This is a genomic window from Massilia sp. CF038, from assembly GCF_900129765.1.
In the GTDB taxonomy this organism is placed as follows: domain Bacteria; phylum Pseudomonadota; class Gammaproteobacteria; order Burkholderiales; family Burkholderiaceae_D; genus Telluria_A.
Genome location: NZ_FQWU01000001.1, coordinates 1,650,955 through 1,766,297 on the forward strand (window position 1 = coordinate 1,650,955; position 115,343 = coordinate 1,766,297).

Genomic DNA, 115,343 nt, shown 5'->3' on the forward strand with positions numbered 1-115,343 from the left:
TGATGGCCAGGGCGCGCGCGTCGTGGCTGTCGATGATCAGGCGCGTGACTTCGTCGTCTTCGTAGGGAATCAGGGCATGCTGCAGAAAGGTCGACAGGGGCAGGGCAGCGAGCGTCATTTGCGCGGCCACCCGTTCTTCGGCGCTGTGGGCCGCCAGGCCGGCCAGATGGTCGCCCGAGCGTGCCGGCGACGCCTTGGACATCAGGGCGCGCAGGTCGGCAAACGCATATGTGCGCGCGCCGACGATATGGGAATAGGCAGGTCCGGTCACGTGGCATCCAGGTGGCAAGGAAATGCCAGCATAGCATGCAGGCACATATATGCATGTTGCGCGCCGTCTTCATCGTTCTGCAACAAATTTTGGCGGGATTGCGCAGTTTTTTGCTCAGCAGGTGCATAATCGGCGGACACCGTGCGATGTTAAAAATTCGGAGACCAGGCGTGCAAATAGAAAATAAAATGAAGCGGTTCCAGTATGCAGCCGGCGCGCTGTGCGCAGCCTTGCTGCTGGCCTCATGTGGTGGCGGCGGGGGTGGCAATCCACCGCCGGCCGTACCAGTCACGCCAGGCTTGCCGGGTTCGTATGCCGATCCCATCACCTATTCCAGTGCCGCCAATGGCAGCCTGAGCGCGCCCGCCGAAGGCGCTGCCGTGGTGCCGATGCGCATCACGCTGGCCGGTAAAACGCTGGACTACACCGCCACCACCGGCCACCTGACGGCCACCGATCCAGTCTCGGGCCAGCCCGTGGTGTCCTTCTTTTACGTGGCTTACACGGCAGGCACGCTCGATCCGTCCAAACGCCCGGTCACCTTCTTTTATAACGGCGGCCCCGGTTCATCGAGCCTGTGGCTGCACCTGGGTTCCTTTGGACCGAAGCGCATCGTGACGGCCATTCCATCAAGCGTGATGCCGTCGCCGGTGCAGCTGGTCGAGAACCAGGAAACGCTGCTGGCCAATTCCGACCTGGTGTTCGTGGACGCGATTGGCACCGGTTTCAGTCAGGCCGTGGCGCCGCGCACCAATCTGCAATTCTGGGGCGTGGACAGCGATGCGGGCGCCTTCCGCGACTTTGTGCGCCGTTACGTGACCGTTAATAACCGCCAGACTTCGCCCAAATATCTGTTCGGCGAGTCGTATGGCGCGCCGCGCACGGGCGTGCTGGCCAATCTGCTGGAAGTGGCCGGGGTTAAACTGAGCGGGATCGTGCTGCAATCTGCCATCATGAACTACAGCTCGAACTGCGGCGTGCTCACGCCCGGTACCACCAGTTGCGAGGGTTACATTCCCAGCTACGCCGCCGTCAGCGCGTACTACAAGCTGACCACGCCGCCGGGTGACTTCAATACCTACCTGAAGGATGTGCGCGACTTCAGCGCGGCCAGTTACCGCCCGGCCGTGGCGACCTGGCTGCAGACGCATGCCACGCCACCGGTAAATGTGGTGTCGCAGCTGATTAGCTACAGCGGTCTGGACAGTACCTTATGGAACCAGAATTTCGCCCTGGGGCCGGATTTGTACCGCACCCGCGTGGCGTCGAACACCATGATCGGGCGCTACGACGCACGCGTCAGTGCCGTGAACGGCAGCGCGCTGACAGTGGACAACGACCCCTCGCTGACGGTGGTCAACGCCGCGTTCAACAACACCATCCAGGCTTACATTCTGAATGACTTGCGCTATTCAGCGCGTTCATCGTACGTGCCATTCAATGACATCATTGGCCGCTGGAATTTCAGCCACGATGGCAAGACACTGCCCGATACCATTCCCGATGTGGCCGCCGCCATGACTTTGAATCCGGCGCTGAAAGTGGTGGCCATGAGCGGCTACTACGATCTGGCCACCCCGTTCTACCAGACCGAGCTGGATCTGGCACGCCTGGGCAACAATCCCAACATCCAAATCAAGAACTACGCCAGTGGCCACATGTCCTACCTGGACGACGCCACGCGGCGCGCCCAGCGCGACGACATGCTCACTCTCTACAACAGCGAATCGGTGGCAAAATGACGATCACACCCCGTACCTTTTTCAGCGCTGTGGCATGCGCTCTGCTGTCGTTGAATGCCTGCGCGCAGACACCCGCCAATCACCAGGGGCCCTATCTGCCGCCCGAATTGCGCACGCCCGCGCCCAGCAAGCCCGCCTCGGGCCAGGCCTTGCATAACGAAGCGATGGCCAAACTCAAGCAGCGCTTCGACCAGGCAGATCTCGACGCCGACCGCAGCATCACGCGCGAGGAGGCGAAACGCGCCGGGCTGGGTTTTATCGATGCCAATTTCGACGACATCGACGTGAGCGGGCGCGGCAAGGTCAGCTTCGACGACGTCCGCAAATTCCTGGCCCAACGCGGCAAGTGAGTCCCGGCATGGCTTGAGGGGCCTCAAACGCGCTCGCGCGTGCGGGCCTATCCTGAGTGCTTGCGCCGCCTCCGAGCGGCTTACCGGCAGGGGACAGCATGACTAGCGGCCATCGGCAACTGCTCACTTTATCGGTCGATTCGGTGGTGCTCGAAGGCGTGCTGGCCTTGCCACCTGCGCCGCGCGGCATGGTGCTGTTTGCCCATGGCAGCGGCAGCAGCCGGCTCAGTCCGCGCAACAACGCCGTGGCCGCACACTTGCGCGAGGCCGGCATGGGCACCTTGCTGATGGACCTGCTGGGCGAGCACGAACAGCCCGACACCGCGGCCCGTTTCAATATCGCTTTGCTGGCGCGCCGCCTCGGCGTGGCCGCCGACTGGCTGGCCGACCACAGCGCCACCCACCATCTGCCATTGGGCTTGTTCGGTGCCAGCACCGGTGCCGCCGCCGCGCTGTCGCTGGCGGCCGAGCGCGCCGCATTGGTCAGGGCCGTGGTGTCGCGCGGCGGGCGCCCTGAACTGGCCGATGGCGCGGTGCTGCCTGCCGTGCGCGCACCCACCTTGCTCATCGTCGGTGCGCTCGATGCCGAAGTCGCTGCACTGAACCGGCGCGCCCTGGCGCTGCTGCAATGCGAAAAGCGGCTCGACATCGTGCCTGCCGCCACCCATTTGTTCGAAGAAGCAGGCGCCTTGCAAACGGTGGCGCAGCTTGCTGCTGGCTGGTTCAGTCAGCACCTGGCCGGTGACGTGCCTGCTTAGGCGGGGTTCTGGCGTACGTCGACCGTGGGCGCGCCGGTCATGGCTTGCAGCTGCGCCGGTGTCAGGTTGAATACCGCATGCGGATGGCCTGCCGCGGCCCAAACGCTGGCGTAGCGCAATAACTGGCCGTCAATCAGCACCACGCTTTCTTGCAGGTGCCCGATCGGGCACACCCCGCCAATGGCATAGCCGATTTTATCTTTCACAAAGCGGGCGTCTGCCTTGCCCACGGCACCCACCAGCGCCGCTACCTTGGCTTCATCGATGCGGTCGGCGCCGCTGGCGATCACCATCACCGCGGCGTCGTCCTGCAGGCGCCGAAATACGATGGACTTGGCAATCTCGGCCACATCGCATCCCAGCTCGGCGGCCGCTTCGGCCGAGCTTTTGCCGGTGGAAGGCAACATCACCACCGGCTTGTCGTGACCGAGTTCGCGCAGCAAACGGGCGACCCGGGCTGCGCTTTCCGGCATTGCACTTGTGCTATCCATGCGATTCCTGTTGTTCATTTTGATTTGGATATTATGCATTGAACATGCAGCCGTGTGGCATTTGCCCTTGTACCCTTGTTCGCGGTAAGCTTGTTTCATCGCGACACGAGAGGATGCCGATGACTGCCGACGTCAGCAGGAACGAAATTGCAAAGCAACAAGCACTGCGCATGCGGCGCGTGCTGCTCGCCTCGATCTCGTATTTATTTACCTTGACGCTGGTCGCCATTTTTTGCTGGCTCGGGTATTTCGGCGTGCCGGTTCTGATCAACTATTTCCTTGCCGTCCTCGCACTCAACCTTGTTTTCTGCCTGGCCATCCGCACCAATCTGAATTTGCGCTTTGCCGACCCCAGCATGACGCTGGTGCAGATTTGCGCATCCATCCTGCCGGGTTTGTACGTGATGTATCACGCCCAGCAGCCGCGCACCGTGTTTTTGCTGTTGTGCATTTCGGCTGCCATGTATGGACTGTTCCAGTTCCGCCCGCGCGACTTTGTCATCATGACGCTGGCCATCGTGGGCGGCTACGCCAGTCTGATTGCGCTGGTGTACCTGAACCGGCCAGGCGAAATCACGCTCCAGGTGGAAATCCTGCAACTGTTTGCCGTGTTCGCGACCTTTATCCAGTTTAGCGGGCTGGGTATCTATATTGCGGGCCTGCGCACCAAGGTCAAGGACAAGCACAAGGAGCTGGCCGCCCGCAACGGCGAACTGGAAACGGCCCTGGCCAGGATTGAGGAACTGGCCATGCGCGACGAGCTGACCGGTGTCTTCAACCGGCGCTACCTGATGGAGTCGATCAGGAATGAAAAACTGCGCTGCGAGCGCAGCGGCGGCGTGTTTTCAATCTGCATTCTTGACGTCGACTGGTTCAAGCAAGTCAATGACACCCACGGCCACCTGGCGGGCGACCAGATCCTGCAGGCGATTGCCCGCTGCGGCCAAGGCGCGCTGCGCCAGAGCGATCTGTTTGGCCGCTACGGCGGCGAAGAATTCGTCATGGTACTGACCAGCACCATGGTCGAAGGCGCGATGATTACTGCCGAACGGCTGCGCGCGCGCATCGAGGCGCTGACGTTTCCTGCCATCGATCCGCAGCTGCGCGTAACGGTCTCGATCGGGATCGCGGAGTCGCGCGCCTTTGAAGACACTGCATTGACCTTCAAGCGCGCCGATGAAGCGCTGTACCGCGCCAAGCAGGCCGGCCGCAACCGCAGCGTGATTGCCGCTCCGGCGCAGCCATCGGAAGCGCTGGCCTGATGCCGGCCGCTGCGGCTATTTGCAGGCGTAAAGCTGGTCGTTGCGGCCCTTGCCCTCGAGTCCTGCAAGCTGGCCGCGTTCATCGATATTCATTTTGATCAGGCGGCCGTCGGCCAGCGTGGCCGAATAGAACAGCTTGCTCAAGCCGTCGGTGAACAGGGCGCTCTGGCGCCGGCTGGTACCAATGTCGAACTGCTCGGCGTCGAGCGAGAGGACGCCGTTTTCGAGTGCAAACATGACTTCCGCGCTCTTCAGGGCGCCAGTGGGGATGCAGCTGAGCGGGCGCCGGGGCGTATCGATTACGCGGGCAATCAGCGCGTACACGTTCAAGCCGTGCAGGGCGGCTGGTGCGGTGGCTTGTTCGCAGGCCACGGCCTGGTCGCCATTGGCCACCATGGCCGTCAGCCCGCGCTGGGCCCCTTTGTCGGCCAACATCAAGGTGAATTCGCCCACGCCCGCATTGATGGCGGCTGTCGGCACCTCGTTGTCCATTGCGCTGGACAGCGAGATGTCGGCGCTGCGCAAATCGCCGCTCAATTTGCCGGCACTGACCTTGCCGCCCGCTGCAATCACGATTGGGCCGGGGAAGGGTGCCGGATCGGGTGGGCGCAGGCACTGGCCGCCATAGCTGCCCGCCACCAGTGGCGCAATCAGAGTCCAGTAGTTGACGCTCGGTGTGGCTGGCACGGAAGCTGCGGCAGGTGCATCGCTGCTCTTGCCCTGGCATGCGCTGAGCATGACCGCGGTCAGAAAAATAAACCGCGCAGGGCTGCTTGGCATGCTGATGCTCCTCGAGTAAATTGAAACCTTAGCATGGAATTATTCGCCAGTGCTAGAATTCAAGCACTTCGTCAGACTTGGACATGCCATGCAATTTGACACCCTGTCGGTCACGCTTGACCAGCACATTGCCACCATCACGCTGAATCGGCCGGACAAGGCCAATGCCATGAACCTGGCGATGTGGCACGACATTCGCAGCGCGTTTCGCTGGGTCGACGCCACCCCCGAGGCGCGGGTCGCCATCCTGCAGGGAGAAGGCAGCAACTTCACCGCCGGGATCGACCTGCAGATGATGATGGGACTGGGCGCGCAGATCCAGAACGATTGCGAAGGGCGCATGCGCGAATCGCTGCGCGCCGTCATTCTCGACCTGCAGGATACCCTGAGCAGTCTGGAACGCTGCCGCAAGCCGGTGCTGGCCGCCATTCACGGCGCCTGCATTGGCGGCGGCATCGATCTGATTGCCTGCGCCGACATGCGCTACTGCGCGGCTGACGCGACCTTTTCAATCAAGGAAATCGATATCGGCATGGTGGCAGACGTCGGTACCCTGCAGCGCTTGCCGCGCCTGATTGGCGAAGGCATGCTGCGCGAGCTGGCCTACACCGGGCGCCGCATCGATGCCGCCGAAGCGCGCGCCATTGGCCTGGTCAACCGCGTGTTCGATACCCGTGCGGCCCTGCAGGAAGGCGTGCGCGCGATTGCCGCGACCATCGCCGCCAAGTCGCCATTGTCGATCCGCGGCTCGAAAGAAATGATCAATTACGCGCGCGACCATACAGTAGCCGATGGCTTGAACTATGTCGCGACCTGGAACGCTGCCATGCTGATGTCCGATGATTTGCAAAAGGCGTTGATGGCGGGGATGAGCAAGCAGCCACCGGAGTTTACAAATTGACGACGATTCGGATCCGAACCCTGACGCGCGACGATGCGCCAGCGCTGTACACCTTCGAGATGGCCAACCGCAAATGGTTCGAGCAGCACATCGACGCGCGCGGCGATGCGTTCTACACCCAGGACGCGGTGCGCCGCCATGTGGGTGAGCTGGTCGATGCGCACACGCGCGGCCAGTGGCATGCCTGCGTGCTGGCAGACGAAAACGGTACCATTGTCGGCCGTGCCAACCTGAAGGAAATCGACATCGTCGCCGGAAGGGCCGAAGTGGGCTACCGCATTGCCGGCACCCATATCGGGCGCGGCCTGGCCACCATGGCGCTGCGCCATCTGATCGACCTGGCGCGCGACCAGTGGAAGCTGCACACCTTGACAGGGGTGGCCACGGAACAGAATGCCGCCTCGTTCAAAGTACTGGAAAAATGCGGCTTTCGGCTGCTGGTGCCGTTGCCCGGCGTGGCCGTGGTTCTGGGCACGCCGGTCAACGGCCGGGTCTACGAGCTGGCAATTGCCGGGTACGTGAAACCGACAAAGTGAATCGCGTTGAACGCGAAGTGGGTCAGGATGGCCGCTTCAGTGCGGCCGGTGGCCGCGAAGGCCGCGCCGTAACCGACACCGCACAGCGTTGCCAGCATGGCGTAAGCCGCGCCGCCGCCCAGATGGGCCACACCGAACAAGACGGCTGACAATAGCAGCGCCGCTACCTGCCAGCTGCGGCTGTCGGGCTTGCGCTGCGCCAGAAGGTGCTGCAGAAAGCCGCGAAAGAACGCCTCTTCTGCCACGCAGGTCAACAGCAGATTGGTCACCAAAAACACCAGGGTGTAGTCGGGCCACTTCAACGCAGGGCGCACGACCTGCGTCAGTATCGCCACCAGCATGACGCTGCTGACCGTTACTGCCGCGATGGGCCAGCTGCGGCGCAGCAGGGTGCGCCATTCGGCACCGCTGGCCGCTCGCGGGCACACGAATGCCAGCAAGAGCAGACCGACGGCGCCCTTGTCGAAATTGGCGTACTGCGTGAAGGGCAGCGCGTCTGGCGTGAAGCGCACTCCCGCGATCAGCTGTGGATTAGCAAAGCCGGGTACCTTGTGCACGGCCAGCGCCAGACCAAGCAGCGCCGTGCCGATGCCGGCCACAATCCGCAGCGCAGGCGTCCATTGCGCAGACCCGGTTGCCTGCGCCAGGGCGCCAAATACGGCCAGCGCGGCCAGGCCGGTCAGCGTCAGCACGCCACTGAAGAGGGCCCACACCACGGCGGCGCCAAACAAGGCAATCCAGGGTGGGACCGCAACCGTGGCAGACAGGCGCACAGGTGGCAGCCACAGGGCCAGGATCGCCAGGCCGAGCAAGCCGAACGTGAAAAGCTGCAGTGCCGGTAGCGGCGTCACTGGGCGGCGATCGAGGTCAGAAGCACCGTGCTGACGGTACCGTCGGCGCCGATCGTCACCTGATACAGGCGGTCGAATTCATCGTCGCCGATCGGCGTGCCGGGCGCGCCGCCAAGCAGCTTGACCAGCTCAGGTACGGTGTTTGAATGGCCGACCAGCAGGGTCGGGCCAGGCGTGGCCTTGATTTTGGCGATTACCGCTTCCGGTTTGGCCGGGTCGTAGGTCTGGACCGCGACACCGGCCTTGCTGGCCAGCGGGCCGGCAGTTTGCTGGGTGCGCAGCGTGGCGGTGCTGTACACCTGGCGAATGCCCACTTTGCCCAGCAGGGTTGCCAGCATCGCCGCGCGGGCCTGGCCTTGCGTGGTCAGCTCGGGATCCTTGCCCGCACCTTTTTCGCCGTGGCGGGTCACATAGACCGTGGTCGGTTCGGCCAGAGCCAGTGCCGGTGCCAATAAGGCGCCTGCCATCAGGATTGCGGCAATCAATCGTCTACGCATGGGAGAAATGCTTTCGTTATAAAAAGGCGGAAACGTCATCGTCCTCGCGAAGGCGCAGTCGCATGCGACTGCCCCATGCCACATTTGCTCCATCGCTGAACATGCGTGGCATAGGTCCCCGCCTCCGCGAGGACGATGTGGGTTTAGGTAATGTCGTCTAAAAAAAGACTGACATATATACCATGCCTGCCCAATGGGGAGCAGGGCTGTCGACCCCTCCGGCCCCTGCGATACGCGCAATTTTGGCGAAAATACAACGACTACCGTTCCCTCCGTGGTCTGAATGTTATTTTATATGCTGATAGAATTGCACTTCTGCTAAAAGGTTCTATCAATGGTTTTCCGTATTGGCCCCAATTCAGCCCCCCGGCCGCGCACCTCCGACCTCGCCCTGCGCGCGAAGGTGCCGGATGCAGCCGCGCGCGCGGCCGGTTTTGGGCGCTGGTGGTATGAGGCGGATTGCCAGGCAATGGTGTTCTCGCTGGAGGCGGCGCAGCTGATCGGCGAACCGCCCGGTGTCCACGTCAGTCTGGCCGATTGCTTCACCAGCGTGGTGCCGGAAGATCTGGTGCAGCTCACTGCCAGCCTGGGTACGGGCGCCGAGTGCGAGTTTCGCATCGTAACTGGCAGCGACGGGCTGCGCTTTCTGCGTCTGGTGGTGCTGTCGCCCGCCGGCGCAAGCCAGGACGAAGCCGTCGAGGGCATCCTGATCGATATCACCGCCGTCAAGTACGCGGCCATGCGCGAGCAATTCAGTTTTGAGTCGACCCAGCTGATGATCGGCGCCACCACGCTCGATGATGCAGTCAGCAAGATGATCGCGCTGGTGTGCACCAATCTGGGCTGGGATTGCGGCATGTACTGGTCGATCGCGCAGTCAGGCTCCGAAGCAGGGCGCCTGGTCCTTAGCCATTACTGGAGCGGCGAGGCGCGCGCGCCGGCCGAGGTGTTCGAGAAAACGGGTGGCCACCGCCTTAGCATCGCCCCGCGCGAAGGCGTCGTTGGCGCGGTCTGGAGTACTGGTAAAGCGCGCTGGATCGAGGATATCGCTACCGATCCCCAGTTCCTGTATCCGGCCTATGCCCAGCAGTCGGGCATCCATTCCGGCTATGCCTTCCCGGTCGCGTACGACAGTGATGACGGCCGGCGCCACCGGCCCGGCGTGCTGATTTTCTTCAGCTGTCTGGCGCGCCAGCGCACGGCGCAGCTGCCGCGCCTGTCCGAAGCCATTGGCGGCTTGATTGCGCAAACCGCGCAGCGCCTGTCGCAACAGGAAAATATCCGCGAACTGGCCCAGGTCGACGCCTTGTCCGGCCTGGCCAACCGGCGCCACTTCCATGATCTGCTGGACCTGGCCTGCCAGCGCGCCAGCGCACGCGAAGTACCGCTCGGGGTGCTGTTCATTGACCTGGACCGCTTTAAACCAATCAACGATGGCCTCGGTCACGCGGTGGGCGACGCTGTCTTGAGCATGTTTGCCCAGCGCCTGTCGGACCTGACCCCGCGCGCGGCCCACGCAGGCCGGGTCGGCGGCGATGAATTTGCCCTGTTCCTGTACCCTGGCGATTCGCTCACGCGCATGCGGGAAATGGCCGAGAAGGTGCTGGCGGCAGCGCGCACGCCGTTCATGGTGGACGGGCGCGAACTGGTGATCTCGGCCAGCGTCGGTGTGAGCATGTACCCGGCCGACGGCGCCACCTCCGCCGAACTGCTGCGCAATGCCGATACCGCCATGTACCGCGTCAAGCGCGGCGGGCGCAATGGGATTGGCTACTTTACCGACGACGGTTCGCACGGCGACGCCGGCTCGCAAGACGCGCTGCTGCTGCAGTTGACGGTGGAGGTCGAGCTGATTCACGCGCTGGCGGGCCAGCGCCTGTTCCTTGAATACCAGCCGGTGATCGATGCCGATACGGGCCGGGTGCGCGCGGTCGAGGCGCTGGTGCGCTGGCGCCGCCATGACGGCAGCGTGGTCGCGCCTGACGTATTTATTCCGATCGCCGAAAAGAGCCATTTGATTGTTGACGTGGGCCGCTGGGTGATTCGGCAGGCCTGTCGCGACCTGCCGCGCATGCACGGCGCTGGCTTGCATGGCCTGCAGCTCAACGTCAACATGGCGGCGCGCGAATTCATGAACGAAGCGCTGCCCGCGGAAATGGAAGAGATCACGCTGGAAGCAGGCGTCGAGCCGCGCTTCGTGTGCCTGGAGCTGACCGAAGGGATGATGATGAATCACCCCGAGCAGGTCATTCCGGTGATGCAGGCGCTGCGCGGGCACGGCTTCAAGATCAGCGTAGATGATTTCGGCATGGGCTACTCCTCGCTCTCGCGCCTGAAGGACTTGCCAATTTCTTCGCTCAAGATCGACCGTTCCTTCGTCAGCGGCCTGCCGGCGGACCACCAGGACCGCGCCATGGTGCAAACCATTGTCGACATCGGCCGCAACATGCATCTCGATGTGATTGCCGAAGGCGTGGAGAACGACGATCAGCTGCAATTGCTGCGCAAGCTGGGCTGCAACTTGATTCAAGGCTATTACACGGGCCGTCCGATGTCGTTGGAACAATTAATTCAGGAGCACGGAAGCGCTTAGCGCTGGCCTGCATCTTGCTTGGGTAGTGGGTCATGTGCAGTCATGCTTAACCCTTAATCGCCCACAATGTCTAAAACCGCCTCAGCGCCGCCACGCCAATTGCGCATCGTGGTGGTCAATCCCGTTCTCGCCGACGGCGATGAACACGATGCCGCACTCGCGGCCCAGGTCCGGCGCGGCAGTGCGCTGCGTATCGGCCTGCTCGAATCGGGCTACGATATCGTCGCCTCGCTCCCCGCCGACGTCTATCTGCCCGAGCGCGTCGCTCAGCTCCAGCCCGACATGATCATCATTGATGCCGAATCGGACGCGCGCGATGTGCTCGAGCATATCGTTATCGTCAGCCGCGACGCGCGCCGTCCCATCGTGCTGTTTACCGAAGACGAAGACACTGGCAGCATGGACGCGGCCATGGCCGCCGGGGTGTCGGCCTATATCGTTGCCGGCCTGCAGGCTGAACGCATCAAGCCGGTGCTGAACGTGGCGCTGGCGCGCTTCCGCCAGGAGCAGAAGCTGCTGGCCGAATTGTCCGAGACGCGCCACAAACTGGCTGAACGCAAGGTGATTGACCGCGCCAAGGGCATCTTGATGAGCAACCAGCGTCTGACGGAAGACCAGGCTTACCAGAAGCTGCGCAGTATGGCCATGAACAAGAACCTCAAGCTGGCGGAAATCGCCCAACGCATCATTGACGTGGAAGACCTGTTGGGATGAACAGCACTGCCAGACCCCTGCGTATCGGCTACATGCCGCTGACCGATGCTGCCGCCCTGGTGATGGCGGTGGAGCGCGGCTTCGACCGCCGTCACGGCATCGCCATCGAATTGTCCCGCGAAAGCTCGTGGGCCAGTGTGCGCGACAAGCTGCGCAGCGGCGCCCTCGATGCCGCCCACGCCCTGTACGGCATGGTCTGCGGCGTCGAACTGGGCATAGGCGCGCCGCCCCAGGCCATGGCCGTGCTGATGAACCTGAGCCAGAATGGGCAGGCCATCACCTTGTCGAAGGTACTGGCCGAGCGTGGCCAGGTCAGTGGCGCCCAGGGCTACAGCTTTGCCCACACCTTCCCGACCGGGAACCATGCGATGCTGCTGTATTACTGGCTGGCGGCGCTGGGCGTCGATCCGCTGCGCGACGTGCGCACGCTGACGGTGCCGCCGCCGCAGATGGTGGCTAACCTGCGTGCTGGCACCATCGACGGCTTCTGCGTCGGCGAACCCTGGGGCGAGCGCGCCGTGCAGGACGGCATTGGCGTGACTGCCGTGACAAGCCAGCAAATCTGGCCTGACCATCCGGGCAAGGTGCTGGGGGCCACGGCAGCCTGGGTCGACGCCAATCGTGATAGTGCACGGGCGCTGGTGGCCGCGCTGCTGGACGCATCGCGCTGGATTGACGCATCCGAGGCCAACAAGCGCGCCACCGCCGAGGCGATGGCACAGGCGGGCGTGCTGGCCACGCCGTATGCCAGCATCGCGCCGCGGCTGCTGGGCCACTATGAAGACGGTCTTGGCAAGCGCTGGGACGACCCGAATGCGCTGGCCTTTTTCCGCGCCGGCAGCGTCAACTTTCCGTATCTGTCCGACGCCATGTGGTTCATGACCCAGCACCGGCGCTGGGGATTGCTGAGCCAGGACCCGGACTACCGGGCCGTGGCCGAGCGCCTGTGCCGCATCGACGTGTACCAGGAGGCGGCACGCCTGGTCGGGGTAGAACTGCCCGCCACGGCACTGCGCAGCAGTACCTTGTGCGACGGCGTACTCTGGGACGGCAGCGACCCGGCAGGCTACGCCGCCAGCTTCCCCATCCGCAGCTGACCCATCGCGAAGGCGGGGCGGGCTACACCGCCAGCTTCCTCATCCGCAGCTGACACATCGCGAAGGCGGGGTGGGCTACACCGCCAGCTTCCTCATCCGCAGCTGACGCATCGCGAAGGCGGGGCGGGCTACACCGCCAGCTTCCTCATCCGCAGCTAACACATCGCCCTCGCGGAGGCGGGCCTATGCCACTTGACCGAATTCAGTATCGTGCTATGGGCCCCCGCCTTCGCGAGGGCGATGTGGTGGATTTTTATCCTATGTAGGTTTGCACGCCTCCACGCATCATTTTCGGGCGCTTGTGCACCGCAATGTAGCGCGTAAGGCCTCGAACCCCTCCGCACACCCCTTAATCCACATGGCACGCCAATTGCTAACCATGTCATTACAGGATCAATGGCGATCCCCTGAACACAAACGCTGACCCAACGACGGATCGGCAGGACAACGGCGTCCGTCCAACCAGCTTTTTGCAAGCTGGGTTGGTCGGACGCTTTTTTGTTTTTAACGGGATAAAACATGGCCACCAAGTCAAACAGCATCGAGCTCTTTACCTTCAACACGCCGCACATGCGTGCCTTCCATCTGACCTGGATGGCATTTTTCATCTGCTTCTTCGCCTGGTTCGCCTGCGCGCCGCTGATGCCCATCATCAAAGGCGAATTTGGCCTGACCCTGGCCCAGGTGGCCAACATCAACATCGCTGCCGTCGCCATCACGATTCTGGTGCGCCTGATTGTGGGCCCGATGTGCGACCGTTTTGGTCCGCGTAAAACCTACACCGGCTTGCTGCTTGCAGGTGCCATTCCGGTGCTGGGCGTGGCGGCGGCGCAGAGCTACGAAAGCTTCCTGTTCTTCCGCCTCGGAATCGGCGCCGTGGGCGCGTCCTTCGTCATCACCCAGTACCATACCTCGGTCATGTTCGGCTCCAAAGTAGTGGGCACCGCCAACGCGGCAGCCGCCGGCTGGGGCAATGCGGGCGGCGGCGCAGCACAGGCCTTGATGCCCCTGCTGGTGGCCGCAGTGCTGATGCTGGGGGTGAGCGAGACGGCCGGCTGGCGCGTGGCGCTCCTGGTGCCAGGTGTGCTGATGGTGGTGATGGCCTTCGTCTACTGGAAGTTCACCCAGGATTGCCCGCAAGGGAACTACGATGCGCTGCGCCGCGCCGGGATTGCCATTGAAGGTGGCAAGGCCGGGGGCTGGGCCAGCTTCAAGGCGGCCAGTGCCAACCACCGTGTGTGGCTGCTGTTTGTCACCTACGGCGCCTGCTTCGGCATTGAGATCTTCATCCACAATATCGCCGCTGTCTATTATGTGGACCATTTCAGCCTTTCGCTCAAGCAGGCTGGCCTGGCGGCAGGCAGCTTCGGTTTGCTGGCACTGTTTGCCCGTGCCCTGGGCGGCTGGCTGTCGGACAAAATGGCGTTGCGCGGTACCCTTAACAGCCGCGTCACGGTTCTGTTCCTGATGATGATCGGCGAAGGCCTTGGCCTGCTCTGGTTCGCCAAAGCCGACAGTGTGACCTTCGCCGTGATTGCGATGCTGGTATTCGGTCTGTTCACCCACATGGCGTGTGGCGCAACGTATGCACTGGTGCCGTTCATCGATAACAAGGCGCTGGGCGGGGTCGCAGGCATCATCGGCGCGGGCGGCAACGTGGGCGCCGTGGCGGCAGGCTTTCTCATGAAAGGTACCGGCAACATCCAGCAGACGCTGTCGATCCTGGCCGCACTGGTGCTGGTGTCGGCCGGCTGTGCCATCGCAGTGCGGCTGAGCGGCAGCGCCGACGCTGCCCCCGCCGCTGCCAGCAGCGCCATCGCTTAAGGAGACCCGCATGAAAATCATCGTCATAGGCCACGGCATGGTGGGCCACAAATTCCTTGAGTCGCTGAGCGGCGGCATGCTGCCCGGGATGGACGTGACGGTGCTGTGCGAAGAGCCGCGCGCGGCCTACGACCGCGTGCACCTGTCCGAATTTTTTGCCGGTAAATCGGCGCAGGACCTGTCGCTGGTACCAGCCGGCTTTTTCGACAGCGGCAACATGCTGCTCAAGCTGAATGCCCGCGCCACCGCCGTCGACCTGGCCGCCAAAACCGTTACGGTCGGCACGGGCGAAGTGCTGGCCTACGACAAACTGGTGTTTGCTACCGGTTCGTATCCTTTTGTGCCGCCGCTGCCAGGCAAGGACCGCAAGGACTGCTTCGTCTACCGCACCATTGAAGACCTGGAAGCGATGCTCGAATGCGGCAGCCGTGCCAAAAGCGGCGTGGTCATTGGTGGTGGCCTGCTTGGTCTGGAATGCGCCAAGGCCCTGCGCGACATGAAGCTGGCTACCCACGTGGTCGAATTTGCGCCCCGTCTGATGGCGGTGCAGGTGGACGACAGCGGCGCCCGCGTACTGCGCGCCAAGATCGAAGATCTGGGCGTCACGGTCCACACCCAGAAAAACACGCTCAAGATTGTCGATGGCGAAGAGGGCACGCACCGCATGCGCTTTGCCGACGGCAGTCACCTCGACACTGACATGATCGTGTTCTCGGCCGGGATTCGTCCGCGTGACGACCTGGCGCGCCAGTGTGGTCTGGCCGTCGGTCCGCGCGGCGGTATTTCGATTGATGACAGCTGCCTCACCTCCGACCCGCACGTGTACGCGATTGGCGAATGCGCCCTGTGGAACGGCCAGGTGTTTGGGCTGGTTGCGCCGGGCTACGACATGGCGCGCGTGGCGGCGCGCCATCTGCTGGGCGAGCAGGCGGCCCGCTTCAGCGGTGCCGACATGAGTACCAAACTCAAACTGATGGGCGTCGATGTTGCCAGTATTGGCGATCCACACGGCGTTGCCCCGGGCAGCCGTTCCTACCAGTTCACGGATGAGCGCAAGCAGGTCTACAAGAAAATCGTGGTGTCCGAATGCGGCAAATACCTGCTGGGCGGCGTGATGGTGGGTGACGCGGCCGAATACGGCACCTTGCTGCAGATGATGCTCAACAAAATCGCACTACCCGAGGCGCCCGAGTTTTTGATCCTGCCGCAAAGCGATGGCAAGGCCAGGCCGGGGCTGGGCGTGGACGCTTTGCCCGACAGTGCCCAGATCTGTTCCTGCAATGATGTGTCGAAAGGCGACTTGTGCGCCGCCGTGTGCGCGGGCGCAACCACCATCGGCGCATTGAAAAGCTGTACCAATGCCGGTACCAGTTGCGGCGGCTGCGTACAACTGGTCACGCAGGTGATGAAGGCCGAAATGAAGAAGCAGGGCATGGCGGTCAACAATCACCTGTGCGAGCACTTCCCGTACTCGCGCCAGGAGATTTTCCATCTGGTGAAGGTGGGCCACATCAAGACCTTTGCGGACCTGCTGGCCGAACATGGCAAGGGCCTGGGCTGCGACATCTGCAAGCCCGTGGCAGCCAGCGTACTGGCCTCGACCTGGAATGACTTCGTGCTCAAGCCGGAACACGCGAGCCTGCAGGATTCGAACGACTACTTCCTCGGTAATATTCAGAAAGACGGCACCTATTCAGTGGTGCCGCGCATGCCCGGCGGCGAAGTGACGGCCGATGGCTTGATTGCAGTCGGGATGGTGGCCAAAAAATATGGCCTCTACACCAAGATCACGGGCGGCCAGCGGGTCGATCTGTTTGGCGCCCGTGTCGAGCAATTGCCGGTCATTTGGGAAGAACTGATTGCGGCCGGCTTCGAGTCGGGCCACGCGTACGGCAAATCGCTGCGCACCGTCAAATCCTGCGTCGGCTCCACCTGGTGCCGCTACGGCGTGGCCGACAGCGTCGGGTTCGCAATCGAACTGGAGAACCGCTACAAGGGTTTGCGCACGCCGCACAAGATCAAGTTCGGGGTATCGGGCTGTACCCGCGAGTGCGCCGAGGCACAGGGCAAGGATGTGGGCCTGATCGCGACCGAAAAGGGCTGGAATCTTTACGTTTGTGGCAATGGCGGCATGAAGCCGCGCCACGCCGAATTGATCGCCTCCGACCTGGACGAAGCGAGCGTGGTGCGCTACATCGACCGCTTCCTGATGTTCTACACTCGCACTGCCGACCGCCTGCAGCGTACCAGCGTCTGGCGCGACAACCTCGAAGGTGGCCTGGACTACCTCAAGGCAGTGATCATTGACGACAAATTGGGCCTGGCCGCGGACCTGGAACGCGACATGCAGCACGTGGTCAACACCTACGCTTGCGAGTGGAAGGCCGCCGTCAACGACCCCGCCACACGCCAGCGCTTCCGCCACTTTGTCAACAGCGACGAGCCGGACCAGAACGTCGTGTTCATGCCCGAACGCGGCCAAATTCGTCCCGCCACGATCGAAGAGCGCAAGCGGGTCATCCCGATTGCCATTAAATCAGCCTGAAGGAGAACAGCATGCACCGCGATATTCAATTCGATAACTGGACCGCCGTTTGCGCGCTTGACGAGATTGTCCCCAACACGGGCGTGTGCGCCTTGCTGGGCGGCGAACAGGTGGCCGTATTCCATGTGGCTGGCGACGAACAGCGCGTTTTCGCGATCGGTAATTTTGATCCAAACAGCGGCGCCGCCGTCCTCTCGCGTGGCCTGGTGGGCAACCTGGGCGAGCGCATTGTCGTGGCATCGCCCATCTACAAACACCATTTTGATCTGGAGACGGGCGAATGCCTGGAAGCGCCAGAGCATTCAGTGGCCAGCTACCGCACCCGCATCGACGGCGGAAAGGTGTGGGTCGGGGCATGATGCCGGTACCGGTCAGGCAGTCGCTGGTTGTGATCGGCAACGGCATGGCTGGCATGCGCACGGTCGAAGAGCTGCTCAAGCTGGCGCCGGATCTGTACGAGATTACGGTGTTCGGCGCCGAACCGCATGGCAATTACAACCGCATCCTGCTCTCGCCGGTGCTGGCGGGCGACAAGTCGATGGATGACATCATGATCCACAGCCGCCAGTGGTACCAGGAGCAGGGGATTACTCTGCACGCGGGCGACCCGGTGGTGCACATTGACCGGCGCCGGCGCATGGTGCGCGCCAAGTCCGGGCGCGAGGTCTGGTACGACCGCTTGCTGATGGCGACCGGATCAAGCCCGTTCATCATTCCGGTACCTGGCCACAAACTCGATGGTGTGGTCGGTTTTCGGGACGTGAACGACGTCGACACCATGCTGGCGGCGGCCCGCAGCGGTGGCCGCGCAGTGGTGATCGGCGGCGGCTTGCTCGGACTGGAAGCGGCCAACGGGCTGCAGCGGCGCGGCATGGACGTGACGGTGGTGCACGTGACCGACAGCCTGATGAACATGCAGCTCGATAAACCTGCGTCGGCGCTGCTCAAGCAGGCTCTCGAATCAAAAGGTCTGCGCTTCATGCTGGACGCGCATACCAGCGAGATCGTGGGCGACAAACGGGTGCGCGCGGTGCGCTTTAAAGATGGCAGCGAACTGCCGGCCGACCTGGTGGTCATGGCAGCCGGCGTGCGCCCGAACATTGCGCTGGCCATGGAAGCGGGCCTGCACTGCGAGCGCGCCATTGTGGTGGACGACACCTTGCAAACCTACGATCCGCGTGTGTACGCCGTGGGGGAATGTGTGCAGCACCGCAGTGCCACCTTCGGGCTGGTGGCGCCGATCTGGGAGCAGGCGAAGGTGTGCGGCGCCCATCTGGCGCAAAAGGGCCACCGGCGCTACGTGCAAAGCGCCACGCCAACCAAGCTGAAAGTCACCGGCGTCGACCTGTATTCAGTGGGCGACTTCATTGGTGGCGAAGGCAGCGAAGACCTGGTGCTGCGCGACCCGCGCCGCGGTGTCTACAAGCGCCTGGTCCTGGCCGGCAACCGCATCGCCGGCGCGGTGCTGTATGGCGACGTGCAGGACGGGCCGTGGTACTTCGGCCTGATACAGAACCGCACCGATATTTCGGCAATGCGCAGCCGCCTGTTGTTTGGCGAGGCCTTGTGCGCCCAGGCTGCATGATACGGAGCTGACCTTGAATTTATCCCCCATTCCCCTGGCCGTTAAAAGCACCTGTCCGTATTGCGGCGTGGGCTGCGGCGTGACTGCGACACCGCTGCCCGATGGCGCCATTGCCATCGCGGGCGACACCAGCCATCCGGCCAATGCGGGGCGCCTTTGCGTCAAGGGCGCGGCTCTGGGCGAAACGATTGATCTGGAGGGGCGCCTGCTGCACCCGACGCTGCGTGAAGATGGCGCGCTGCGGCAGGCAACATGGAGCGAGGCGATTGACCGCGTCGCCGCAGGACTGCAGGGCATCATTGCAGAGCACGGGCCGGATGCGGTGGCATTTTACGTATCCGGCCAGTTGCTGACCGAGGACTACTACGTCGCCAACAAATTCATGAAGGGCTACGTCGGCAGTGCCAATATCGACACCAACTCGCGCCTGTGCATGTCGTCCGCGGTGGCGGGGCACAAGCGCGCGTTCGGTGCGGATCTGGTGCCCGGCAACTACGAGGACTTCGATCTGGCTGACATGATCGTGCTGGTGGGGGCGAACAGCGCGTGGTGCCATCCGATCCTGTTTCAGCGCATCGCCCGTCTGAAGGAAGCACGCCCGCAAGTGCAGGTGGTGGTCATTGACCCACGCCGAACCGCAACCTGCGAGGTAGCCGACCTGCATCTGCCAGTCAAGCCGGGGACCGATGTGTGGCTGTTCAATGGTCTGCTCAGCTACCTGGCGCGCGAAGGCAAGAGCGATGCCGCGTTTGTGGCGGATCATACCAGTGGCCTGGATGCGGCCCTGGCGGCAGCCGATCTGTCGGTGGCAGAGGTGGCGGCCGCATGCCGGCTCGACCCAGACGCGGTGCTGCGCTTTTACCGGCTGTTTGGCGCGACCGAGAAGGTGGTGACCGGTTTTTCGCAAGGCGTGAATCAATCCTCGGCCGGCACCGACAAAGTCAACAGCATCATCAACTGCCACCTGCTGACGGGGCGCATCGGCAAGCCGGGCATGGGGCCGTTTTCGCTGACGGGCCAGCCAAACGCAATGGGCGGGCGCGAAGTGGGCGGCCTGGCCAACATGCTCGCGGCGCACATGGACTTGCACGATGGCGCGCACCGCGCGCTGGTGCAGCAGTTCTGGCAGTCGCCCCGCATTGCCGAACATGGCGGACTGAAAGCCGTGGACCTGTTTCAAGCCATTGAAGCGGGCAAGGTCAAGGCGGTCTGGATCATGGCCACCAACCCCATGGTCAGCCTGCCCGACGCAAACCAGGTGCAGCGCGCGCTGGAAAAGTGCGAACTGGTGATCGTTTCCGACATCATCGGCAAGACCGATACCAACGCTTTTGCCGATGTGCTGCTGCCGGCACTGGGCTGGGGTGAAAAAGATGGCACGGTCACCAATTCGGAGCGGCGCATTTCACGCCAGCGTGCTTTTTTGCCGGCGCCAGGCGAGGCCCGGGCCGATTGGCAAATCATGTGCGACGTGGCCAGGCGCATGGGCTTCGCGGGTTTCGATTTTGCGAACGCTGGTGAAGTGTTTGACGAACACGCGCGCCTGTCTGCCTGGCGCAACGACAGCGATGGCGTTGCGCGCGTCTTTAATCTGGCGGGTCTTAGCGGCATGACACGGCGCCAGTACGATCAACTGGACCCGGTGCAGTGGCCTGTTCCCGCGCCGGGCGCGGGCAGCGCGCGCCTGTTCGGCGACGCCCGCTTTGCCCATCCGGACGGGCGTGCGCGCCTGGTGCCGACGCCGCCGCGCGCACCGGCGCACGCCACCGACGCCGAGTTTCCACTGGTGCTCAACACGGGCCGCGTGCGCGACCAGTGGCACACCATGAGCCGCACCGGACGCGCGCCGCGCCTGGCCGAACATACGGCAGAAGCCTTCATTGACATGCATCCGCAGGACGCGCTGCTATGCGGCGTGCGCGAAGGCGAACTGGCGCGCGTTGCCAGCGCCTGGGGCGCCATGGTGGCACGGGTGCAGCACGGCGGCGGTATCGCCCGCGGCGCGGTGTTCGTGCCGATTCACTGGAATGGCCAGACGGCGTCGGATGCGCGCGTCGGCACCCTGGTCAACCCGGCCGTCGATCCTGTTTCGGGTGAACCTGAATTCAAGCATACGCCGGTACGCGTTGAGCGCTTTGGCGTGGCATGGCACGGGTTTGTGCTGAGCCGCAGCGAACTGGCGCTGGATGAAGTGGCCCACTGGACCCGCGTGCAGGGGCGGGGTTTCGCGCGCTACGAACTGGCCGGACGCCAGCAGATCAAGGATCGCGGGGCCTGGGCGCGGGCGCTGCTGGGCGTGACTGACCCGGACGCGGACTGGATCGACTACGAAGACCGCAGCGCGGGCGTGTACCGGGCAGTGCACGTGGTGGGCGACCGGATCGCACAATGCATCTTCCTGTCGCCGCGCCAGGATCTGCCGGCGCGCGCCTGGCTGGCCAGCCTGTTCGCCCTCGAAACGCTAGGTCAAGCCGAGCGGGCCGGCATGCTGGCCGGGCAGGCGCTGGGACATCGTGCCGACACGGGGCCGACCGTTTGCTCCTGCTTTGGCGTGGGACGCCACACCATCTGCGACGCCATCCGCGCGCACGACCTGAAAACAGTACCGGAGATCACGGCCTGTCTGAAGGCGGGCGGCAATTGTGGATCTTGTGTGCCCGAACTGAAAGTGATTTTGCTGGAAACCCGGGTGCGGGCAGCGGCCTGATCCAATGGTATTATTTCCGCATTGAATCGCGTGAAACGCGCTGGGGATGGGTATGCTGGACAAAATCGGCTTCGGCTGTTGTACCGTCGGGGCCTCACTGGGCGTGGCGGGGATGCTGTGGCAAGGCTTGCACCTGGGAAAAATAGCGCTTGGCTTGATTTTTCTGGGCTTGCTGTTGCAGTGGATCGCCCACCGCAGCGGTGAAGCCAAACGCGAGGCAATGGGCGAAGCCATGGCAGATCTATCGGACGGCATCGATCTTGACTGAGACCGCTTAAAACAATGCTATTATTTCCGTACTGAATTTTACGGATGCCATCATGCGCGTCATTTTTGGTTTGATTACCTGCCTGGCCGGCGTGATTACCGCGATTTGCGCCCTGAACTACGCCAGCTGGACCATGTTTTTCGCCGCTGTGGTCTTGCTGCTGCTGGGCGCATGGCTGATCTGGGAAGGCCTGCGCCAGGCAGACGATTCCCGCAGCAATGCCATCGACGTCGCCGACGTTGTGATTGACGTGATCGGCGAAGTGCTGGACTGAGCCCGATTACACCTTCCTGACAAACTCCGTCTTCAAGCTCATCGACCCGAAGCCATCGATCTTGCAGTCGATGTCGTGGTCGCTGTCGACCAGGCGAATGTTTTTGACCTTGGTCCCCATTTTGACGGTCCCGCCGCCACCCTTCAGTTTCAGATCCTTGATCACCGTGACGGTGTCGCCATCCTGTAACAAATTGCCGGACGCATCCTTGTAGATCCGCGCCGTTTCGCCAGTGGCTGCTGCTGCCGAGGCTTGCCACTCATGTCCGCACTCGGGACACACATAATTGCTTCCATCCTCATAGGTAAATGCGGACGCGCATTGGGGGCAGGGTGGAAGTGCACTCATATAAATTCCTGATAAATAATTGGTTAAATTCTAAAGTTCCAAAAGGAAACTGATAGTTCTTTGCGTAAACAGATGGGCAAAAGTGCATTTCCTCAAAGCTTTATTATTTCCGTGCGGATACATAATTGGAACACGGTCAAGCCGTTCCATGATTATCCCAAGGAGTACTGCCATGAAGCCTGCACAACCTTCCCACATCGCCCAACGTCTGATGGACCACGTCGCCCGCATTCAGAGCGAGCGCGAGCGCGAGCAGGCCAAACCGGTGGAACGCTTGCCGTTCACGATACGGCGCGTGCAGACCCATGCGCAGTTGTCGAAAGCTGTCGCCATCCGTCACAAGGCCTATGCGCGCCATATTCCCGCGTTTGCCCAATCGCTGATCGTGCCGGAAGCGTGTGATTTTGACAGCGATGCCGTCATTTTACTCGCTGAATCCAAGCTCGACGGCTCGGCGCTGGGGAGCGTGCGGATTCAAACCAATCTGGAGCAGAGCCTGCACGTGGAATCGTCGCTGACCCTGCCGCGCTGGCTGCAAGGACAACGTCTTGCCGAAGTGACGCGCCTGGGCATCGAGGAAGGACGCGTGGGCCGTCTGGTGAAGGTGGCCTTGATCAAGGCATGTTTTGAATTTTGCGAACAAAACCAGATTGAATGGGCCGTGGTGACCGGACGCGCCCCGATTGATCGCCAGTACGAGCAACTGCTGTTTACCGATGTGTGTGCCGACCGCCAGCCGGTCCCCCTGCGCCATGTCGGCAATATCCCGCACCGGGTCATGGCATTCGAGATCGCGTCCGGCGAAGCGCGCTGGAGCGCGGCCGCCCATCCGCTGCTGAACTTCTTCCGCCACACGCGCCACCCCGACATCGATATTGGCGCGCGTACTGCCTTGTTCGGCCGCGCGCTGGCGCCGCGCAAGATGCAGCATCAGGCGATTGGGCCGACCTTCGGCCTGGTGGCAGCCTGACAACGTTGCCTGGGATTGGTGGCCGAAACCGGCCGCAATCAGCATACAATGAGGGATCATTCCATGCAGTGTGGACTCCCCGCTTATGCCAAAGCCGCCGGTTCCTTCGAGCGCGCCATTCCTGGCGCGCGCACATCTCGCGCTCGATGCGGTCTTGCGCTTTACCGCGTTTTACCTGATTCCCCTGTTTATCGCTGCCATGTCGCTGCTGGCACTGGCGTTCTGGAACGACCAGTATGTTGCCAGTGGTGAGCAAGCGCTCGCGCTGAAAGTGGTGCGCCAGGACGGCGCGCCCTTGCCACATGCCGCATTGATGACACGCCTGGACGCGGCCAAGCCAGTCCGGCAGTTCGAAGTGGGCTTGCAACAGGCGCCATTCTGGTTCCGTTTTTCCACGCTGGGCCCGGCGGGCGAGCCTGCCGTGATCGAGCTGCCCTCGCGCCACGCGGTCCAGATCGCTTGCTGGGATCCGCGGACCATGGCCGAGCTGGGGCAATCGACACGCAGCCGATCAAGCGGCGCGCTGGCGCCGGCCAAGTCCGGGTTTGCCCTGGAGCTGGCCAATACACCTGCCAGCGTACTGTGCCGCGCCACGTTCGCGGGTCCGGCCCGCTTGTCGGCCTTGCAGTGGCCACCGGACCAGATGGCACTGTCGGTGCAGCAATTTCACCGCAAATCGGGCTTGCTGGACGGCGGCATGATTGTGCTGACGCTGTTTGTGCTGACGACGGCGCTGATCAACCGCCAGCTGCTGTACGTCATGTTTGCTGGTTGGCTGATCCTGAACTTGCGCATTGGCGCCTTGTCCGCTGGCTGGGACATTCAATGGCTGGGCCAGGTCGTGCCGGAAGCCTTGCTGCTGCCCAGCCGCGCCATCACCATCACCCTGTACGCCTTGTCGAGCCTGACGCTCTATCTGACCCTGTTTGGACAGGAATTATCGCGTACGCGCTACCGCGTCCCGCTGCAGGTGGCGCAGTGGCTGTGCCTGCCGTTACTGCTGTGTTCGATCGTCCTGCCCTACAACGTCTTCCTGCCATTGATGTGGGGCGTGGTGGCCGTCGCGCTGGTGCTGATGACGCTGGGACTGGTGTCAGTCATGCTCAGTTCGGCCACGCGGGTGGCGTTCTGGTTTGCCGCCTCGTTTGCAGTGACCTTCCTGTCCGGCTTGTCGGAAGTCATTGCTGCGGCCATTGGCGTGCGCGAACTGATCGGGGTCGTCAACAGCGTGACGGCAGCGCTCGCATCGAGCTTGCTGGCGGCGCTGGCGGTGGCCGAACAGATGCGCCTGGAAACCCAGCGCCGCATTGCCGCCCAGGCGGAACTGGAACATGCCTACGAGGCCATGCCGGTTGGCCTGTTCACCCTGGACGTGTATGGCCATTTCCTGAGCACCAATCCGGCATTGTGCAAAATGCTGGGCGCGCAAGAGATCGTGCCGGGCCGCACGCGCTGGAAGCAATTTTTCGCCGAAGGTGTATGGAGCCGCTTGCACGAACTGGTGCACGCGCAGGAAGACGCCGAGCTGGCGATCGAAAACCGGGACGGCAACCGCCATTTCCTGGTCCGTGCCACGCTGGCGCGCGGCAAGATCGAAGGCGTGCTGCAAGACACTACCGAGCAGACCAAGGCCACCGAGCAGCTCCATTTCATGGCCAACAACGACCCGCTGACCAAGGTCTTCAACCGGCGCGGGATCGAACGGGCGTTCAATAATGCACTGGGGCCACTGGCTGCGGGACGGCCGCTGGCCCTGGCCTATCTGGACCTGGACCGTTTCAAGCTGATCAATGACTTGTTCGGCCACAATGCCGGCGATGAAGTGCTCAAGCAAGTGTGCGAGCGGATTGCCACCATGCTCGCCGGCGGGCAGCAGGTGGGCCGTGTCGGCGGCGATGAATTCGTCATCGTCATGCCCGATACGGCAATACCGCTGGCGTCGCTGATCTGCCGCGGCATTGTCGGGCGCGTGGCCAACACCCCTTACCGCGTGGGCGAGAAAGCCTTCAATGTGCGCTGTTCGATCGGATTGATCGAAGTGTCCGCCGGCATGCAGATGAAGGATGCGATTTCCACTGCCGACCGGGCCTGCCGCGAAGCAAAAGGCGGCCACAGCGATGGCCTGGTCATTTACGAGCGCGATGCCGCCGCCTTCCTGGAGCGCGAAGCCGAGCTCAGTCTGGTGGCGCGCTTGGCCGGCAGTGATGCGACAGCCGGCATGTTCCTGGAAATGCAGCCCATCATGTCCTTGCGGGCGCCGGAAGAGTCACTCAATTTTGAAGTGTTGCTGCGCATGCGCGAATTTGATGGCAGCATTTCGCCAGCCGGGCCCATCATTGCTGCGGCCGAGAAAAGCGGGCAGGTGGGCGTGATCGACCGCTGGGTGCTGGCCACCACGCTGGCCTGGATCGACAAGCACGCCTTGCGCCTGACCCATACCCAGTTTGTATGCATGAACCTGTCTGGCGCATCGCTCAACGATGAACGCTTTGTGCAAGATACGATCGACATTCTGGGGCGCCACGTGCATGTGGCCAGCCGCCTGTGCATGGAAATCACCGAAAGCGTGGCCCTGCACGATTTGCACAATACGCGCCGCTTCATCGATCAGGTGCGCAGTTTTGGCGTCAAGATCGCGCTCGACGATTTTGGCGCTGGTTATACCTCGTTCTCCTATCTCAAGGAATTGCCTGCCGACGTGCTCAAGATCGACGGTAACTTCATCGTTAACATCAATGCCCATCCGGCCAATGTGGCCATTGTGGAGGCCATCGTCAGCCTCGCAGTCAATCTGGGCATGAAGACAATTGCCGAATGGGCGGAGGACACGGCCACCGTGCGTACGCTGGCCGAGATTGGTGTCGATTATGTGCAAGGGTGGGCTGTGGCGCGGTCGATGGCCCCCGAGCGTTTGCTGGAGGGCGCTTCCGCCGCCGGCTTTATTGCCGACCAGGAGCTGGCCCAACTTGTGCGCACACTGGGTGCACGCGCTGGCATTGCCGAGATCAAGGGTTTGCCGCTGGGCAGGGTATCGGATTTAGGTTGAATCTTTTATGTGCGGCGCGGGTCGAACAGCCATGGAAATCACAGTGACAGCGATCTTCGACGCATTCGAGCTGGCCGAGCAAGCACGGGCTGCCTTGCTGGCAGCAGGGTTTGGCAGCGAGGAACTGCAAATGAACATCGCGAACGATGAAGCCGGCCCCGTTGCCGGCAATTTTACGGTCGGCAATTTGCCAACCCAGAGCCAGCAGCATACCTATGAGCGCAACTACGCTGGCGTGCGGCAGGCAGCGCAGTGCGTGCTCAGTGTGGCGTGTGGGGATCAAGCCCGTGCGGCGCAGGCACGCCAGATTCTTGTGCGCTCTGGTGGCCGCGACGGGGACCCCGCTGCACGCTATGGCCTCTGAGGCAGCCGCGGGCTACGCTTCTGCTTGCGGCGGCGTAGTCGCGTCGCGTTACACCCCGCTGGGATACGTCTCCGGTGGTTCGCTGCCGCCATCGCTTTGCGCATCCAGGGCTGGCAGGGCAGTACTGTTCTCGATATGAATCAGGCCATCAAACTGGCTGGAGACTGAGGCAAGAAAATAGTGGCTCTGGCGTTCGGTGTGCGGCAGATACAGCACGCCGATGGCGCGCTCGAGCAAGGGCTCGGCCAGCGCTTGCGCTGCGGCAGAATCGCTTGCGAACGGTACATAGGCATCGCGGCCCAGTGCCGTATGCAGCATATGCTCCACACTGCCGGGCAGGGCGGGGCGCACCTGTTTGCACTGCGCCGGCCCATCCCAGTGCGAGGCGGCCGTCACCGAGCCGGTATAAGTAGAAAAGCCCAACAGAAAGGTTTGTTCAGGGTAGGCGCGCCGCGTCAGCTGGCCCAGGTTGGTTTCGCCCAGCGCCTGCATTTGCGTTGCAGCGGCATCGCCCAGGTGGGAATTGTGCGCCCACACCACAATTTTTGGTGCGGCGCCCCGTGACGCCTGCAAATGATTTGCCAGCGCCGTCAAGGTTTCAGCCATATGACGGTCGCGCAAATTCCATGCGGCGACGCGTCCCTGAAACATGGTGCGGTAGTACTGCTCGGCGTTTTTGACCAGTCTGGCGTTTTGCTGGGCATAAAAAAACGCATCGCTGGCGCCGGCAATGTCGCTGCGCTGCATGTAGTCCGCTGCCCGCTGCTGCAACTGCTGGAGCTGGCCGATGGCGCCTTGCTCGCACGAATCGGACAAGCCGCTCACGGCCGCATAACCATAGGCCTGGCTGTCTGCGCTGTAGTGGTCGAAGCAGGCGTAGTGCTCGCGTGCCTGGGCAGCGCCTGCCGGATCGACGCGGTCCAGATAGCGCAGCACCGCTTCGATCGAGCCGAACAGGCTATACAAATCAAGCCCATACCAGCCGGCACGCGCCTGCCGCGGTTGCTGCGCGTTGCGCGCGCGCAGCCATGTGACAAAATCGCGCACTTCAGAGTTGCGCCACATCCAAGCTGGAAAGCGGCGAAAACCTGCCAGCGCGGCGCCCGCATCGGCATCCTCGCCCAGCCCGCGCACGTGACAATTGACACGCCAGGCATCCGGCCAGTCGGCCTCGGCGGCAACGGCGCAAAAGCCCTTTTCTTCGATCAGGCGGCGGGTAATTTGCGCGCGTACGGCGTAGAACTCGCGCGTGCCGTGACTGGCTTCGCCGAGGAGGACAAAGCGGGCGTCGCCGATGTCGGCCAGCACGCGCCCGATAGCGGCATCGGTGTCACCGAACGGGACGGCCGCTGCCGCGATGGCATCGGCAGAGGCGCTGTTGGCACTGCGATCCATGTCAAGCTCAATGCAGGACAGCCGATTCTGCCTGGGCCGCAGCGCTGCTGCTGCCATCCGCGCCGCCATGTTCGGCCAGCGCTTTCATGCGTGCCAGATCCTGCTCCAGCTGGCGGCCGGGATCGCTGCCCAGCAGGCTGGCCAGCGCCTGGCCCAAGGCGCCTGCGGGCGGGCGATAGCGCAGGCGCACGGTTACGCGGGTGCCGCTGCGCACCGGCTCCAGCAGCACCTCGCCGGACTGGGCAATTTCGGAGCCGGGTTCGCTTTCCCACGCCAGGCGGCGCGGTGGACTGTTTTCGGTCAGCACGCTGTTCCAGCTTATCTCGCTGCCAGCAGGGCCCTGGATTACCCAGTGCGAGCGACCGTGGCCCAGGTCACGCACCGACAGCACATTGGCCATGTAGCGCGGGAAGTTGTCGTAGTTTGCAAACAGGGTATATACCTGCTCGGGATCGGCATCGATGCGGATGCTCCGGTCGACAGTCATCAAGCGCTGATGTTTCGTTGCGCCCTGGCTGGCTGGCCTGGACGTGACGATGGCGCTGCGGCTCATCAGGACAAGACCTGCGAGCCCGAGCGCGAAGCTGATGGGGGAGCGTGGGCCGAGCAGACCGATCAGACTGAGCGCCCCGCCGCTGAACAGACCATGACTGCGGCCACTGCCGGCGCTGCCGCCGGTGTCGCCCGTGTGCGCTGGCACCGATCGCGCAGGGTACCGGCCCTCGCCGCCATCGCCTGCGTAATGGCGCTGTTGCGCAGCGCTGTTGCTGTTGCGCGCAGTGCCAAATGCACTGCCGATGGCGTCGGTCAGGGCGTTGGCATTGCTGTCTTCATGTGCATCGTTCCGAGGTCGTTGCGCTGCCGCGCCTGCGTGGTCCATTGCCGCGCCCAGATCGTGAACGGCCTTGTCAAGCGCGTTGCCAGTGTGGCGCCCGAAGTTGCGCAAGCGTGCCACGGAGCGGGCCCGGCGTGGGGCCCCGCGCTCCGGGTCAAGCAGATACATGACCGTCGCGCCAGCGGCGGCAGCGGCCAGCAGCCTGGCCAGATGAAGTTGGTGAACGCTGTCCTGATTCATGGTGTTCCTCCGTGCGTGATTAGGTATGTGCGTGCTCTTCAGGCGTGCTGTGTCTGCTCTTGCCATGCCTGTGCCAGCAGATGCCGGACTTCGGTGTCCTCGGTCTGGTCGAAATGCCGGTACCAGGCGCCGACGGCGCCAAACGCTGGCGGTACGATGGGGCAGACCAGTTGATCGACCTCGCGCCGGATCGCGGCGCAGGTATCGGGTGCCGCCACCGGCACCGCAACGGTCAGGTGCGCGGCGCCCTTGGCGCGCGCTACCGCGATGGCAGCGCGCATGCTGGCGCCAGTTGCCATGCCATCGTCGACCAGAATCACCGGGCGCCCCTGCAGTTGCGGCTGGGGGCGGCCCTGCCGGTACAGCTGCTCGCGCGCTGCAATACGACGCCATTCGCGCACGCAGGCGCTGGCCACCTGATCGGGTGCGACATGAAAGGCATGCACGACTTCGCTGTTGACGATCCGCACGCTGTCAGTGCCAACTGCCCCCATGGCGAATTCTTCGTGGCCTGGCAAGCCCAGTTTGCGCACCAGCAGCACGTCCAGCGGCAAGCCCAGCCCCTTTGCCAGTGCGTACCCCACCGGTACCCCGCCACGTGGCAGCGCCAGAATCAGGGCGGCCGCACGCGCTGGCTGCGCCTGCCCAAATGCCAGCGCAAGCTGCTGCCCTGCATGCAGGCGGTCCTTATAGCGCTTATTTACGTTCATTGAATCGGAACATGGCTTGCTGCGCTGCCTTGCCTGTGGGGCAGGGTGGGGAAGAGCACATCGTTTTCCGCGCGCGCGTGGGCCTCCGCCAGTTGGACCTGGGCCAGGAGCGTGAAGCTGCGGACAAATTGGCTCGCGCCGGGTTCGGCGAACAGCGCGCTTTCGCCGCCGCGCTGTTCGCTCTCGCGGCGGGTATGACGCCGGATGACACTCATGATGGGCTCCCGTGCGAATCGATCGGATGCCTCATTTATAGTGCGCGCGGATGCTCGATTCAAGCGGCACCGGGTCTTCTTGGGCCTTGGATTGAGGCGCAACACAAAAGCCAATCAGGCAGGGGAACCAATCGCGTGCCAGCGGTCTGACGCCAAGGAGTTCAAACGATGGACGACCGTGGCACTGGCCGTGGTGGCTCCGCGCCCCCGGCCAGCGCCTTCCGATTAACCCAGATTGCTGCGGTGGAAGCGTAAATGGTCCTCGATCAACGAGGCAATGAAATAGTAGCCATGATCGTAGCCCGGATGGCGGCGCAGTGTCAGTGGCTGAGCCGCCTTGGCACATGCCGCTTCAAACACCTCGGGGTACAACTGGGTCGCGAGAAACTTGTCGCTCAATCCCTGGTCGATTAGTATGCCTTTCGGAAACGGCGTGTGCTGGGTTTCCATTAAGGCGCTGGCATCGTACGCCGCCCACTGGCTGCGGTCCTGGCCCAGGTAGCCGGCGAAGGCTTTCTCGCCCCAGGGGCAGCGCATGGGCGCCGCGATCGGGGCAAAGGCCGATACCGAACGGAACAACGCAGGGTTGCGCAATGCCAGCATCAATGCGCCGTGGCCACCCATCGAGTGGCCGAAAATGCCAATGCGCGCGTCATCCGCACCCAGTTCGGCCACCACCAGTGCGCGCAGTTCCAGCAGGTAGCTGTACATGCGGTAGTGGCTGCGCCACGGCGCTTCGGTCGCGTCGACATAAAACCCGGCGCCAGCGCCAAAATCCCAATCGTCGGTTTCGCCAGCAATGTTGGCGCCGCGCGGGCTGGTATCGGGAGCAATCAGCATCAAGCCGAGTTCGGCAGCCACGCGCTGCGCGCCGGCTTTGATGGCGAAGGTTTCTTCGGTGCAGGTGAGTCCGGCCAGATAGAACAGGGCTGGCAGCGGCGCCTTGGGCGCGGGCGGAATAAATACCGAGAAGCGCATCGGCAGGCCAATCGCCGCAGCCTGGTGGCGGTAAAAACGCTGCACGCCGCCAAAGCTGGCGTGTTCGCTGATCAGTTCAAGCATGGCAGTTCCGTAACAGACAAAACGCCAGTATGCCTCATGGACCGGGGGGCGTGCCGAGGTTCTTGTTGACTACCCGCTCGATGTCGGCAAAGTTGTCACTGGTGGCCATGAGTTGATTGGCAATCACGGTGTAGCGGGCGCGCACTTCGAGCTCGCGCGGGCTTTGCTGGCCTGGCAGGCGGTAGCCGTCGGGTAACTGCGCTGCCGGGTCCATGGAAAGGACTTGCGTATTGCTGGCCCAGGCGCCGACGCGAACACCGGCATACAGCATTTTTGCCTGCAACAGCGAACAGCCACCGGCCAGGCAGGCGTAATAAAACATGGTATCTGCGTCGGCGCGGCGAATGCCTTCTTTGCCCATTGCGGCATCGTGGACCAGCGCGGCGCGCCGGTAGTCACCGGTGTAGGGACTGCCCACCGACGACCAGAGCGTGCGCGGAATGCTGGCACCGTTAATGATGGTGCCGGCCGGCGCATCCCAGCGTCGGCCGGCCGGATCGATGTACCAGAATGCGTCCAGCACGCGCATGTCACGATCGCTGCCTTTGTCGGACAGCCATTCGGTCTTCGGGTTCCCTGAAAATATGCCGTTACCCATGTTCGATCTCCTTTCGTGTAGGCATGCCGGCCGTCGGGCCTTACACCAGACCAAGCCAGCCCAGCACAGCGCCGCTGCCCAGCAGCCACAGGATGTGCACGCGCGTGCGCCACATGAGCAGGGCGCTGGCCACGGTGAGCAGCCACAGGGGCCAATCGCTTGCCGCCTGACCGCTGGCACTGCCCAGAATGTAACTGGTTGACAGCATCAGTGCCACCACCGCGGGCGCCATGCCCAGTTTGAACGCACGCACGGCGCGCAGTTCCCTGTTGCGATGCCCCCATTGCGCGGCACTGTAGGTCAGCACGGTGGACGGGATGAGAATGCCGCTCATGGTGATCGTCATGCCCAGCATGGCCATGCCGATTCCGCCCGCGTTCATGCCGATATGCCACCCGAGCAGCGCCACGAACAGCACATTGGGTCCAGGTGCCGCTTGCGCCAGCGCGATAGATTCGTTGAACTGGACCTGGCTGAGCCAATGCTTGTCTTCCACCAGGTAGCGCTGCATTTCCGGGGACGTGGAAATGGCGCCGCCAATCGATAACAGTGACAGTAGCAGATAGTGCCCAAATAACGCGCCCCAGTCGCCCCAATCCATGACCAGCTGCGGCGCGCTCATGGCTTGAGACGGCGGTAGCACAGCACAACGCCCAGGCCGCCAACGCCAAGCAGCACCCACACCAGTGGCAGGCGCAGCAGTGCGACCAGGACAAATGCCAGTGCGCCGAGGGCCGCGCACCAGGCCGGTGGCAGAGGATGGCGCTGCAGTGCCGTAGCCATTTTCAGGCCGGCTGCGGCAAACATGCCGGCAGATACTGCGGCCATCCCGCGAAACGCGCCTGCAACGCCGGGATGGTCGCCCAGTCGGCCATGCAGCAGAGCCAGCAGCAGAACGATGACCAGCGGCAGCAGCAACATGCCCGCCAGCGCGGCCATCGCGCCGGGCAACCCGAAATAGCGACCGCCGATCATCATCGACAGGTTCACCACATTGGGCCCGGGCATGACTTGGGCAACGGCCCAATCCTCAACGAACTCTTCTTGCGTGAGCCACTGGCGGCGCTCGACCAGTTCGCGCTGGACGATGGCCACCACGCCGCCAAAGCCTTGCAGGGCCAGCAGCGTGAAGGCAACAAACAATTCAGTCAGTGAGGCGGGGCGCGGGCGGGCAGGGTGGGGTGGTGCGGGCATGCGCCATTATCGCGCCGTGCAGCCTGCATGTAAATGCGCGCCTAGCCCCCACCAATGCCCCGCATGACGCGCCCGCTGCCGCCGCATGCCGGACATTCGGCCCCACCTGCCAGCTTGCCTTTGCCGCTGCATTGATCGCAAATGTCTTCGGCGGCACCTGGTGTGCCTGGGGCGGCTTCATCGCCGGGGTTGAGTGGTACGTCACTGGGGGATGGCATGGGAGGCTCGCAAAAAGTGGCAGGAAGTTCGGCAATTCTAGGCCGCTGGGACAGGCCCCGCAGTTCGATACTATTCAGAAACGGCATACAACTTTATTGTTGATTCGATGGGAGCCTGATATTGACTTTGAACTTTATTGACGGATACTCCCTAGGTAGTTTTTGGCTCACCTGCATACCAGAATTTTTTCCACGAGGTAGGGATAGCGATGAATCGACACGAGACGGACCATGGGGGCCTGGCCCTTGCCCAACCCGACTACCAGCGCATCGATGTGCGCCGGCGCGACATCGTGAACCATGGCATTTCGGTCCAGGAAAGCAGCAATACGGTGTCTGCCATTGAATACCTGAAAGCCCACGATATCGACCCCGATGTGATTGAACGTGTCTTGTTGGAACCACATCGCCGGCGCGTCCCGCACAGCCACTAGCCTGGCTTGCCTGGCGCTGTTGCCATTTGCGCAGCTGCACCGGGGAAATGATCAGAACAACAATAAAAACAGGCCTTGACAAGGGCCTTTTGGCGCTGAGTTATGCACAAAAAAGGCGGGTAGGAAATTTCCTAATATTTTTCGGCGCCGCGCGCATTGACTTTGCAAGTGCTTGATTTTAAATGATTAATTTTCTGCCTTTTGAACGGGCATTTTGTTGAAACCCGCATCGTTACTGGTCTCCTGCCTGTCAAGGGGCGCTTATCCACAAAGTTATCCACACTGATTGTGGATATCTGAAAAAGTGCTTTAGAAACGGCCACTTAGCAGCGCAAGCATGCTGTTCACGCAAGCTTTTCAATGTACAGACAAGGTTTTTTTCGTGCGCGGGAACGCATCCGGCTGCGAATGTTCTTGCACGGCAGCACTGGGTAAATGTACAGTATTATCCTTTCCTCCCCGATTGCCGCAAGATGCACGCCGATTCCCCCGCCATCGCCCAGGACGATCCCTTCGCCAGCCTGAATCCGGCGCAGCGCGACGCGGTCGAGCACGACATAGTGCTACCGCCAGCGCAGTCGCGGCCCTTGCTGGTGATCGCCGGGGCCGGTTCTGGGAAGACCAGCACGCTGGCGCACCGGGTGGCGCGTCTAATCACCAGTGGGGCCGATCCGCAGCGCATTTTGTTGCTGACTTTTTCGCGCCGCGCCGCCAACGAAATGGGCACCCGTGCCGGCAGCGTGCTACAGCGCGTGCTGCAGCGCGGCGCCACCCAGGCGCCGGCCAGCCTTCCCTGGGCCGGCACCTTTCACAGCATTGGCGCGCGCCTGCTGCGCCAGTTTGCAGGGCGCATCGGTCTGGATGAGGCATTCACCATCCATGACCGCGGCGATTCCGAAGACTTGATGGGCATGGTGCGCCACGAGATTGGCCTGACCCAGACCAGCAAACGCTTTCCCCTCAAAGGCACTTGCCTGTCGATCTACTCGCGGGTGGTCAACAGTCAGGACACCTTGACGCGCGTGCTGCAAAGTACCTTCCCCTGGTGCATTGAATGGGAGGCCGAACTGAAGACCCTGTTTGGCGCCTACGTCGACGCCAAGCAGGAGCAGAACGTGCTCGACTACGACGACTTGCTGCTGTTCTGGTCCGAGATGGCGTCCGACCCGGAGCTGGGGCCCGAAATTGGCGGCCTGTTCGACTACGTGCTGGTCGACGAATACCAGGACACCAACCGCTTGCAGGCGGCCATTTTGACGGGCATGAAACCGGACGGGGCAGGCGTGATGGTGGTCGGCGACGATGCCCAGTCGATTTACTCGTTTCGCGGCGCGACGGTGCGCAACATCCTCGACTTTCCGCAGCAGTTCAGCCAGAGCGCGCGCCTGGTCACGCTCGAACGCAACTACCGCTCCACCCAGCCGATCCTGGATGCCTCGAACGCCCTGATCGCGGCGGCGCTGGAACGCCACGCCAAGACCTTATGGACCGACAAGGCCTCAAGCGCCTTGCCGCAACTGGTGCTAATTCCCGATGAAGCCGAGCAGGCGCGCTGGGTCTGCAACCGCGTGCTGGAACAGCGCGAAGCGGGTATGGCGCTGACCCAGCAGGCAGTGCTGTTTCGCGCCGCCAGTCACAGTGCTGCGCTGGAACTGGAGCTGATGCGCCGCAACGTGCCGTTCGTGAAATTTGGCGGACTCAAGTTTCTGGAAGCGGCCCACATCAAGGACGTGCTGGCGGTACTGCGCTTCGCCCAAAACCCCAGCGGCCGCATGGCCGGCTTTCGGGTAGCGCAACTGGTCCCTGGCATCGGCCAGACCACGGCCACGCGCTTGCTCGATGCCATGAGCGAGGCGGCCGATCCGTTGTCGGCCCTGCAGGCATTCGCCGCCCCGCCCAAGAGCCGGGCGGATTGGGAGCCATTTGTTGCTCTGTACACGGCCTTGCGCGCGCCTGGCTTGCGCTGGCCCGCCGACATCGAGCTGGTCAAGAACTGGTACGTGCCGCACCTGGAGCGCATGCATGACGACGCCACCGTGCGCGCCGCCGACGTCGAACAACTGGCGCGCCTGGCGGGCGGCTATGGCTCGCGCGAAACCTTTCTCGCCGAGATCACGCTCGATCCGCCCGAAGCGACCAGTGACCGTGCCGGACCGCCCCTGCTGGACGAGGATTATCTGATTCTGTCGACCATCCATTCGTCCAAGGGGCAAGAATGGAAATCGGTCCATGTGCTCAATGTGGTTGATGGCTGCATTCCATCCGATATGAGCACCGGCAACGCCGACGATATCGAAGAAGAGCGGCGCCTGCTGTATGTGGCCATGACGCGCGCCAAGGAGCAATTGCACCTGGTGTTGCCGAATCGCTTTTTCATCAAACAGCAGGCGCAGCTGGGCGACCGCCATGTCTACGCGGCGCGCACGCGCTTCATTACGGGCGCCATGCTGAAGTTATATGAGGAATGCGTGTGGACCAGCGCCGACACCGCGCACAGCCGCAAGCCCATGCCCGACAGCATACGCATGCTGGTGCGCGAACGGGCCCGCAACGCCTGGAAGTAGCGCCTCAGGTCGGGTCGAGGCGAGTGGCCACGGCCACGTACTGGTAGGGCGTGCCGCCAGCATCGCGAAACGCCAGTGCCGCGCAGCGCAGCTGGACGGCGGCGCCTGCATTGGTGTGGGTAGCAATGTCGCCAGCCCATCCGCCTTCGCGCGCCAATGCCTGGACCAGTTCAGTGCGCAATGGTTCGGGGAAAGGGGCGGCATGCAGCGCGTGCAAATCGCGCCCCAGCAAGGCTTCGCGCGACCAGCCCGCCAGCCGGCACAGGGCAGGGTTGGCGTCGGTGATGCGGCCGGCGCCGTCGAGCGTGAGCACCAGCGCATGCTGCTCGACCACGGCATTGAGTTGCTGTGCACGCGACAGCGCGTTGCGCAGCGCCTGGCGCTGGGCGCTGGCCGCGGCCAGTGAGGCGTAGGCGCGCAGCGAAGAAATGACGGTGGTGAACAACTTGCGCGTGGTGAGGTCGGTCTTGCACCAGAAGTCGTTGATATCGTAATCGACGATGATGCTATGTTCGAGCGCCTGACCGGGCTGGCCGGTACGCAGCACAATGCGCACCATGTCATTGCCCAGCTGCTCGCGGATCTGGCGCGCCAGCCACAGGCCGGCATCGGGCGTTTCCATGATCACGTCCAGCAGTACCAGGGCAATGTCCGGCGTTTCCTGCATGATGGCCAGCGCTTCCTGGCCCGTGTAAGCATGCAGGAAGGAGAGGCGGCGCCCCTGAAACTTGGTGTTGCTGAGCGCGAATTTGGTGACCACATGGACATCGACATCATCGTCGACAATCAGAATGCGCCATGGCACGCTGTCCTGCGCGCTGGCCGCGAACAGGTCGTCAGGGTCATCTTCCTGCAGGATGAGGTCGCGGTCGGTGCCGCCGTCAGCGTTTTCAGGCATGGGTCAACACTATGACAGCAGGGCCAGTTTGTCAAAGAAAAATCGGAGTTATCCCCTGTCAGCCGCCTTTGTAGGAATTCGCCTAATAAATGTAGGACGCTGCTCAAGCCCCCATTTCTAAGTACTTGATTTTATTCGAGTTAAATTTTGCCTCTGGAATGAGCAATTTGTCGAAACCCGCTTGAATACGGGGCTTCCTGCTTGTCAAGTGGGGTTTATCCACAACCTTATCCACATGTTTTGTGGATATCAAAAAAAAGCGTGAAGAATCTTAGACTTAGATTAGTTGAGGACGGATTGACCATGGTCCATTTGCAAGCGAATAAACTCTTGCAGAAAAGCTTGCTTGGCCGCGCCGGGCGCCATCGGGACAATGCGCGCGGGCAGGGCGGTAATGCCATCGAGGTAGGCCCACCGCTCGCTTGAGTGCGGCATGAGGTCACGTTTTTCGGTTGCCAGCGCGATCAGGTCGGCGCGTTTGATTGGCTGGTAGTTGGCAAAATCGATGCCGAAGGTCGTTGCGATGATGGCGCTGACCTTGTCTTCCAGTGCGGCGAACTCGGGCAGCAGCACCTTGAGCGGCTTGACCATGTCACCCAGATACGCCTCGGCTGCGTCGTGCAGCAGAGCGGCCAGGCGCAGATCGGCCGGCACCAGGGAAGCGACGACCAGGCTATGCTGTGCGACCGAATAAAAAGCTTGGGTCTGCCCGTTGAACCGGCATTGATAAGCCAGGCCATGCGCAATATCTTCGATGGCGACCCGATCAATACGCGGTTCAAGCGGGTAAAAGCGGTTGCCCAAAAATGTGGAGACGTAGGGCGTAGTCACTGTGTTGGCCGGCGTGGTAGTGTTCATGAGTGCGTCAATACTGTGTTTTTATACAGTATAGAGCAAATCGCCCGGCTTGTCACGCGGCAGTCCGCCCCGCTGCAGCGTTTACAATAGCCGCTTTATTCCTTTCCCCGTGCACGTGACGCGATCCCTACTGCCCCCACCAGCATTGCCCCGCGCGCGCCAGTTGCTGTCCGTGCACGCGCTCATGCACATGGATCGGGCGCAATACCAGCTGTTCGAGGTGGGCTGCGGGACCCTTGCCTTGTTTTGCGGCGCCCATATCCCGGGAGCGCACTGGCTCGATACTGCCCGTCTGGAGAGCGCGCCGCTGTACAACAAAGTGAGCGACGCTGCGCTGTTGGCATTGCTGCTTGAGCTGGGGATCGGTGCACACAGCACGCTTGTGCTGTATGGACGTAACAGCCTTGCCGCCGCGCGCGCCGCGCATTTGATGTTATATGCCGGCGTGCGCGATGTACGCCTTCTGGACGGCGGCTTTCCCGCCTGGCAGGCGGCTGGCTTGCCTTGCGTCAGCGGCGCGCCGCCCGCCCCGCTGCGCTGCGCCAGCTTTGGCGCGCCATTTCCCGCTTGCCCGCACTTCCTGCTGGACATGGCCGCCACACGCGCGGCGCGCTACCAGGGCGGTACCGTCCTGGTCAGCATCCGGACCCGGGCTGAATTTAGCGGCGCCACCTCCGGTTACTGCTACATTGACGCGCGCGGGGACATTCCCGGTGCGCGCTGGGGCCATGCGGGCTGCGAAGGCGATGTTGACAGTATGAGTGACTTTCAGAACGCAGATGGATGCATGCGCCCGGGCGCGCAGATCACGCGCATGTGGGCCAGCAACGGGATCGAACCCGGACGGCACGTGGTTTTTTACTGCGGCACTGGCTGGCGTGCATCGCTGGCGTTTTTTTATGCCTGGCTGATGGGGTGGGACAATATTGCCGTGTATGACGGCGGTTGGTACGAATGGTCGCTTGATCCCGCCAATCCCGTATTGTGCCGCTTGGACACCCCCGAGACCGCCTGAGGGGCGTTGCAATCGCGCATCAACGAGTACGGCCTCTACTCTTTTCGCATTGTATCGGGATGTAACGACATGTTACTATCATTGTCGTTTGGAAATGGACGTTCATGCAACATTTTTGCATGCGCACCTTTTCGGTGCATTCACCCCAGCCCGGCTCGAGCGCGCCCTCCCACCCAAGCAGCGACTGTGCTCCGACGCCGTTGGCGTCGGGTCTGACAGCGTGCTGTGATCGAGCCAGAAATCCATCAGGAGTAGTTCAGCAATGCGTCTCATGCAGCCTTTCCGTGGCGCCGTCCGAGTCACGGTTCAAAATCTTTTGTGGATGCTGCGCGCGCTGCGCTGCGCGCTGTTGCTGGTGTTGTGCGCGCCGGCGCTGGCACATGGCGCATTGCCACTGCCGCAATTTTTGGTGGTTGATTACCATCCGATTTCGAAAACGCAAGTCAAGGGCAGTCCCCCCGGGGCGCCGCTGTTTGACTATGTGTACCGGGTCGACGTGCGCAATGCTGGCGCCGCCGCCGCGGACGTCAGCGGGCGCCTCGCCAGTCGCGTCAACAGCGTGACCATCGTGGATCGCGAGGCCAGTTTCGGCCTGGTAGAGCCGCACCGGATCAAGGCCAGCAGTGATACCATCACCGTGCGCGCGCGCAAGTTCTTTGACCGCCGCCTCGACCCAAGGCGCCCGCATGGCGCCGCCTGGCGCTATGAGGAAGAGGGCAGCGATGATGATGACATCCGGGTTCCCGGTCTTGGTCGCGGGCAGCAAGAGTGGCGCAGCGAAGCATTGCGCAACTTCTACGACATTAAATTCCAGTTCTTGTTCCAGTGGGCGTTCACGGTGCGCGCCGATCAGGCTGCGCCTGTCATCAGCCAGCCGCTGCCGCAAGGCGCGCTCAACACGGCACGCCCACAGCTGAGCGCACAGTTCAGCGACGGCGCCTCTGGCGTGGACGTGAGCAAGATCGTGCTCGCGCTGGATGGCGTGGACGTGAGCGCCAGCGCCAGAAAGAGCGCCGCCGGCGTCAGCTACACGCCAGCGGCCAATCTGGCCGAAGGGAACCACGCGGTGGCCCTGAGCGTGGCCGACAAGGCCAATAATCGCGGCGCGGCGGCCTGGAGCTTCATGGTCGACACCATCGCGCCAGTGGTGACGGGCCAAGCCCCCAACAATGTGACCAACGCCAGTCCTGCGGCGCAGATCAGTGCCCAGTTCACCGATCAGGGTGCTGGCATCGACACGGCCAAGGTCCGGCTGTGGGTCGACAATGTGGACGTGACCGTACTGGCGCAAGTGAGCGCCGGCGCGATTGTTTATCTGCCTGCTAAAAAACTTGCTGACGGCAAGCACAAGGTCAAGCTGACCGTGCCCGACAGCGCCACCAACCTGGCTACGGTCGAGTGGAGTTTCGGTGTGGACAGCAAGGGCGTGAGCATCGACAACCGTCTGCCGGCCGACGGCGCGCAATTCGACGCCCTGGCCATTCCCGTTATTAGCGCCACGTATGGCGGCGCCGCCAACAGCGTCGACACCGGCAAGACCGTGTTGTTGCTCGATGGCCGCAACGTGACCGCGCAAGCCGTGCAAACTGCCGCTGGCATCCGCTATGTCCCAGCCGGCGCCCTCAGCGAAGGCGTGCACGAGGTCAAACTGCGCGTGACCGACAAGCGTGCCAATCTGTCTGAAGCGGCTTGGACATTCACCACCGTGAGCGCCCCGGAGATCACCAGTGTCAGCCCGAAAGACGTGGTCTTGAACGCAGCCACTGCTGTCGTGATCGCCGCGCAATACCGCGACATCGGGGCAGGGATTGACACCGGCGCGGTGCGCTTGCTGCTCGACGGGGTCGACGTGACCGCCGCAGCCCAAATCGGCGCGACGGAATTACGCATGACACCGGCCAGCCCGCTGCCGCAAGGGGCCCATGTGCTGACGCTGACGGTCGGCGACAAGGCCGGCAACCGCAGTACCAGTAGCTGGCGCTTCACGCTCGACACAGGCCTGCCGGTGATTAGCGCGCAAAGCCCGCGCGACGTGCTGGTGGCCAGTAGCGCGCCCACCATCAGCGCCAGTTTCCAGGAAACGGGCGATGCGGCCAGCAGCACCGGGATCGACCCGGCGCGCGTCAAGTTGTTCATTGACAATCAGGATGTCACGGCCCAGGCCCGGATCAGTGCGAGCGCGATTGTGTATACGCCTGCCACGGCGCTGGCCAGCGGGACCCGGACGGTCCAGCTGGTGGTTGCCGACCGCGCCGGCAACACGGTTGACAGTGTGTGGAGTTTCACGGTGGACTTGGACCGCCCGACCATCGGCAATGCGGCCACCCCGGCTGACGCCAGTGTGCTCGAGGCCGACGCACTGCCCGTCATCAGCGCCCAGTTTTCGGACGGTGGTTACGGCATCGACCCGGACCGCGTCTCGCTCGAACTCGATGGCGTCAATATCAGTGCACAGGCGCTGCGTAGCGCCACCTCTGTCAGTTACACGGTGCCTGCCGCTCTCTCCGAAGGCAACCACCAGATCAAGCTCACGGTCGCCGACCGTGGCGGCAATACGGCTGTGCGCAGCTGGAGTTTTGTCACGCGCACGGCGCCGCGCATTTTTGATGCCTGGCCGGTGGAATCGGCATTTATTGGCGCGGTCTCCGGCTTGGGCGCCAGCTACAGCGATATCGGCAGCGGCATTGATCCTGCTTCGTTCCGCTTGCTGCTCGACGGCGCCGACCTGACGGCGCAAATGGTGCATGAGGAAAATACCTTCAGCGTGCCCATCACGCAGGCGCTGGCCGATGGCAACCACCAGGCCACGCTCGAGCTGAGCGACCTGGCAGGCAACAAGACCCGCCAGTCGTGGAGCTTCCTGACGGCAACGCCACCTGTGATCAGTGCGCGTTCGCCCGTTGATGTGACACTGGCGCCGGACAGCCGGCCCGAGATTTCCGCCGCCTACACTGCCGGTGGCCAGGGGCTGAACCTGGCCAGTGTGCAACTGTATGTTGATGAGGTCGACGTTACCGCGCAGGCCCAGGTCAGCGCCAGCGGCATTCGCTACACGCCGCCGGCGGCCATGGCTGCCGGCGAGCATACGGTCATGCTGTCTGTGCAAGACAACGGCAACGGCCGCGCCGGCGCTGTCTGGGGTTTTAGCGTGGCGGCGGCGCCGACGTATGCGGTGGCCATCAAGCAGCCACTGAACGGCAGCACGTCGGCCACGCGCCGGGTCGAAGTCGTGGCACGCGCCAACTCGTCCGCCACACTGGTGGACACCCTCACGCTCAACGGCCAGACCATGCGCGCTGACGTCATCGACGATGGGGATGCGTCCACTGTGCAATATGTGGCGACGACTGAGCTGGTCGATGGCAGCAATACCTTGACCGTGTTGGCCAGCTTCCGCGACGGCAGCACGCGCAACAGCAGCGCCACGGTCAGCTATCGCGCACCACCGGTCATCACGATTCTCACGCCGGCCGACAAAGCGACACTGGGCGCGGTCAACCCCAACAGTCCGCGCGACTTGACGGGCAAGGTCGAACGGCCCGTGCTGATTACCGGCCGCACCGACAAGCCAGTGCAAAGCGTGACGATCAACCAGCAGGCTGCGCTGGTCGCGCCTGGCGGCATGGAATTTCGCTTCGAAAATTTCTTCCTGCACGAAGGGGTCAATTTGCTCTCGGCCATTGCGCTCGATGCGTTTGGCCAGAGCGCCAGTGCCAGCGTCACGGTCGCGGTGGATCAAACTGCACCCTTGCTGTCGGTGGAAGCGCCGCTGGCTGATGCCTTCACCTCCAACGACCGGGCTGATGTGCGCGGCGTGGTCAATGATGCGATCGAAGGCTGGATTGGCGCGCCTTACCCGTCCGTCACCGTGACCAATAGCGCCAACCAGAAGCGTGTCACGGCCAAAGTGATGGACCGCTTCTTCAGTGCCGAAGACGTGCCGCTGGAAGTGGGCGCGAACAGCTTGCGCGTGAGCGCCACCGACCAGGTGGGCAACACGCGCAGCAAGGACGTCACGATTACGCGCATTGCCAGCGGTTCCAAGCGACTCACGATTTTGCGCGGCAATCATCAGCGTGCCCCGGTCGATGCTGAACTGCCGCAGCCGCTGACGATCGTGGCGCTGGCCAATGACGGCAATCCACTGGTGGGCATGGCGGTGCGTTTCGACATCTTGCGCGGTACCGGCACTTTGCGCGCTGGCACGGTCAAACAGGCGCGGAACATTCTGCTCCAGACCGACGCTGCCGGGCGTGCCGAAGTGTGGCTCACGCTGGGCAAGCAGTCTGGCGAAGCCGGCAATATGGTGCGCGTGTCAAGCGTCGGAGTAGGGGAGGATGCGTTGTTCAGCCTGACCGCCGAACGGGGAGCGCCCGCGCTGATCCGCGCCGATGGCGGCGGCGCGCAGTTTGGCGAAACCGGCAGCACCGCCTTCGAACCGTTGGGCGCGGTAGTCAGTGACGCCAACGAAAACCGGGTGCCGCAAGCGCCGGTGACGTTTACCGTCGTTGACGGCGATGCAGTGCTGCTTGACGCTCAGGGCACGCGCCACGCCAGCCTGACCGTCACGACCGACAAGAATGGCCTGGCCGCAGTGCGCCCCTTGTTTGGTACCCGGCCTGGTCCAGTTCTGGTGAGCGCCACCTTGCCCAACCAGGCAGGGCGCATTGGTGCTTTGTTCCAGCTGACTGTGCTTGCCGCACAGACCGGCCCGACCCAGTTGTCGGGCAAGGTCCTCAATCACACGGGGCAGCCCTTGGGCGGGGTGCGCATGTCGATTGGGCGTACCAGCCTGAGTACGACCACGGACGCGAACGGCGACTTCCATTTTGACAGCCAGGTCCCGGTTGGCAAGGTCGACTTGTTCATCGATGGCCGCACGGCCAACGTCCAGACTGCCCAATATCCGTCGCTGCATTTCGAGATGTTGGCCATTCGTGGCCAGAATAATGTGCTGCCGCACCCGATTTTCCTCCCGCCTTTGCTGATGAGTTCGGCAAAGACCGTGGGCGGCGCGCAAGACGTGACGATGACAATACCTGGTTTTGACGGCTTCGAGATGGTCGTCAAGGCGAACAGCGTTACCTTCCCGAATGGCGACAAGACGGGCAAGCTGGTGATCAGCCCGGTGCAGCAGGATAAACTGCCGATGGTGCCGCCAGGCGGCTACAACGGCTTCATGGCGCCGGCCTGGACCATCCAGCCGAGCGGCACCCGCTTTGACCCGCCGCTACAAATCAAGATGCCCAACAGTCTGCTGCTGAAGGCCGGCGAAACGCGCGAAATATACCAGTGGGACCATGACCTGGCGACTTTCGTGCCGATTGGCCGCGCCACCGTCAGCGAAGATGGCGCGCAGTTGATCAGCGATAGCAACAGCGGCGTCACCAAGGCTGGCTGGGGCGGCACCCCTTCGCCACCGCCGGTGCCGGACAAGTGCGCTGTGCAAAAAGAGCCCGATCCCAAGAAATGCGAAGAAACCGTGGTGGTGGCTGGCTGTCCCGTCACCAAGACCTATGATCCAGGGATCAACAAGAAGCCGTTTACCTTTGTCGGCGACGATCTGCTCGAACTGGAGCCCAAGCTGGTGACGCTGCTGGCACGCAAGAGCAAGAAAATCAGCTTGACCGCATCGATAGAAAAGGGCGATCCGGCCGGCATCAAGTGGGAAATCACCAGTAATACGGCCAAAGCAAAGGGCGCCAAGAACATCGCACCTGATAACAAGGAAGGCGCTGAGCTCAGCTTTGAAGTGGACAATGTGGCCAATAAAACCGGCAGCTACGAGCGCAGTGTCGCGGTCGACCTGACGGCAAAGGCGACCATGTGCGGGGTATCGCAGACGGTCCGCCTGCAGCAGGATCAGAAAGACATTATCCGGCAAGAGTATGTTGACTTTAAGCAAGAAGAGGTGATGCACACCAAAGACTCGCCGACCAGGGCGTTTTCCGTCAACGCGCCAGCGCGCGACAAGTTCAACGAAAAGGGCACGTACAGCCCCGCAGAAGGCCTGAACAATCCTTACAGTATCTCGCTGGGCAAGCCCTTTGAACTGGCAAGCCGGATTGCCGGCTTCTATCAAACGCTGGTAAAAGCGAAGTCGACAGCAGCCTACACCAAAGACATGGTGAACGCGACGCCGCAGAAGCGCGCCGAGTTGGAACTAAAGATTCAGCAAGTGGCAGCCGGCACTTTTATGCCGATACTGAACTCGGTCTGGCGCAGTCCACGCCACAACTACATCGTTGGCGGCGCGGCGGGCAGCAACCATTTAATGGGCGCGGCGGCGGACATGAAACCGGGCACCTTGCCGGCCAACCTTAAACCGGTCGACGGTTGGTGTGCCTTGCGGGAAGGCGCGGGTTCGACGGGCGCATCGGAAGTGTTGCTCGAGACAAACAAGGTGGGCGGCGGCGTCGACCACACGGACCATTCTTGCACCGGGAATTATTCATTCAACCATGTCCACACGGGAGATCCACAATGATGAAACGCGCAATTGCTGTGGTGGCCCTGCTGGCAGCAGGCGCTGCCCATGGCGCGCCACCCACGCCTGCTGCCCAGTTGCGCAGCCTGCAAGGGGAGTACGCGGCGCAAGCCGACGGCGGCATCAAGTCGGTCAAGGCGATCGACGCCTTGCTGACCCAGTTGGATCAGCTGCCGCTGCAGCAAGTCGCCCCGGCGGTGCGGCGCGGCGCGCTGGTGCTGCGCGTTGAACTGCTGCTGCACAAATACAGCCTGCTTGAAAGTCCCGATTTTGCCAACAACAAGGGTGGCGTGGCAGTACTGCAGAGCGCGCGCGCGCTGTGCCAGCAATGGCTGGATACCCATCCAGCCGATCTCGATGTGCTTGGCCAGCTGTACAACATCCAGGTCAGCTTGCGCGTCCCGGTACGCGCAACGATTGACAAAATGCTCGCCGCTGACCCCAACAACAGTTTTGCGCGCGAACTGTCGTCGATCAACTACGACCAAGAAGACAAGCTGGCCCTGGCCATGCAAGAAATTTTGCGCGCGACCAGCGGGGAGAAAGTGCCGTCGCGCACCGTCGACCATATGCAAACCGGGATCAGTTACGCCCGGCGCGCAGAGTGCCGCTTTGCCGATGCCTTGCAAGCGATTGTCGACGCCTTGCCGCCTGAAGCGGTAGCCACGGCAGCAGAACCGGTGGCGCGCAAAGGCGCGCCCGAAGCGCCCTGGCTGGCCGCGCTGACGCAAGCAAAAACGCGCTACCTCAAGACGTACGACGTCGACCAATGCCTGGCAACTAAAAAATAAACAGCACGATCCGCCCTGGGCGTCGCCTTGACCGGCAGCGCCCCGTTCTTTGCGTGTGTCATACCAGAATTACCTCAGGAGTAGTACAGCAATGCGTCTTTTCCAACCATTTCCTGCGCGGGTGCTCGCCCATGTCTGCCACCGCGCGCACGCCTTGCTGTGTCTGTTTCTCCTGCTTGCCACCACTGCCTTGCCATCCTGGGCCGGCGCGCCACCGGCGCCTGGCGCTACTTGCACCATCAGTGCGCTCAACCGAAACGCGCCGATCGCACCCGACGGCAGCTTCACCATCTTTAATATTCCCGGCACGGCCGGGCCGTTTCGTGCCCGCGCCAGCTGTTCCGACGGCAGCGTCGGCCAGACGGCGGTTGCCTTCCCCGATTTTGACGCGACCGTGGTGTACACCGGCGAGATTTTCTGGGGGCAGCTCGACCCAACCCCGGTCGCGCTGGGCTTGAGCGCGAACGCCAAGCATCTGAGCACGGGCCAGACAGCCCAGCTCAAGGCCACTGCCATTGCCGAGAATGCCGCCACGCGCGACGTCAGCGCGCGCGCCGACGGCACCACCTATACCATCAGCAACGATCTGCTGGCCTCGGTCAGCGTCGATGGCCAAGTACAGGTGTTGCCCTTGTTTGCCAGCGGCTCGAGCGCGCGCGTGGTGGCCACTGCCACCAACGAGGGCGGCGTGGCCGGCAGCTATATGTTCGTGCTGGGCCCCCGTGGCGCGCTCGCGGGGCAGGTGACGCGCGCGGACGGCACGACCCCCGTGGCGCAAGCCCAGGTGACGGTGATCCGGCATCAGCCGATGGAGCAGGTTGGCACCGCCGTGACCGATGACAGCGGCCGCTACGCGCTGGCCGATGTCAGTGCCGGCACGTTTACGATCTCAGCCATTGATCCGCGCAGCGGCGACCGCGCGCAAGTCGGTGCCAGCATTGATGCTGAAGGCCAGACGCAGCGCGCCGACATCCGCATGAATGGCCAGGGCCAGGTACGCGTCACGGTACTTGACGCCACTGACCAGCCGGTCGCTGGCGTGACAGTGACGCTGACCGCCCTGGGCGCCATCCGTGAAACCCACAGCATGCTGACCGGGCCCGACGGAACGGCCGCCTTTGCCACTGTGGCCGCAGGGGACTTTACGGTCTCGGCGCGCGATCCGGTGTCGCGCCTGGTGGGCAGCACCATCGGCTTGCTGGCCGGTGGTGCGGTATTGCCGGTGTCGCTCAAGCTGCAACCGGTGGGCACCATTACAGGTACTGTGCTCGCTGCTGACGGTGCCACCGTCCAGGAAGGCGTGCAGGTGCGTATTTTGTCGCGCGAGCGCGGCATCGTATCCCAATCGGTCACCGGCACCGACGGCAAGTTCAGCTTCAATTCGCTGCCTCTGGGCGACGGTCCCTATACCCTGGACGCTTTTGTCGACAACCGCCTGCGCACGCGTCTGCCCGGCGTGGTGCTGTCGAGCCCGAACCAGGTGCTGGTCCAGGATCTGCGCTTTACCCCGGTTGGCAGTGTGAGCGGCACCGTCACCGATGCTGACAGCAAGCCCTTTGCCAGCGTCACGCTGACGCTGCAGTCGCTGGCCGGTTCGCGTCTGGCGTTTACGGCCAGTGCTGGACCGGACGGCGCCTTCCTGTTCCAGGGCGTGCCAATTGGCCCGTATACCCTGAGCGCAAGCACCCAGGATGGCCGCAACGGCAACGTGAGCGGCAACCTGCCGGCCGACGGTGCCACCGTTGTCAGTGCGGTACAACTGGCCGCCAGCGGGCTGGTCGGCACCGTGTTCGAACGCGATGGCGTCACGCCAGCCGGGGCCGGGGTCAAGGTATTCCTGATGCGAAATCCGCAGCCGCAACAGCTGGCTCTGACCCTGGACGCAAGTACGGCCGGCGTGAGTGCGGTGGCCAGCACCAATGCGCTAGGCCAGTTCAGCTTTGCCATCGCCAGTGGTGCCACCTATGTGCTGCAGGCCCAAGACGGCAGCAACCGCGCGCGCACCCAGGTCGTGGTCACGGAAATTGTGTCCGGCAAGCCTCTCACAGTCAATTTGCGCTACCTGGGCAAAGGCAGCGTGTCCGGCGTGGTGCGCAACGCCGCCGCCGTGGTGCAGGCCAATGCGCCGGTGCGCGTGGCCAGCGTGGGCGCCTTCTCGGCCAGCTGGGATACCGTCACCGACAGCGCCGGCCGCTATCAGCTGCCGAATGTGTATGTCGGCGACATCGCCGTCACGGCCCAAAATCCGTTGTCCAAACTGGGCGGGCTGGCCCAGGGCCGTCTTATCGCTGAAGGCGATGCGCTGACCCTCGACGTTACACTGGCCGCCACTGGCACCGTGCAGGGCAGCGTGCAAACCGCTGCGGGTCTGGCGGCCAGGGCGCCGCTGCAGGTGGAGCTGCTCAGTGGTTCCACCCCCTACGCGACTCAGCGGGTTGACAGCGGCAATGCTTTCACTTTCACGCTGGTGCCGGTGGGCGAGTTGAGCGTGCGCGTGACCGAACTGGCCAGCGGCGACCGCGGTGTTGCCATCTCCCAGCTGAGTGCCGCCAATGAAGTGCGCACGGTACCGGTGCGCCTGGTGGGGCAGGGCGCCGTGCGTGTGACGGTACGCGACAGCGCCGCCAAGCCGGTGGCCGGTGCCAAGGTGGTGATCAGCAGCGGCTCGCCTTTCGGCGGCGAATTTACCCTTGCCACCGGTGCCGATGGCAGCGTGCTGGCCGCGCCCGTCTTTAACGGCGACGTCAGCGTCCAGGCCAGCAAGCCGGCCCAGGTAGGCACCATTGCCGGTTCGGTGCAGGGCACCGTGGTCAACGGGGCAACGCTGGACTTGGCCGTGACCTTGACCACGCGCCCGCTGGGCAGCATTCGCGGGACCGTGTACGGTCCCGATGGCATCACGCCGCGCCCTGACATGGAAGTGTCGCTGGTGGCCGGCTTTGCCGTCACTTACAGCACCGTGACGAACAAGGATGGTCAATACAGTTTTAGCAACGTGGAAGGCGGTACCGCCTACACGGCGCGCGTGCGCAAGGTCAGCGTCGGATCGGCGCCGCAGGATCGCATCCGCGCCCAGTTTGTCGGGCTGCAAATCAACGATCAGGATGAAGTGCTCACGCGCGACTTCCAGATGATCGGTTCTGGCAATGTGAGCGGCACCGTGACGAAGGCCGATGGCAGTACGCTGGCCGGGATCAAGGTTGCGCTGAGCAATCCGGATCCGGTCTACGGTGCGCGCCCGGGCAGCAACAGCGGCACGTACGAAACGACGACCGATGGCAATGGTAGGTATGCATTGCTGGATATGGCAGCTGGTAACTTCACCCTGCGCGCCACCGATCCGAGTGGCAACGCCGGTCTGCGTGCCGAAGGCCTGGGCCGGATTCGCTTCGATGGCGACGCCCCGGTGATTGATCTGACCCTGGTCGATGGCGCGGTGGCTATGCCCTACACGCTGTATGACGCCAACGGCTTCACGTTTGACGTGCGCGGCGATGGTGCGGTGGCCAACGGCAGGCACGGCGCTTTCCGTGGTTTGGGCAACGAGAGCGGCGGCATGCGCCTGGAGCTGCTGGTCAATGGCGTGCCGGTGCCGTTCCGCAATGGCGATGGCAGTATCGGCAAATTGAGCGACGGCGCGCAGCAGCTCGAGGTGGACGAAGATCATGGTTCGGGTCTGCATGTCACGCGCCGGATCTACGTGCCGCGCGATGCCTATTTCGCGCGCTATCTGGAAGTGCTGGAAAACCGTACCGCGCAAGCGCTCACCGTGGGCGTACGCCTGGTGTCGCACCATGGCAGCGGCGACAGCAATGCGCGCATTGTCGACACCTCCGATGGGGACAACGTCCTTGCCAGCGGCGCTTTCGGCGACCGCTGGCTGGTGGTGGACGACCAGCGCGATGCCGATCCGTTCGAGACGGCGTCGGTGCCGGCCACGGGCCATCTGTTCGACGGCGTGGGCGGCCTGCCTGCCAGCGCCGCGCGCTACGAATTGCTGGGCCAGACGGGCAAGTTCTCTGTCCAGTGGGACAACATCACGCTGCAGCCGGGCCAGTCGCGCGCGCTGGTGCACTTCGCTTTCCATCAGCTCGATCGCTTCCGTGCCCGCGAGGCTGCCTTGCGCCTGGCGCAATTGCCGCCAGAAGCGCTGGCCGGTTTGCGTGCGGACGAACGCACCGCCATCGCCAACTTCCAGGTGCCGGCCGACGGCGTGAGCACGCTGGCAGCGCTGCCCGATGTGACCAGTGCCAGCGTCAGCGGCCGCGTCTTGTCCGGTGACGGCACCACTCCGGTGCCTGGCGCCGTGGTGCACTTCAAGAGCAAGCAAGTGCTGTTCGGACGCGATTGGCAAGTGACCAGCGGCGCTGGCGGCAAGTTCGCGCTGCAGGCAAAAATCGACGGCAGCGCGATGCCGTTGCCACTGCCGCGCTATGGCTTCGACCTTTCGGCCGCGCACCCGATGACGGCTGCGCCGTCGTCGGCCTCTGTCGTCGAGTTCCCGCAGGGCCCGGCCAGCGTGGTGCAGGACTTGATCTTCAACGGCACTGCCAATCTGCGCGGTACCATCACGCGTGCCAACGGTGCCCTGGCGCCGGGCGCGAGCGTGCGCCTGAGACTGCCACAGTCGACCCAATATCTGTACGCGACCGACGCCGGTGCCGATGCCAGCTATCTGCTGACCGGCGTGCCGCCGCGCGATTACGTGGTCGACGCCGTGATGGCGCATCCCCAGGCCGCCCAGGGCGGTGTGGGCATCGTCGGCACCGCCACGGCCACCGCGTTTGCCGGTGAGACCACGGTGGCCAGCGTGGTGCTGGAAAAAGTCGGTACCATTTCGGGCCGGGTCACGGCTGCCGATGGCAAGCCGGTGGTCGGTGCTGCGCTGCAATTGACGGCCGACGGCATCACCTTGCGTCGCACGGCCAGCGATACCGGGGGCTATTACCGCTTCTCGGACGCGCGCGTCGGCAGCTTGCAGGTGAGCGCATATGATGAGGTCAGCCGTGCGGGCGGCGATGCTGCCGTTAGCGTGGCGGCAGAACAGGAAAGCGTGGCCAATATCAGCCTGAAAGGCTTTGGCACCATCGCAGTGCAAGTCAATTTCGCCCGTGGCGCACCGGCACCGGCCGCCCTGGTCAAGATCGATGTGCGTGCCGACGTGCTGACTGACACGAGCGGGCGCGTCAGCTACAGCGTTCCGGTTGGCACTTACCGGATCCGCGCGCGCCACCCGGACAACCGCTACGACGAGAACCTCGAAACGAGCATCGACGTGACGCTCGATGAAAATGGTGCGGTGCTGCCGGTGACCCTGGTGTTGCCGCCTGCCGCTTCGATCCATGGCACCATCAAGCGCCCGGACGGCAGCACCCTGGCCGCGGGCTTCCCGTACAACGTCAAACTGCTCAATGGTTCGTTCAACCAGACCCGCGCCGGGCGCACCGACGCGGCCGGCAACTTCCGCATCGGCGCCCTGGCACTGGGCACGCAACTGGTGACGGCCTTTGATCCGGAACTGAACCGCTTCGCCGACGCCGAGCTGGTGCTTGCCAGCGATGGCGAGGAAGGCGTGCTGGACCTGACCGTGGCCGAGAACCGGATTGCGCTGCCAGCGGCGATGCAAGACGCCAACCGCTTCGGCTTTCCGATCCAGAACGATGGCAGTGTGCAGGACAATGGCAGCAATTTCAGCCGCGCCGCGCAGCTGACCGTCAATGGCCAACCGTATACCGGCGCAACCAGTGCCGCGCTGGAACTGGGCAAGCGCCAGTTTGCCGTGGTCCAGGCCAGTCCGATGGCCGGCTTGCAGGTCAGTCGCAAAGTCTACGTCCCGCGCGGCGGCTATTTCGCCCGCTACCTGGAGATTTTCGACAATCCCGGCAGCAGTCCGGTCACGATTCAAGCGGCCTTGCGCACGACCTACGGCGATGCCGCGCTGCTGGCCTCGTCCAGCGCGCAGGCGGCACCGTCGGCCAGCGATGATTGGCTGGTGTTCGATGATGCCCAGGACGGTGACCCCTTGCTCAATCAATCGCCGGCGGCGACTGCCCATATCCACGGCCAACGTGGCGCGCCCACGGCGCCAGACCTGGTCGCGCTCACGCCGCTTGACGCGCACAGCAGCACGCTTGAACAGCGCTGGAGCAATCTGACGGTGCCGCCTGGCGGCAAGTTGGCGCTGATGCACTTCGTGGTGCAGCAAGTCCACCGTGCCGGCGCAATTGCCTCTGCCGAACGCCTGCAGCAACTGCCGCCGGAAGCGCTGGACGGCTTGCTGCCGTCGGAGCTGGCGGCGCTGGTCAACTTCCGTGCCCCGCAGGGGGGCATCAGTGCCCTCGCTTCACTGCCGAGCCTGACAACCAGTCTGAGCGGGCGTGTGTTCGAAGGCGATGGCGTCACGCCGGTCAACGGCGTGCGCGTTGCGTTCCAGAGCGCGCACCCGCTGTTTAACCGTTTGTGGGGCCTGCGGCGCGACGATTTCTGCGATGCGCCCGGTACCACGGTGGCCGGCATGTTGTCGGCTCAGCGGCCCAATATCGATCCAGCCAAGGTGGTGGAAGGTGCGTTCGCGGTGCAAGGTGTGCTCAACGACAGCGCGTCCATTGCGCTGCCGGCCGACACGGCCGTGCGTTTGCTGGCCCAGCCTGCGTTGGGCTGCTTTGGACAGTACAGCGGGCACGTACTGACCGGTCTGCCGTCACGCGAACTGGTGCTGGCGCCGTCAGCTGCCCATGTGGCCGATGTCATCTTTGATTCCGGCATTCTGACCGGCGCTGTCAGCGGCCCGGCCGACCTGAACGCAACTGGCGGTCGCGTCTGGCGCGCCAGCGACGACCCGGATGCCCCAGGTGCGGTGTATGTCCGCATTGGCGCCGATGGCAACTATGTGTTCCCGGGCATGGCCCCGGGCCGCTACGACATGATGACCGATGTGCCGCATGCCCAGGGCACGCGCGTGCGCGGCCAACGCCTCGATGCCGCGGTGACGCTGGCACGGACCACGGTCACGGACATCCAGCTGCAAGCGAGCGGCGCCCTGGCGGGCACGGTACTCACGGCCAACGGTGAAGCAAGCGTCAATGCCTTGGTGGAATTGCGCGGTGCAGCCGAAGGGCAGCAGTTCGACGCCTGCCTCGGCTGCGTCGGCGCGGCCCCTGCGAATGTGGGTCGACGCGCGGTGCAGCGCAGCACGCGCACCGATTCCTTGGGGCGTTACAGTTTCCACGCGGTGCCGGCAGGTGCCTATGTGATCAAGGCCATCGATCCGGTTTCGCGTGCGATGGTCGAGCTGCCGGTGGATGTGAGCGCGAGCCAGAACGTGGTGCGCAATCTGACTTTGCTGGCATTGGGTACGGTGCAGTTGACGGTCAGTCATGTTGACGGCCGCCCCAGTGCCGACACGGCCGTGTATCTGCAGTCCGACGCGGAAGCGTCCGAGCGGGTCGCAGGGCGCACCGCCGGCGGCAAGCTGACGGTGGCCAATGTGCCCGAGGGCGGCTATCGCCTGCGCGTGGTCGATCCGCGCTTTGCCGGCAGCGCGTATGAGCGTCAATTGCGTGGCACCATTGATTTCGGTGGCCAAGTGAGTGCGCAAACCATCACGCTTGGCGCTGTGGCCAGCGTGAAGCTGCAGGTCCAGGATGGCGACAACGCAGGACGCGCCGTGGCGGGCGCCAACGTGCGCTGGAACAGCCAGCAGGCCGGTGTCACTGCCGAGGATGGCAGTTTCACACTCCATGGCATCCAGGCTGGCACCTATACCGTCGGCGCGCGCCATATTTTTGAAGGCACGGCCCTGGGCACGGATGTGGCACTGGTGGTGCGCGACGCCGATGATGGCAAGAGCGTGACGGAAACGCTGGTTCTGGCGCGTGCCGTAGGCAGCGTGCGGGTCGTGGCGCGCGATGGCGATCATGCCGATGCACCTTTGGCCGGTAGCAAGATTTACCTGCAGATGGGCAGCGGCCAGAAGCGCCTGATGGGTGAAACCGATGCCAGTGGCGCGCTGACGGTGCCGGGCGTGCTGCCAGGCGCGTATCGCGTCACCGTGCTCGCCATGCTCGACGGCGCGCCGGAACAATTGCTGCTCGATGGCGTGGTCAAGCCGGACAACATCGGTACCACGGCTGAGCTGAGCGCGCGTTTCCAGCGCTCTGTCGTGAAACAGAAGTCGTTCGCCTATGTTGAAGAGCGTCATCTGTATTCGGTGCCGGTGACCATTGGCGATGTCTTGACGGTGCAGACCAAAGGCGCTGCCGTGATCGGCGCACCGGCCAGCCGTGCCGTCGGGGTGATCGTGTTTGATCCCGACCACAACAGCAAAGCGTCTGGTGTCGGTTATGGTCCTCAGCGCAATTTTGAGCAAGTCAATTACCAGGGCGACCTGAAAGCGGTGCGTGCCACCATGAGCGGGTATTACACTGTAGCACTGGCTCCCGACGGCAATCAGACGGGCAGTCTGGGCGGCTACGAATTGGCTGCCAGCGTCAATGGCGTGCCCGTGGCGCCGCAGCCTTACCACGACGGCGCGCTTGTCCAGGGTAAGCTCACGCGCGCCGACGGCGTGACGCTAGTGCCGGATACGCGCTTGCGCCTGGCCCGCTACGAGGTGCCTGAGTTGAACGTTGAAACCGTCACGGACGGTGAAGGCCGTTACAGCTTTGCCAATGTGCCGGTGGGAACTTACCGCGTCAACGCCTTCGCTGGCGGCAGTTGGGACAATTCCACCTTGGGCGCGGTCGCCGTGGCCGGGCAAGACGTGAGCACCGATGCCAAGCTGATGGCAGCGACGGTGCTGCGCGTGACCGTGAGCAACGGCGGCACGCCCGCGCCGCAGGCCGTCCTGCAGGTCGCCTACTATGGGCAGAAAAAAACCATCACCACCGACAGCAACGGCAAGGCCACCCTGGACATCGCCAGCGAGACGCCGGTGTCGATCTACGCAGAAAGTGCCGGCAACCGGATGATCCGCTCGGCCACCGAGACTGTGCCGGTCAACGATGGCGCCGTGCTGGACGTGAACTTGACGCTGGCCTCGGCCTCGCTCAGTGGCCAGGTGCGCTCGGTGACCGGCCAGCCGCTGGGAAGCCATCTTGTCCGGCTTAATCTGCCGACGGACGGGCGCTATGATTATCTGGCGGCCGCCTTCTCGGATGCGGAAGGCAATTTCAGTTTTGCAGAGGTGCCGGCCGGCCAGCTTTTGCAGCTCTCGGCCAGCAGTTACTACCAGTACGATGCGCCCACGACCACCATCAGCCTGACGCCGCAAGCGGGGCAGACGCTGAACGGCCTGGTGCTCACCATGGCAGGCCAGGGGCGTATTGGGGGCCGCCTTCTGCTGCCCGGCGCGCTGCCGGCGGCAGGGCAGACCATTGTGGCCAGCTGGACCAACCGCATCCACCCGGATGCGCCGAACTCGGTCTCGGGCCTCACCGATGCCAGCGGCAACTATCTGCTGACCAGGGTCCCCAGCGGGATACCGGTCACGCTCGATGCCTATTATGCTGCCGATAGCGACCCGAAACCGCATGTCAGTACCACCGTGACCGTGCAAAACGGCCAGCTGCTCACTGTTGCGCCGATGACCTTCGATCTTGGCACGGTCGTGCTGGCCCGCTTGAACGCGCTGGATGATTCCACCCGCTATTTCGGCGATTGCAACTTTACCGTCCATGCAGGCGGACTGAGCCGGTCGGCCAGCGGCGCTTGCAGCGACACCCGGATGTTTGCGGGCTTGCCGCCCGGCCCGGCCCAGGTGGAGATCTCGCCTTGGGACAAGCCGAGCTATGGCACGCTGAACGTGACGCTGCCGACCAGCGGTACGGTCGATGCAGCCATTCCCGTGCTCACCGTCCGCGGTCAGCTGCGCTATCCGGACCGTAGCGCGCCGGCGTCGGCACAGATGTACTTGATTGACGTGGCCGGGGTCATGATCAGCCCGAGTGCGCTCGAGCAAGATGGCAGCTTTGTCTTCCACGGTGTGCGCAGCGGCGCCTTCACCCTCACGGCGCAGGATGAGTACGGTCTGACCGCCAGCGTGCAGGGCACGCCGGGTGCGGCCGATCTGCTGTTCCAGTCCGATGTCGAGTTGCCGCCATCGGGCACGGTCAGCGGCATCGTCCGCGGCGCGGACGGGGCACCGCTGGCTGATGCCGGTGTGTTCGTGCGCAACGTCGATGGGGCATTGGAGCGCTACGTGTACACCGATGCCCAGGGACAGTACAGCATCGACCATGTGGCGCTTGGCATGGTGGTGGCCTCGGCCAGCGACCCGGTCAGCGCCATACCGGCCAGCGCACGGGGCGCGCTGCAAAGTGCGGCCATCCCCTTGCTGCTGGACTTGCAGTTGCCGCGCGGGGGGACCCTGTCGGGCACGGTGTTGGGCACGGGCGGGGCGCGTGTCGGCCAGAATGTGCGGGTGGAAGTGACGCTGGCCGAGGTCGGCGCTGCGTATGCGGGCTACCGCGGCGAGGCCGTGACGGACAGCGCAGGCAATTTCCTGCTGTCGAACGTGCCGCCAGGTTTGGTCCGCGTGTTGGCCGGCAGGTTCGGCCCGGCACTTGGGGTCGCGATGGCGGAGGTGGCCCCGGCTGCCAGTACCGTCACCACCGTGCGCCTGGGCAGCGAACGCTTGCTGCCCCTGGCGCTGGGGGGGCTCGATACCTACGAGTATGAGCTCAGCCAGGTGGGATCGCTCGGCGCCCGCGAGCAGGGGCAAGGCTTGCGCTATGACGATTACTATGGCCTGGTGGTCAATGGGATGCCGTTCGGCACGCTGGACACGGCACGGGTGCTGCGCGCCGATCGCGAAATCGAGATTGGACCGCGTCTCATCGAAGGCTTGTCGGTGACGCGCCGCTTCTTCGTGCCCGTCAATGGCGGCTACGTGCGCATCGTCGACAGTTTCACCAATCCGGGACCGGTCAGCATTGCATTGAACGCGCGCCTGCGTGGCGGGGTGCAGTTCGGCGAAGGACCGCTGCGCACTGCAGCGCTGGCGCGTGCCCCCGGTTACGTGATCTATTCGGCGCCGAATTACTATGAAACGCCGCGCGACAGCGTGACCACGGTATTCAATGGCGCCGGCGGATTGGCGCCGGCAGTACAGCAGTTCAAGCTGGACGACGCGAGCTTCAGCTATGGCTGGAACCTCAACGTTGCGCCTGGCAAGACCGTCCGTTTGATGCATTTCAGCGCCCTGGCGCTGTCGGCGCCGTTGACGCGGGCCAGCGCCAAGGCGCAAGCCTTGGTATCGGGCACGCAGGAACAGATGCTTGAGGGCTTGTCGCCTGCTGACAAGGCAACGATTCTTAACTTTATTCTTCCCTGATCCATGATCCTGATTTCCAAAGTGATGCGTGTGCGGTGCGCCGTGCTGGTCTTGGGGGCGGCGTGCGCGCTGTCCGCCCGCGCCGAAGCGCGCCTGTTGCCCGAAGTAATGCTCGTTGACCAGGCAGGTCTGGCCACATCAACCCGCACCTTGCCCCCTGGCGGGCGCTGGGCGCTGATCGTGGTCGAAGCGGGACAACCAAGCGCGCAAGCGCTGCTGGCCAGCCTGGCCAGGCGGCAGGGCGGCTGGACTGGCAAACTGGTGATTGTGGTCGCCGGCGCCGCGCCACAGGCCCAGCGCCTGGTGCAGCAGCATGCCGCGCTGGACGGCGTGACCTGGTTGTTCGATCGCGAACGGAACTTGCCAGCCGCACTGGCGCTGCGCGCGACGCCGGCCGTGCACGCCATCACGGACAATGGCGAGATCGGCTGGCATGTGCTGGGTATGCCGGCGCACGCCAATCTGCCGGCCATGCTGTCCCAATGGCTGGGGACCCAGCCGATGGCGCGTGTACGATGATGGCGGACCCTTGGCCTTGCGGCTTGGCCCGTGCCGCGCTGCTGGTGTGCCTGTCGCTCGCTGGGGGCATGGTGCTGGCCCAGGACGCCCCCGATGCCAGGCGGCGCCTGGAGTTGATGGGTGTGCAGCCGAGCGCTGCTCGGCTGGTGCAGTTTGCTGCCCAGGGCGACCGTACCGTGGTCGAGCTGCTGTTGCGCAGTGGCGTGGACGTGAATGCGGCCGAGCCGCTGCGCCAGGTACGCGCACTGCACAATGCGGCAGCGCAGGGGCGTTTGCAACTTGTCAAGAACCTCCTGGCCCGCGGCGCCCAGATCGATGCGCGCGACTGGCGTGGCAACACAGCGCTGATCCTGGCCGCCTACGGTGGACATGCGGTCGTGGTCGATACATTGGTGGCGCACGGCGCCAGTCTGGCAGCCGTCAGCGAGGAGGGGATTTCCGTGTTGAATGCCGCGCTCTACAGTGGTGAAGATGCGCTGGCACTGCGCCTGCTGGCAGCAGGCGCCCGTCCCAGCGTCCATCCGGTTGCCGGTGCCACCATCGACATCGCGCGGCGCGCCGGACGCCAGGCCGTGGTGCAAGCGCTGGCCGGCCTGACGGGGGAAGCGCCATGACGCTCGCGCGCTACCTGCGCGCAGGAACGCGCATGCTTGTCGTGCTGGCGGTCTGGGCGGCGCATTCGGCAAGCGCGGCGCCGATTCTGTCTTACGCCGCCGAACCCACGCCAGCTGCCGCCTATGACCCGGCCGTGTTTGGCACCAGCGACGCAGCCGAAGCGCAGGCCGCGCTGATGGCCCGGTCCTGGCCCGCGCAGCCGGCCAGCATGGCCTGGACCGCGCTCACGCTCAAGATGATCGTCAAGCACAAGATCGCGCCAACCCGGGCCGCGCGGGGCAGTGCGCTGGTCCATGTTGCCATGCATGATGCCTGGGCATTGGCCGATGCCGATGTGCTGGCGCGCCAGATTGCCGTCTCGACCGCGGCAGCGCATGTGCTGGCGTTCTGGATGCCCAGCGAAGAGCACGGATTCGACCGGATTGTCGGCGCGCTGGCCCGGCGTGCGGCAGCGACCGGCCAGGCCGACCCGGCCACGCTGGCGCGCGCGCTGCAAGTCGGTGCCCATGTCGCGCAGCGCGTCATTGCGCGAGCCCAGGCTGACGGTGCCGAACGGGGCTGGAACGGCTTGCGGCTGGAGTGGTATGGTGATGGGCGCTACTACGGTCCTGGTGCCTGGGAGCCGACAGCGCCGTATTTCTATTATCCGCCTGATGAACCATTCGCGCCGGCGTGGCAAACCTGGGTATTGCGCACGCCTGGCCAATTCCGGCCGACACCGCCGGCGTTTGGCTCCGCCCGTTTCCTGGCCGATTTGCATGAGGTGGTCGCGCTGCAAAAAAACCTGACAGCCGAACAGCTAACCATCGCCAAATTCTGGGTCGACGGGAGCGGCAGCGTCACGCCACCGGGACACTGGAACCAGATCGCGCTTGACCTTGCTCAAGAACATCATCTGGGCGAGGAAGACACGGTGCGCCTGTTCGCCATGCTCAATATGGCACTGGCCGATACCTTTATTGCGGTATGGGACGTGAAATACCATTATTGGACAGCACGCCCGATCACCACGGCCAAGACGGTTCTGGGGATTAACTTGAAAACGGCGATCCTGACGCCCCCATTTCCTTCTTACGTTTCCGGCCATGCCGCGTTCAGCGGCGCGTCAGCGCGGATTCTTGCCAGCTTCTTCCCGGAACAGGCGGCGCGGCTCGATGCGCTGGCGGCCCAGGCCGCAACTTCGCGCCTGTATGGGGGGATTCATTATCGACACGACAATGAAGATGGCTTGCTGCTCGGCCGGGCGATTGGCGAAGTGGTGTTGCGCACCATGCGCAAGGCGCCTTGATCGGTATAGCGCACTGAAAAAGTTGATGGGGATCGGCGTTTTAGGCCACAATTGCTCCATGAAACCAATCGAGTGCGACCTGCTGGTAGTGGGCGGCGGCATCAACGGCACCGGCATCGCGCGCGACGCGGCCGGGCGCGGCTTGTCCGTGATGTTGTGCGAAAAAGATGACCTGGCCTCCCATACCTCGTCTGCCTCAAGCAAACTGATCCATGGTGGCTTGCGCTACCTGGAGTATTACGAATTCGGCCTTGTGCGCAAGGCGCTGATCGAACGCGAAGTCTTGCTGCGCAGCGCCCCGCACATCATGTGGCCGATGCGCTTTGTGATGCCGCACGACCGCGGCCAGCGCCCCGCCTGGATGATCCGCGCCGGCCTGTATTTATACGACACGCTGGCGCGGCGCGAGTTCCTGCCCGGTTCGCAAGCCATCCATTTGCGCCAGCATCGGGCCGGCAGCGACCTGAAACCGGAATTTACGCGCGGCTTTGTGTACTCGGACGGCTGGGTCGACGATGCGCGCCTGGTGGTTCTGAATGCGCTGGACGCGCGCGAGCGCGGCGCCCAGATCCACACGCGCACCCGTTGCAGCGCCGTGCAGCGCGGCGCCGACGGCTGGCGCGCCACGCTGAGCCACGCCGACGGCGCAACCACGCTGGTCAAGGCGCGCTGCCTGGTCAACGCGGCCGGGCCGTGGGCATCCGAATTTTTGCACGGCGCCACCAGCACTGGGGTGCACCAGTCGCTGCGCCTGATCAAGGGCAGCCACATTGTGGTGCCGCGCCTGTTTGATCATGACTACGCGTATATTTTCCAGCACCCCGACGGGCGCATCGTGTTCGCCATTCCGTACGAGCAGGACTTCACCCTGATCGGCACCACCGACCTCGATTACCAGGGCGACTTGAACCAGGTGGCCATCAGCGCCGAGGAAATCACTTACCTATGCACGCTGTCCAACCATTATTTTTCCAAACCGATCACGCCGGCCGACGTGGTCTGGACTTATTCCGGCGTGCGCCCGCTGGTGCAGGACGACGCCGCGAAGGCTGCGGCCGCCACGCGTGATTTCCGGCTGGAGCACGACACCGATGGCGCCCCGATGCTCACCGTTTTCGGCGGCAAAATCACCACTGCGCGCAAGCTGGCCGAGGAAGCGCTTGACTGGATTGCGCCTTTGCTGGGCAATCGTCATCCGGCATGGACGGCCCAGGCTTGTCTGCCCGGCGGCGACTTGTACGGCGAACGGCCAACCAGCAAGAGCGTGCTCGAATTCACCCAGTGGGTAATCAAGGTGCGTGACGCGTTCCCTTGGCTGCCGCCCGCCGTGCTGCAGCGTTATGCACGGGCCTACGGCACCCGCGTGTACTGCTTGCTGTCGGGATGCAGTGCTCTGGCCGATCTGGGGGCTGAAATTGTGCCCGGCCTGTTTGAAGTGGAAGCGCGCTACCTGATCGAGCGCGAATGGGCCCGCACGGCGGAAGACATTTTATGGCGCCGCTCCAAGCTTGGCCTTCACGCCGGGGAGGGCAGTGCCGCCACAGTGGATGCCTGGATCAGGGCGCGCACGCCACCAGCCGAAACTGCAGCGCCAGTTCGTCCTGCACTTTAATCGCACCGCCCATGACCGACATGGGCGTGATGCCGAAATCGGACTGCAGCAGCGTGAAGGCGCCGCTGGCGGTATTCGATTCGACGATGACCGGCACCGCCAACGTTTTGGTCACGCCATGCAGGGTGATGGTCAGGTTCACTTTCTGGCTGTCCGCCGTGCTGCGCTCGGCGTGCAGCTGAACCAGCGGATACGTTTCGGCGTCGAGCACGCGCGTGAGCATATTGGTGCGCGTGCCGGCAATGGCATCGGCATCGGGCTGGGTGTCGAGGCCCGCTTCCTGCCGCAGGCCAGGTTCGTCCACACTCAGGGCATCGAGCCGGAATTGAACATCGGCGCGGCCCGCCGCCGGGGCGGCAAAACCTTCCACACTGCGGCTGGCCACGACGTGATCGTGACCGAAGCGGGCCATGGGGCCGCCCCGCCGCACCAGCACGGTGATGAGGGATTTGGCGCTGTCGATCGCGCACACGAGAACACCGTCTCTGGCAGCTTGCTGATACCAGGCCGGGGCATCAGGCGCGCTAGGTGATGCTGCGGGCGGCGGCACAGGTGGCGGCGCTTGCAGCGCGCAGGACGCCAGCAACAGCGTCATCAGAATCGACAGGATGGGCTTCATGTCTGCCATTGTGGCACGCCAAGCGCTGCTGCGTCGCGCGCCGTTGGCAGCGTTGCCAATAGGTGCGCAATCATCCATAGCGCCACACCGGCATAGAACACGCGTGGCAGCCAGGCCATGATCTCGGACTGGGCCAGCGCCAGCGCTTCGCTTTCGGTGTCGGCATGGCGCATCAGCATTTCGGCCAGGGTGCCGCCTTCCTCGCCCGTCACCACAAACGGATGCAGGCGGCTGATGTCGACCAGCTGCAGCGCGCCGATGGCATGTGCCAGCGGCGCACCGGCGCGTACGCGCGCTGTGATGGTCGACAGATCGGCACGCACCTGGTGATTGATGACCGTATCGAGCGCCAGCGGCAGTGCATCGAACAGGGGCAATCCCGCTTCCAGCAGCAAGGCCAGGCTTTCGCTGAAGTCGCGTGCATTGGCGCGCAGGTGCAGCTTTCCAAACAGGGGCAGGGCCAGCAAGCTGCGCTCCAGCGCCGCGCGGCCCGGGCCGGGCGCGCCGGAATTGAACCAGGCAACCAGGCGCGCCGCAGCAATGCCCGCCACTGCCAGGACGACCATCGGCCCCAGCACCTTGAGCAAATAGCCAGACGTGGACAAGGCGCCAGTGATCAGCTGCGCGATCGGCGCGACAAACAGGGCGATCACCAGCACCGCGACCGGCATCATCATCCGGTTGCGCAAGGTCATGGCCTGGGTGGCGGCAGTCGCTAGTTGGCGTGCCAAACGCTTGTAAGTGGGGTAGGGACTGCCTGCATTGAAGGCGGCGCGCAGCAGGCGCGTTTCAAACGTGTTGAACAAGCCGCTGTTGGCCCCTGCCGTGGGCGGATCGATGCCGCGCGCGACCAGTCGCTGGAATGCCTGCACGCGTGAACGGGACGCGGCGCCAAGATCGAGCAGGGCGTAGGCACGGTCCGGCGGCACGCCGGCTTTTTCCATGGCGGCGAGATGCTGGAACAGCAGGGCGCGCACGGGCAGCGCAAGCGGTCGTAATCGGCTCATGGGCGCGATTGTGGCATACCGTGGCAGCATCCGGTAAATAGCGCTAAGATTGACTTCCTGACCAGACCTTAGGATAGCCATGATCGACCTTTACTCGGCAGCCACGCCGAACGGCCACAAAGTCTCCATCGCGCTTGAAGAACTGGCGCTGCCCTACGAGCTGCATACGCTCGAATTGCAACAGGGCGTGCAAAAAGAGCCCTGGTTCCTCGCCATCAACCCGAACGGACGCATTCCCGCCATTGTCGACCGCGCGCAGGACAATTTTGCCGTGTTCGAGTCCGGCGCCATCCTGATGTACCTGGCCGAAAAAAACGGCCAGCTGCTGCCTGCCGACGTCAAGGGCCGCTCGCAGGTCCTGCAATGGCTGATGTTCCAAATGGGCGGCATCGGCCCCATGATGGGACAGGCCAATGTGTTCTACCGCTACTTCCCCGAAAAAATTCAGCCCGCGATTGACCGCTACCAGGGCGAAAGCAAGCGCCTGTTCCGTGTGCTCGACGCGCGCCTGAAAGATCACGAGTTTTTGGCCGGCGACTACTCCATTGCCGATATCGCCAACTGGGCCTGGGTGCGTACCCATAAATGGTCAGGCGTGGCCATTGACGATCTGCCCAACCTGAAGCGCTGGGTCGATGCCATTGGCGCGCGCCCGGCCGTGCAGAAAGGCATCCTCATGCCCGCGTCCGAACGCGATCTCGAAAAGGCCACCGAGCAGGAGGCGGCCAAATTCGCGGAAAAGGTGCGCGGCATGGTCGAAACCGGGCAGTCAGGCAAGCAGGGGGCGGCATGAAACTCTACGTCAGCAGCTACGCGCCCAATCCGCGCCGGGTCGCCATGTTCATTGCCGAGAAGGGGATCAGCGGTATCGAAAGCATTACCGTCGACCTCAGCGCCAACGAGCACAAAACCGACGATTACCGGGCCAAGAACCCCATGGCAAAAACGCCCGCGCTTGAACTTGACGATGGCCGCGTGCTGGCCGAGTCGCGAGCGATCTGCACGTATTTGGAAGGGCGCTATCCGGAACCGAATCTCATGGGTGTCGGCTTTGAGGAAATTGCCTTCATCGAAATGGCGGACCGCCGCGCTGAAATGCATCTGCTGCTGGGTATTGCCAACTGCGTGCGCCATACCCATCCGGCGCTAGCGGGATTGGAACAGCCGCAGTTTCCCGAGTTTGGATCATCGCAAGGGGAAAAAATGCTGGAAAATGCGCGCTGGTTCGATGGCGTGCTGGCGCGGCAGCCCTATCTGGCCGGGGAACGGTTCACGGTGGCAGACATCACCGCGTTCTGTGCGCTGGAGTTTGCGCGTGGTCTGATGAAGTTCAAGCCGGGTGCGGCGGGGCTTCCGCATCTGCAGGAGTGGCGGGATCGGATCGCCGAAAGACCGTCCGCGAAGGTGAAATAACGCCACATCGTCCTCGCGAAGGCGGGGACCTATAGCACGTTGCCGAAGTCGTTCAGCATGCTATAGGTCCCCGCCTTCGCGAGGACGATGTATCAGCTGATTCGCTTGTACCACGAGTGATGCGCCGCGATCTGCTGGTAGCTGCCTCGCAGTACGTCACCATCATCCATCTCCCGATCCAGTCCCAGCACGCCAAACAGGGCCAGGCTGTCATGGAACAGTTTGAGCGTCTGCTGGCGCAGCACCGGCCCGAAATCGGCCAGCGCATGGCGGCATAAAATCAGCTGGAACTCGTTGAACGAGGCATCGGTCACCATGTTGTACTGGGCCCAGGTGATCCGGCTGCGCAGGCCAGGCTGCAGCACGGCGCGTTTGCCGTGAGTCTCGAAATAGTCCGCCAGGTTGGCGCGCCCGCCGCTCTTGAGATAATTTTCCTGGTACTCGTCCAGGCGCTCAAGCGCAATGCTGGCGCCGGCCACGTCCGCCAGAACGTCCTCGTTGGCCACCGTGGCAAAAATCTCGGTGCGCGCATGCAGCTGCTCGTCCGCCAGCAAAATCGCCAGCGACCAGGCTTCTTCCGCGCCCGCGCATTCGGCCAGCCAGACCTTGGGTACGGCGCTGGCGCGCAGTGACGACGCCAGCACCGCGCGCAGCTGGCGTGCCTGCTGCGGATCGTCAAACAGTGCTGCCGGCTGCACGCTCAGGGCGCGCAGCAGCGCCGCCTGCGCTTGCGGATCGTGCAGCATGCGGTCCTGCAGTTGCGAGACGGTGGCCAGCTGGCGCTGCTGCATCACCGCCTGCAGCTTGCGCTTGAGCGTGCTGCGCTCGTAGGCGCGAAAGTCGAAACCGAAGCGCTGAAACAGCGCTTCGAGCAGCAGTTCGGTTTCCAGCTCCTCGGTGGCGCGCACCGTGTCGGTATGCTGCATATGGCTCAATGCAGCCAGACCCGCATGAGCGACAGCAGCTGCGCCACATCGACCGGCTTGGTAATGTAGTCGGAAGCACCGGCTGCAATGCACTTGTCACGGTCGCCCTTCATTGCTTTTGCGGTCAGCGTGATGATCGGCAGCGACTTGAACTTCGGAATACGGCGGATCGCACGCATCGTGTCGTAGCCATCCATCTCCGGCATCATGATGTCCATCAGGACGATCTCGATGGTCGGATCCTTTTCCAGTACTTCAATGCCATCACGGCCGTTTTCGGCGAAGGACACTTGCATTTGCTGGCGTTCCAGCAGCGACGACAGCGCAAAAATATTGCGCAAGTCATCATCGACAATCAGGACCTTGCGTCCGGCCAGACCGCCATCGGCCGCATGGATTTCTTCCAGCATGCGGCGCTGCAGTTCCGGCAGCGAGGCGTGCGAGCGGTGCAGGAAGAGGGCGGTTTCATCGAGCAGGCGCTCGGGCGAGCGGGCATCCTTGATGACGATGGTCTTGGCATAGCGTTTCAGCTTGGTCACTTCCTTGCGCGACAATTCCTTGGCCGTGTAGATCACAATCGGCAGGTCGCGCAGGGACGGGTCTTTGCCGATCAAATCGAGCAGGTCGAAGCCGCTGATGTCGGGCAGGGTCAGGTCCAGCACCATGCAGTCGAAATGCGAGCCCTTGAGCGCTTCCAGCGCGGCCTGGCCGGTTTCCACGGCGACGATGCGCAGGTCGGCGTCGCCAATCAGGGCCACAATCGAGTCGCGCTGCATTTTTTCGTCGTCCACCACCAGCAGGCTGCGTTTGCCGCCCAGCAGGAACTTCTGGATGCGGGTGAATTCTTCCTGCAGCGCGTCGCGGCTGACGGGCTTGTTGATGTACGAGATGGCGCCCTGGCGCAAGGCGCGTTCGCGCTCGCGCAGATTGGACATCACGTGCACCGGAATGTGGCGTGTGCTCGGGTCGCGTTTGAGGCGGTCAAGCACGGTGAAGCCGTCGATGTCCGGCAGGTCGAGGTCGAGAATCACGGCCGAGGGCAGATAGTCGCGCGCCAGCGACAGGGCCGAATCGCCCTTGTTGGTGACGATGGCCTTGAAGTTCTTCTCGCGTGCGAATTCCACCACCTCCAGGGCAAAGCGCTCATCGTCTTCGATGATCAGAACGGACGGGTCGCCCGGTGCGATCAAGCCGCGGTCGTCTAGCACCGAGGAGTATTCCACCAGCTGGACTGGATCGGCTTCGACCACGGCCACGTCCTGGGCAAAGCTGGAGCTGCCCGAATACACCACTTGCGGCGGTGGCGCCGGCGGCGCCATGCGGCCTTGCTGCGGCTGGCGGGCCTGATCGTAGTTGATGAAGCCAGCCCGGTTGTAAGGCAGGAACAGCGTGAAGGTGGAGCCAGCATTGACGACCGATTCGACCCGGATCTCGCCGCCCAGCAAACGCGCCAGTTCGCGCGAAATCGACAGACCCAGACCGGTACCGCCGTACTTGCGTGCGGTCGAGCCGTCGGCCTGCTGGAAGGCTTCGAAGATCAGCTGCAGCTTGTCGGCCGCAATACCGACCCCGGTATCCTTGACCGAGAACGCCAGCACTGCGTCCGCATGCACCAGGTTCGGGTGGTCCGAGGTCCAGCCGCTGGTGACGAGCGAAATTTGCAGCGCCACATGGCCATGGCTGGTGAATTTGAATGCGTTTGACAGCAGGTTTTTCAGCACCTGCTGCAGGCGCGTGGTGTCGGTCATCACGGCCGTTGGCAGGGCGTCGGCCAGTTCCACCGTGAAGCCCAGATGCTTTGCTTCGGCCATGTGACGGAAGGTACGGTCGACGTAGTTGCGCAGATTCGAGAAGCGGTACTCGGACACGTCCAGCGTGACGGTACCGGATTCGATCTTGGACAGGTCGAGAATGTCGTTAATCAGAGTCAGCAAGTCGGAGCCGGAGCCGTGGATGGTCTTGGCAAACTCCACCTGCTTGCCCGACAGGTTGCCCTCGGGGTTATCGGACAGCTGCTGCGCCAGGATCAGCAGAGAATTCAATGGCGTGCGCAACTCGTGCGACATATTGGCCAGGAACTCGGACTTGTACTTGGACGACAGTGCCAGCTGGGTGGCTTTTTCTTCCAGCGCCAGTTTGGCTTGTTCCACCTCGCGGTTCTTGCGTTCCACCTCGATGTTCTGCTCGGACAGCAGGCGCGCTTTTTCGGCTAGCTCCTGGTTGGTCTGCTGCAGCTCTTGCGCCAGCGACTGCGACTGGGTCAGCAGCGATTCGGTCCGGCTGTTCGCCTCGATCGTGTTGAGCACCACGCCAATCGACTCCATCAGCTGGTCGAGGAAGGAGAGGTGGGTTTCGGTGAAGCGGTCGAGCGACGCGATTTCGATCACAGCCTTGACCTGCTGTTCGAACAGGATCGGCAGCACCACGATATTGGTTGGCGGCGCCGCGCCCAGGCCGGAAGACACGACGATGTAATCGCGTGGCACATCGGTCAGCCAGATGCGGACTTTTTCAAGCGCGCACTGGCCGACCAGGCCTTCGCCCGGCAGGAACGAGGTGGCCAGCTTGCGGCTGGAACGGTAGCCGTAGGAGGCGATCATGCGCAGACGCGCATCCATCTCCTGCGAGTCCATCATGTAGAACACGCCGTGGTGGGCCGATACCAGCGGCGCCAGCTCCGACAGAATCAGCTTGGTCACAGCCTGCAAGTCGCGTTGACCTTGCAGCAGGCGCGTAAAGCGCGCCAGGTTGGTCTTGAGCCAATCCTGCTGCGCATTCTTTTGCGTCGTTTCTTTCAGGTTGCGGATCATCTCGTTGATGTTGTCCTTCAGGTAGGACACCTCGCCGCGCGCTTCCACCTGAATGGAACGCGACAAGTCGCCGCGGGTCACCGCCGTTGCCACCTCCGCAATCGCGCGCACCTGGTTGGTCAGGTTTGCCGCCAGCTGGTTAACGTTTTCGGTCAAGTCTTTCCAGGTACCGGCCACGCCGGACACGTTAGCCTGGCCGCCCAGCTTACCCTCGGTACCGACTTCGCGCGCCACCCGGGTGACCTCGGATGCAAACGAGGACAATTGGTCCACCATCACGTTGATGGTGTCTTTCAGCTCCAGAATTTCGCCCTTCACGTCCACCGTGATTTTCTTGGACAAGTCGCCGCGAGCCACCGCGGTGGTCACCGCCGCAATGTTACGCACCTGGCCCGTCAGGTTCGACGCCATGAAGTTCACGTTATCGGTCAAGTCCTTCCAGGTGCCGCCCACGCCCGGCACATACGCCTGGCCGCCCAGCTTCCCTTCGGTACCCACCTCACGCGCCACCCGCGTCACTTCCGACGCGAATGAGGACAATTGGTCCACCATCACGTTAATGGTGTTTTTCAGCTCGAGAATCTCGCCCTTCACGTCCACCGTGATTTTTTTGGACAGGTCGCCGTTGGCCACTGCCGTCGTCACGTCCGCAATGTTACGCACCTGGCCCGTGAGGTTACCCGCCATCGAGTTCACGCCGTCGGTCAAGTCTTTCCAGGTGCCGGCCACGCCGGGCACGTTGGCCTGGCCGCCCAGCTTACCTTCGGTACCCACTTCGCGCGCCACCCGCGTTACTTCCGATGCAAACGAGTTCAATTGGTCCACCATCACGTTGATGGTGTTTTTCAGCTCGAGAATCTCGCCCTTCACGTCCACCGTGATCTTCTTGGACAAGTCACCGTTTGCCACCGCGGTCGTCACGTCCGCAATGTTACGCACCTGGCCCGTGAGGTTACCCGCCATCGAGTTCACCGAGTCGGTCAAGTCCTTCCAGGTACCGGCCACACCTTTCACCTGCGCCTGGCCGCCCAGCTTTCCTTCGGTACCCACTTCGCGCGCCACCCGCGTTACTTCCGATGCAAAGGAGGACAACTGGTCCACCATCACGTTAATCGTGTTTTTCAGTTCGAGAATTTCGCCCTTCACGTCCACCGTGATCTTTTTCGACAAGTCGCCATTGGCCACCGCGGTCGTCACCGCCGCGATGTTACGCACCTGGCCCGTCAGGTTCGACGCCATGAAGTTCACGTTATCGGTCAAGTCTTTCCAGGTGCCGCCCACGCCCGGCACGTACGCCTGGCCGCCCAGCTTCCCTTCGGTACCCACTTCACGCGCCACGCGCGTGACTTCCGACGCGAAGGAGCGCAACTGGTCCACCATCACGTTGATGGTGTCCTTCAGCTGCAGAATTTCTCCGCGCACGTCCACTGTGATTTTTTTCGACAAGTCGCCGTTGGCTACCGCGGTGGTCACCTCGGCGATGTTACGCACCTGGGAAGTCAGGTTACCTGCCATCGAGTTGACCGAGTCGGTCAAATCCTTCCAGGTGCCGGCCACGCCTTTTACCTGCGCCTGGCCGCCCAGCTTACCTTCGGTACCCACCTCGCGCGCGACCCGCGTTACCTCGGACGAGAACGAGGACAGCTGCTCCACCATGGTGTTGGCGGTGGTCGCTGCGCGCAGGTACTGACCCTTCAGGGGATGGCCGTCCACCTCCAGCGCCATGGTCTGCGACAGATCGCCCTTGGCCACCGCGCCAATGACGCGCGCCATTTCCGTGGTCGGGCGCACCAGATCGTCAATCAGGGTATTGACCGAACTGATGATGGTGGCCCAGCCACCCACCACGTTCGGCACCGAGGCACGCTGCGTCAGGCGGCCTTCGCGGCCCACCACGCGCGACACATCGGTGACCGCATGGACCATCTTTTCTTTGGTCTCGATGATGTCGTTAAGGGTGTCGGCGATCTTGCCCGAGATGCCCGTCAGGTCCGATGGCATGCGCGCCGTGAAGTCGCCTTTTTTCAGCGCCATCAGGGTGTTGAGCAGCAGCTTTGCGTCTAATTCGTCGGCAATTTCAGTCATGTTATTCATCGACGTGGTCCTCGGTCGTTTTGGTTGGCGTGGTGGGCAGGCTTGTTTTGCGCCTGGCTCGTTATGGAATCGGTATATTGGGCTTGCAGCATAGCCAGCATGGCGCCTGCCTGCAAGGGAGGACTGAACAGGTCACCCTGGTACTGGTCGCAGCCAAGGGAATTTAACACGGTCAGCTGGTCATCGCGCTCGACGCCCTTGGCCAGCACGCGCATGCCAAGCGCGCGGCCCAGGTGGATGATGGCGGCGGCCATGTCGGCGCCGCTGTCGGTATCGAGGTCGTGCACAAAGGCGCGGTCGATCTTGAGCATGTCCATGGCCAGGGCGCGCAAGGTCGCCAGCGAAGCGCCGGCACTGCCAAAATCGTCCACCGCCAGTTTGATGCCGGCCGCCTTGAGCTGGCGCAGTACGGGCGCCGCGTCGCTGTTGCCGATCAGTAGATGCTCGCAGATGTCCAGTTCCAGCCAGCCGTGCGGCAGTTTGCATTTGCGCAGGTGGCCCAGCACGTTGTCGGCCAGTTCGGTCGACAGGCGCAGCACCGGCAGATCGACCGACATGGTCAGCTGGGGCAGCGACGGGGCGGCGCGGCGCCATTCGGCAGCCTGGGTACAGGCCGCACCGATGGACCACTGGGTCACCTGCTCGAGCAGCGCGTGGTCATTCAGGCCGGCCAAAAATTCGGTCGCGGCGATCATGCCATGCTGCGGGTGGCGCCAGTACAGCAGCGCTTCGATGCCGCTCAGGGCACGCTCGGGCAGGCTGGCGCGCGGCTGGAACAGCAGTTCCAGTTCGTCGCCGGCCAGCGCCTGCTGCAGCTCGGCGATCCAGCGGGCCCGCTCGCGCTCGCGCGTGTTGAGCTCTTCGCGGAAGAACTCGATGCTGCCGCGCCGATTCTGCTTGGCGTGGTACATGGCGGTGTCGGCGTTCTTCATGAGCTGGGCAGCGTCGCGCGCATCCTGCGGGTACAGGCCGATGCCCACACTGGTCGAGGTGTGAACGCGGTGGTGCTTGATCTCGAACGGCTTACTGTGTGCCAGCGCGATCTTGCGCGCTACGCGTGCGGCATTGGCGCCCGCGCCGGCACCTTCCAGCAGGACCACGAATTCGTCACCGCCCAGACGCGCCACCACGTCCGACACGCGCACCGATGCCAGCAGGCGCGCGGCCACCTGGCGCAGCAATTCATCGCCGACTTCGTGGCCGAGCGTGTCGTTAATATGTTTGAATTTGTCCAGGTCCAGGAACAGCAAGGCAAACTCGCTGCCGTTGCGGTCGACCGAGGCGACCGCGTGCTCGAGCTGGGCAATCAGCGAGCGGCGGTTGACCAGACCGGTGAGCGGGTCGCGGATGGAGAGCGCGTTGGCGCGCTCCTCGGCCACCTTGCGTTCAGCCACCTCCGCTTCCAGTTCCTGGTTGATGCGCTCCAGGTCTTGCAGGCGCTGCACGCGCAAGTCCTGATTCAGGCGCGACAGTTCTTCGGTCTTCGCTTGCAATTCCAGGTTTTTGCGCGTCAGGTCGACAAACACCGCTACTTTGGTCAGGAGCACGCTGGGGATCACCGGCGTAAACAAGTAGTCGGCCGCGCCCTTGCGGTAAGCCTCGATGCGGTGCAGCTCGTCGTCGTAGTGCGCGGTAATGAAGATGATGGGCACCGAGGCGGAGCGGGGATGCGAGTGGATTGCCTCGGCCGTTTCAAAGCCGTCCATGCCGGGCATGTTCACGTCCAGCAAAATAACCGCGAACTCGTGCTTGAGCACTTCGCGCAGCGCTTCGCTGCCGGAACTTGCCGTCAGCAATTCGAAATCGGGCTCGCCAGGCCCGGACATGAGGACGCTTTCGAGCGCCATGAGGCTCGCCGCATCGTCGTTCACCAGCAAAACTTTAGGAATTAGCACGTTGCGTGATGCCTTGATCGAAAAAAGAGGAGCCTGCAGCGCTCCCCGCCTATTTTAGCAATCTGCCTATGCGCGAATCGCGCATTTTTAGCAGCCTAACCCAAACAAAATTTCCCCGACGCACAATAAGTGAAATGAAAGCTGGTTGTCTTTACACAACGGTTTTACAATTACGTGAGAATCATGAAACAAATTGCATTCTGTGCAGCAAGTGAGGTCTTTTTTGTCCAGTTAAAGCCCATTTGGTCGCGTGCGGCTGTTACTTTTGGTGTTAATTGGTTGAAGTTTAGTCAAATTGCAAATACGATCTAGTGTCGATCCGACAGCTTTATAGAAAGTCGGACAATTCCGGGGGGAAGTGAATGGTCGAGCAGAGTGAGCTGTTGACGCTGTTGAAGAGCGACGGCGTAAGCGGGTGGCAGGCAGCCTTGTTCAAGCTCGCCCGCAGCCAGGGGTTCGACCAGGTCCTGTATGGGGCGGTGGGGTCGCGCAATGCCAAGCTGGAAAGTGCTTTTTTGCACAGCAATTACTCGGCAACCTGGCGCGCGCGCTACGATGCCGACAAGCTGCATTACGTCGATCCGACGGTCTCGCATTGCCTGACCAGCTCGCTGCCGATCGTGTGGGAGCCGGAAGCGTTCAGCGAACCGGCCCAGCAGGCGCTGTATGAAGAAGCATGCGGCCACGGCATCCGCTCCGGGATTACCTTTCCGATCCATGGACCCAGCGGCGAATTCGGGGTGGTCAGCTTTGCCTCGGACGAAAAGCCCAGCGAAGAGTTCGACGAGACGATTGCGCACCTGATGCCGTCACTGTCGCTGATTCGCGACTATGCGTTTGAATCATCGCTACGCTACATCAACCAGCGCCAGGAAGGGGAAGCACCGCCGCGCCTGACGCGGCGCGAGCTCGAGGTGCTGAACTGGGTGATGGTGGGGAAATCATCCTGGGAAATTTCCCGCATCACCGCTTGCTCGGAAGCCACTGTGAATTTTCACATTGGCAATATCCGGCAAAAATTTAATGTCAATACGCGCCAGCAGGCCTTGGTCAAGGCCATCAGCATGGGCATTCTTACCCCGGAAGATCACCATCGCTAAGCCGGCCTTTCACGTACAGCTTGACCAGGATGGCCACCGGGGGCGGGATGCCAAGCCCGGTTTCGAAGCGGCTGCCGCTGGACTGGGTCACGCCAAAGCGTCCCCAGAATTTCTCCTGACTTTCGCGTTTGCTGATACGGAATTTTTTCAGCTCGGCGTGCGGGGTCGTGGCCGCGAAAGTGGGCTCGGCCGGGACTGCGCCCGAGTCACCTGCCACTGCTTGGTACTTGAAGTCGTCGTCTTGGGCCATATCTTTCCTCTCAAACAAAATTGCAGTATTCCACCCCGGGCCGCGCTGGGCCACCTAGCAACTCTGCTAGTTATGTTTCTATCCTTTTTGCATGATTCTCTATGCGGGATGCATAACTTAACTAAGCGAGGTTCCAGATGGCACTGCACATTCGAATTGCTGCACGACGCGATTTCAAATCACGCGACCTATGGGAGATGCACAAGCTGCGCGCCAAGGTCTTCAAGGATCGGCTCGGCTGGGAAGTGCCGATCCTGAGCGGGATGGAAATTGATGGCTACGATGCGCTCGATCCGCTCTACATGATGATCCGCGAACCGGGGGGCGGCGCCTTGCGCGGGTGCTGGCGCCTGCTGCCCACCGAGGGGCCGTACATGCTCAAGGATTCGTTTGCCCAGCTCTTGCACGGGCAGGATGCGCCGCAGCACGCGCGCATCTGGGAATTGAGCCGCTTTGCCATCGAGACCGATGGCAATGCCTGCTTCGGTTTTTCCGAAATCACCATGGAATCGATCGGCGAGATCATCAGCCATGGCTATCACGCCGGCATCGACCAGTACGTCACCGTCACCACCACCGCCATTGAACGGCTGCTGCGCCGCGCTGGCGTGGTTACACGCCGTTTTGGCGCACCCTTGCAGATCGGGGTCGAGCGGGCAGTGGCCCTGTATGTCGACGTGCCGGCCACCCATGCTGTCATGTTCGACACCCGCCTGGCGTCCTGAGCCGCTTCAGGCCCGCAGGGCCGCTGCCGCCTTGCTCACCAGTGCCCAGTGCGGCAGGGCAGCCTGCAGCTGGCGCGCGGCCAGGCCAGGCGGCTGCTGCGCCAGTGCGCCTGCCTCCAGCAGCAAGCTGTGGCAGGTGCTGGCCGCGGCGCAGCGCAATGTGTCGATGGCCGCGCCGGTATCGTCCAGCCTGCCCAGAAAGCGCGACAGCGCCGGCAGCAAGCTCTGCAAATAATCGGCCTCGGCGCGGGTGGCCATTTGCTCGCCCTGCAACTGGGTCAGCTGGCGCCGCACGCCTTCCAGCGCGCTGGCATGCAGCACCATTTCCTGGCGCAGCGGTTCGGCATGGGGCCCGAGCAGCCAGGGCGCGTCCTGGCGCAAGGCCGCGTCGTCAAGCCGGCTCTGGAGGGCGCTCGCTTGCTGCGAGAGCAGGAAGGCATGCACGGCATCGGCTTGCAGACATTCCGTGACAAGGGCGGTGTCGGAGGCCAGTTCGTGCGACGCGCGCGCCATTTGCGCCAGGTAGCTGGCGACGTCGCGGCTGAGGGTGTCGAGGGCGGCCAAGGGCGCGGCCATGCGGCGGCGCAAGGCGTCGAGGGCGTGGGCGCCGCCTTGCTGGTCCGGCCCTTGCGCCTGCAAGGCTGCCAGAACGGCTGGCTGCGCCATGCTGTGCCCGACAAAAGCGAGCATCGCAAGCGCGCTGCCCAGCGCCGGGCGGGCCCGCGCTTGCCAGGCTGCAGCGAGGGTGCGCACCATGCTCAGGTACTGGCCCACCACCGGACGGGTCACTGCGGCGCGCACCGGCAGGCGCGCCACGTCGTGCGCCAGGCTGTCGAGCTGAGGCGCCAGATCCGCCAGGGCGGCGCTGGCAGTGCCAATGGCGGGACACCAGAAGGCGCTGTCGGCCTCGCCTGGTGCATGCTGCTGGTGAAGAACGGCAAGATTCGACATGCGCCTACTCCCCTTGCGGGACGACCCCGCATCACCCCATTACAGGCGCGCACGTTTGCCGGGCCTAGCTCTCAGATGTACTAGCTTGTATTTACGAGCCAGGCGCGGCTGCGAGGAGGGCGAGCGCGCGCGGCGCTGCGGCGTTGGCGCCCGCCCGCGCCATTTCCTTGAGCGCGCGCAAGCAATCGCCGGCGCGGCCGAACGCGACGCCGTGGGTGCGGTCTGACTGAGCAGTCACCGGAGCACATCATGCACACACCTATAAGCAAATCGGGCAGGCAAGGGCTGCTGGCCTGGCTGCGCGCGCGCCTTCGGCGGCAGCCGCACGGGGCGGCGCTGGCCGCACTGGCCGTTCCACCGGCGCCTGGCCCGCCCGAGGCCGTAGCGCCACCACCGGCCCCCGAGCCGCCCGACGAGATCGACATTGCCGGCTGGCCTGCGCTGGTCGCCCCGTTTTACGACTAGCGGCGCAAGTGGCGGTTCAAGCCAGGGTGTCGCGCAAAAAGCTGTAGGTCAGTGCCCACATGCGCGCCTGCTGTTCGTTGTTGGCCGCGCCTGCGTGGCCGCCGTCCAGGTTTTCCCAGTACAGCACATCGTGGCCTTGGGCTTGCATGCGCGCGACCATCTTGCGCGCGTGGCCGGGGTGGACCCTGTCATCACGGGTCGAGGTGGTCAGCAGCGCGCGTGGGTAGCGCTGGCCGGCGCGCACCTGCTGGTAAGGCGAATAGCGGCCGATGAATGCCCAGTCTGCGGGCAGGTCGGGGTCGCCATATTCGCCCATCCACGACGCGCCTGCCAGCAGCCGGTGGTAGCGCCGCATGTCCAGCAAAGGCACCTGGCACACCACGGCGCCAAACAGGTCCGGCCGCTGCGTCATCGCGGCGCCCACCAGCAAGCCGCCGTTGCTGCCGCCCATGATCCCCAGGTGGCGTGGACTGCTCAGCTTGCGTGCGACCAGGTCTTCTGCCACCGCTATAAAGTCGTCAAACGCGTTCTGGCGGTGCTCGCGCAAGGCGCCCTGGTGCCAGCGCGGACCGAACTCGCCGCCGCCACGGATATTGGCCACCACATGGATGCCGCCGTGCGCCAGCCAGGCAGCACCAGTGACCGCGCTGTAGCTGGGTTTGAGCGAAATTTCAAAGCCGCCATAGCCGTACAGCAGGGCCGGGTTGTTGCCATCGAGTGCAGTGTCGCTAGGCATTACCACAAAATATGGAATCGCCGTGCCATCGCGCGACTGGGCCTGGTACTGGCGCACCTGGCAGCGCGCTGCATCGAACCAGGCCGGCATGGCCTTGAGCGCGTGCCGCGTATTGCTGCCGGCCGTGGCCAGGTATAAGGTGGTGGGCGTCAGAAAATCGTTGACCGTCAAGAAGTAACGGTCCGAGCTGTAGCGATCTTCGGCGCTGACCTCCAGCGAACCGAAGCCGGGCGAGGCCACCGTGCGCCGCTCCCACAGGCCAGCAATGTGGCGCAGCTCGATAATGCGGTTGCTCACGTTGTCCAGTTCAACCAGCAGCAACGCGTCGCGCGTGACGGCCACGCTGTCGAGCGAGCGCGCGGCGCTGGGCTGAAACAAGACCTGGAACTGGCGTTCGCCGGCCATGAAGGCGCGCAAGCGAATGGCCAGTAGCGCGCCTTGGGGCCAGGTCTGGCCGCCAATGGTCCAGTCCGAACGCAGTTCAATCAATAACTGGTCCCAGGCGGTCCAGGCGTTTGCATCGTCGGGCTTGGCGATGGGGTGCAATTGCCCGTGCTCGCGCAAAAACAGATGGCTGGTATAAAACGTGATCTGGCGCTCGACAAACTGCCATGCGCCCTCGGGCGTCAGGGTTTGCCATGCGGCCACTGCCAGGTCGTCCGGCGCCGCCTCGTACACCAGGGCAGCGTCGGCCAGCGCGCTGCCGCGGCGCCATTCGCGCACGCTGCGCGGGTAGCCGGACGCGGTCAGACTGCCGGGGCCGAAGTCGGTCGCCACCAGCAGGCAATCGTGCTCGACCCAGCTGGCACTGCTTTTCGCAGCGGGCAACTGAAAGCCGTCGGCCACAAACTGGCAAGTGCGCAAGTCGAATTCACGCAGCACGCTGGCATCGCCGCCACCGCGCGAGAGCGAAATCAGGCAGCGCTGGCCGTCCGGCGGCAAAAAACGCGCGCCCGACCAGACCCAGTTTTCCTGCTCGGCGCTGGCCAGGTGGTCGAGGTCGAGCACGGTCTCCCATGCCGGCTCGGGCAGTGCATATTGTGCGGGCGTGGTGCGCCGCCACAGCCCGCGCACATGCGCATCGTCGCGCCAGAAATTGTAATACAGGCCGGCATGCTGGGACACAAACGGAATCCGTTCGCGCGAATTGAAGATCGTCTGCAAGCGCGCGTGCAGGGGCGCAAAATGGGGACTGCGCTCAAGTGTATTGACGGTGCTGGCGTTGCGCTCGCGCACCCATTGCAGGGCCGCCTCGCCATCAATATCTTCCAGCCAGAGATAGGGATCGTGGGCATCCTGCGCTGCGCACGCGATTGTCAATTCATTCATGGTTCTTGTCGCTTTGTCTTGTTTCCGGCGCAGCTGGCCGGCCGGGCTCATCCTAGCACCATTGCCCCCTGGCGCGCAGGGCAGGCACGCACTGTTATTTATCAATTGCATCTTATTGCCGTGCCAAGTAATCTGGCAGCGCAGCGCCCAGTGGGCGTCTTGGAAAAAACAGGGCACGATGACGCAAGCGATGACGAGATCGATGAAACGGGCGGTACACGGCATGCCGACGCGCGCGCGCGTGCTGCTGTTTTGCGCCAGCATTGCCGTCTCGACGCTGGTCGGACTGACCCTGTATGCCCTGGCCCAGCGCGTGGTCGAAGCCGATGCCCTGCGCCGTTTCGACGCGGTCGCTGGCAGCGTGCAAGTGAGCCTGGGCGCACGCGTCAAGTCGTACACCGATGCCTTGCGCGGGGTGGTGGCCCTGTTCGACAGCAGCGAGACGGTGCCATCGCGGCTGGCGTTCCAGCGTTATGTGGATTCGCTCGATGTGGCGCGCAATTTCCCCGCCATTGAAGGCGTCAGTTTTGCGCGCTGGGTGCCGGAGGCCGAGCGAGAGCGTTTTGTCAGCGCGGTGCGGGCCGACCGCAGCCTCGAGCCGCAAGGCTATCCTGAATTCGACATCACCCCGCCCGGGCGCCGCAACGGCTATACCGTGTTGCAGTACATCGAACCGATGGCGCCGCTGCGTTCGCGCCATGGGCTCGACATTGGCGCGGAAGCGCTGCGCGGCGCCTTGCTGGAGCAGGCGCGCGACTCGGGCGCCCTGAGCGCCACCAACTTGCCGGTGCTGGTAGCCTCGCCCGAACCGCACGTGGGGCTGGCCATGCGCTTGCCGGTGTACCGGCCCGGCATGGCGCGCACCAGCGTGGCGGAGCGGCGCGCCGCTTATCTGGGTTCAGTGGGCATTGGCTTTTCGGTACCGGCGCTGGTGGAAAGCGCGCTGGCACAGAGCCTGTCACGCAATGTGCAGGTCACGCTGTATGCGCACGGCGCCGTTCCCAGCGCAGTGAAGGTAGCGGGCAAGGCGCTCACATTGGGCGCCAACGACCGCCTGCTGTATCGTGGTGCGCCTGTTGCTACTGACGGCGACGTGCTGGAAACGATCCTGCCCGTCGACTTTCATGGCAGCCTGTGGAAGGCCCATTTCCGGGCCGAGAAAAAGGCGATGTACACCGGCTTCGATCAGCTTTTTCCCGCCATTGCGGGCCTGACCGGCTTCTCCGGGATGATGCTGATCTCGGCCTTCTTCACCATGCTGTTCCGCTCGCGCAGCGGCGCCATCGACCAGCGCTTGCTGCTCGATTCGGTCCTGAACAGCGTCGATGCGCACGTCTACATGAAAGACCGCGAGCGGCGCTACATCTACGTCAACGCCCGCACTGCCGAAGCGATGGGCATGCCGGCGGGGCAGATCATCGGCAAGCTCGATCGCGATGTGCTGCCCCCGGCCCGGGCTGACTATTACTGGGAACAGGACTTGCCCCTGTTCCGCAATGGCGCGCGCCAGCCTGGCCAGCTGGTGGAATTTACCCAGCTCGATGGCGACGTGCGCCAGCTGTGGACCGTGAAGGTGCCAATCGTGGTCAAGGGGGAAGTGACGGCCGTGATCGGTCTGTCGACCGATGTCACCGAGTTGCATCGCCTGAAGGCGCAGGCCGACGCCGCCAACCAGGCCAAGAGCAACTTCCTGTCGAACATGAGCCACGAGATCCGCACGCCGATGAACAGCATCATCGGCATGTCGCACCTGGCGCTCAAGTCGGTGACCCATCCGAAGCAGCGCGATTACCTGGAAAAGATTCACCACTCGGGCCAGCACCTGCTGGGCATCATCAACGACATTCTCGATTTTTCCAAGATCGAGGCGGGCAAGCTGGAACTGGAAGTGCTGGACTTCGGTCTGGCCACGCTGATGCAGGACATTGCCAACCAACTGGGGCAGGCAGCGGCCAACAAGCAGCTGGAACTGACGGTCGATATCGAGGCGGGCCTGGCGCACCAGTTGCGCGGCGACCCGCTGCGCCTGGAACAGGTGCTGCTCAACTTCACCAGCAACGCTATCAAGTTCTCCCACAACGGCGAAGTGCGGATCGTGGTGCGGGTGGTGGAAGACGACGGCACCGACATTCTCGTGCGCTTTGAAGTGCACGACCACGGCATCGGCATGAGCGAGGCCGAAATTGCCGATCTGTTCAAATCGTTCCACCAGGCCGACCCGTCGACCACGCGCAAATATGGCGGTACCGGTCTCGGTCTGGTGATCAGCAAGCAGCTGGCCGAACTGATGGGCGGCGAGGTGGGGGTCGAGAGCACGCCTGGCCAGGGCAGCAGCTTCTGGTTCACCGCCCGCCTGACGCGCGCCCAGAGCTTCCTCAGTGCCGAGCGTGGCGAAGTCACCCCCGAAGTGCTGGCACGCCTGCGCGGCGCCTATCTGCTGCTGGTGGAAGACAATGTGTTCAGCCAGCAGGTCGGCCAGGAATTGCTGGAGCAAGTCGGCGCCACGGTGGTCGTGGCCAACAACGGCAAGGAAGCGATTGACCTGATGCACAAGCACAGTTTCGACTGTGTGCTGATGGATGTGCAAATGCCGGTAATGGATGGCTTTGAGGCGACGCGCATGATCCGCGCCGATCCGCGCTTGCGCAGCGCGGTCGTGATTGCCATGACGGCCAATGCCGGCAGCGACGACCAGAAGCGCTGCATGGACGCGGGGATGGATGAATTTGTCACCAAGCCGGTCGCGCCCAATCTGCTGTTCGAGGTGATCGCCAAGTGGCTCGATGTGCACGCCCAGCGCGGCGCGGCCCTGACGCCGCCGGTGGCGCCAGCGGTGGCGCCATTGGCGGCGCCGCCAATGGCCATGTCCGGCCGTCCCGAGCTGCTCGATCTGGCCGTGCTGTCGACAACCTTTGGGGCCAATCCGGCCAAGATGCGTAAATATGCACTGCTGTTCCTGGAGTCGGCACGCGAAGCGCTGGACGCCATCGAAGAAGCCGTGGCGCAGCGCGATGGCGCCCGTGCCGCCGACCTGGGACACCGCCTCAAATCGTCGGCGCGCGCGATTGGCGCCATGGGCTTTGCCAACTTGTGCGAAGCGCTCGAATCAATGCGGGGCGGGGAAGGGCAGGACGACGCGCCCCTGCTGGTGGCGCGCATGGGCGAGCTGCTGGCCGAACTGGCCGAGCATATCGAGCAGGAAGTGGCAGTGGCGGCGACTTGAAGCGTGCTGCCCTACCGCCCGGGCGGTAAAAATAGTATGCTGTGGCGCTGCGTCCCCACGCATTTTCCCGGAGCACCATGCCATCGCCCGTCACACCCGGTTTGCTCATTCTTCACGGTAATCAAATGGAGCAATTGCGCGCCGCTGTTTTCGGCTGGCTGCGCGCCAATCCGCTTGGGCCGCTGGAGCAGGAAACCATCCTGGTGCAGTCCAATGGCGTGGCCGAATGGCTCAAGATCGCACTGGCCCAGGAGCTGGGCGTGTGCGCCGCCACCCGGGTGGCACTGCCTGCGCGCTTTTTGTGGGAAGCCTATCGCGGTATGCTGGGGCGCGAGCGTGTGCCGGTGCGCGCGCCGTATGACAAAGGTCCCCTGACCTGGCGTCTGATGCGCCTGTTGCCGCTGCTGCTGGCCGACCCGGTGTTCCAGCCCTTGCGCCACTTTCTGCGCGACGGCGACCCGGAGCGGCGCTTGCAGCTGGCCGAACGGCTGGCCGACCTGTTCGACCAGTACCAGGTGTATCGCGCCGACTGGCTGGAAGACTGGTCGCATGGGCGCGATGTGCTGCGCAGCGCGCGCGGCGAAGCCACCCCGCTGGCGCCCGACCAGCGCTGGCAGGCGCAGCTCTGGCGCGCCGTCAACGATAGCGTGCCAGAGCAGCAGCGTGACTCCGGACGCGCCACCATCCATCAGCAGTTCGTCGCTGAAAGCGCCAGCGCGCAGCCAGTGGGGCGCTTGCCGCGCCGCGTGGTGTTGTTTGGGATGTCGGCATTGCCCTACCAGACCTTGCAGGCGGTGGCGGCGCTGGCGCGCCATACCCAGGTGCTGCTGGCCGTGCCCAACCCCTGCCAGTTCTACTGGGGCGACATTATCGAAGGGCGCGAATTGCTGCGCGCGGCGCACAAACGCCAGCGCCTCAAGGATGGCATCGACCTGGGCGCGGTGCCGCTCGAAGAACTGCATGCGCACAGCCATCCCTTGCTGGCCAGCTGGGGACGCCAGGGGCGTGACTTCGTGCGCATGCTTGATGAATTCGACCAGTCCGGCGAGGCCGCCGGCCAGATGCGGATCGACTTGTTCAGCGAAGGCGAGGGCGTGACCTTGCTTGAGCAGGTGCAGGCGGCCGTGCGCGACATGCTGCCGCTGCGCGAGCACCCACGCGTGCCGCTGGCCGAAGGCGACCGCTCGATCGAATTTCACCTGGCCCACAGCGTGCAGCGCGAAGTGGAAATCCTGCACGACCAGTTGCTGTCCTGGTTTGGCCAAGGCCGCGGCCTGCGTCCGCGCGACGTGGTCGTCATGGTGCCCGATATCGACACCTTTTCCGCTGCCATCCACGCCGTATTCGACCAGCACAAGCGCAGCGATCCGCGCTTCATCCCGTTTGAGATCGGCGACGTCAAGGACCGCAGCGTCAACCCGCTGCTGGTGGCGCTGGAGTGGCTGCTGCGATTGCCGCAGCAGCGCTGCCGCCAGAGCGAGGTGCGCGACCTGCTCGATGTACCCGCGGTGGCCGCGCGCTTCGGCCTGCAGGACGACGACCTGGCTACCCTGGGCCACTGGATCGACGGCGCCAGCGTGCGCTGGGGACTGGATCAGGAACACCGCGATGGACTGGGGCTGGGGCAGGCGGGCGAACAGAATGCCTGGATCTTCGGGGTGCGGCGCATGCTGCTGGGCTACGCCAGCGGTGGCGGCGCCAATTACCAGCAAATCGAACCGTATGCCGAAGTGGGCGGCCTTGATGCGGCGCTGGCCGGCTCGCTGGCACAGCTGATCGAAGCCCTGCTGGTCTGGCGCGCGCGCCTGGCCGGCGCGCATACACCAACCGAATGGGGCGAGCACGCACGCGCCTTGCTGGCCGCCTTCTTTGACGCCGGCCAGGAACAGGACCGCCTCACGCTGGCGCAACTGAGCGAAGCGCTGCAAGGGTGGCTCGAAACCTGCGCCAGTGCGGGTTTCGAAGAAGCCGTGCCCCTGGCCGTGCTGCGCGAAGCATGGCTGGGCGCCATCGACGAGCCGACCCTGAACCACCAGTTTGTCTCCGGTGGCGTGACCTTCTGCACCCTGATGCCGATGCGTGCGGTGCCGTTTCGCGTAGTCTGCCTGCTGGGCATGAATGACGGCGACTTCCCGCGCCGCGCGCGCCAGGCTGATTTCGACCTGCTTGCGCTGCCCGGCATGGCGCGCCCGGGCGACCGTTCGCGCCGCGACGATGACCGCTATCTGATGCTCGAAGCCGTTCTGGCCGCGCGCGACAAGCTGTATGTCAGCTGGGTGGGGCGCAATGTGCGCGACAACAGCGAGCAACCGGCTTCGGTGCTGGTGTCGCAGCTGCGCGACTACCTGGCGGCAGGGTGGGACCTCGACCTGGCGCGGCTCACCACCGAGCATGCGCTGCAGCCGTTCAGCCGCCGCTATTTTGAACGGGGCGGCTTGCTGACCTATGCCGGCGAATGGCGCGTGGCCCACGGCGCCGACGGTGTGTCAGACGAGCTGCAGCTGCCAGCCTACGAACTGGAGCCGGGTGCGCGTCTTAAACTGGGCGAACTGGCCAGTTTCCTGCGCCAGCCCGCGCGCTACTTCTTCCGCCGCCGTCTGGGCGTGACCTTTACCGATCCCGATACCGTCGGCGAAGACGAAGAGCCTTTCTCGCTCGACGCGCTCGAGCGCTACTTTCTCGAAGATAGCCTGCTCGACGACGGCAGCGAGCCGGAACCCATCGACGAGGTGCGCGCGGCGTTGTCGCTGCGCGCCGAAAAACTGGCGCGCCAGGGCGTGCTGCCGATTGGCCTGCTGGGCCAGCAATGGCAGCGCCAGCTGGTCGAAGCGCTGGTGCCGGTGCGCACCGCCTGGCTGACACTGTGCGCGCGCTATGCCGCGCCGGCCCCGAAGCTGGCCGTCACGCTTGAATTTGACGGCGTCCACCTGGATGACTGGATCGACAAACTGCGCAGCGGGGCGGGCGAGACCGCGTGGCTGCTGCAAATCTCGTCCAAGGTATTGGACAAAAAGGGGGCGGCGCGAGGCGACAAACTGATCGGCCCCTGGCTGCGCCAGTTGGCCAGCGCCGCCGTCGGCCAACCCGTGACAGGCTACCTGGTGGCGCGCGACGCGGTCGTGACCATGGCGCCGCTGGACCCGGAACAGTCACGCCGCCAGCTGGCCAGCCTGGTGGCCCTGTGGCGCGCCAATCTCGACCAGCCCCTGGCCGTGGCCTGCAAAACCGCACTGGTCACGCTGCAGGGAGGCGACGCCCGCAGCACTTACGAAGGCAGCTTCGAGCTCACCGGCGAAGTGGCGGACCTGTGTCTGGCACGCTTGTGGCCCGACTTCGCCAGCCTGTGCGCTGGCGGCCAGTGGGCTGCCTTGAGCGAAGCGCTGTATGGCGCGCTGGCCCAGTGGCTGGCCGAGGATCTGGCCATTGCACCGCTACAGGGAGAGGCGCAATGAGCGAACTGCTCGACCCCTTGCGCTTTCCCCTGCACGGCTCGCGCCTGATCGAGGCCAGCGCCGGTACCGGTAAGACCTGGACCATCGCCGCTCTGTATCTGCGGCTGGTGCTCGGGCATGGCGGTGAGGACGGTTTTGGCCGCGCGCTGGCGCCGCCCGAAATTTTGGTGATGACCTTCACGCGCGCGGCCACGCGCGAACTGTCGAACCGGGTGCGCGAGCGCCTGATCGAGGCAGCGGCGCACTTCCGCGGCGAGCGTGTGCTCGACGACGCGCTGCTGGTTGCGCTGGCAGCGAGCTACGACAGCGACAGTGCGCGCCAAATCGCCGCGCACCGCCTGGTGATGGCGGCCGAAACGATGGACGAAGCGGCCATTTTCACCATTGACGCCTGGTGTCAGCGCATGCTGCGCGAGCACGCCTTTGACAGCGGCAGCCTGTTTGACGAAGAACTGGTCAGCGACGAACAAGCCCTGTTCGAGGACGCCGCCCACGATTACTGGCGCCAGAATGTGTATCCGCTCGATGCAGCGGCCCTGGCCATTTTGCTGGGCTGCTGGAACGATGTCGAGGTACTCAAACGCGATGTGCGCGAGTTGGTACGCCGCGTGGGCGCCTTGGGCGAAGTGCCTGACGAAAGCCTGGCCACCTTGATCGCCCGGGTGGCGCGCGAACAGGCCGCGCAACTGGCGCAACTGAAAGCCGGCTGGCACGCGCGCGCCAGCGAGATGGAGCAATGGATTGCATACCAGCGCGAACTGGCACCGAAGTGCTTCAACGGTAACAAGCTGCGCCCCGATTCACTGGTGAAGTGGTTTGACGCGCTGCGCGCCTGGGCGCTGGACGAGGCCATGCACATGCCCGACCTGCCCGACACGGCCTGGCACCGCCTCACGCCCGATGGCCTGACCGACGCCTTCAGCAAAGGCTTTTCGGTGGAGATCGCATCGTGCTTCGACTGCACTACCGAACTATGGGATGCGCTCAAGGGCATCGACCCGCTCGCGCACGCGTTGCACCGGCACGCTGCCAGCAGCATTGCCCGGCGCATGGCCCAGCTCAAGCAAAGCAAGCGCCAGTTCGGCTTTGCCGACATGCTCGAGCGGCTCAAAAATGCGCTCGAGGGCCCCAACGGTGAAGCCCTGCGCGAACGGATCCGGGCCCAGTTCCCGGTGGCGATGGTGGACGAATTTCAGGATACCTCGCCCGACCAGTACCGCATCTTCAACCTGCTGTACCGGGTGGCAGAGAACGAGCGCACGCATGGCCTGTTCCTGATTGGCGACCCGAAGCAGTCGATTTACGGTTTTCGTGGCGCCGACATTCACAGTTACCTTGACGCCCGGCGCGCCACCGAAGGGCGCCACTACCAGCTGGGGACCAACTACCGCTCCACGGCAGCGCTGGTGGCGGCGGTGAACCGGCTGTTCCTGCACGCTGAAGGCGATGGCGACCGTCCCGGCTTTGCCGCTGGGGCCTTCCGCTTCCGCAAGGGTGGCGTCAATCCGCTGCCGTTCGAGGCCGTGGACGCGCGCGGGCGCAGCCAGGAGCTGGTCGGCGTCGAAGGGCCGTACCAGGCGCTGGCCATCTGCAGCACGCCACGTGATGATTTACGCGCCGACGATTACCTGGAATTTTTTGCCCACCACGCGGCCGAGCATATCGTCACTCTGCTCAATGACCCTGCCGTCGGCTTCCGGGATGGTGCAGTCTTCCGCCGTTTGCTGCCGGCCGATATCGCGATCCTGGTGCGTAACCGGCGCGAAGCAACGGCCATCCGGCGCGCACTGGAACAGCGCAAGGTGGCCAGCGTCTACCTGTCCGACAAGGATTCGGTGGTCGAAAGCGAGGAAGCATTCGACGTGCTGCGCTGGCTGCACGCGGTCGCCAATCCCCTTGACGGGGCGCTGGCCCGGGCCGCCTTTGCCACCCGCACGGCGGGCTTGAGTCTGGCCGAGCTGGCACGCATGTCCTCGGACGAACTGGCGTGGGAAGAGCGGGTGGAGCAGCTCAAGAGCCTGCACATCATCTGGCAGCGCCAGGGCGTGCTGGCCATGCTGCGCCGCTTCATCCATGAACTGGGCTTGCCGGCAGCGCTGCTGCAAACGCCCGGTGGCGAGCGTCGCCTGACCAATCTGCTGCACCTGGCCGAGCTGCTGCAGTCCGCCAGCGCCCAGCTCGACGGCGAGCTGGCCCTGATCCGCTGGTTTGGCGAACAGGTGGCAGGGCAGGGCGAAGGCGGTGACGAGCGGGTGCTGCGCCTGGAAAGCGATGCGGAGCTGGTCAAGGTGGTTACGGTGCACAAGTCCAAGGGGCTGGAATATCCCCTCGTGTACCTGCCGTTTGCCGTCAGCGCGCGCAAGACCGAGCGGCGCAACCGCAGTTTCTTCGAGTATGTGGGCGCGGACGGCGAGCGCCGCATCGACCTGGGGCTGTCCGACCTGGCCCTGGCCGCCGTGGAGCGGGCCCGCATCGAGGAAGACTTGCGCCTGCTGTACGTGGCCCTGACCCGTGCGCGCCACTTCTTGTGGCTGGGCGTGGCAGCCATTGCCGCGCGCAAGAGTGGCGAGAACAAGCTGCACGATTCCGCACTTGGCTATCTGCTGGCCGGGGGGCAGCCCCTGGGCGCTGGCGAAATGGGCGAGCGCTGGGAGCAGCTGCGTGGCGACATGACCTCGATCGTGCTGCATACGCTGCCCGCCGCCGAAGGCATGACCATGCTGGCGCGCAGCGAAGAGCGCGCGCCGCTGGTCGACGCAGCCCGCTTTGGCGCCAGTTTCGAGCGCAACTGGAGCGTTGGCTCCTTCACGTCGCTGACACGGCAGACCGGCACCGCCCCCATGCGCGCCCAGGAAGAAACCCTGCTCGAGGACGAGGAGCCCGCCCAGGCGCTGGCCCAGCGGGTCGACGACGCTCCCTGGCACCGATTCCCGCGCGGCTCGGTACCGGGTAACTTCCTGCACGAGCAGCTGGAATGGATGGCGCAAGAGGGTTTCGCCGTCGCCGACGATGCGCAATTTACCGAACGCCTCGGGCAACGGGTCGAGCGCGCTGGCTGGGGTCATCGGCGCGAGGACGCCATTGCCTGGCTGCGCACGGTGGCCCTCACGCGCCTGCCGCCGCTGGGCGCGGCGCTGGCGGAGATTGACACCCTGCTGCCTGAAATGGAATTCTGGTTCCCCAGCGAGCAGCTCAACAGCGTCACGCTCGACCAGTTATGCCGCGCGCACCTGCTCAAGGGGACCGCGCGCGCAGCGCTGCCCGAACGCGAGCTGCACGGCATGCTCAAGGGCTTTGCCGACCTGGTGTTCGAGCACGAGGGCCGCTACTGGGTGCTCGATTACAAATCGAATTCGCTGGGCGGCGGTGACGCAGCTTACACCAGAGCGGCCATGGCCAACGGCATGGCCGCACACCGGTACGACATCCAGGGCGCACTCTACATGTTGGCCTTGCACCGCCTGCTGCGCAGCCGCCTGGGCGATGCTTACCAGCCGCATGCGCAGCTGGGCGGGGCCATTTTTCTGTTCCTGCGCGGGATCGCCAACACCAGCACCCATGGCTGCTACCTGCTTGAAGCGGACATTGCACTGCTCGATGCGCTCGACCGCCTGATGGGCGCGGAGGACAAATGAACAAACCTGACCCGATCGAGCAGCTGTGGGAAGGTGTGGAGGCGCTGACGGAGGCGGGCGAACTGCGCCGCTTGTCGGGGACGTTTGCGCGTTTCGTCGGCACGCTGGGGCATACCAGCGCGCCGCTGATGCTGGCCTGCGTGCTGCTGTCGGAACTGGAGGGGCGTGGGCACAGCTGCCTGGTGCTTGACGAACTGGCAGCCGGCCCGGCAGCCCTGATGGGGTGGAGCGATGAACAATGGCGCCAGCTGGCCGGCGCCATCGCGCTGCCGAAAACGGTGGCTGCCTGGCGCACCCAGTTGACGGGCTGCGACCAGGTCTGGCACGTCGGCGACCTCGATTTCGACCAGCCCCTGGTGCTCGATGGCGAACGGCTCTACCTGCGCCGCTACTGGCGCGACGAGACCCTGGTCGCGCACGCGATTCGCACGCGTGCACGCAGCCTGCGGCCGGTGGACACAGCCCAGGCGCGCATCTGGCTCGACCTGCTTTTTGACAGCGAGCTGCGCGCCGAACCGCCCGACTGGCAAAAGATCGCCTGTGCGGTAGCGCTGCGCGGCTCGGTGGCCATCATCACGGGCGGTCCCGGCACCGGCAAGACGTACACCGTGGCGCGCCTTCTGGCCTTGCTGTTTGCGATGGCGCCCGATGCAGCGCGCCAGCGCGTCGCCCTGGCTGCGCCCACCGGCAAGGCTGCCGCGCGCCTGAAGCAATCGATCGACAAGGCCCTGACCGAACTGGCCGACAAGGTGGGCGGCGCCTTGCCACTGCGCGAACTGACTGAACGCATGGGGGCGGCGCGCACCTTGCATAGCCTGCTGGGCGCGCGCCCCGACACGCGCAGCTTCGCCCACCACGCCGGCAACCCGCTTGACATCGACGTTCTGATTGTCGACGAAGCGTCCATGGTGCACCTGGAGATGATGGCATCGCTGCTGGACGCGCTGCCCGACGGCGCGACCCTGATCCTGCTGGGGGACAAAGACCAGCTGGCGTCGGTGGAAGCCGGGGCCGTGCTGGGCGACTTGTGCCGCGACGCCCAGGCTGGCGGCTACACGGCCGACACGGTGGCGTACGCGCTCGCCGCCAGCGGCGAAACCGTGCCCGAGGCCTTCCACGGCCATGCCAACGCCCTGGCGCAGCAAACCGTCATGCTCAGGCGCAGCCGCCGCTTCGGCGGTCCGATCGGGCAACTGGCGCACGCCGTCAACCAGGGCGACGCCGCGCGCGCCGAAGCGGTGCTACGCGAAGGCGGTGTGCTGCACTGGATCGAGCACGCGCACCAGCACCACGTGGTGCAACTGGCCGCTGACGGTTACGCGGCCTACCTCGGCTTGATCGCCGACGGTGCCGGCAGCAGCCCGCATGCACACTGGGTGCGCTCGGTGCTGCACAGCTTTGAATCGTTCCGCATCCTGTGCGCCGTGCGCGACGGCGAATGGGGCGTCGGCGGCTTGAACGATGTGATCGAGCAGCGCCTGGACGCGGCAGGCATGATCCGGCGCCGTGGCGAATGGTATGTGGGACGTCCGGTCATGATCACCCGTAACGATTACGGCACTGGCGTGTTCAACGGCGACATCGGCCTGACCTTGCCCGACCCGGCGCGCCCGGGATCGCTGCGCGTGTACTTTTTGGAAGGCGATGAAGTGCGCAGTGTACTGGCAACCCGGCTGCGCCATGTCGACACGGCCTACGCAATGACGGTGCACAAATCGCAGGGCTCGGAATTCCGGCACACGGTGCTGGTCTTGCCGCGCGAGCGGGGCGCCATGATCGCGCGCGAGCTGATCTATACCGGCATTACCCGTGCCAGTGCCCAATTCACCCTGGTCACGCCCGGCAGCGCCGTACTGGCCGAAGCCATTGCCCGGCGTACCCGCCGCGCCAGCGGCCTGCGCGCCATGATCGACCACTGAGCGCGCCCCAAAAGCAACACCGGGGTCAGACCACTTTTGCCGTTTCGCAAAAGTGGTCTGACCCCGGTGCGGTGGGATTGGTGGGGCGCTTCAGCGGCGCTTGCGCAGGATGGCTTTGCTGTGGCGCGTCTTGGTGCTGCTGACCTTGACGATACGAGCGTTGCTGGCAACCATGACCGGGCCGCGGGCGCGGGCGCGAGGACGGGCATGCGCCACCACGGGGGCCGCTTCTTCACCCGAAATGAAACGCCGGATATTCAACGCGTCCATGATGCGCGCCGAGCTGGCCTTGGCATTGAGCAGCACCAGGGTGGCGTTCTTGCCGGCGGACTTGATCTGCATGATCAGGCATTTGCCTGCTTCTTCCGTGTAACCCGTCTTGGACAGGCCGATTTCCCAGCCCTTGGCGCCGACCAGGCGGTTGGTGTTACGGTACTCGACGTTGCGCCCGTTGATATTGATGAAGTCGCTGGACTCGGTCGTGATCTGGGCAATTTGCGGATAGGTCGAGGCGGCTGTGGCCATCTTGATCAAGTCCTGGGCGGTCGATTTGTTGTTGGGCGACAGGCCGGTTGGCTCTTCGATCACGGTATTGGTCATGCCCAATGCCGCAATCTTGGCGCGCACGGCAGCCTTGAACGCGACCGGGCCACCGTCGAAGGTGCGCGCGAGCGAAGCGGCTGCCCGATTGTCAGACGACATCAGCGCCAGGCGCAGCACATCGGCCCGGCTGATATGCGAGCCCACAGGCACGCGCGAAGTGCTGTGCTTGACGATATCCACGTCGCCCTGCTCGATGGCGATGAGTTCATTCATATCCTGATTGGCATCGAGGACGACCATGGCGGTCATCAGCTTGGTCAAGGACGCGATCGGCACGATTTCGCCGGCGTTCTTTTCCAGCAGCACTTTACCGGTGTCGTTTTCGACCACCAGCACCGACTGCGAGCCGAACGGCACCGCTGCCACCGCCGCCATCGCGGAGATCGACATCAGTACCGATACGATTATTTTTTTGATCATGTGTTGGAATCCTGGCTGGCTATAGCTATAGAGCAACTGTATGCGACGAAGATATCATCATCGCTCAGCTATGTCTACGGTGCACAAAACAAAAGCAGGCGGAAGCAGGGAACTTCCAACAGAAATCTATGCTTTTAGGCAGCCTTTTTGCATATTTGAAAGCAAATCAGGCAATTGGCGAGCGGAGAGCTTGCCGGCTGGCTTTTTTCGGCGGGCACTCGTCGTTTGGGGAATGCCCGCCATTCAATGCAATTACTTGGTTGCGTAAATCTTGTCGAACTCACCACCATCATCGAAGTGTTTCTTTTGCGCAGCTTTCCAGCCGCCAAATACGTCATCCACAGTGAACAGGGAAATTGGCTTGTAGTTGGCAGCAAATTTCTTGGCAACCGCGTCCGAACGCACGCGCAGGAAATGTTTGGCGCCAATGGCCTGACCTTCTTCGGAGTACAGGAAGTTCAGGTAAGCCGTGGCCTGTTTGCGCACGCCGCGTTTGTCGACCACTTTGTCGATCACTGCCACAGGCGACTCGGCCAGGATGGAGACGCTTGGATAGACCACTTCGAAGTTGTCGCCAAATTCGGTACGCACCATTTGCACTTCGTTTTCAAACGTGACCAGGGCGTCGCCGATCTGGCGCTGGGTGAAGGTGGTGGTGGCAGCACGGCCACCACCGTCCAGGACCGGCACGTTCTTGAAAATCTTGCCTACCAGCTCGCGCGCCTGCGCTTCGGTACCGCCTTTTTTCAGCACCGAGCCCCATGCGGCCAGATAGGTGTAGCGGCCGTTGCCGGCAGTTTTGGGATTCGGAATGACCACCGCCACGCCAGGCTTGGCCAGGTCGTCCCAGTTCTTGATCTGCTTGGGGTTGCCTTTGCGGACCAGGAATACCATGGTCGAATAGTAGGGAGCGGCGCCGTTCGGGAACTTCTTGGCCCAGTCGGCCGCGACCAGGCCGCGATCGGCCAGCATGTCGATGTCATTGGCCTGGTTCATGGTCACGACAGACGCTTCCAGCCCGTCCGCAACCGAGCGCGCCTGCTTGCTCGAACCACCGTGGGATTGCTTGACGGTGACGGTCTCACCGGTTTTCTTTTTGTAGTCGGCAATAAAGGCAGGGTTGATGTCCTTGTACAGCTCGCGTGCCACGTCGTAGGACACGTTCAGCAGTTCGGTATCCGCGGCCTGGGCCGTGAAGGGCAGGGCGCTCATGCCCAGCGCCAGGGCCAGGATCCAGCGGCGGGAAACGGAAGTGTTGTTAGTATGCATATGTTCGATTGAGCCGACTATTGTAGGAACGGACTAGCATAGTCTAAAATCCGCAGCCAAAACGGAAGTACTGTTTTGTCATATGCTTAGATCTGTTGGTGCGTCAGTACAACCACGCCTTGGCTGGGTTTGCTGTATATTCGGGTTGCGCGCTTGAGCTGCGGTAATAGGTCTTTCAGGCCGTAACGGTTAATGGTGAGTTTGATATGGTGATCGACATTCGTACTGCCGCACTGGAAGATGCATCCGCCGCTTGCCACGTGCTGCGCCGTTCGATTGCCGAATCCTGCGAACTGGACCACCGCCAGCAGCCCGACATCCTTCAGTCGTGGCTGGGTAACAAAACCCCCGACAACATCGCCAGCTGGATCGCTTCCCCGAGCAATTACACTGCCGTCGCCCTGCGCGACGGCGAGCTGGTTGGCGTTGCCCTGGTCACCCAGGCTGGCAAGCTCTCGCTGTGCTACTTGTTGCCCGAGGCGCAACATGCAGGCATCGGCAAGGCCTTGCTGGAAAAGTGTGAACAGCAGGCGCGCGCATGGGGCGTCAGCGTGCTGCGCCTGCATGGCACCGCCACGGCACGCGCCTTTTTCGCACGCAATGGCTACGTGCTGGCAGGGAAAGAAAAGTCCTGCTATGGCGTCGAGTGCGATTTCTTCTGGAAGAAGTTGAACGTCCCCGCGGGCAGCGAATCGGAGTCGAAACGATTCTGCAGCTGTAGCGCGCAGTAATTCTTGCTTGCGCTATAGTAGCGGCCTCGCTGCCACCTTTGTTTCTTCATGATTTCCCGTCGCGCATTTCTCCATCAAGGCGTCTGCCTGTCCACCCTGGGTTTGATCTCCGTGCCACTGATTGGTTGCGCCGCACCGGCGCCTGCCAAGACCAAGGCCAAGTCCGCCGCTGCCAAGCCGGCCGTTGCCAAGGCCAAGGTCAAGCCGGCTGCACCGAAGCCGGCTGCTCCACCGGTCGAAGCCCCAGCGGTTGCGATGGCGCCGCCGCCCGATATCTTTGATGCCCAAGCCCTGGATCTGGAATTCTGGCTCAAGCCGCGCACCTTGACCGTGACCCGTCCGCAAAGTGGCGAAAAGGCGTCAGTGCTGTACTGGAAAGATGGCGAAATCATCGATTCGGCCTACCAGGAGCTGTGCCACCTGCTGCGCGACGTGAATGGCAAGGAAACCGCGCCGATCGATCCGAAGTTGTTTGAAACTCTGTGGGGGACACAGGCGTTCATCGCCCGTTACGGGATTGATGAGCCACTGGAAATCCTGTCTGGTTACCGGACAGCCAATTCCAACGCCAAGCTGATCGAACAGGGCGTGCCGGCAGCGCGCCAGTCGCTGCACATCCAGGGCAAGGCAGCCGATATCCGGATTGCCAACCTGAATGCGGAAGTGCTGGGCGGTTTGGTGCGCAGTTTCCGTCAGGGCGGGGTGGGGTTTTATTACCGCGCCGGACCGCGTGGCGGCTGGATTCATGCCGATACGGGTTTGCAGCGGATCTGGAAGGGCTGACAGCAGACGCTGCTGGCCAAAATTGGTGCGGGGCCCGGGGATCGAACCCGGTTATCAGTCAGCGACCATGGTCGTTACTGGGCTTTACCAATAAGCGAGCCTCGCATTGACAGAATATGCGAGAAATACCTCTTCACAATAAGAATTTACACTAAACAAGATAAATTCTTTTAAGGCATTCAGTCGTATTGATAGGGTTTAGCCGGTATCTCGTCCTTGTGTTGCTTGTCGAGCTCGTCAAGGTCGACCCGGTGATCCCACCAGATGTACCAGCCGCGCTGACGGTCTTCGACAATGTCGGGCCGCTCGCGCAGGAGCTTGGACAGAAACTGGTCCATCTCGGAGACATAGCCTCCGGAAAAAGGGCGATAGCGTTGGGGCGAATTCATGACATCCTCCTTTGCAGACTGTGACCTTCCCGCGCCAGCAAGGTTCCCTTGTACGCCGCGCAGGAAATGCCGTAGCATGTTGCCCTAACCGCATTTTCTCCAGGAAGCAATGAATCAAGACCCCACGCAGCCGGCACCGCGCTTTCGCCCGGTACCCTGGACCGAGCTGCTGACCCCGCAAGATGTCGAAGCCTGGATCGACGAGCACAACCGCAGCTTGATGGAGCACATCGGTCCCCAGGAAACCGGGGTCGGCGTCTGCTTCACTCTGGCCGAAGGCGGCGATATTTATATGCAGACCACTGCCGACGCCGTGGTCCTGGATGTTGAGCCCGATGCGCAATGGATCGCGCCCTTGATTGTGGCCGCCACCCAGACCCCGGAGCCGGTATCGCAGATCTGGGTGCTCCCCGACGACAAGCTGGTGCAGCTGATCATTGGCTTGTCGACCCTGGTCGCCAGTACCACCTTGGTAAGCGGACACAATTTTGGCGGACGCAGCCGGAAGAGTGCGTATTCGCGTTAAACTCGGACTTTCATTTTCGATCACGATGCCCATGCCGATTTCGTCCCGCCGCCGCCACATCCAGCTTGCCGCTCTCGTGTTTGCTAGCGCACTGGCGCTTCCCGCCCTGAGCGCTGACCTGCTTGCCACCGCCAAGGCGCGCGGCACCCTCAAAATTGCACTGGAAGGCACGTATCCTCCGTTCAATTTCAAGGACAAGGCCGGGCAGCTCGATGGCTACGACGTGGACGTGGCCAAACTGGTTGCCGCGCGCATGGGGCTCAAACCCGAATTCGTCACCACGGAATGGAGCGCAATTCTGGCCGGTCTGGCCTCGGGCCGCTACGACGTGATCATCAGCCAGGTTGGAATCAATCCCAAACGTGAACTGGCCTTCGATTTCTCGATTCCTTACACCTATTCCAGCCCGCAGCTCATTGTGCGCAAGAGCGAAAAGGCCAGCTATGCCTCGCTGGCCGACCTGAAGGGCAAGCGCGTGGGCGTGGGGCAGGGCAGCGTGTACGAGCAGCAGGCCAAAGCTGTGCCGGGGATCGAAGTAAAAAGTTACCCGGCCGCGCCTGAAAATCTGCAAGATCTGGCCGTGGGCCGGGTTGATGCCGCGCTCAACGACAGTCTGATGGTCGCTTACCTGCTGAAAAACTCGGCCTTGCCGATCCAGGCTGGGGCACGCGTGGGCGCGGTTGAACGCATGGGCGCCGCTTTCCGCAAGGGCAATCCGCAATTCAAGGCGGCCATCGACAAGGCGCTGCAGGATGCGGGTGCCGACGGCAGTCTCAAGGCCATCTCCGTGAAATGGTTCGGCAGCGACGTCAGCCGCGCCACCCCGGCCAAGCCTTAAGCGCATGGAACTGTTCGAGCTGCTGCGCGACGCCGCGCCCGTGATGCTCAAGGGTGCAGGCTACACCCTCATGTTTGCCGTGGCGTCGATGGTGGGCGGGCTGGCGCTGGGCTTTCCGGCCGCGATTTTGCGCATGTCGCGCTGGGCCGTGCTGCGCTGGCCGGCTGATCTGTACGTCAGCATGATGCGGGGCACGCCGCTGCTGGTGCAGATTTTCGTTATTTATTATGGTCTGCCTTCGGTGGGGATCGAATTTACCCCCGTCACGGCGGGCGTGCTGGCGCTGTCGCTTAATTCCGGCGCCTATCTGTCGGAAAGCTTGCGCGGGGCAATCCAAAGCATCAGCGCAGGGCAGTGGCGAGCCAGTTTCAGCCTGGGCCTGTCATATTGGCAAACCTTGCACCACGTGGTGCTGCCGCAAGCACTGCGCGTGGCGGTGCCATCCATGGGCAATACCTTGATCAGCCTGATCAAGGATACCTCGCTGGTGTCCGTCATTACAGTCACCGAGCTGATGCTGGCCACCAAGGAAGTCATCGCGACCACCTTCCGCCCCTTGCCCCTGTATATCGCCGCCGCGCTGGTGTACTGGTGCCTGAGTCTGGCCTTTGAAGCGCTCCAGCGGCGCGCCGAGCAGCGCCTGAACCGCGCCCACCGCTGAAGCGGCCAATCGCCTGCTCGACATGGCAGGCAGGCCCATGCTAGTCTAGGTCCGAATACCGTCACCAACCCGCATGCGAGAGGTGAGATGGACAAGGAAACAGACCCGGCGCCCTGGCTTCCCGGCGCGCCGCTCGGCTACCGTGCCAAACCCGTGTTCGCCGCCAGTGCGCACGGCAGCGCTCCCGTTCTCGACCCCAGCGGCGTGACGGCCGAACGTCTGCGCTATGAAGAAGAGCAGTCCTACTACAACGATCTGTATTTGCTGGCACCCGTCGGCTACTTCGTGGTGGCCTTTGACAGCACCATTTTGCAGGTGAACCTGGTCGGTGCCGACATGCTCGGCATCGTGCGAGCCCGCCCCGGCGACCATCGCTTCCGCACCTTCATTGCGCCTGCCTTCCTGGCCGATTTCGACGCCTTCATCAGCGCTGCCCTCAATTCCCCGCAACCCATGCAGTGCCTGGTGCAAATGCAGCGCACGGGCGGCGAAGCGTTTCAGGTCACCATGCTGGCCAGTGCCGACGGGGGCGGCCAAGCCTGCCGCATCGTGCTGGAACGGGCCGAAGGCAAGCTGGCTGCGCTGGAACGCAGCGAAGAGCGCTTTCGGCGCATCGTGCACACGGCCGAAGAGGGCATCTGGGAGATCGACGCAGTGTCGTGCACCACCTTCGTCAATCCGCGCATGGCCGACATGCTCGGCTACAGCATCGAAGAAATGCTCGGCAAACCGCTGGCGATCTTCATGGACGAGGAGGGCAAGGCCGTCCTTGATCACAATATCGAGCAGCGCCAGGAAGGCGCCGCCGAACACCGCGAATTCAAATTCCTGCACCGTGATGGCAGCGCCGTCTGGACCACGCTGGCCACCAATCCCATTTTTGATGCGGCGGGCCGCTACATGGGCGCGCTGGCGCTGGTGACCGACATTACCGGCAACAAGGCAAGCGGTGAACTAGTCTGGCAGCAGGCCAATTTCGATCCGCTGACGCGCCTGCCCAATCGTCATATGTTCATGGAGCGCCTGCGCCACGAGATTCGTAAGGCCGAGCGCAACGATGCCTTCCTCGCGCTGCTGTTTGTCGACCTCGATCACTTCAAGGAAGTCAACGACCGTCTTGGCCATGCCAAGGGCGACCAGGTCTTGCTGGAGGCAGCGCGCCGCATCAGCAGCTGCGTGCGCGGCACCGACATGGTGGCGCGTCTGGGCGGCGACGAGTTTACTGTCATTCTGGCCGGGCTGGAGCTGGTGGGCAGCGTGGAGCGGGTGGCGCGCGCCATGGTGTCGCTGCTGGCGCTGCCGTTCGATCTGAATGGCGAGAAGGTGCATCTGTCGGCCAGCATCGGCATTGCGCTGTACCCGGCCGATGCAAGCTCGCTCGATGTCCTGATCGAGCATGCCGACCAGGCCATGTACGCCTCCAAGAATGGCGGGCGCTCGCGCTTTTCTTACTACACCCCGGCCCTGCAGGAAGCGGCCGAGGCGCGCCAGACCATTGCTGCCGATCTGCAGGCGGCCATCGTGGCGCAGCAATTCGAGATCCTGTACCAGCCTATCGTCTCATTGCAGACGGGGGCGGTGCACAAGGCCGAAGCCTTGCTGCGCTGGCGTCATCCCACGCGCGGGCTGCTGGCGCCAGCCGAATTCATTCCGTTCGCCGAGTCGACTGGGCTGATCGTGGAAATTGGCGACTGGGTGTTCCGGCAGGCCGCGCGCCAGGCGCAGCGCTGGCGCAGCCTGATTGATCCGGCGTTCCAGGTCAGCGTCAACAAGTCGCCACTGCAGTTCCGGCGCGATGTGGAGCAGTACGAAACCTGGCTGGCCTATCTGGCCGAACTGGGTTTGTCCTCGCAAAGCATGGTGATCGAAATTACCGAAAGTGTGCTGATGGACGGTGTGGAGCAGGTGATCGAGCGCCTGCGCCAGTACCGGGCCATGGGGCTGCAGGTGGCCTTGGACGATTTTGGCACCGGTTATTCGTCGCTGTCGCACCTGAAGCGCTTCGATATCGATTTTGTGAAGATTGACCAGTCGTTTGTGGCCACCCTGGAAGACGATACGGGCGATCTGGCGCTGTGCGAAGCGATCATCGTGATGGCGCACAAGCTGGGTTTGAAAGTGGTGGCCGAAGGCGTGGAGACCAAGGTGCAGCGCGCGCTGCTGGTTGATGCGGGCTGCGATTATGCGCAGGGTTTCATGTTTGCGCGGCCCATGCCGGCGGCGGAATTCGAAGCCATGGCCACCGCGGCCCGGCCCGCATTGCCGCATTAAGAATACGCGTAAAAGTACATCGCACTCGCGAAGGCGGGGGCCTATACCACGTAACCGAATTCGGACAAGTGGTATGGGCCCCCGCCTTCGCGAGGGCGATGTGGTGGATCTTTGATCCCGCAGTTCTTGCGGTTCCGCGCGCGGTGTGCGGTTAACGCTGAGGCTTACATCCCCGGATAATTCGGTCCGCCGCCGCCTTCTGGCGTGACCCACACGATATTCTGGGTCGGATCCTTGATATCGCAGGTCTTGCAATGCACGCAGTTCTGCGCATTGATCTGCAGCTTGTCTTCGCCACCGTCCGTTTTGATGAACTCATACACGCCGGCAGGGCAGTAACGCGCTTCCGGACCCGCATACTTGGCCAGGTTGACTGCCACCGGCACGCTGTTGTTCTTGAGCGTGAGGTGAATCGGCTGGTCTTCCGCATGGTTGGTGTTCGAGATGAACACCGACGACAGACGGTCGAAGGTCAGCTTGCCATCCGGTTTTGGATAGGCGATTGGCGCGTAATTGGCGGCCGGCTTGAGGCACTCGTGGTCGCCATAATTGCGGTGCAGCGTCCATGGTGCTTTGCCGCGCAAGACCATCTGATCAATGCCGGTCATGATGGAACCGAGCACCAGACCTTTCGACAGCCACGGCTTGACGTTGCGCGCCACGTGCAGTTCTTCGTGCAGCCAGGACGCCTCGAAGGCGGCCGGGAAGGCGCTCAGTTCGTCGTGCTGGCGCTGCTCGCCCAGTGCGCCAAAGGCGGCTTCGGCTGCCAGCATGCCGGTCTTGATGGCGGCGTGCGAACCCTTGATGCGGCTCATGTTCAGGAAGCCGGCGTCGCAGCCAATCAGCGCGCCGCCCGGGAACACCAGCTTCGGCAAGGCTTGCAGACCGCCTGCGGTAATGGCGCGCGCACCGTACGAGATGCGCTTGGCGCCCTCGAAGAAGGTGCTGATGGCCGGATGCGTTTTATAGCGCTGGAATTCTTCGTACGGCGACAGGTAAGGATTTTCGTACGACAGGCCAATCACGTAGCCGACCACGACCTGGTTGTTCTCCAGGTGGTACAGGAACGAGCCGCCATAGGTATCGTTTTTCAGGGGCCAGCCGGTGGTGTGGATCACCAGGCCCGGCTTGTGCTTGGCCGGATCGATTTCCCACAGTTCCTTGATGCCGATGCTGTACGACTGCGGGTCCTTGCCCTTGTTCAGGTCGTATTTGGCCATCAGCTGCTTGCCCAGGTGGCCGCGCGAGCCTTCGGCAAACAGGGTGTACTTGGCGTGCAGTTCCATGCCAAGCTGGAATTCCGGACCAGGTTCGCCATCACGCTTGACGCCCATATTGCCGGTGGCAACGCCCTTGACCGATCCGTTCTCGTTGTACAGGATTTCCGCGGCAGGGAAGCCAGGGAAAATTTCCACGCCCAGGGCTTCGGCTTGCTGACCCAGCCAGCGCGTCACATTGCCCAGCGAGATGACGTAATTGCCGTGGTTTTCAAAGCAGGCAGGCACCATGAAACCCGGGGTTTGGTAGGCCTTCTTTTCGGTCAGGAACAGAATCCGGTCTTCGGTCACCGGGGTGTTGAGTGGTGCGCCCAGTTCTTTCCAGTTCGGGATCAGTTCGTTCAGGGCACGTGGGTCCATGACCGCGCCGGACAGAATGTGGGCGCCGATTTCGCCGCCTTTTTCCAGCACGCAGACCGATACTTCCTGGCCTTTTTCGGCGGCCAGCTGTTTCAGACGGATCGCGGCCGACAGGCCTGCGGGACCGCCGCCGACGACGACGACGTCGTATTCCATTGCTTCGCGTGGGCCGTATTGTTCGAGTAAATTGATAGGCTCTGTCATGGTCTCATCATGGGGTGAAAAATTTAAGCACGAGTGTGCGGCTTTTTGCCGAGGATTGCAACGTTGGCGCCATTTTACGGGCATTATTAGACTGCACCATCTAATTGGGGCATTTTGTGACATGATTATGCATTCACCAACCCAGCGCACAGGAGCCGAACGTGGGCATTGAAGTCAATTTCGAAGGAAAAATCGCCTTGATCACGGGCGCATCGAGCGGCCTGGGTGCCCGTTTTGCCAAGGCGCTGGCGGGCGCGGGGGCGCAGGTGGTGCTGGCCTCGCGCCGCACTAACCACCTCAAGGAACTGCGCGCGGAAATCGAGGCGGAAGGAGGCGCCGCCCACGTCGTCACGCTCGACGTGACCGACCTGGCCAGCATCAAGTCGGCCATTGCCCATGCCGAAACCGAGGCCGGTCCGATCGATATCCTGGTCAATAACTCGGGTGTGTCCACCACCCAGCGCCTGGTCGATGTGACGCCCGAGGATTATGCCTACGTCATGGACACCAATTTGCGCGGTGCCTTTTTCGTGGCCCAGCAAACCGCCAAGCGCATGATCGCGCGCGCCAAGGGCGACCCCAAAAAACAGCACCGCATCATTAATATTGCGTCGGTGGCCGGCTTGCGCGTGCTGCCGCAGATCGGCGTGTATTGCATGAGCAAGGCGGGCGTGGTGCAGATGACCAAGGCGATGGCAGTGGAATGGGGTAAATACAATATCAATGTCAACGCCATCTGCCCCGGTTACATCCTGACCGAAATCAATGAAGACTATTTCGGCACCGAGCAAGGCCAAAAACTGATCGACATGCTGCCCCGCAAGCGTCCGGGCAAGCCGGAAGATCTGGACGGTTTGCTTTTATTACTTGCTGCGGAAGAAAGCCATTTTATCAATGGTGCCATTATCACCGCAGACGATGGCATGACAGCTCAATAACTTTCCAGGGAGCATTCGTTTCCCTTTTCCCGGCAAACGTCGTGTTTGCCGCGGTTTGTCGATTTTCGACCGTTGTATTTGCCGCTTCTGATTGCTTTTCGTGCAAGCATTGTGGGACAATTCCTACCCTTGTTGCGGGGTAACACAATACTTGTTGTATCGAAGTCAGACTCTACTAGGCGTGGCACCATGCAGTTTATAATGGGCAATCTCTAGTTCTACCAAGAAAATAGCGCCAATGTTTCCAATCGGGCTGAAGTTTTCCATTGCCGCCCATTCAGCCTGGGCCCCCGGCATCACCACGCCGCAGGAATGGGACCGCTGGAGTGCAGAGCCGACCCGGATCGGCGAGGGGCCGGAGCCGAGCGTGCGCGCGATGCCGGCCATGCTGCGCCGGCGCGCAGGTTTCCTTGGCAAGATGGCATTGGAAGTGGCTTACGAGTGCCTGGGCGGGCGTACCGACGTGCCCACCGTCTTCTGTTCGCGCCACGGGGAAGTGACCCGGGCCGTCGAATTGCTCGGCGAACTGGCGCGCGGTGAGGCCCTGTCACCCACCACCTTCGGTCTGGCTGTGCACAACGCCAGTGCCGGACTATTTTCGATTGCCCGGGTCGACCGCGCCAACCATATTGCGCTCGCTGCCGGCCAGGCCACGATCGAGCACGGCGTGGTCGAAGCATGCGGCCTGCTGGCCGACGGTGCCCCGATGGTGCTGCTGGTGGCCTACGATGCGCCCCTGCCGGACCTGCTGGCGCAGTTTGAAGATTGTGATGAACAACCGTATGCGTGGGCCTGGCTGATGACGGCGCCGGCGCAGGACGTGATCACGCTGTCGCTGGAAGCGGCGCTGCCGGCCCAGGCCGCGGCGGCTCCAGGTGTGCGTCCCCCTGGCCTGGATGTGCTGCTGTTTCAGCGCAGCGGGGCACGCCTGTTCGAGCATGTCACCGGCGCGCAGCGCTGGCGCTGGTCGCGCGATGCGTGAGCTGCTGGGCCGCTACTGGCGGGTGCTGGCCACAGGCCTCAGTTTCGCGGCCTTCGGGGTCGGCGGCTTGCTGTTGCGGGTGCTGGTGTTCCCGTGCCTGAATTTGCTGGTGCGCGATGCGGCCCGGCGCATTGCCTGGTCGCGCGAAATCATCCGCCTGACCTTTCGCTGCTTCGTGGGGTTGATGCGCGGTCTGGGCGTACTGCGCTACCAGATCGTTGGACTGGAAAAGCTGGACCGCGGCGGCTTGCTGATTCTGGCAAACCATCCGACCCTGATTGACACGATTTTTTTGATGGCCTTCGTCAAGCGCGCTGACTGCGTGGTGAAAAGCCACTTGTGGAACAACCCCTTTACCAGCGGGCCGGTACGTGCGGCCGGCTACGTGAATAACGAGAGCGGGGCAGCGCTGATCGATGATTGCATTGCCACGCTACGGGCCGGGAACAATCTGATCATCTTCCCGGAAGGGACGCGCACCCCGGCCTGCGGCTCGATCACGCTCAAGCGCGGCGCCGCCAACATCGCGGTGCGCGGCGCGCGCGCGGTCACGCCGGTGCTGATCGACTGCCAGCCACCGACCCTGGGCAAGGGCGAGAAGTGGTGGCGTGTGCCCAAGCGCCATGTGCAGTTCCGGATCGAGGTCAGGGACGATATCGAGGTCGCTTCCTTTGTGGATGGCGACGTCACTGAAGTAATGGCGGTTCGTCACCTGACGGATCATTTGCAACGATTTTTTACAGAAGAGAACCAGGTCCATGCTTGAATTAGAAGTGAAACAACTGATCATCGACGTACTGCAGCTGGAAGACATCGGCCCGGACGATATCGACAGCGCCGCGCCGCTGTTCGTCGAAGGACTGGGCCTGGATTCGATCGACGCGCTGGAACTGGGCGTGGCCCTGCAAAAGCGCTACGGCATTTCGCTGTCGGCCGATTCGGAAGATACCCGCCGCCATTTCGCGTCTGTCAACGCGCTGGCAGCCCTGGTGCAGACGCACCGCAAGAAGTAAGGAGAACGATATGGCAACGACGGTAGATATCAGCACCATGAGCCGCGATCAGCTGCAGGCATGGATCGTGGACCTGCTCGCCGAGATGTTCGAGCTCGATAAATCGGACCTGACGGCCGAGTCCAATCTGTACGCGGACCTGGACATCGACAGCATCGACGCGGTCGATCTGGCAGTCAAGCTCAAACAGCTGACCGGCAAACGCCTGCAGCCGGAAGTGTTCAAGACCATCCGCACCATCGCCGACGTTGTCAGCGCCCTCGAGGGCCTGGTGGTCGAGGAGCAGGCGCTATAAATACGCGTGTCTTGACCGCTGTTGCGGTCATATTGACGCTGCTCTATCCGTTGGCAATCTGGCTGGGCCAGGGCCGGATCGAGCCGCGCTGGCTGGCAATGCTGTTATTGCTGGCCGCCGCTGCTCGTCTGCCCGCCATGAAGGTCAGCGCCGCCGCGCGCTGGAGCGGGGCCGGTGCGCTGCTGCTGGTGGCCGGCGCGGTCTGGTCGAATGCGCTTCTGCCGCTTAAACTGTATCCAGTGCTGGTGAATCTGGCGTTTCTGGCCGCCTTTGGCTGGAGCTTGCTGACGCCCCAATCGATGGTCGAACGCATGGCGCGCCTGAGTGAACCGGACTTGCCGCCGGCCGGCGTGGCCTATACACGCACCGTGACCAAGGTCTGGTGCGTTTTCTTTGTTTTCAACGGCAGCGTGGCGCTGGCCACCGCATTCTGGGCCACCGAAGCGCAATGGTCGCTGTACAACGGGGTGATCGCCTACTTGCTGATGGGCGTGCTGTTCGCGGGCGAGTATCTGGTGCGCCTCAAAGTCAAGCGTGCCGGCCATGTCTGACTGGTTCTCGGTGCTGGCGGCCCGCCCCGCGCAGGCCGTGACCGGCTGGCGTGACGGGCGCAGTGTCGCCCACGGCGCGTTTCTGACGCAGGTGCAGGCCTGGCGCGCGCTGGCCTTGCGCACCCCCGGCACGCAGATCGCGCTCTACCTCGATGACAGCCTTGCATTTGCAGCCGCCTTGCTGGGCGCCTGGCAAGCTGGCAAGACCGTCTGGCTCACGGCCGACACGGTCGACGCCAGCTGCAGTGCGCTGGCCGGCCAGGTCGACGCGTTTTTTGGCAGCTTCCCCGCCCAGTGGCAGGCAATGCAGCCGGCGGCCAGCGACGCCTGCACGCTGCCCTGGCTGGCGCTGGCGCCCGATATGGCCGCGCTGGTCGTGCATACGTCGGGCAGCACCGGCGCCCCGCAAGCGATCCCCAAGCGCCTGTCGCAAATGACGGCCGAAGTGGCAACGCTGGAGCAGCTGTTCGGTGCGGCCATCGGCCCGGCCGACATCGTCGCCACCGTCTCGCACCAGCACATCTATGGCTTGCTGTTCAAGGTGCTGTGGCCGCTGGCGGCCGGGCGCGCAATCCACGCGCACAGCCTGAATTACCCGGAACAGCTGGCGGCCACGCTGGCCCAGCGCCCCTGCGTGCTGGTGGCCAGCCCGGCCCACTTGAAGCGTTTGCCCGAGCACCTCGACTGGCGCGGCGCGCAAACGATGCTGCGCGCCGTGTTCTCCTCGGGCGGTCCGCTGGCGCCGGAGGCAGCCACCGCTGCCGCGCGCATGCTTGGCTGCACCCCCACCGAAATTTACGGCAGCAGTGAAACCGGCGGCATCGCCTGCCGCCGCCGCCAGAGCGCATCGAACGGCGCCTGGGAAGCCATGCCCGGGGTCGAATGGCGCAGCGCTGACGGCGTGGCCCTGCTGGAAGTGCGTTCAGCGCACCTGGAGCACGATGGCTGGATGCGCCTGGCCGACCGGGTCGAGGCGGCCGGCGCCAACCGCTTCCTGCTGCTGGGGCGCAGCGACCGGCTATTGAAAATCGAAGAAAAACGGATCTCGCTGGACGCCATGGAGGCGGCACTGGTGGCCAGCGGTCTGGCGCAAGAGGCGAGGGTGGCGCTGTGCCACCAGGTGGCAGGCGAGCGCCAGGCGCTGGCCGCGTTTGTCGTGCCCACGCCTGAAGGCAGCGCCTTGCTTGCCGCGCAAGGCAAGAGCGCCCTCAACGCGCGCCTGCGCGCCTGCCTGAGCGGCGTGGTGGAAGCGGTGGCCTTGCCGCGTCGCTGGCGCTACCTTGACCAGTTGCCCATCAATGCGCAGGGCAAGACCACCCAGGCATTGCTGCTTGCCTTGCTGGGCGACAGCGCCGATGCCGCGCCCCGCACGCCGCGCGTTACGCTGCTTGAACGCGATGGCACGCACGTGCTGCTGTCACTGACGGTGCCGGCCAATTTGTACTATCTGGAAGGGCATTTCCCAGATGCGCCCATCCTGCCCGGCGTGGTGCAGGTGGACTGGGCGATCGGCCAGGCGCGCCAATACTTTACGCTGGCGCCGGTTTTTCGCGGCATCAACGCACTCAAGTTCCAGCAGGTGATTCTGCCGGAAGTCCCCGTTTTTCTGGAACTGACGCACGATCCGGCCAAGGATACGCTCCAGTTTCGCTATTTCTCGGACGCCGGGCCCCACGCCGGCGGACGCATTTTGTTCGGTAACTAAGGTAAAGCGCACCATGCTCGACAAGAAATTCTCACCGGAGCGCCAGTCGGCCTTCGCAGCCCGTTTCGAAGCCCAGAAGATCGCCTTTGGCCCGGTGGTGTTCCAGTGCGTGCGCTATGCATGGAAGCGCGGCATGCTGCAAACGCTGGCCGATGCCGGCAGCGCTGGTTTGTCGGTCGCGCAAATGGCGGCCACCGGCCGCTGGACCGAGTATGCGCTCAAGGTGGTGCTCGAGACCTGCCTGTCGGCTGGCGTGGTGTACCTGGAAAAGGGCTGCTATGCGCTCGACAAGGCTGGCTTCTGCGTACTGACCGACAGCATCACCCAGATCAATCTGGACTTCAACCACGACGTTTGCTACGAAGGCTTGTTCAAGCTCGACGAGTCGCTCGACACCGAGACGCCGATTGGCCTGAAGGCGCTGGGCGAATGGCCCACCTTGTACCAGGGCTTGTCGCAACTGGCCGAACCGGCCAAGACCAGCTGGTTCGCGTTCGACCATTTTTACTCGGATACCTCGTTCCCCGAAATTTTGCCGGACGTCTTCGCCACCGCCCCGCGCAAGCTGATGGACGTAGGCGCTAACACCGGCAAATTCAGCTGCGCCGCGCTGGCCTACAATGCGGCGGTGGAACTGCACCTGGTGGACTTGCCGCGCCAGCTGGCCGTGGCCGAAGAGTCGCTCAAGGCGGCTGGCGTGCGTGAGCGGGCTCACCTGCATGCGACCGATCTGCTCGACCATTCCCTGGCGCTGCCGGGCGGGATGGACTTGATCTGGATGAGCCAGTTCCTCAGCTGCTTCTCGGAGCCGGCCATCGGCAGCATTCTCAAACGCGCAGCAGCGGCGCTGGCACCCAACGGCCAGCTGCTGGTCATGGATACCTTCTGGGACCGCCAGCGCTACGACATCGCCTCCTACTGCCTGATCAATACCTCGCCCTACTTCACGGCCATGGCGAGCGGGAACAGCAAGATCTACGAAAGCGGCGACTATGTCCGCCTGGCCGAAGCTGCCGGTCTGACCCTGCTGACCACGCGCGACGACATTGGCTATTGCCACTCGCTGCTGCGCTTTGCAAAGGCCGGGACGCCAGCATGAAAACCTGCGTCCTGATCCCCGTCTACGACCACGAACACGCCATTGGCGATGTGGTTCGGGCGGTGCTCGCGCAGAATTTGCATTGCATTCTGGTGGACGATGGCAGTTCGGCCGGCTGCGCCCGCGTGCTCGATACACTGGCACAGACGGCGCCGGGCGCAGTGACGCTGGTGCGCCATGCGCACAATCAGGGCAAGGGTGGGGCGGTCATCAGTGGCTTTCGCCGCGCGGCGCAGGATGGCTTTAGCCATGTCCTGCAAATCGACGCTGACGGTCAGCACAACGTGGCCGATATTCCCCTGTTCCTCGCTCTGGCGCAGCGCCATCCGGATGCGCTGATCGTGGGCAGCCCGATCTACGACGAGTCGGTGCCGAAGGTGCGCCTGTACGCGCGCTACCTGACCCATGTCTGGGTCTGGATCAATACCTTGTCGTTTGCGATTCAGGATTCCATGTGCGGCTTTCGGGTGTATCCGGTGGCGCCAGCGATGGCGCTGATCAATCGGCGCCAGCTTGGCCTGCGCATGAACTTCGATACCGACATCCTGGTGCGCCTGCACTGGGACGGCGTGCAGGTCATCAACCAGCCAACCCGGGTGCGCTACCCCACCGATGGCGTGTCGCATTTTCGCGGCGTGCTCGATAACGTGCTGATCTCGCGCATGCATGCCACCCTGTTCCTCGGCATGCTGGTGCGTCTGCCGCTGCTGCTGGCGCGCAAATGGCGGACCCGATGAAAGCGGCAGGCAGCAGCCACTGGGCGGCGATCAACGAATCGAGCTTCGTGGCTGGCATGCGCCTGCTGTTCTGGGTGTGCCGGGTATTTGGCCGCTGGCCGTTCCGGGTGGTGCTGTATCCGGTGCTGACCTGGTATGTGGCCACCAAGCCGGTGGCGCGGCGCGCGTCCAGCACCTACCTGGCGCGCATGCGGCCGCTGGCCAGTGTGCCGGGCGGCTGGTGGGGCGTGATCCGCCACTTTGCCGCCTTTGCTGAGAACATCCTCGACAAGATGCTGCTGTGGGGCGGCTTGATCGACACCAGCCGGGTCCAGTTTCATGGCGCCGATCTGATGGACCGCTTGCTGGCCGAGCGGCGCGGTGCGCTGCTGCTGTGCTCCCACCTGGGCAATGTCGATTTGTGCCGGGTCTTGTCGCACCAGCAGCCCGGCTTGAAGCTGACCGTGCTGGTACACACGCGCCACGCAAAAGCGTTTAATGACATGCTCGCTGCGATCGATCCGCGCAGCCAGATGAATTTGCTGCAGGTGACCGACATGACGCCGGCCACGGCGATGCTGCTGTCCGAGCGCGTGGCCGCCGGCGAGATCGTGGTCATTGCCGGCGACCGGATTCCGGTGGCGGCCCAGCCGCGCGTGGTCATGGCGCCGTTTCTGGGCACGCCCGCACCGTTCCCGGTAGGGCCGTATGTGCTGGCGTCGGTGCTGCAGTGCCCGATTTACCTGATGTTCCCGCTGCGTGGCCAGCAAGGCTACGAAGTGCATTTCGAGCAGTTGAGCGAGACCGTGCGGCTGCCACGCGCCGGTCGCGAAGCGGCGCTCACGCAGCTGGCCACGGCCTACGCGGCGCGTTTGCAGCATTACGCTGCCCGCTCGCCCCTCGAATGGTTTAATTTTTACGATTTTTGGCATATCCAGTCTGGACATGAAGATGCAACAAGCTGACCTGAACCAACCCCAACGCACGGTCGAATTCGACCGCAACCGTCTGACCATCGAAGATATCGCCGATATCGCAGCCGGCCGCGCGCGCGGCGTGCTCTCGAGCGATCCGGCCTTTCGCGCCGCCATTGCCAAGGGTGCCGATTTCCTCGACCGCCTGCTGCGCGAGGATGGCACCATCTATGGCGTGACCACCGGCTACGGCGACTCGTGCACGGTGGCGGTGCCGCCCGAACTGGTGGGTGAACTGCCGCACCATCTGTACACCTATCACGGCTGCGGCCTGGGCGAATACCTGACCGAAGCGCAGACGCGCGCCGTGATGGCCACCCGTCTGCAGTCGCTGGCCAAGGGCTTCTCCGGGGTCAGCGTGGAGCTGCTGGAACAGATCGCGCGCCTGCTTGACGCCGGCCTGCTGCCATTGATTCCCAGCGAAGGCTCGGTTGGCGCCAGCGGTGACCTGACACCGTTGTCGTACCTGGCTGCCGTGCTGTGTGGCGAGCGTGAAGTCTGGCGTGACGGCGTGCAGGTGCCGGCCGCCGATGCACTGCGCGATGCTGGCATCACGCCGCTGCGCCTGCGCCCGAAAGAAGGGCTGGCGATCATGAACGGCACCGCCGTCATGACGGCGCTGGCTTGCCTGGCTTTCGAGCGGGCCGAGTACCTGACGCGCCTGTGCACCCGCATTACCGCCATGGCCTCGTTCGCGCTGGACGGCAATGCCCACCATTTCGATGAAACCCTGTTCTCGGTCAAGCCGCACGAGGGCATGCAGGGCGTGGCCGCCTGGCTGCGCGAGGACTTGCACGTGGGCCGCCAGCTCGACCGCAATGGCAAGCGCCTGCAGGACCGCTATTCAATCCGCTGCGCCCCGCACGTGATTGGGGTACTGGCCGATGCGCTGCCGTTCTTCCGCAGCTCGATTGAAAATGAGCTCAATAGCGCCAACGACAATCCGATCATCGACGCCGAAGGCGAACGCGTACTGCACGGCGGGCACTTCTACGGCGGCCATATTGCGTTTGCCATGGACGGGATGAAGAACACGGTGGCCAACCTGGCCGACCTGATGGACCGTCAGATGGCGCTGCTGGTGGACAGCCGTTACAACCACGGCTTGCCGGCCAATCTGTCGGGCGCCGAAGGCACCCGCGCGGCCATCAACCATGGCCTGAAGGCCCTGCAGATCAGCTCTTCCGCCTGGACCGCCGAGGCGCTCAAGAACACCATGCCAGCCTCGGTATTTTCGCGTTCCACCGAATGCCACAACCAGGACAAGGTCAGCATGGGCACCATCGCCGCGCGCGACTGCCTGCGCGTGCTGGAACTGACCGAGCAAGTGGCTGCTGCCTTGCTGGTGAGCGTACGCCAGGGTGTCTGGCTGCGCCTGCGCAGCAATCCGGCACTGGAAGCGCCAGCGGCGCTGCTGCAGATGATGGAGGCGCTGGGCGAGGACGTGGCGCCGGTGGTGGAAGACCGCCGCCTGGAGCCGGAATTGCGGGTCTTGATCGCGCACATCCGTGCCCGGCGCTGGAGCCTGTATGCGTAGGGGCGCGCCGCCGAGCCGATGGTTTGCCGAAACCGAGATCGAGATCCAGTTCTATGATCTCGATCCGATGCAGATCGTCTGGCACGGCAATTACGTCAAGTATCTGGAAGTGGCGCGCTGCGCGCTGCTGGACCAGATCGCGTACAACTACAACCAGATGAAAGACTCCGGTTACGCCTGGCCGGTGATTGACATGAATCTGCGCTACATCGGTTCGGCCGTGTTCGGCCAGCGCATCAAGCTGCGCGCCGAGATCGTCGAGTACGAGCACCGCTTGAAGATTGACTACCTGATCAGCGACGCGGCCAGCGGCAAGCGCCTCACGCGCGCCAGCACCAGCCAGGTGGCGGTCGACATTGCCACCGGCGAGATGTGTTTTGTCTCGCCTGCCATTTTATTCGAGAAGCTGGGAGTGACCCCCTCATGAGACACCTTGTATTGAGCGCCTGCCTGGCGCTGCTGTGTGCAGGCGCCAGCGCCACCGCCCCGATTCCCGCCATCCAGGCCATGCTGGCCAAGCCCAGCACCATGTGCGGCCGCTTTGACCAGAGCAAGCAGCTGGCCGGCATGAAAAAGCCGCTGGCCTCGCAAGGGCGCTTTTGCGTGGTGGCTGGCAAGGGCGTGCTGTGGCGTACCCTCAAGCCGTTTCCCAACACGCTGCGCCTGACGCGCGACGAGATCGTCCACTTCCAGGGCGAGCGCGTGGCCATGCGCCTGGACGCCAAGCAGGAGCCGACGGTACGCATGATTAACAGCGTGCTGTTCTCGCTGCTGTCGGGCGAACTGTCCGGACTCGAATCGTTGTTCGAAGTGGACGGCAGCGCCGCGGCCAACAGCTGGCGCGTGGCGCTCAAGGCACGCCAGCCGGCGCTGGCCAAGGCCATCGGCGTGATTTCCCTCGATGGCGGCGCTTACGTCAAGAACATCCATATTGACGAAGCGAGCGGCGACAAGACTGACATCGTGTTCTCCGACATCAAGACCGGCGACAGCGCGATCATGGCCGAAGAGGCGAGCTTATTTTGAAGCGTCAGACTTGGCTTGCCCTGGCCTGGGCGCTGGTGGTGTGCGCACTGCTGGGACATAACGCCTACCTGTGGCTGGGCCAGCGCATCGTGCCCGGCACCGACATCCTGGCCCTGCTGCCGGTGCAGGAGCAGGACCCGATCCTGCAGCGCTCCTTCACCCAGATGGTGGACGCGGCCCAGCAGCGCGTCATTGTGCTTGCTGGCGCGCCCGAATGGGAAGACGCGAAAAAAGCCGCCAGCGCCTACAGCGCCGTGCTGGCCAAGCATCCGGATCTGTTTGAAGCGGTCAGCGTGACTGACCAGGCCCAGGCCGACTGGCTGGCGCCATTCCAGGCGCACCGCATGGCACTGCTGACGGCCAAGCAGGAAGTGCAGCTGCAGATGGAGCCGCCGCAGTTCTGGACCGATACCGCCCTGGCTGGCCTGTACAGCGCATTTTCGGGCCCCAAACTGGGCAGCTTCCGCGACGATCCTTTCGGTCTGTTTGCCGGCTGGGTCCAGGAGCGTGCTCAGGAAACCCCGGTGCGCCCGCGCGACGGCTTGCTGTTTGTGGGCGACGCCAAGGCCCAGTACGTGCTGATGCCAATGACGATCAAACCGTCGGCGTTTTCGCTGTCGGCGCAGGCGCGCATCATCCCGCTGCTGGCGCAGGCCGCTGCCGCCGCCAAGGCAGCCGCGCCGCAGGTGGACGTGATCCAGGCTGGCGTGATCCTGCACGCCGCTGCCGCAGGCAAGCAGGCCAGCACGGAAGTGCACACCATCGGCGTCGGCTCCCTGATCGGGATCATCATGCTGACCTGGTTCTCGTTCCGTTCGCTGCGCCCGATTTTCCTGATCCTGCTGTCGATTGGCACCGGCTTTCTGGGGGCGCTGTCGCTGTGCTGGCTCATGTTCGGCCAGATCCATCTGCTGACGCTGGTGTTTGGCGCCAGCCTGATTGGCGTGGCCCAGGATTACGGCTTGTACTTCCTGTGCAACCGGCTCGCGGCCGATCCGTCCCTGAGCTCGGCCCAGCTGATGCGCCGTCTGCTGCCCGGTCTGGGTCTGACCCTGCTGGCAGCGGTGATCGGCTATATGGGGCTGGCGCTCACGCCGTTCCCTGGTCTGCGCCACATGGCGGCCTTTTCGGCACTGGGCCTGGTGTTTGCCTGGCTGACCGTGGTGTGCTGGTTCCCGTCGCTGATCGGACCGGGCACGCTCAAGAACGGCGCACTGGCGCGCCACTACAGCGCCACGCTGGCCGGCTGGCCGCGGCTGCGCATGAACCGAACATCGATGGCGGCGCTGGCCGTGTTTGCCGTGTTCGCAGCGCTGGGCTGGTCGCGCCTGGGCGTCAATGATGACATCCGTTCGCTGCAGACGCCACCGAAGCAGTTGGTGGCTGACCAAATCAAGCTGGGCAAGCTGCTGGATGCGCCCACGCCGGTTCAGTATTATCTGGTGCGCGGCAGTTCGCCCGAAATGGTGCTGCAGCGCGAAGAGGCGCTCAAACAGCATCTGGACCCGCTGATCAAGGAAGGCCGCATCAGCGGTTACCAGGCCATGTCCAACTGGGTCCCGTCAATGCAGGTGCAGGCTTCGCGGCGCGCACTGGTGCAGGATACGCTGCTGCGCGATGGCGGCCCGCTGTCGGCGCTGGCGCGCGAAATTGGCGAAGACGCCGAGTGGGTCACGGCCACCCGCAAGCACCTGGAATCGAACAGCGAAGCGCTCACCGTCGACCAGTTCCTGACCACGCCGCCGAGCGAACCCTGGCGCCACCTGTGGCTGGGCCAGCAGGGCGGGGTGCATGCCAGCATCGTGGCCGTGCGGGGCCTGAGTCTGGCCTCGCTGCCGCAGCTGAAACAGGCCGCCGTCGGCATGCAGGGCGTGCAGTGGGTCGACAAGGTGGCCGAGATTTCCTCGGTGCTGGGCCGCTATCGCCAGTACATGGGCTGGGTGGTGCTGGGTGCCTACCTGCTGGTCTTCGTGGTGCTGCTGCCACGCTACCGTGGCAATGCCTGGCGCGTGGTGGCGCCGACCGCGGTGGCCAGCATCGCCACCCTGGCCATTCTGGGTTTCGCAGGGCAGCAACTGCAGATGTTCCATATTCTGGCCCTGATGCTGCTGCTGGGCGTGGGGATTGACTACGGCATCTTCATGCAGGAAGACGCGGCCAACCGCGAAACCCCATGGCTGGCCGTCGGTCTGTCGGCCGTGAGCACAGTGCTGTCATTTGGTTTGCTGGGACTGTCCCAGACCCCGGCGCTGCGCGCCTTTGGCCTGACCATGCTGGTGGGCGCCTTGCTGGCCTGGCTCGTGGTACCGATTTTTGCAAGGAATGAGAATGAAGCGTAATCTTGTGGCAGGGATGGGGCTGGCCCTGGCGCTGGCCTTGTCTGGCTGCGCCAGCACCAAACCGGAGCCGCTGGCGCGTCTGGGCCTGAAACTGGCGCCGGCGGGCCTGGGTGAAGCGATCAGCCTGCAGCAGCATCTGACGGTGGAACGCAATGGCCGTATCGACGAACTCGATGCCGCGCTCGAAATCGATGCGCAGCACATCGAGATGGTCGGCCTGGCATTTGGCCAGCGCGTCCTGTCGATCAATTACGACGGCAAGGCACTCACGTCCTGGCGCCACCTGATGTTGCCCAAGCAGGTGCGCGCCGACGATGTGCTGGAAGACATGCAGCTGACCCTGTGGCCAGTGAGCGCGATCGCGGCCAGCCTGCCGGAGGGCTGGCGCATCGAAGAAGCGGGCCTGCAGCGCCGCCTGTACCTCAACAATGAGCTGGTGGCCACCATTGCTTACAGTGCGCAGCCGCGCTGGAGCGGCACCATCACCATGGACAATCTGCGTTACAAATACAAGCTGACCATCCAGTCAGCGCAATAGAGTCAGGATCATGAAGCTGTTTCTCAATGACTGCGGTATCGTGTGCGCGCTGGGCGACTCCGTGGCCCAGGTGCGCGAGCGCCTGTTTGCTGGCCAGAGCGGCATTGCGCCCACCAGCCAGTGGTCGCCCGGCCGCGAGCTGCCGCTGGGGCGCGTGCTGAGCGCACTGCCGGACGTGTCGCAACGTGTGCTGGCCGACCGCAGCCGCAACAACCAGCTGGCCCTGGCCGCGCTGGCCCAGATCCGAACCAGCGTCGACGCCGCCATTGGCCGCTACGGCGCGCACCGGGTCGGAATCGTGATCGGCACCAGTACCTCGGGCGTGTCCGAGACCGAGGCGGCCATGGCAGAACACGTGAAGGGCGCTGGCATGCCCGAGAGCTTCCACTACGCGCAGCAGGAAATGGGGGCACCGGCCCTGATGCTGGCGCGCGAACTGGGCGTCACCGGCCCGGCCTATGTGCATTCAAGCGCCTGCGCGTCGGGCGCCAAGGCCCTGGCCAGCGCGGCGCGCATGATCAATATGGGCTTGTGCGATGCGGTTGTCACGGGCGGGGCGGATAGCCTGTGCGCATTTACCGTGGCTGGTTTTTCGGCCCTGGAATCGGTCAGTGCTGCACGCTGCAATCCGCTCAGCGCCAACCGCAACGGCATCAATATCGGCGAAGGCGCCGCGCTGTTCCTGATGACGCGCGAAGCGTCCGCCGTGGCCCTGTGCGGCTGGGGCGAAGCGTCGGACGGTCACCATATGTCGGCGCCAGACCCGGCCGGCAGCGGCGCGCGCATCGCCATCAACGCGGCGCTGGCACGGGCCGGCATTACAGCGGGCCAGGTCGATTACATCAACTTGCACGGCACCGCCACCTTGCAGAACGACGCCATGGAGTCGCGCGTGGTGGCCGATTTGTTCGGCAGCGCCGTGGCGGTCAGCTCCACCAAACCGTTCACCGGCCACGCGCTGGGCGCCGCCGCCGCGCTGGAAGCGGCCTTCTGCTGGATCGCCATGCAGGACGATAATGCCGAGGGCATGCTGCCGCCCCACCTGTGGGATGGCGCACAGGACAGCGCACTGCCGGCACTGAACGTGGCCGCCAC

At 63.6% G+C, this 115,343-nt stretch carries 90 protein-coding genes and 1 tRNA gene (2 of these 91 only partly in view); 60 read left to right on the forward strand and 31 right to left on the reverse strand.

Annotation, left to right across the window (positions count from 1 at the left end; genetic code table 11):
* Positions 1–271, reverse strand: partial view of an ethanolamine ammonia-lyase subunit EutB gene (locus tag BUC24_RS07580; RefSeq protein ID WP_073213447.1) — the 5' portion only. It extends 1,115 nt beyond the left edge of the window; 271 of the gene's 1,386 nt are visible here — the first part of the coding sequence; it begins with the start codon at positions 269–271; the stop codon falls past the left edge of the window.
* A 188-nt stretch (positions 272–459) separates the two neighbouring features.
* On the opposite strand from BUC24_RS07580, the gene BUC24_RS07585 reads away from it, so the two are divergent.
* From BUC24_RS07585 to BUC24_RS07595, 3 genes are all read left to right on the forward strand, one after another.
* Positions 460–2,013, forward strand: a complete 1,554-nt coding sequence (locus tag BUC24_RS07585; protein ID WP_073213448.1) for a S10 family serine carboxypeptidase-like protein — start codon at positions 460–462, stop codon at positions 2,011–2,013.
* Positions 2,010–2,363 (forward strand): EF-hand domain-containing protein, encoded by a 354-nt coding sequence (locus tag BUC24_RS07590; protein WP_073213449.1) that lies wholly within the window; start codon positions 2,010–2,012, stop codon positions 2,361–2,363. The genes BUC24_RS07585 and BUC24_RS07590 overlap by 4 nt, the downstream gene beginning before the upstream one ends.
* A 98-nt stretch (positions 2,364–2,461) precedes the next feature.
* Positions 2,462–3,121: a dienelactone hydrolase family protein gene (locus BUC24_RS07595; RefSeq protein WP_073213450.1), complete on the forward strand. Its 660-nt coding sequence runs from the start codon at positions 2,462–2,464 to the stop codon at positions 3,119–3,121.
* Here BUC24_RS07595 and BUC24_RS07600 read toward each other — a convergent pair.
* Positions 3,118–3,612 (reverse strand): YbaK/EbsC family protein, encoded by a 495-nt coding sequence (locus tag BUC24_RS07600; protein WP_073213451.1) that lies wholly within the window; start codon positions 3,610–3,612, stop codon positions 3,118–3,120. The two genes, BUC24_RS07595 and BUC24_RS07600, sit on opposite strands and share 4 nt — an antisense overlap.
* Before the next feature lie 119 nt (positions 3,613–3,731).
* Here BUC24_RS07600 and BUC24_RS07605 point away from each other — a divergent pair, with 119 nt between their 5' ends.
* The gene (locus BUC24_RS07605; protein WP_073213452.1) at positions 3,732–4,874 is read left to right on the forward strand and encodes a GGDEF domain-containing protein; all 1,143 of its coding nucleotides are present in this window, start codon (positions 3,732–3,734) and stop codon (positions 4,872–4,874) included.
* A gap of 15 nt (positions 4,875–4,889) precedes the next feature.
* Here the strand turns inward: BUC24_RS07605 and BUC24_RS07610 are convergent, their stop codons facing one another.
* Positions 4,890–5,654: a hypothetical protein gene (locus BUC24_RS07610; protein ID WP_073213453.1), complete on the reverse strand. Its 765-nt coding sequence runs from the start codon at positions 5,652–5,654 to the stop codon at positions 4,890–4,892.
* A gap of 88 nt (positions 5,655–5,742) precedes the next feature.
* Here BUC24_RS07610 and BUC24_RS07615 point away from each other — a divergent pair, with 88 nt between their 5' ends.
* Complete coding sequence (locus BUC24_RS07615; protein ID WP_073213454.1) at positions 5,743–6,555, forward strand: crotonase/enoyl-CoA hydratase family protein; 813 nt, start codon at positions 5,743–5,745, stop codon at positions 6,553–6,555.
* Entirely contained in the window at positions 6,552–7,091 is a 540-nt protein-coding gene (locus tag BUC24_RS07620; protein WP_073213455.1) for a GNAT family N-acetyltransferase, read from the forward strand. Before BUC24_RS07615 ends, BUC24_RS07620 begins: the two co-directional genes overlap by 4 nt.
* Here the strand turns inward: BUC24_RS07620 and BUC24_RS07625 are convergent.
* Positions 7,049–7,942, reverse strand: coding sequence for a CPBP family intramembrane glutamic endopeptidase (locus BUC24_RS07625; protein WP_083598761.1), 894 nt, complete (start codon positions 7,940–7,942; stop codon positions 7,049–7,051). The two genes, BUC24_RS07620 and BUC24_RS07625, sit on opposite strands and share 43 nt — an antisense overlap.
* Positions 7,939–8,439 (reverse strand): SixA phosphatase family protein, encoded by a 501-nt coding sequence (locus BUC24_RS07630; protein ID WP_073214953.1) that lies wholly within the window; start codon positions 8,437–8,439, stop codon positions 7,939–7,941. Before BUC24_RS07630 ends, BUC24_RS07625 begins: the two co-directional genes overlap by 4 nt.
* A gap of 334 nt (positions 8,440–8,773) precedes the next feature.
* Here BUC24_RS07630 and BUC24_RS07635 point away from each other — a divergent pair, with 334 nt between their 5' ends.
* The 10 genes from BUC24_RS07635 (at position 8,774) to BUC24_RS07680 (ending at position 22,046) form a co-directional block, all read left to right on the forward strand.
* Positions 8,774–11,032, forward strand: a complete 2,259-nt coding sequence (locus tag BUC24_RS07635; RefSeq protein WP_073213456.1) for a putative bifunctional diguanylate cyclase/phosphodiesterase — start codon at positions 8,774–8,776, stop codon at positions 11,030–11,032.
* A 66-nt stretch (positions 11,033–11,098) separates the two neighbouring features.
* Complete coding sequence (locus tag BUC24_RS07640; protein ID WP_073213457.1) at positions 11,099–11,746, forward strand: ANTAR domain-containing response regulator; 648 nt, start codon at positions 11,099–11,101, stop codon at positions 11,744–11,746.
* The gene (locus tag BUC24_RS07645) at positions 11,743–12,843 is read left to right on the forward strand and encodes a CmpA/NrtA family ABC transporter substrate-binding protein (RefSeq protein WP_073213458.1); all 1,101 of its coding nucleotides are present in this window, start codon (positions 11,743–11,745) and stop codon (positions 12,841–12,843) included. The genes BUC24_RS07640 and BUC24_RS07645 overlap by 4 nt, the downstream gene beginning before the upstream one ends.
* 519 nt (positions 12,844–13,362) lie before the next feature.
* The gene (locus tag BUC24_RS07650; RefSeq protein ID WP_073213459.1) at positions 13,363–14,667 is read left to right on the forward strand and encodes an MFS transporter; all 1,305 of its coding nucleotides are present in this window, start codon (positions 13,363–13,365) and stop codon (positions 14,665–14,667) included.
* 10 nt (positions 14,668–14,677) lie between these two features.
* Positions 14,678–17,212: a nitrite reductase large subunit NirB gene (nirB, locus tag BUC24_RS07655; protein ID WP_073213460.1), complete on the forward strand. Its 2,535-nt coding sequence runs from the start codon at positions 14,678–14,680 to the stop codon at positions 17,210–17,212.
* An 11-nt stretch (positions 17,213–17,223) separates the two neighbouring features.
* Positions 17,224–17,571 (forward strand): nitrite reductase small subunit NirD, encoded by a 348-nt coding sequence (gene nirD, locus BUC24_RS07660; RefSeq protein WP_073213461.1) that lies wholly within the window; start codon positions 17,224–17,226, stop codon positions 17,569–17,571.
* A complete protein-coding gene (locus BUC24_RS07665; protein ID WP_229448081.1) occupies positions 17,568–18,797 on the forward strand; it encodes an NAD(P)/FAD-dependent oxidoreductase in 1,230 nt (409 codons plus the stop codon). Before nirD ends, BUC24_RS07665 begins: the two co-directional genes overlap by 4 nt.
* Positions 18,798–18,810: 13 nt before the next feature.
* Positions 18,811–21,504 carry a nitrate reductase gene (locus BUC24_RS07670; protein ID WP_073213462.1) on the forward strand — a complete coding sequence of 898 codons (2,694 nt, stop codon included), beginning with the start codon at positions 18,811–18,813 and terminating at the stop codon, positions 21,502–21,504.
* A gap of 52 nt (positions 21,505–21,556) precedes the next feature.
* Complete coding sequence (locus BUC24_RS07675) at positions 21,557–21,772, forward strand: hypothetical protein (RefSeq protein ID WP_073213463.1); 216 nt, start codon at positions 21,557–21,559, stop codon at positions 21,770–21,772.
* A 52-nt stretch (positions 21,773–21,824) separates the two neighbouring features.
* Positions 21,825–22,046 carry a hypothetical protein gene (locus tag BUC24_RS07680; RefSeq protein WP_073213464.1) on the forward strand — a complete coding sequence of 74 codons (222 nt, stop codon included), beginning with the start codon at positions 21,825–21,827 and terminating at the stop codon, positions 22,044–22,046.
* A 6-nt stretch (positions 22,047–22,052) separates the two neighbouring features.
* Here BUC24_RS07680 and BUC24_RS07685 read toward each other — a convergent pair whose 3' ends face one another.
* Complete coding sequence (locus BUC24_RS07685; RefSeq protein ID WP_073213465.1) at positions 22,053–22,394, reverse strand: zinc ribbon domain-containing protein YjdM; 342 nt, start codon at positions 22,392–22,394, stop codon at positions 22,053–22,055.
* A gap of 172 nt (positions 22,395–22,566) precedes the next feature.
* Here BUC24_RS07685 and BUC24_RS07690 point away from each other — a divergent pair, with 172 nt between their 5' ends.
* The 3 genes from BUC24_RS07690 to BUC24_RS07700 all read left to right on the forward strand — a co-directional run bounded on the left by BUC24_RS07690 (position 22,567) and on the right by BUC24_RS07700 (position 26,774).
* Positions 22,567–23,364 carry an N-acyl amino acid synthase FeeM domain-containing protein gene (locus tag BUC24_RS07690; RefSeq protein ID WP_073213466.1) on the forward strand — a complete coding sequence of 266 codons (798 nt, stop codon included), beginning with the start codon at positions 22,567–22,569 and terminating at the stop codon, positions 23,362–23,364.
* Between the two features lie 85 nt (positions 23,365–23,449).
* The gene (locus BUC24_RS07695; RefSeq protein WP_073213467.1) at positions 23,450–26,410 is read left to right on the forward strand and encodes a putative bifunctional diguanylate cyclase/phosphodiesterase; all 2,961 of its coding nucleotides are present in this window, start codon (positions 23,450–23,452) and stop codon (positions 26,408–26,410) included.
* Between the two features lie 31 nt (positions 26,411–26,441).
* A complete protein-coding gene (locus BUC24_RS07700) occupies positions 26,442–26,774 on the forward strand; it encodes a hypothetical protein (protein ID WP_073213468.1) in 333 nt (110 codons plus the stop codon).
* A 48-nt stretch (positions 26,775–26,822) separates the two neighbouring features.
* Here the strand turns inward: BUC24_RS07700 and BUC24_RS07705 are convergent, their stop codons facing one another.
* The 9 genes from BUC24_RS07705 to BUC24_RS26895 all read right to left on the reverse strand — a co-directional run bounded on the left by BUC24_RS07705 (position 26,823) and on the right by BUC24_RS26895 (position 33,241).
* Entirely contained in the window at positions 26,823–28,169 is a 1,347-nt protein-coding gene (locus tag BUC24_RS07705; RefSeq protein WP_073213469.1) for an erythromycin esterase family protein, read from the reverse strand.
* A 7-nt stretch (positions 28,170–28,176) separates the two neighbouring features.
* On the reverse strand, positions 28,177–29,244 hold the full coding sequence (locus BUC24_RS07710; RefSeq protein WP_073213470.1) for an SRPBCC family protein: 1,068 nt from the start codon (positions 29,242–29,244) through the stop codon (positions 28,177–28,179).
* Between the two features lie 38 nt (positions 29,245–29,282).
* Positions 29,283–29,954 carry a phosphoribosyltransferase gene (locus BUC24_RS07715; RefSeq protein ID WP_073213471.1) on the reverse strand — a complete coding sequence of 224 codons (672 nt, stop codon included), beginning with the start codon at positions 29,952–29,954 and terminating at the stop codon, positions 29,283–29,285.
* A complete protein-coding gene (locus BUC24_RS07720; protein ID WP_073213472.1) occupies positions 29,951–30,169 on the reverse strand; it encodes an Hsp20/alpha crystallin family protein in 219 nt (72 codons plus the stop codon). Before BUC24_RS07720 ends, BUC24_RS07715 begins: the two co-directional genes overlap by 4 nt.
* Positions 30,170–30,394: 225 nt before the next feature.
* Positions 30,395–31,231: an S-formylglutathione hydrolase gene (gene fghA / locus BUC24_RS07725; RefSeq protein WP_073213473.1), complete on the reverse strand. Its 837-nt coding sequence runs from the start codon at positions 31,229–31,231 to the stop codon at positions 30,395–30,397.
* A 34-nt stretch (positions 31,232–31,265) separates the two neighbouring features.
* A complete protein-coding gene (locus BUC24_RS07730) occupies positions 31,266–31,829 on the reverse strand; it encodes a DUF1353 domain-containing protein (protein ID WP_073213474.1) in 564 nt (187 codons plus the stop codon).
* Positions 31,830–31,869: 40 nt separating this feature from the next.
* A complete protein-coding gene (locus tag BUC24_RS07735) occupies positions 31,870–32,451 on the reverse strand; it encodes a chromate transporter (RefSeq protein WP_073213475.1) in 582 nt (193 codons plus the stop codon).
* Entirely contained in the window at positions 32,448–33,023 is a 576-nt protein-coding gene (locus BUC24_RS07740; protein ID WP_073213476.1) for a chromate transporter, read from the reverse strand. Before BUC24_RS07740 ends, BUC24_RS07735 begins: the two co-directional genes overlap by 4 nt.
* A gap of 41 nt (positions 33,024–33,064) precedes the next feature.
* Complete coding sequence (locus BUC24_RS26895) at positions 33,065–33,241, reverse strand: hypothetical protein (protein WP_178372495.1); 177 nt, start codon at positions 33,239–33,241, stop codon at positions 33,065–33,067.
* Positions 33,242–33,450: 209 nt separating this feature from the next.
* On the opposite strand from BUC24_RS26895, the gene BUC24_RS07745 reads away from it, so the two are divergent.
* Entirely contained in the window at positions 33,451–33,675 is a 225-nt protein-coding gene (locus BUC24_RS07745; RefSeq protein WP_073213477.1) for a hypothetical protein, read from the forward strand.
* Between the two features lie 473 nt (positions 33,676–34,148).
* A complete protein-coding gene (locus tag BUC24_RS07750) occupies positions 34,149–36,239 on the forward strand; it encodes an ATP-dependent helicase (protein WP_073213478.1) in 2,091 nt (696 codons plus the stop codon).
* Positions 36,240–36,243: 4 nt separating this feature from the next.
* Here the strand turns inward: BUC24_RS07750 and BUC24_RS07755 are convergent, their stop codons facing one another.
* Together BUC24_RS07755 and BUC24_RS07760 are read right to left on the reverse strand one after the other, a co-directional pair.
* Entirely contained in the window at positions 36,244–37,137 is an 894-nt protein-coding gene (locus tag BUC24_RS07755) for a PAS domain-containing protein (protein WP_073213479.1), read from the reverse strand.
* A 282-nt stretch (positions 37,138–37,419) separates the two neighbouring features.
* Positions 37,420–37,995 carry a phosphohydrolase gene (locus BUC24_RS07760; protein WP_083598765.1) on the reverse strand — a complete coding sequence of 192 codons (576 nt, stop codon included), beginning with the start codon at positions 37,993–37,995 and terminating at the stop codon, positions 37,420–37,422.
* A 190-nt stretch (positions 37,996–38,185) separates the two neighbouring features.
* On the opposite strand from BUC24_RS07760, the gene BUC24_RS07765 reads away from it, so the two are divergent.
* The 8 genes from BUC24_RS07765 to glpD all read left to right on the forward strand — a co-directional run bounded on the left by BUC24_RS07765 (position 38,186) and on the right by glpD (position 61,654).
* Positions 38,186–39,010, forward strand: coding sequence for a sulfurtransferase (locus BUC24_RS07765; protein WP_229448082.1), 825 nt, complete (start codon positions 38,186–38,188; stop codon positions 39,008–39,010).
* A 262-nt stretch (positions 39,011–39,272) separates the two neighbouring features.
* Positions 39,273–45,497, forward strand: coding sequence for an Ig-like domain-containing protein (locus BUC24_RS07770; RefSeq protein WP_083598766.1), 6,225 nt, complete (start codon positions 39,273–39,275; stop codon positions 45,495–45,497).
* Positions 45,494–46,288: a hypothetical protein gene (locus BUC24_RS07775; protein ID WP_073213481.1), complete on the forward strand. Its 795-nt coding sequence runs from the start codon at positions 45,494–45,496 to the stop codon at positions 46,286–46,288. Before BUC24_RS07770 ends, BUC24_RS07775 begins: the two co-directional genes overlap by 4 nt.
* Positions 46,289–46,379: 91 nt before the next feature.
* Positions 46,380–57,620: a carboxypeptidase regulatory-like domain-containing protein gene (locus BUC24_RS07780; RefSeq protein ID WP_073213482.1), complete on the forward strand. Its 11,241-nt coding sequence runs from the start codon at positions 46,380–46,382 to the stop codon at positions 57,618–57,620.
* A gap of 3 nt (positions 57,621–57,623) precedes the next feature.
* A complete protein-coding gene (locus BUC24_RS07785) occupies positions 57,624–58,139 on the forward strand; it encodes a hypothetical protein (RefSeq protein ID WP_073213483.1) in 516 nt (171 codons plus the stop codon).
* On the forward strand, positions 58,136–58,753 hold the full coding sequence (locus tag BUC24_RS07790; protein WP_178372496.1) for an ankyrin repeat domain-containing protein: 618 nt from the start codon (positions 58,136–58,138) through the stop codon (positions 58,751–58,753). The genes BUC24_RS07785 and BUC24_RS07790 overlap by 4 nt, the downstream gene beginning before the upstream one ends.
* Positions 58,750–60,042 carry a vanadium-dependent haloperoxidase gene (locus tag BUC24_RS07795; RefSeq protein ID WP_073213484.1) on the forward strand — a complete coding sequence of 431 codons (1,293 nt, stop codon included), beginning with the start codon at positions 58,750–58,752 and terminating at the stop codon, positions 60,040–60,042. Before BUC24_RS07790 ends, BUC24_RS07795 begins: the two co-directional genes overlap by 4 nt.
* A gap of 58 nt (positions 60,043–60,100) precedes the next feature.
* Positions 60,101–61,654 carry a glycerol-3-phosphate dehydrogenase gene (gene glpD, locus BUC24_RS07800; protein ID WP_073213485.1) on the forward strand — a complete coding sequence of 518 codons (1,554 nt, stop codon included), beginning with the start codon at positions 60,101–60,103 and terminating at the stop codon, positions 61,652–61,654.
* Here glpD and BUC24_RS07805 read toward each other — a convergent pair.
* Complete coding sequence (locus BUC24_RS07805) at positions 61,599–62,282, reverse strand: YceI family protein (protein WP_073213486.1); 684 nt, start codon at positions 62,280–62,282, stop codon at positions 61,599–61,601. The genes glpD and BUC24_RS07805 overlap by 56 nt on opposite strands.
* Entirely contained in the window at positions 62,270–63,280 is a 1,011-nt protein-coding gene (locus tag BUC24_RS07810; protein WP_073214968.1) for a type II secretion system F family protein, read from the reverse strand. The genes BUC24_RS07805 and BUC24_RS07810 overlap by 13 nt, the downstream gene beginning before the upstream one ends.
* A 79-nt stretch (positions 63,281–63,359) precedes the next feature.
* Between BUC24_RS07810 and BUC24_RS07815 the strand changes: the two genes are divergently transcribed.
* Together BUC24_RS07815 and BUC24_RS07820 are read left to right on the forward strand one after the other, a co-directional pair.
* Positions 63,360–64,073: a glutathione S-transferase family protein gene (locus BUC24_RS07815; protein WP_073213487.1), complete on the forward strand. Its 714-nt coding sequence runs from the start codon at positions 63,360–63,362 to the stop codon at positions 64,071–64,073.
* Positions 64,070–64,693, forward strand: a complete 624-nt coding sequence (locus BUC24_RS07820) for a glutathione S-transferase family protein (RefSeq protein WP_073213488.1) — start codon at positions 64,070–64,072, stop codon at positions 64,691–64,693. Before BUC24_RS07815 ends, BUC24_RS07820 begins: the two co-directional genes overlap by 4 nt.
* A gap of 92 nt (positions 64,694–64,785) precedes the next feature.
* Here the strand turns inward: BUC24_RS07820 and BUC24_RS07825 are convergent, their stop codons facing one another.
* The 3 genes from BUC24_RS07825 to BUC24_RS07835 are packed head-to-tail and all read right to left on the reverse strand — an operon-like array spanning position 64,786 to position 72,418.
* Entirely contained in the window at positions 64,786–65,619 is an 834-nt protein-coding gene (locus BUC24_RS07825; RefSeq protein ID WP_073213489.1) for a CheR family methyltransferase, read from the reverse strand.
* A 5-nt stretch (positions 65,620–65,624) separates the two neighbouring features.
* Positions 65,625–70,523, reverse strand: coding sequence for a HAMP domain-containing protein (locus BUC24_RS07830; protein WP_073213490.1), 4,899 nt, complete (start codon positions 70,521–70,523; stop codon positions 65,625–65,627).
* Complete coding sequence (locus BUC24_RS07835) at positions 70,520–72,418, reverse strand: putative bifunctional diguanylate cyclase/phosphodiesterase (RefSeq protein WP_083598769.1); 1,899 nt, start codon at positions 72,416–72,418, stop codon at positions 70,520–70,522. The genes BUC24_RS07830 and BUC24_RS07835 overlap by 4 nt, the downstream gene beginning before the upstream one ends.
* A gap of 362 nt (positions 72,419–72,780) precedes the next feature.
* On the opposite strand from BUC24_RS07835, the gene BUC24_RS07840 reads away from it, so the two are divergent.
* The gene (locus BUC24_RS07840) at positions 72,781–73,518 is read left to right on the forward strand and encodes a helix-turn-helix transcriptional regulator (RefSeq protein WP_073213492.1); all 738 of its coding nucleotides are present in this window, start codon (positions 72,781–72,783) and stop codon (positions 73,516–73,518) included.
* On the opposite strand, the gene BUC24_RS27225 is transcribed toward BUC24_RS07840, so the two are convergent.
* Positions 73,493–73,768 (reverse strand): helix-turn-helix domain-containing protein, encoded by a 276-nt coding sequence (locus tag BUC24_RS27225; protein ID WP_073213493.1) that lies wholly within the window; start codon positions 73,766–73,768, stop codon positions 73,493–73,495. The genes BUC24_RS07840 and BUC24_RS27225 overlap by 26 nt on opposite strands.
* Before the next feature lie 137 nt (positions 73,769–73,905).
* Between BUC24_RS27225 and BUC24_RS07850 the strand changes: the two genes are divergently transcribed.
* A complete protein-coding gene (locus BUC24_RS07850) occupies positions 73,906–74,493 on the forward strand; it encodes an acyl-homoserine-lactone synthase (RefSeq protein WP_073213494.1) in 588 nt (195 codons plus the stop codon).
* 6 nt (positions 74,494–74,499) lie between these two features.
* Here BUC24_RS07850 and BUC24_RS07855 read toward each other — a convergent pair whose 3' ends face one another.
* Positions 74,500–75,444 carry a hypothetical protein gene (locus BUC24_RS07855; RefSeq protein ID WP_073213495.1) on the reverse strand — a complete coding sequence of 315 codons (945 nt, stop codon included), beginning with the start codon at positions 75,442–75,444 and terminating at the stop codon, positions 74,500–74,502.
* A gap of 91 nt (positions 75,445–75,535) precedes the next feature.
* The gene (locus BUC24_RS26900) at positions 75,536–75,682 is read right to left on the reverse strand and encodes a hypothetical protein (RefSeq protein ID WP_178372497.1); all 147 of its coding nucleotides are present in this window, start codon (positions 75,680–75,682) and stop codon (positions 75,536–75,538) included.
* Positions 75,683–75,693: 11 nt separating this feature from the next.
* Between BUC24_RS26900 and BUC24_RS07860 the strand changes: the two genes are divergently transcribed.
* Positions 75,694–75,909 (forward strand): hypothetical protein, encoded by a 216-nt coding sequence (locus tag BUC24_RS07860; RefSeq protein WP_073213496.1) that lies wholly within the window; start codon positions 75,694–75,696, stop codon positions 75,907–75,909.
* A 16-nt stretch (positions 75,910–75,925) separates the two neighbouring features.
* Here BUC24_RS07860 and BUC24_RS07865 read toward each other — a convergent pair whose 3' ends face one another.
* Complete coding sequence (locus BUC24_RS07865; RefSeq protein ID WP_073213497.1) at positions 75,926–77,974, reverse strand: prolyl oligopeptidase family serine peptidase; 2,049 nt, start codon at positions 77,972–77,974, stop codon at positions 75,926–75,928.
* 202 nt (positions 77,975–78,176) lie between these two features.
* Here BUC24_RS07865 and BUC24_RS07870 point away from each other — a divergent pair, with 202 nt between their 5' ends.
* The 4 genes from BUC24_RS07870 to recD all read left to right on the forward strand — a co-directional run bounded on the left by BUC24_RS07870 (position 78,177) and on the right by recD (position 90,203).
* The gene (locus BUC24_RS07870) at positions 78,177–81,197 is read left to right on the forward strand and encodes a CHASE domain-containing protein (protein WP_073213498.1); all 3,021 of its coding nucleotides are present in this window, start codon (positions 78,177–78,179) and stop codon (positions 81,195–81,197) included.
* Between the two features lie 77 nt (positions 81,198–81,274).
* Positions 81,275–84,649 carry an exodeoxyribonuclease V subunit gamma gene (recC, locus tag BUC24_RS07875; protein WP_073213499.1) on the forward strand — a complete coding sequence of 1,125 codons (3,375 nt, stop codon included), beginning with the start codon at positions 81,275–81,277 and terminating at the stop codon, positions 84,647–84,649.
* Positions 84,646–88,284, forward strand: a complete 3,639-nt coding sequence (gene recB, locus BUC24_RS07880) for an exodeoxyribonuclease V subunit beta (RefSeq protein WP_073213500.1) — start codon at positions 84,646–84,648, stop codon at positions 88,282–88,284. The genes recC and recB overlap by 4 nt, the downstream gene beginning before the upstream one ends.
* A complete protein-coding gene (gene recD, locus BUC24_RS07885; RefSeq protein ID WP_073213501.1) occupies positions 88,281–90,203 on the forward strand; it encodes an exodeoxyribonuclease V subunit alpha in 1,923 nt (640 codons plus the stop codon). Before recB ends, recD begins: the two co-directional genes overlap by 4 nt.
* A gap of 90 nt (positions 90,204–90,293) precedes the next feature.
* Here recD and BUC24_RS07890 read toward each other — a convergent pair whose 3' ends face one another.
* Both BUC24_RS07890 and BUC24_RS07895 read right to left on the reverse strand, forming a co-directional pair.
* On the reverse strand, positions 90,294–91,226 hold the full coding sequence (locus BUC24_RS07890) for a serine hydrolase (protein WP_073213502.1): 933 nt from the start codon (positions 91,224–91,226) through the stop codon (positions 90,294–90,296).
* A 252-nt stretch (positions 91,227–91,478) separates the two neighbouring features.
* Positions 91,479–92,495 carry a sulfate ABC transporter substrate-binding protein gene (locus tag BUC24_RS07895; RefSeq protein WP_073213503.1) on the reverse strand — a complete coding sequence of 339 codons (1,017 nt, stop codon included), beginning with the start codon at positions 92,493–92,495 and terminating at the stop codon, positions 91,479–91,481.
* A gap of 206 nt (positions 92,496–92,701) precedes the next feature.
* Between BUC24_RS07895 and BUC24_RS07900 the strand changes: the two genes are divergently transcribed.
* The gene (locus tag BUC24_RS07900) at positions 92,702–93,226 is read left to right on the forward strand and encodes a GNAT family N-acetyltransferase (RefSeq protein WP_073213504.1); all 525 of its coding nucleotides are present in this window, start codon (positions 92,702–92,704) and stop codon (positions 93,224–93,226) included.
* 48 nt (positions 93,227–93,274) lie between these two features.
* The gene (locus BUC24_RS07905) at positions 93,275–94,009 is read left to right on the forward strand and encodes a YcbK family protein (protein WP_073213505.1); all 735 of its coding nucleotides are present in this window, start codon (positions 93,275–93,277) and stop codon (positions 94,007–94,009) included.
* 23 nt (positions 94,010–94,032) lie between these two features.
* On the opposite strand, the gene BUC24_RS26905 is transcribed toward BUC24_RS07905, so the two are convergent.
* Positions 94,033–94,114 (reverse strand) — tRNA-OTHER (locus BUC24_RS26905).
* A 74-nt stretch (positions 94,115–94,188) separates the two neighbouring features.
* Complete coding sequence (locus tag BUC24_RS07910) at positions 94,189–94,398, reverse strand: DUF3460 family protein (protein ID WP_073214970.1); 210 nt, start codon at positions 94,396–94,398, stop codon at positions 94,189–94,191.
* A gap of 109 nt (positions 94,399–94,507) precedes the next feature.
* On the opposite strand from BUC24_RS07910, the gene BUC24_RS07915 reads away from it, so the two are divergent.
* The 4 genes from BUC24_RS07915 to BUC24_RS07930 all read left to right on the forward strand — a co-directional run bounded on the left by BUC24_RS07915 (position 94,508) and on the right by BUC24_RS07930 (position 98,694).
* Positions 94,508–94,924 (forward strand): hypothetical protein, encoded by a 417-nt coding sequence (locus BUC24_RS07915; RefSeq protein WP_073213506.1) that lies wholly within the window; start codon positions 94,508–94,510, stop codon positions 94,922–94,924.
* Between the two features lie 25 nt (positions 94,925–94,949).
* On the forward strand, positions 94,950–95,762 hold the full coding sequence (locus tag BUC24_RS07920; protein ID WP_373887966.1) for a cystine ABC transporter substrate-binding protein: 813 nt from the start codon (positions 94,950–94,952) through the stop codon (positions 95,760–95,762).
* Between the two features lie 4 nt (positions 95,763–95,766).
* A complete protein-coding gene (locus BUC24_RS07925; RefSeq protein ID WP_073213508.1) occupies positions 95,767–96,423 on the forward strand; it encodes an amino acid ABC transporter permease in 657 nt (218 codons plus the stop codon).
* 87 nt (positions 96,424–96,510) lie between these two features.
* Entirely contained in the window at positions 96,511–98,694 is a 2,184-nt protein-coding gene (locus tag BUC24_RS07930; RefSeq protein ID WP_083598770.1) for a putative bifunctional diguanylate cyclase/phosphodiesterase, read from the forward strand.
* A gap of 164 nt (positions 98,695–98,858) precedes the next feature.
* Here BUC24_RS07930 and BUC24_RS07935 read toward each other — a convergent pair whose 3' ends face one another.
* Positions 98,859–100,535, reverse strand: a complete 1,677-nt coding sequence (locus BUC24_RS07935) for an electron transfer flavoprotein-ubiquinone oxidoreductase (protein ID WP_178372498.1) — start codon at positions 100,533–100,535, stop codon at positions 98,859–98,861.
* A 161-nt stretch (positions 100,536–100,696) separates the two neighbouring features.
* Here BUC24_RS07935 and BUC24_RS07940 point away from each other — a divergent pair, with 161 nt between their 5' ends.
* The 16 genes from BUC24_RS07940 to BUC24_RS08015 form a co-directional block, all read left to right on the forward strand.
* Positions 100,697–101,473 (forward strand): SDR family oxidoreductase, encoded by a 777-nt coding sequence (locus BUC24_RS07940; RefSeq protein ID WP_073213509.1) that lies wholly within the window; start codon positions 100,697–100,699, stop codon positions 101,471–101,473.
* A 238-nt stretch (positions 101,474–101,711) separates the two neighbouring features.
* Positions 101,712–102,455, forward strand: coding sequence for a beta-ketoacyl synthase chain length factor (locus BUC24_RS07945; RefSeq protein ID WP_073213510.1), 744 nt, complete (start codon positions 101,712–101,714; stop codon positions 102,453–102,455).
* The gene (locus tag BUC24_RS07950) at positions 102,448–103,221 is read left to right on the forward strand and encodes a lysophospholipid acyltransferase family protein (protein WP_073213511.1); all 774 of its coding nucleotides are present in this window, start codon (positions 102,448–102,450) and stop codon (positions 103,219–103,221) included. The genes BUC24_RS07945 and BUC24_RS07950 overlap by 8 nt, the downstream gene beginning before the upstream one ends.
* On the forward strand, positions 103,214–103,468 hold the full coding sequence (locus BUC24_RS07955; RefSeq protein ID WP_073213512.1) for a phosphopantetheine-binding protein: 255 nt from the start codon (positions 103,214–103,216) through the stop codon (positions 103,466–103,468). Before BUC24_RS07950 ends, BUC24_RS07955 begins: the two co-directional genes overlap by 8 nt.
* 10 nt (positions 103,469–103,478) lie before the next feature.
* Complete coding sequence (locus BUC24_RS07960; protein WP_229448084.1) at positions 103,479–103,763, forward strand: acyl carrier protein; 285 nt, start codon at positions 103,479–103,481, stop codon at positions 103,761–103,763.
* Positions 103,764–103,795: 32 nt separating this feature from the next.
* Positions 103,796–104,314 (forward strand): COG4648 family protein, encoded by a 519-nt coding sequence (locus tag BUC24_RS07965; protein WP_373887967.1) that lies wholly within the window; start codon positions 103,796–103,798, stop codon positions 104,312–104,314.
* Positions 104,307–106,019: an ApeI family dehydratase gene (locus BUC24_RS07970; RefSeq protein ID WP_073214978.1), complete on the forward strand. Its 1,713-nt coding sequence runs from the start codon at positions 104,307–104,309 to the stop codon at positions 106,017–106,019. Before BUC24_RS07965 ends, BUC24_RS07970 begins: the two co-directional genes overlap by 8 nt.
* A gap of 13 nt (positions 106,020–106,032) precedes the next feature.
* Positions 106,033–107,118 carry a class I SAM-dependent methyltransferase gene (locus BUC24_RS07975; RefSeq protein ID WP_073213514.1) on the forward strand — a complete coding sequence of 362 codons (1,086 nt, stop codon included), beginning with the start codon at positions 106,033–106,035 and terminating at the stop codon, positions 107,116–107,118.
* A complete protein-coding gene (locus BUC24_RS07980) occupies positions 107,115–107,855 on the forward strand; it encodes a glycosyltransferase family 2 protein (protein ID WP_073213515.1) in 741 nt (246 codons plus the stop codon). Before BUC24_RS07975 ends, BUC24_RS07980 begins: the two co-directional genes overlap by 4 nt.
* Positions 107,840–108,799, forward strand: coding sequence for a lysophospholipid acyltransferase family protein (locus BUC24_RS07985; RefSeq protein WP_073213516.1), 960 nt, complete (start codon positions 107,840–107,842; stop codon positions 108,797–108,799). Before BUC24_RS07980 ends, BUC24_RS07985 begins: the two co-directional genes overlap by 16 nt.
* Positions 108,786–110,345, forward strand: a complete 1,560-nt coding sequence (hutH, locus tag BUC24_RS07990; protein WP_073213517.1) for an HAL/PAL/TAL family ammonia-lyase — start codon at positions 108,786–108,788, stop codon at positions 110,343–110,345. Before BUC24_RS07985 ends, hutH begins: the two co-directional genes overlap by 14 nt.
* Positions 110,338–110,772 (forward strand): acyl-CoA thioesterase, encoded by a 435-nt coding sequence (locus BUC24_RS07995; protein ID WP_073213518.1) that lies wholly within the window; start codon positions 110,338–110,340, stop codon positions 110,770–110,772. The genes hutH and BUC24_RS07995 overlap by 8 nt, the downstream gene beginning before the upstream one ends.
* Positions 110,769–111,371: an outer membrane lipoprotein carrier protein LolA gene (locus tag BUC24_RS08000; RefSeq protein WP_073213519.1), complete on the forward strand. Its 603-nt coding sequence runs from the start codon at positions 110,769–110,771 to the stop codon at positions 111,369–111,371. The genes BUC24_RS07995 and BUC24_RS08000 overlap by 4 nt, the downstream gene beginning before the upstream one ends.
* Positions 111,368–113,710: an MMPL family transporter gene (locus tag BUC24_RS08005; protein WP_073213520.1), complete on the forward strand. Its 2,343-nt coding sequence runs from the start codon at positions 111,368–111,370 to the stop codon at positions 113,708–113,710. The genes BUC24_RS08000 and BUC24_RS08005 overlap by 4 nt, the downstream gene beginning before the upstream one ends.
* On the forward strand, positions 113,700–114,248 hold the full coding sequence (locus BUC24_RS08010; RefSeq protein WP_083598771.1) for a DUF3261 domain-containing protein: 549 nt from the start codon (positions 113,700–113,702) through the stop codon (positions 114,246–114,248). The genes BUC24_RS08005 and BUC24_RS08010 overlap by 11 nt, the downstream gene beginning before the upstream one ends.
* 10 nt (positions 114,249–114,258) lie before the next feature.
* A protein-coding gene (locus BUC24_RS08015; RefSeq protein ID WP_073213522.1) for a beta-ketoacyl-ACP synthase crosses the window boundary here: on the forward strand, positions 114,259–115,343 show its 5' portion. Its footprint extends 97 nt past the window's final position; the window shows 1,085 of its 1,182 coding nt (coding positions 1–1,085); the start codon lies at positions 114,259–114,261; its stop codon lies beyond the right edge, outside the window.

Excerpts from the sequence above, each read along its gene's own strand:
- BUC24_RS07585 (WP_073213448.1), top strand. The coding sequence starts at position 460 with ATGAAGCGGTTCCAGTATGCAGCCGGCGCGCTGTGCGCAGCCTTGCTG.
- BUC24_RS07590 (WP_073213449.1), top strand. The coding sequence starts at position 2,010 with ATGACGATCACACCCCGTACCTTTTTCAGCGCTGTGGCATGCGCTCTG.
- BUC24_RS07595 (WP_073213450.1), top strand. The coding sequence starts at position 2,462 with ATGACTAGCGGCCATCGGCAACTGCTCACTTTATCGGTCGATTCGGTG.
- BUC24_RS07600 (WP_073213451.1), bottom strand. The coding sequence starts at position 3,612 with ATGGATAGCACAAGTGCAATGCCGGAAAGCGCAGCCCGGGTCGCCCGT.
- BUC24_RS07605 (WP_073213452.1), top strand. The coding sequence starts at position 3,732 with ATGACTGCCGACGTCAGCAGGAACGAAATTGCAAAGCAACAAGCACTG.
- BUC24_RS07610 (WP_073213453.1), bottom strand. The coding sequence starts at position 5,654 with ATGCCAAGCAGCCCTGCGCGGTTTATTTTTCTGACCGCGGTCATGCTC.
- BUC24_RS07615 (WP_073213454.1), top strand. The coding sequence starts at position 5,743 with ATGCAATTTGACACCCTGTCGGTCACGCTTGACCAGCACATTGCCACC.
- BUC24_RS07630 (WP_073214953.1), bottom strand. The coding sequence starts at position 8,439 with ATGCGTAGACGATTGATTGCCGCAATCCTGATGGCAGGCGCCTTATTG.
- BUC24_RS07635 (WP_073213456.1), top strand. The coding sequence starts at position 8,774 with ATGGTTTTCCGTATTGGCCCCAATTCAGCCCCCCGGCCGCGCACCTCC.
- BUC24_RS07640 (WP_073213457.1), top strand. The coding sequence starts at position 11,099 with ATGTCTAAAACCGCCTCAGCGCCGCCACGCCAATTGCGCATCGTGGTG.
- BUC24_RS07645 (WP_073213458.1), top strand. The coding sequence starts at position 11,743 with ATGAACAGCACTGCCAGACCCCTGCGTATCGGCTACATGCCGCTGACC.
- BUC24_RS07650 (WP_073213459.1), top strand. The coding sequence starts at position 13,363 with ATGGCCACCAAGTCAAACAGCATCGAGCTCTTTACCTTCAACACGCCG.
- nirB (WP_073213460.1), top strand. The coding sequence starts at position 14,678 with ATGAAAATCATCGTCATAGGCCACGGCATGGTGGGCCACAAATTCCTT.
- nirD (WP_073213461.1), top strand. The coding sequence starts at position 17,224 with ATGCACCGCGATATTCAATTCGATAACTGGACCGCCGTTTGCGCGCTT.
- BUC24_RS07665 (WP_229448081.1), top strand. The coding sequence starts at position 17,568 with ATGATGCCGGTACCGGTCAGGCAGTCGCTGGTTGTGATCGGCAACGGC.
- BUC24_RS07675 (WP_073213463.1), top strand. The coding sequence starts at position 21,557 with ATGCTGGACAAAATCGGCTTCGGCTGTTGTACCGTCGGGGCCTCACTG.
- BUC24_RS07680 (WP_073213464.1), top strand. The coding sequence starts at position 21,825 with ATGCGCGTCATTTTTGGTTTGATTACCTGCCTGGCCGGCGTGATTACC.
- BUC24_RS07685 (WP_073213465.1), bottom strand. The coding sequence starts at position 22,394 with ATGAGTGCACTTCCACCCTGCCCCCAATGCGCGTCCGCATTTACCTAT.
- BUC24_RS07690 (WP_073213466.1), top strand. The coding sequence starts at position 22,567 with ATGAAGCCTGCACAACCTTCCCACATCGCCCAACGTCTGATGGACCAC.
- BUC24_RS07695 (WP_073213467.1), top strand. The coding sequence starts at position 23,450 with ATGCCAAAGCCGCCGGTTCCTTCGAGCGCGCCATTCCTGGCGCGCGCA.
- BUC24_RS07700 (WP_073213468.1), top strand. The coding sequence starts at position 26,442 with ATGGAAATCACAGTGACAGCGATCTTCGACGCATTCGAGCTGGCCGAG.
- BUC24_RS07705 (WP_073213469.1), bottom strand. The coding sequence starts at position 28,169 with ATGGATCGCAGTGCCAACAGCGCCTCTGCCGATGCCATCGCGGCAGCG.
- BUC24_RS07710 (WP_073213470.1), bottom strand. The coding sequence starts at position 29,244 with ATGAATCAGGACAGCGTTCACCAACTTCATCTGGCCAGGCTGCTGGCC.
- BUC24_RS07715 (WP_073213471.1), bottom strand. The coding sequence starts at position 29,954 with ATGAACGTAAATAAGCGCTATAAGGACCGCCTGCATGCAGGGCAGCAG.
- BUC24_RS07720 (WP_073213472.1), bottom strand. The coding sequence starts at position 30,169 with ATGAGTGTCATCCGGCGTCATACCCGCCGCGAGAGCGAACAGCGCGGC.
- fghA (WP_073213473.1), bottom strand. The coding sequence starts at position 31,231 with ATGCTTGAACTGATCAGCGAACACGCCAGCTTTGGCGGCGTGCAGCGT.
- BUC24_RS07730 (WP_073213474.1), bottom strand. The coding sequence starts at position 31,829 with ATGGGTAACGGCATATTTTCAGGGAACCCGAAGACCGAATGGCTGTCC.
- BUC24_RS07735 (WP_073213475.1), bottom strand. The coding sequence starts at position 32,451 with ATGAGCGCGCCGCAGCTGGTCATGGATTGGGGCGACTGGGGCGCGTTA.
- BUC24_RS07740 (WP_073213476.1), bottom strand. The coding sequence starts at position 33,023 with ATGCCCGCACCACCCCACCCTGCCCGCCCGCGCCCCGCCTCACTGACT.
- BUC24_RS26895 (WP_178372495.1), bottom strand. The coding sequence starts at position 33,241 with ATGCCATCCCCCAGTGACGTACCACTCAACCCCGGCGATGAAGCCGCC.
- BUC24_RS07745 (WP_073213477.1), top strand. The coding sequence starts at position 33,451 with ATGAATCGACACGAGACGGACCATGGGGGCCTGGCCCTTGCCCAACCC.
- BUC24_RS07750 (WP_073213478.1), top strand. The coding sequence starts at position 34,149 with ATGCACGCCGATTCCCCCGCCATCGCCCAGGACGATCCCTTCGCCAGC.
- BUC24_RS07755 (WP_073213479.1), bottom strand. The coding sequence starts at position 37,137 with ATGCCTGAAAACGCTGACGGCGGCACCGACCGCGACCTCATCCTGCAG.
- BUC24_RS07760 (WP_083598765.1), bottom strand. The coding sequence starts at position 37,995 with ATGAACACTACCACGCCGGCCAACACAGTGACTACGCCCTACGTCTCC.
- BUC24_RS07765 (WP_229448082.1), top strand. The coding sequence starts at position 38,186 with ATGGATCGGGCGCAATACCAGCTGTTCGAGGTGGGCTGCGGGACCCTT.
- BUC24_RS07770 (WP_083598766.1), top strand. The coding sequence starts at position 39,273 with ATGCGTCTCATGCAGCCTTTCCGTGGCGCCGTCCGAGTCACGGTTCAA.
- BUC24_RS07775 (WP_073213481.1), top strand. The coding sequence starts at position 45,494 with ATGATGAAACGCGCAATTGCTGTGGTGGCCCTGCTGGCAGCAGGCGCT.
- BUC24_RS07780 (WP_073213482.1), top strand. The coding sequence starts at position 46,380 with ATGCGTCTTTTCCAACCATTTCCTGCGCGGGTGCTCGCCCATGTCTGC.
- BUC24_RS07785 (WP_073213483.1), top strand. The coding sequence starts at position 57,624 with ATGATCCTGATTTCCAAAGTGATGCGTGTGCGGTGCGCCGTGCTGGTC.
- BUC24_RS07790 (WP_178372496.1), top strand. The coding sequence starts at position 58,136 with ATGATGGCGGACCCTTGGCCTTGCGGCTTGGCCCGTGCCGCGCTGCTG.
- BUC24_RS07795 (WP_073213484.1), top strand. The coding sequence starts at position 58,750 with ATGACGCTCGCGCGCTACCTGCGCGCAGGAACGCGCATGCTTGTCGTG.
- glpD (WP_073213485.1), top strand. The coding sequence starts at position 60,101 with ATGAAACCAATCGAGTGCGACCTGCTGGTAGTGGGCGGCGGCATCAAC.
- BUC24_RS07805 (WP_073213486.1), bottom strand. The coding sequence starts at position 62,282 with ATGGCAGACATGAAGCCCATCCTGTCGATTCTGATGACGCTGTTGCTG.
- BUC24_RS07810 (WP_073214968.1), bottom strand. The coding sequence starts at position 63,280 with ATGAGCCGATTACGACCGCTTGCGCTGCCCGTGCGCGCCCTGCTGTTC.
- BUC24_RS07815 (WP_073213487.1), top strand. The coding sequence starts at position 63,360 with ATGATCGACCTTTACTCGGCAGCCACGCCGAACGGCCACAAAGTCTCC.
- BUC24_RS07820 (WP_073213488.1), top strand. The coding sequence starts at position 64,070 with ATGAAACTCTACGTCAGCAGCTACGCGCCCAATCCGCGCCGGGTCGCC.
- BUC24_RS07825 (WP_073213489.1), bottom strand. The coding sequence starts at position 65,619 with ATGCAGCATACCGACACGGTGCGCGCCACCGAGGAGCTGGAAACCGAA.
- BUC24_RS07830 (WP_073213490.1), bottom strand. The coding sequence starts at position 70,523 with ATGAATAACATGACTGAAATTGCCGACGAATTAGACGCAAAGCTGCTG.
- BUC24_RS07840 (WP_073213492.1), top strand. The coding sequence starts at position 72,781 with ATGGTCGAGCAGAGTGAGCTGTTGACGCTGTTGAAGAGCGACGGCGTA.
- BUC24_RS27225 (WP_073213493.1), bottom strand. The coding sequence starts at position 73,768 with ATGGCCCAAGACGACGACTTCAAGTACCAAGCAGTGGCAGGTGACTCG.
- BUC24_RS07850 (WP_073213494.1), top strand. The coding sequence starts at position 73,906 with ATGGCACTGCACATTCGAATTGCTGCACGACGCGATTTCAAATCACGC.
- BUC24_RS07855 (WP_073213495.1), bottom strand. The coding sequence starts at position 75,444 with ATGTCGAATCTTGCCGTTCTTCACCAGCAGCATGCACCAGGCGAGGCC.
- BUC24_RS07860 (WP_073213496.1), top strand. The coding sequence starts at position 75,694 with ATGCACACACCTATAAGCAAATCGGGCAGGCAAGGGCTGCTGGCCTGG.
- BUC24_RS07865 (WP_073213497.1), bottom strand. The coding sequence starts at position 77,974 with ATGAATGAATTGACAATCGCGTGCGCAGCGCAGGATGCCCACGATCCC.
- BUC24_RS07870 (WP_073213498.1), top strand. The coding sequence starts at position 78,177 with ATGAAACGGGCGGTACACGGCATGCCGACGCGCGCGCGCGTGCTGCTG.
- recC (WP_073213499.1), top strand. The coding sequence starts at position 81,275 with ATGCCATCGCCCGTCACACCCGGTTTGCTCATTCTTCACGGTAATCAA.
- recB (WP_073213500.1), top strand. The coding sequence starts at position 84,646 with ATGAGCGAACTGCTCGACCCCTTGCGCTTTCCCCTGCACGGCTCGCGC.
- recD (WP_073213501.1), top strand. The coding sequence starts at position 88,281 with ATGAACAAACCTGACCCGATCGAGCAGCTGTGGGAAGGTGTGGAGGCG.
- BUC24_RS07890 (WP_073213502.1), bottom strand. The coding sequence starts at position 91,226 with ATGATCAAAAAAATAATCGTATCGGTACTGATGTCGATCTCCGCGATG.
- BUC24_RS07895 (WP_073213503.1), bottom strand. The coding sequence starts at position 92,495 with ATGCATACTAACAACACTTCCGTTTCCCGCCGCTGGATCCTGGCCCTG.
- BUC24_RS07900 (WP_073213504.1), top strand. The coding sequence starts at position 92,702 with ATGGTGATCGACATTCGTACTGCCGCACTGGAAGATGCATCCGCCGCT.
- BUC24_RS07905 (WP_073213505.1), top strand. The coding sequence starts at position 93,275 with ATGATTTCCCGTCGCGCATTTCTCCATCAAGGCGTCTGCCTGTCCACC.
- BUC24_RS07910 (WP_073214970.1), bottom strand. The coding sequence starts at position 94,398 with ATGAATTCGCCCCAACGCTATCGCCCTTTTTCCGGAGGCTATGTCTCC.
- BUC24_RS07915 (WP_073213506.1), top strand. The coding sequence starts at position 94,508 with ATGAATCAAGACCCCACGCAGCCGGCACCGCGCTTTCGCCCGGTACCC.
- BUC24_RS07920 (WP_373887966.1), top strand. The coding sequence starts at position 94,950 with ATGCCCATGCCGATTTCGTCCCGCCGCCGCCACATCCAGCTTGCCGCT.
- BUC24_RS07925 (WP_073213508.1), top strand. The coding sequence starts at position 95,767 with ATGGAACTGTTCGAGCTGCTGCGCGACGCCGCGCCCGTGATGCTCAAG.
- BUC24_RS07930 (WP_083598770.1), top strand. The coding sequence starts at position 96,511 with ATGGACAAGGAAACAGACCCGGCGCCCTGGCTTCCCGGCGCGCCGCTC.
- BUC24_RS07935 (WP_178372498.1), bottom strand. The coding sequence starts at position 100,535 with ATGACAGAGCCTATCAATTTACTCGAACAATACGGCCCACGCGAAGCA.
- BUC24_RS07945 (WP_073213510.1), top strand. The coding sequence starts at position 101,712 with ATGTTTCCAATCGGGCTGAAGTTTTCCATTGCCGCCCATTCAGCCTGG.
- BUC24_RS07950 (WP_073213511.1), top strand. The coding sequence starts at position 102,448 with ATGCGTGAGCTGCTGGGCCGCTACTGGCGGGTGCTGGCCACAGGCCTC.
- BUC24_RS07955 (WP_073213512.1), top strand. The coding sequence starts at position 103,214 with ATGCTTGAATTAGAAGTGAAACAACTGATCATCGACGTACTGCAGCTG.
- BUC24_RS07960 (WP_229448084.1), top strand. The coding sequence starts at position 103,479 with ATGGCAACGACGGTAGATATCAGCACCATGAGCCGCGATCAGCTGCAG.
- BUC24_RS07970 (WP_073214978.1), top strand. The coding sequence starts at position 104,307 with ATGTCTGACTGGTTCTCGGTGCTGGCGGCCCGCCCCGCGCAGGCCGTG.
- BUC24_RS07975 (WP_073213514.1), top strand. The coding sequence starts at position 106,033 with ATGCTCGACAAGAAATTCTCACCGGAGCGCCAGTCGGCCTTCGCAGCC.
- BUC24_RS07980 (WP_073213515.1), top strand. The coding sequence starts at position 107,115 with ATGAAAACCTGCGTCCTGATCCCCGTCTACGACCACGAACACGCCATT.
- BUC24_RS07985 (WP_073213516.1), top strand. The coding sequence starts at position 107,840 with ATGGCGGACCCGATGAAAGCGGCAGGCAGCAGCCACTGGGCGGCGATC.
- hutH (WP_073213517.1), top strand. The coding sequence starts at position 108,786 with ATGCAACAAGCTGACCTGAACCAACCCCAACGCACGGTCGAATTCGAC.
- BUC24_RS07995 (WP_073213518.1), top strand. The coding sequence starts at position 110,338 with ATGCGTAGGGGCGCGCCGCCGAGCCGATGGTTTGCCGAAACCGAGATC.
- BUC24_RS08000 (WP_073213519.1), top strand. The coding sequence starts at position 110,769 with ATGAGACACCTTGTATTGAGCGCCTGCCTGGCGCTGCTGTGTGCAGGC.
- BUC24_RS08010 (WP_083598771.1), top strand. The coding sequence starts at position 113,700 with ATGAAGCGTAATCTTGTGGCAGGGATGGGGCTGGCCCTGGCGCTGGCC.